The following is a 111,213-nucleotide window of genomic DNA, read 5'->3' as shown; positions in this document are numbered from 1 at the left end:
GGAAGAAGCGGGGGCGGACGCCGAAGCGGGCGCGGAGCTTCTCCTGCTGGCCGCAGATCTCGGCGCGCTGGCCGGCGTACGGCAGGCCGCGCAGGGCGGCGTGGTCGAGGGTGTGGTTCTGCAGGCTCGCGCCGACGGCGCGCAGGCGGGCGAAGTGCCCGTAGCCGGGGCCCACCACGCTGTCCGTGAGGAACATGGAGACCGGGAGGCGCAGGTCGCGGACCATGTCGACGAAGCGGGGGTCGCGTTCGGCGCCGTCGTCGTAGGTCAGGAAGACGACCCTGTCGCGGGTGGGGACGTGGTCGACGACCGGCGGGAGGGCCGAACCGCCGGGGCTGCCGGACCGGGGGCCCAGGGGGCGGGACGGGCGGGCGGGCGCGGGGGCCAGGGGGGCCGTCAGGCCCCAGCGGCGGTGGGGCGGCCCGGCGTCCGGGCCGTGCGGGCGGACCCGCTCCGCCGCCTTCTTGCCCAGCCGTTCGATCGGGTCGACGGACTGGGCGCAGCCGGTCAGGGTCGCCAGGATCAGCAGTACGGCCAGCGGCCCCCGCGTTCTCACAGGTAGTCCTCCAGGCGTGCCACCGCGTATCCCTTCTCCGTGACCTTGTTCAGGAACCGGCGGATCATGTCGGGCATGGTGCCCTTCCAGTCGTCCGGGCCGCGGAAGTGGCTCAGGACGATGTCGCCGGGGTGGAGGTCGCGGTCCCACTCGCGGTACTCCCAGCGGTCGACGAAGACCTCCTCGCTCCAGAGTGGTACGTACCGCACGCCGCAGGTCTTCGCGGCACGCAGGGTGGCCCGGTTGTAGTTCCCGAACGGCGGCCGGAAGAGGGCGGGGCGCTCGCCGTAGCGCTCCTCGATCACGTCCTGCATGCCGCAGATCTCCTGCTTCTGGCGCTTGTACGACAGGCTCGGCAGGTAGGGGTGGTGGAGGGTGTGGTTGTTCAGGCCGACCCCCGCGGCCTTCATCCTTTCGAAGTAGCCGTAGTCCTCCTTGACCAGGTAGTCGCTGAGGAAGGCGGTGTACGGGATCCTGAGCTCGGCCATCATGCGCAGGAACGCCGGGTCCTTCTCGGCGCCGTCGTCGAGGGTGAGGAAGACGACCTTGTCCTTGGTGGGGACGCGGGTGAAGACCGGCGGCAGCCCGAGGTCCTCGTGGTCGTCGACCTCGAAGCCGTCGCGGGTGGTGATGTGCGGCTTCCGGGCGGGGGGCGCGGGCGCGGCCAGGGGGACCTCGCGCAGGCCCCAGCGCTCCGCCGCGGCGGCCCGGGCCGCGTGGTCGGCGCGCAGCTGGTCGGCGTACGAGCGCAGGGCGCGCTCCGACGGCGCCTGTCCGGCCTCCTGGCCGGGGGCGGGACGGCTTCCGGCGGTGCCCGAGCCGCCCTGTGCGCAGCCCGAGGCGATGGCGGTCAGGGCGAGGACGGCGATGCCGCCCCGGATCCTCATGCGCCGCACCGCCTTTTTATCGTTTTGTACGACTGATCCCATGGCGCCGGATCCTCGCAGTCCCGCCCCGCGAACCCCGCCCGACACCCCGCCCGGCACCGCGGGCGGACGCGCACCGTCCACCGACTGGCCCACAATGAGCCGGTGAACGACCTCGCCCCCCTCCTCACCCCCGAGGGCCGCGCCCTCCTCGACGCCGTACGCGACACCGCCCCCGCGGACGAACTCGCCGTCGCCACCCGGCTGCGCCGCGACCACCCCGCCGAGCTCGTCTCGGCCGCCCTCGGGCAGGCGCGGCTGCGGCAGCGGGCGGTGGCGAAGTTCGGGGCGCGGGACGCGGAGCGGATGTTCTTCACGCCCCACGGGGTCGAGCAGTCCACGCGCGCCACGGTCGCCGCCCACCGCGCGGGGCGCATGCGGGCACTGGGCGTCACCTCCATCGCCGACCTGTGCTGCGGGATCGGCGGCGACGCCGTCGCGCTCGCCCGCGCCGGGATCCGGGTCCTCGCCGTGGACCGCGACCCGCTGACCGCGGCGGTCGCCCGGGAGAACGCCGCGGCCCTGGGGCTGAGCGAGCTGATCGAGGTGCGGGAGGCCGACGTCACGGACGTCGACACGGCCGGGTACGACGCCGTGTTCGTGGACCCGGCGCGGCGCGGAGGGCGCGGGCGCGTCTTCGACCCCGAGGCCTACTCGCCACCCCTGTCCTGGGCGGTCTCGGCCGCTCTGCGGGCTCCGCACGCCGCGCTGAAGGTCGCCCCCGGCATCCCGCACGAGGCGGTGCCCGCCGAGGCGGAGGCCGAGTGGATCTCGGACGGCGGGGACGTGAAGGAGGCGGTGCTGTGGTTCGGGACCACGCCGGGCGCCGTCCGCGCCACCCTGCTGCCCGGCCCGCGCACGCTCCTCGGCTCCGGGCTGCCCGACCCCGACGTCCGCCCCGTCGGCCGCTTCCTCTACGAGCCCGACGGCGCCGTCATCCGGGCGCACCTGGTGGCCGAGGTGGCCCGGGAGGTGGACGGCGGCCTGATCGACGAGACCATCGCCTACGTCACCGCCGACGACGCGCGTCCCACGCCGTACGCCACCGCCTACGAGATCACCGACCGGCTGCCCTTCAACGTCAAGAAGCTGAAGGCGCTGTTGCGGGAGCGGGGGGTGGGGATCCTGACGGTGAAGAAGCGCGGGTCGGCGGTGGAGCCGGAGGAACTGCGCAAGAAGGTGAAGCCGCAGGGGCCGAACGCGGCGACGGTGTTCCTGACGCGGGTCGCGGGGGCACCGACGATGCTGATCGGGCGGCCGGTGCGGGGTGGCTCCGCCGGGTGAACGGTGGGGGTGGCTCTGCCGGGTGATCGGTGGGGGTGCCGTGGGGATCGGGCGGTTCCGGGGTGGGGGTGCTGTGCGCTGCCGGCCGCGGCAGGTGGGGGGCTGGTCGCGCAGTTCCCCGCGCCCCTTCACGCCGGTCACCTGACCGGCAGGCCAGTGGCACCCCCTGGCTGCGGGTGGGGATTCCGTACGCTGCCGGCCGCGGCAGGTGGGGGGCTGGTCGCGCAGTTCCCCGCGCCCCTCGGGGGCGGTCGCCGGACCGCCCGCCGCACGTCACCCTTGTACGAGCGACTCCCACAGGTCGGTCGCCGCCGGTTCCTGTGGCACCACCCGGTTGGGGTCCGTCGGCGCGGTCACCACGGGCAGGGTGACGGTCGTGACGTGCGCCGACGACAGGCCCTTCAGGCTCTGGGCGAGTTCCGTCAGCTCGGCGAGGGAGTCCAGGCCGGTGTCGGTGGTGAGGCCGGCGGTGGCCGCGTCGGCCACGGAGTAGAGCCGGGTGGGGCTGGTGAGCAGGTCGGTGGCGGAGATCTGTTCCAGCAGGGCCTTCACCAGGGTCTGCTGGAGGCCTATGCGGCCGAGGTCGCTGCCGTCGCCGACGCCGTGCCGGGTGCGGGCCAGGGCGAGCGCCTGGGTGCCGTCGAGACGGTGGGTCCCGGCCGTGAGCTGCAGGTGGCTGTCCTCGTCGTCGATGTCCTCCTCGGTGGTGACGGTCACGCCGCCGAGCGCGTCCACGAGCTTCGCGAACCCCGAGAAGTCGACCTCGACGAAGTGGTCCATGCGGACGTTCGTCATCGACTCCACGGTCTTGACCGCGCAGACCGGGCCGCCCACCGCGTAGGCGGTGTTGAACATCACGCCGTACGCCTCCGCCGTCGAACCGCCGGACGGCAGCGGGCAGGACGGGCGGGTGACGAGGGTGTCGCGCGGGATGCTGACGACGGTGGCGCCGGTGCGGCCGGCGTCGAGGTGGACGACCATCGCGGTGTCGGAGCGCGCGCCCGCGCTGTCGCCGCCGCCGAGCTCCTGGTTCTCCGCTCCGCTGCGCGAGTCCGAGCCGAGGACCAGGATGTTGAGGGCCCCGGTGGGCAGCGGGGCGGCCGAGGCCGTGCCGGACGGGGACGGGGTGGTCACCGCGCGCGCCGGACGGTCGTCGCCGAGCGCGCTGTCGAGGTCGACGCCCGTGATGTTGTCGTTGAGGTGCCAGTACACCCAGCCCGCCGCGGCGGCGCCCAGGACGAGGGTGGCCGCGAGGGTGAGGCCGACGGCCCTGAGCACTCCGGACCGCCGGCCCCGCTGTCCGTGCACGTGTGCGTTCGCGTCATGTCCCGTCACGGGAGGAACATAAGTTTGGATTATGAGCGGACTGTGAGGGATTGCTTCGGAGACTCTCAGACTTCCCGGAGCGCCCTCGGTGCCCTCACCCCAGCGTCACCGTCGGCACCGGATTGCTCCCGCTCCACGACGCGTTGAAGCCGAAGGTCACCGAACCGCCGTCGGGAACCGTCGCGTTGTACGAGGCGTTGGAACAGGTGACCGCCGCCCCCGACTGGGTGCAGCTCGCGTTCCAGGCCTGCGTGATCTGCTGCCCCGCTCCGTACGTCCAGTTCACCTTCCACGACGACAGCGCCGCCCCCGAGCAGGCGATCCGCACCTGCCCGGTGAAGCCGGTGTTCCACTGGCTGGTCACGCCGTACACCGCCGTGCACGCGCCCGTCGGCGGCGTCGTGGTGCCCCCGAGCGCCTCGACGATCGCGTAGTACGCCGGTTTCGGCGCGAAGTTCTCGTCGTACGGCGTCGCCGCGCCCTGCCCCGGGAAGGTGCTCGGGATCCAGGAGTCGGAGTCGGTGAAGCCCCACACCGTGACGCCGGTGCACCGGGTCACCGCCAGGCAGGCGTTCATGACCGCCTTGTAGTCGGCGGCCTGCTGGGTGAGCTTGGCGCTGTCGGAGGGCAGTTGCATCCGGATGTCCAGCTCGGTGATCGCCACGTCGACACCGAGGTCGGCGAAGCGCTGGATGTTCTGCTGGAGGGTGGTCGGCACCTGGCCGAGGATCAGATGGGCCTGGAGGCCGACGCCGTCGATCGGGACGCCCCGCTCCTTCAGCGACTTGACCAGGTCGTACAGGGCGGTGGACTTCGCGTTGACGCCCTCGACGTTGTAGTCGTTGATGTAGAGCTTCGCGGCCGGGTCGGCGGCCCGCGCCCAGGTCAGGGCGTCGGCGATGTAGTCGGCGCCGAGGCCCTGGTACCAGAGGGTGGAGCGGTAGGTGCCGTCCTCGTTGAAGGGCTCGTTGACGACGTCCCAGGCGGCGACGCGGCCCTCGTAGCGGTCGACCTCGGTGGTGATGTGGTCCTGGAGCAGGGTGGCGAGCTGGGCGGACGTCCAGCTGCCGTTGGTCAGCCAGCTCGGGTTCTGGCTGTGCCAGACGAGGGTGTGGCCGCGCACCTCCTGGTCGTGGGCCTCGGCGAAGTCCACGATCTGGTCGGCCTCGGCCCAGTTGAAGGTCCCCTGGGTCGGCTCGACCGAGCCCCACTTCATGGCGTTGCCGGGGGTGAGCCAGTTGAACTGCCCTCCCGCGATGTCCCCGTAGGTGCCGGTGAGCTTGGAGCCGGTGACGGCCGTGCCCATGACCTTGCCCTGGGCGGCGGCGAGGTCGCGCAGCGGTTCGTCGGCCGCGTGGGCGGTCGTGGAACCGGCGGTGAGCAGGGCGCCGACGGCCGCGGCGCCGGCGCACAGGGCCGCCAGACGGCGGCGGAAGGATGGTGCGGAGGATCTCATGACAGGCCTCCGAAAGTTTCGGTCGTGTAACCGATTGACTTCGGAGGAGTGTGGAGGCGTCCTCCCCACCCGTCAATACGTCACCTTCAGGCCACCGGCGGCGCCGCCGTGCTCGTCCGCACCACCAGACTGGTCGCCAGCTCCACCCGGGTCGCCGCCGGTGCCTCCTCCGACCGCCCCAGCTCCAGCACCAGCCGGGCGGCCGCCTCGGCCATCTCGGTCAGCGGCTGCCGCACGGTCGTCAGGGGCGGGCCCACCCAGCGGGCCACCGGCAGGTCGTCGAAGCCGACCACGCTGACGTCCTCGGGGATGCGCAGGCCCAGCTCGCGGGCGGCCTCGTAGCAGCCGAGGGCCTGGAGGTCGTTGCCGGCGAAGACGGCGGTGGGCCGGTCGGGGCGGGCGAACAGCTCGCGCCCGAGCCGGTAGCCGGTCTCGTGGTGGAAGTCACCGGTCATGATCAGTCCCGGGTCGACCGGCAGACCGGCCGTCTCCAGGGCCGCGCGGTAGCCGTCGACCCGGGCCCGGCTGCACATCATCTGCGCGGGTCCGCTGATCGCCCCGATCCGCCGGTGCCCCAGCTCGACCAGGTGCCGGGTGGCGGCGAGCCCGCCCTGCCAGTTGGTGGCGCCGATCGAGGGCACGTCCGCCCCCGGGTCGCCCGCCGGGTCCATCACCACGAACGGGATGGACCGGCTGGTCAGCAGCGCGCGCTGGGACTCGTCGAGCCCGGACAGCACGAGCACCACGCCGTGCGGGCGACGGGCGGCGACCTGGTCGGCCCAGGTCCGCCCCGGCGTGAGCCGCCCCGCGCTCTCGCTCAGCACGACGCTCAGCCCGGCGTCCCGCGCGACGTTCTCGACGCCCCGGATGACCTCCATGGCCCAGGCGCTCTCCAGCTCGTGGAAGACCAGGTCGATCAACGGCGAGCGGGTCGCCTCGGCGCGCCGGCGCCGGTAGCCGTGGGCGCGCAGCAGCTCCTCGACGCGGGCGCGGGTCCCGGGCGCGACATCGGCACGGCCGTTGAGGACCTTCGAAACAGTCGGTGCCGAGACGCCGGCCTCGCGGGCGATCTCCGCGAGGGTCGCGGTCTGCCCCGCCGCACGCCGTGTCAGCCGGTCTTCCGTCCGCGTCCGCGCGGGCTCCGAGGGTGTCATGGCGGCGATCGTATCCCCGCACGGCCTCTTGACGAACCCTTCTCCGGGCCTTAGGTTCCCGGAACATTCGACATGTATATCGAAACATTCGCACGATCGGTCCCCGACCGGTGGCTCACCGACCTCTGACAGGAGTTTCATGACCACCGCCCCCTGGCGCGACCCCGCCCTGCCCGCCGCCGCCCGTGTCGACGACCTCCTCTCCCGGATGACCCTCGAGGAGAAGACCGCCCAGCTGTACGGCGTGTGGGTCGGCGCCGCGACGGACGGCGACGGAGTCGCCCCGCACCAGCACGACATGACCGCCGACTACGACTGGGCCGAACTGATCACCCGCGGGCTCGGCCAGCTCACCCGCTCCTTCGGCACGGCCCCCGTGGACCCGGCGGTCGGTGCCCGCGCCCTGGCCCTGGCCCAGCGCAGGATCACCGAGGCGGGCCGCTTCGGCATCCCCGCCGTCGCGCACGAGGAGTGCCTGGCCGGCTTCACCGCCTGGCGGGCCACCGCCTACCCGGTCCCGCTCGCCTGGGGCGCCGCCTTCGACCCGCCGCTGGTGGAGGAGATGGCCCGGCAGATCGGCCGCGACCTGCGCGCCGTCGGCGTCCACCAGGGCCTCGCGCCCGTCCTGGACGTCGTACGGGATCCGCGCTGGGGGCGGGTGGAGGAGACGATCGGCGAGGACCCGTACCTGGTGGGCACGGTCGGCGCGGCCTATGTGCGCGGCCTGGAGTCGGCCGGGGTCGTCGCCACGCTCAAGCACTTCGCCGGGTACGCCTCCTCAGCCGGCGCCCGCAACCTGGCGCCCGTCCGGGCGGGCACCCGCGAGTTCGCGGACGTGACGCTGCCGCCGTTCGAGATGGCGCTGCGCGAGGGCGGGGCCCGCTCGGTGATGGCCGCCTACACGGAACGCGACGGCGTCCCGGCCTCCGCCGACCCGGAGCTGCTGACCGCTCTCCTGCGCGAGGAGTGGGGGTTCACCGGCACGGTGGTCGCCGACTACTTCGGCATCGGCTTCCTCCAGACCCTGCACCGCGTTGCGGGCACCCCGGCGGAGGCGGCCCGGCTGGCCCTGGAGGCCGGCATCGACGTGGAGCTGCCGACGGTGAAGTACTACGGCGAGGCCCTCGTGGCGGCCGTACGGGACGGGCTGCTCCCGCAGGACCTGGTCGACCGGGCCGCCCGCCGCGTCCTGCTCCAGAAGTGCGAACTGGGCCTGCTCGACCCGGACTGGCGGCCGGAGCCGGCCCAGCCGGTGCCGGCCCACCCCGACTCGGCGGCCAACCGGGCCGTGGCCCGCCGTCTGGCGGAGGAGTCGGTGGTGCTGCTGGACAACCCGGACGGCCTGCTGCCGCTGCCCCCGGACAGCCGTGTCGCCGTCGTGGGCCCCCGGGCGGCGGACGCGCTCGCGATGCTCGGCTGCTACTCCTTCCCCTCCCATGTCCTCACCCACCACCCCGAGGTGGACCTGGGCATCGACATCCCCACGCTGCTGGGGTCCCTGCGGGCCGAGCTGCCCGACGCCAAGGTGACGTTCGCGGAGGGCTGCCCGGTCTCCGACCCGGACCGGTCGGGCTTCGAGGAGGCGGTGGCGAGGGCCTCCGAGGCGGACGTGTGCGTGGCCGTCCTGGGCGACCGGGCGGGCCTGTTCGGCCGGGGCACCTCGGGCGAGGGCTGCGACGTGGCCGACCTGCGCCTGCCGGGCGTCCAGGGCGAGCTGCTGGACGCCCTCGTGGCGACGGGCGTCCCGGTGGTCCTGGTCCTGCTGACCGGCCGCCCCTACGCCCTCGGCCGCTGGCACGGCCGGCTGGGCGCCGTCGTCCAGGCCTTCTTCCCCGGCGAGGAGGGGGGCCCGGCGGTCGCGGGGGTGCTGTCGGGCCGCGTCAACCCCTCGGGCCGGCTGCCCGTGAGCGTGCCCCGCGTGGTGGGCGGCCAGCCGTGGACGTACCTCCAGCCGCCCCTGGGCCTGGCCGACGAGGTCAGCAGCCTGGACCCGACGCCGCTGTACCCGTTCGGGTACGGGAGGTCGTACACGACGTTCGCGTGGGAGGACGCCGAGGTCCCGGACGCGGAGATCGGCACCGACGGCTCGTACGACCTGTCCCTGACCGTCCGCAACACCGGCGGCCGGCCGGGCGCCGAGGTCGTCCAGCTCTATCTGCACGACCCGGTGGCGAGCGTGACCCGGCCCGACGTACGGCTCGTCGGCTACCAGCGGGTCGCGCTGGAACCCGGCGGGTCGGCCCGCGTGACCTTCCGCTTCCACACCGACCTGTCGGCGTTCACCGACCGTGCGGGCCGGCGGGTGGTGGAACCCGGGGCGCTGGAACTGCGGCTGGGGGCGTCCAGCGCGGACGTGCGCCACACGGCCCGCCTGACCCTGACCGGGCCGGTGCGGGAGGCCGGAGCGGGGCGGAGGCTGCGGTGCGAGGTGAGGGTGGAGACGGAGGCGGAGGTGTAGGTGGAGGCGGGAACGGAGGCGGAGGTGGAGGTGGAGGCGGGAACGGGGGCGGAGGCGGAGGTGGAGGCGGGAACGGGGGCGGAGGCGGAGCGCGCCTGAGGCGCGCGGGGGGCACACCGCACGCCGCGGGCGCGCTGCGGGCGCGCCGGGGGCGTGCCGGGGGCGATCCGGGGGCACGCCGAGGGGCGATTTGGGCCGAAGGCCCTACCCCTCTACCCCTCCACCGCCTCGAACCGCCAGCGGTGCACCGTCCGGCTCACCAGATCCCCGTCCGGCTCGGGCAGTTCGGGCACGTCGGCGTCGTACTCCGCGTCCCACCACGTGATGACCAGCACCCGGTCCTGCGGGGCGCGGAGCACCTCGCGGCGCAGGGGTGCGGGCGAGAGCCGCTGCCCGCGCACCCACGCCAGCAGCTCCGCCCCGCGGCCCTCCGCGGCCCGGGCCTCCCACATCAACGCGACCGTCATGACGTGATCCTCACGGGTAGAGGTTGGTCTCGCCGACCTCGTGGACGTGGTCGTGGCCGGCGCCGTGGCCGTGGTCCCGGCCGGGCACGTGCGGGTCGGTCACCGGGAGGGACGAGTCCGCCGACAGGTCCCAGTCGGACGCGGCCCGGCCGCGGGCGACCATCTCCGCACCGAGGGCGGCGACCATCGCGCCGTTGTCCGTGCACAGTTTGGGGCGGGGGACGCGCAGACGGATGCCGGCCGCCTCGCAGCGCTCCTGGGCGAGGGCGCGCAGCCGGGAGTTGGCGGCCACCCCGCCGCCGATCATCAGGTGGTCGACGCCCTCGTCGCGGCAGGCCCGGACGGCCTTGCGGGTCAGGACGTCCACGACCGCCTCCTGGAAGGAGGCCGCCACGTCACGCACCGGGACCTCCTCCCCCGCCGCCCGCCGGGCCTCGATCCAGCGGGCGACCGCCGTCTTCAGGCCGGAGAAGGAGAAGTCGTACACCGGGTCGCGCGGGCCGGTCAGGCCGCGCGGGAACGCGATCGCCGCCGGGTCGCCCTCGCGGGCGTACCGGTCGATGACCGGGCCGCCGGGGAAGCCGAGGTTCAGCACGCGGGCGATCTTGTCGAAGGCCTCGCCCGCCGCGTCGTCGATGGTCGCGCCCATCGGGCGGACGTCGGAGGTGATGTCCGAGGAGAGCAGCAAGGAGGAGTGGCCGCCGGAGACCAGCAGCGCCATCGTCGGCTCCGGCAGCGGGCCGTGCTCCAGCTGGTCCACGCAGATGTGGGAGGCGAGGTGGTTGACGCCGTAGAGCGGCTTGCCGAGCGCGTAGGCGTACGCCTTCGCCGCCGACACGCCGACCAGCAGCGCGCCCGCCAGCCCGGGACCCGCCGTCACCGCGATGCCGTCCAGGTCCCTCGCCGAGACGCCCGCCTCCTTCAGCGCCCGGTCGATGGTCGGGACCATCGCCTCCAGGTGGGCCCTGCTGGCCACCTCCGGCACGACCCCGCCGAAGCGGGCGTGCTCGTCGACGCTGGAGGCGATGGCGTCCGCCAGCAGGGTGGTGCCGCGGACGACGCCGACGCCGGTCTCGTCGCAGGACGTCTCGATGCCGAGGACGAGGGGTTCGTCAGCCATTGATCTCGGTTCCTTGTACTGATGTCGGTTCGTCGGCCGAGCCGCTGTCGGATGCTGTGACCAGGCGCATGACCAGGGCGTCCACGTTCCCCGGCTGGTAGTAGCCGCGCCGGAAACCGATGGGTTCGAATCCGAAGCGCTCGTAGAGCCGCTGGGCGCGGACGTTGTCGACCCTGCACTCCAGCAGGACCTCGGCGACCTCGAAGGCGGTCGCGGCGCGCAGCAGTTCGGTGAGGAGCCGGGCACCGAGGCCGGTGCCCTGGCGGTCGCGGGCGACGGCGATCGTCTGCACGTCGGCGCCCGCGCCGGAGCCGCCGTCCTCACCGCCGGCGCCGCCGCCGTCGGAACCGCCGTCGGAGGCGGCGCCGGAGCAGGCCAGGCCCGCGTAGCCGACGATCCGGCCGTCGGCCTCGGCCACGACGTAGCGGCGGGTCGCCTCGGGGCCTCGGGAGTGCGCCAGCTCGGACCAGAACATGCCGCGCGACCAGGCGTCCTCGGGGAAGAGGTCCTTCTCCAGTTCCAGCACGGCGTCGATGTCCCACCAGCGCATCTCGCGGAGGGCGGGGGCGCCGGGCTGGGGGGTGCTGGACTGGGGGGCGCCGGCTTTCCCGGCCGGGCCGGACCGGGGAGCGCCGGGCTCCGGCACGCCGGGCTCGGGAACGTCGGACTCGGTCACTTGGGCGTGACCACCTTGTAGTTCTTGGGAACCTGGGCGTCCGGGCGGCGCAGGTACAGCGGGCGCGGCGCCGGGAGTTCCTCGCCGCCGGCGAGCCGCTCGGCGGCCAGCGCGGCGAGGGCCGCGGCGGAGACGTGCTCCGGCTCGTGCGCCCGGGGGAAGGTGTCGGGGTAGAGCAGCGCGCCCGCGCCGACGGCGGGCAGCCCGGCCACCCGGTCGGCGATGTCGGCCGGACGGTCGACGGCCGGCTCCGTGACCCGGGTGCGGGAGTCGGCGTAGCGCGCCCAGTAGACCTCCTTGCGGCGGGCGTCGGTGGCCACGACGAAGGGGCCGTCCAGGTCGGCGGCGTAGGCGAGGCCGTCGAGGGTGCACAGACCGTGCACGGGGACGCCGAGCGCGAGGCCGAAGGTGTCGGCGGTCATCAGACCGACGCGCAGCCCGGTGTACGGGCCGGGGCCGATGCCGACGACGATGCCGGTGACGGCGTCGAGTGCGCGTCCCGCGTCGGCGAGCAGACGGTCGACGGCCGGCAGCAGCAGCTCGCCGTGCCGGCGCGCGTCCACCTGGCTCGACGAGGCGATGACGGCCGTGCCGTCGTGCAGGGCGACGGTCACGGCGGGGGTGGCGGTATCCAGAGCGAGCAAGAGCACGCAAACAGCCTACGGCTCCTCGGGCCCGTGTCGGACGTCCAGTCGCCCCGGTGCGGGACGTCCCGGCTGCTAACGTCGCCGCGAGGTACGAAGTACGACAAAAGAGGTGATCGCCGGTGGCAGGCAGCAGCGCGACGTTCGTGGCCGGGCTCACCGCGGCGGCCGTCTGCACGGTCGGGTTCCTCACCCTCCAGGCGTCGGCGAACGTGCCCGACACCCTCGGCAGAGCCTCTTCGGACGCGGCCGCCAGGGCGCCGAAGGCACCCCGGGACAAGAACAACCCCACCGCGCTCCCCTCCGGCTCCGGTGCGGGTGAGCGGGTCGTGTACTCGGTGGACGACGACCGGGTGTGGCTGGTCGGGCAGGACGGCACGGTCCAGCGGACGTTCCCGGTCACCCCCGGCACGGTGGACCCGCTCCCGGGGACCTACGCGGTCACCTCCCGCTCGAACGGCATCACCGGCACCGACGGCACACCCGTCGAGCACGTGGTGCGCTTCACCACCGTGGACGGGGTGGTCATCGGCTTCAGCGCGGCCGTGGACGGCTCGACGCGGGCGCCCGACCCGGCGGTGCGCACGGGCGGGATCCGCGAGGCACGCGCGGACGGCGAGGCGATGTGGGCGTTCGCGACGATCGGGGAGCAGGTCGTCGTGATCCGGTGACCTGGGGTGGCGGGAGCCTGCCGCCCCCGCCGGCGGAGGGCGAGGGCCCCGGCCCGGTGGGCGAGGACCCGGACCGGTGGGCGAGGACCCGGCCCGGTGGGCGAGGACCCGGCCCGGTGGGCGAGGACCCGGCCCGGTGGGCCGGGTGGCGCGTTACGCCGCTTCCCGGTGGTGCCGCACCCGCGCCTCGGCGACGGCCGACCGCACGGGCCCGGACCCGGGCTCCGGCTCGGGCGCGCGCGGCGGGCGGGACACCGCCTCGGCGGCCGCGCAGGACGCCAGCAGATCCCGCATGGAGAACCCGGCGAGGGCGGAGGGCCGCGACGGGACGTCGGACCTCTGGGGCTCGATGGCCGGCATGGACGCCTCCTGGGGGCCGGGGCGGGCCTGGTTAGGTACACCTAACTAGGGACTGGATACCATGTGACCACGGGCGGGACGCCGGACGCAACATCATGCCGACGTCTTGTCGGAATCTTCATACGAACGCGGCCGCCCGGAAGGACGGTCCTGCGCCGCGCGGTCGGGCCGCCCGGAACGACCGTCCTGCGCAGGCACGGTCAGGCCGCCCGGAACGACCGTCCGGGGGGCGGGCGCGCTGAGGTCCGTCAGCCCGGCGCGCGCTCAGGCCGCCCGGAACGACCGTCCGGGGGGCGGGCGCGCTGAGGTCCGTCGGCCCGGTGCGCGCTCAGGCCGCCAGCACGCTCAGGTCCGCCGAGCCCCACCGCTCACCCAGCCCGGTGACCGTCACGTGCCGCACCTCGTCGGTCGTGTCGCCGACGGCCCGGTGGATCCGCACCTGGAGCCTCTCGTCGGTCAGTTCCTCGACCTTGCCCTCGCCCCACTCCACGACCACCACCGACTCGGGCAGCGACACGTCGAGGTCGAGGTCCTCCATCTCGTCGAGCCCGCCGCCCAGGCGGTACGCGTCGACGTGGACGAGCGGCGGCCCGTCCCCGAGGGCCGGGTGGACGCGGGCGATCACGAACGTCGGGGAGGTGACCGCCCCGCGCACGCCGAGCCCCTCGCCGAGGCCGCGCGTCAGGGTCGTCTTGCCCGCGCCGAGCTCCCCGCTCAGCATCACGAGGTCGCCGGCGCGCAGCAGCTTGGCCAGGCGGCGGCCCAACTCGCGCATCTGGTCGGGAGAGTGGACGATCAGCTCGGTCTCAGCCGGGTTGTGCGGTGCTGCTGGTGCTTCCATAGCCACCCACGGTAGCCCCTGCGGGCACGGCGCCCGCGCGGGTGAGCAGGTCGGCGAGGCGGTCGGTGACCGCTTCCGGGTGTTCCAGCATCACCAGGTGCCCGGCGTCCGGGACGAGCACCAGCTCGGCGTCCGGCAGCAGGTCGGCGATGGCCTCGCTGTGCTCGCTGGGCGTGACGAGGTCGCCGATGCCGGCCAGCACCAGCACCGGCATGTCCTGGAAGCAGGCGAGCGCCTCGGCCTTGTCGTGGTCGGTGAAGGCCGGGTAGAACTCGGCGACCACGTCGATCGGCGTGCCCTCGATCATCCGCTCGGCGAACCGGGCGACGGCCGGGTCGACGTCCCGGGACGCGAACGAGTACCGCTTGATGACCCCGGCGAACAGGTCGGCGGTGGCCCGCCGCCCCTTCTCCACCAGCTCGGCCCGCTGCCCCAGCAGCTTCAGCACACCGGGCAGGACCCGCCGTACGGCGTTGACCCCCGCGACCGGCAGTCCGAAGTTGACCTCGCCGAGCCGGCCGGAGGACGTACCGACGAAGGCGGTGGCGACGACCCGTTCACGGATCAGCTCGGGGTACTGCGCGGCCAGCGCCATCACCGTCATGCCGCCCATGGAGTGCCCGACGAGCACGATCGGCCCCTCGGGCGCGGCCGCGTCGACGACGGCCTTCAGATCGCGTCCCAGCTGGTCGATGCTGACCGGCACCCCGTCGTGGAGCTGGGCCGCCCCGCGCGCGGAGCGCCCGTGGCTGCGCTGGTCCCAGTGCACGGTCCGCACGACGCCCCGCAGGGCGGCGCGCTGGAAGTGCCAGGAGTCCTGGGTGAGGCAGTAGCCGTGGCTGAAGACGACGGTGACGGGGAGGGGGGCCTTGCGGCCGAAGAGCCGGCGCCGCCGGTTCGCCGGTCCGCCCTGCGGCTCTACGTCGTCGACCTCGTAGTACAGCTCGGTGCCGTCGTCGGCGACGGCCTTGCCGGGGGTGCCGCGCAGGGCGCCGTACGGTCCCGCCGCGTCGAGGGCGAGCCGTGCCTTCGCGCGCATGCCCCGGCCCACGGTCATCCGCTCCAGCGCGACGCCTGCCGCGGCGCCCGCGGCGATCACGCCTATCGCGGCGCCGGCGACGCCGGTCGCCCGGCGCCAGTTCCCGGCCGCCCCCGGGGCGGAGGCGGCGACGGCCGCCGAGGCGGCGCTCGCCACCGCCTCCGCACTGCTCTCGCTCACGTACCGCTCCTCCTCGGCCGACGCCAGGTGCTACTGCTGTTGCCCACGATGCGCACAGGGCATGAGTGAACCAGCTGCGGGCGTCGCTCCCGACGGTCCCCCCGCTGGGGGGACTACCCGTCCTGTTCCCCGTTCACGTAGACGCGGGGAACCCTCGTTCCGATGCGCGTGACGATCTCGTACCCGATGGTCCCGGCGGCCTGCGCCCAGTCCTCCGCGGTGGGCTCGCCGCGGTCACCGGGCCCGAACAGCACCGCCTCGGCCCCCGGCCCGGGGTCGTCGCCGCCGAGGTCGACGACGAACTGGTCCATCGCGATCCGTCCCGCGGCCGTACGCCACTTGCCGCCGACGAGCACCGGGCCGGTGCCGGACGCGTGCCGGGGGACGCCGTCGGCGTAGCCGAGGGGGACCAGACCGAGGGTGGTCTCGCCCGGGGTCGTGTAGTGGTGGCCGTAGCTGACGCCGTGCCCGCCGGGGACGTGCTTGACCAGGGCCAGGGAGGCCGCGAGGGTCATCACCGGCCGCAGGCCGAGGTCGGCGGCGGAACCGATCTCGGGGCTGGGCGACAGACCGTACATGGCGACGCCCGGGCGGACGAGGTCGAAGTGGGCCGCGGGGAGGGTGAGCGTGGCCGGGGAGTTGGCGATGTGCCGCACCTCGGGCCGTACGCCCCGCTCCTCGGCGTACGCCACCATCTCCCGGAAGCGGGAGAGCTGGGCCGCGTTGGACGGGTGGCCGGGCTCGTCGGCGCAGGCAAAGTGGGACCACAGACCGGTGACCCGGACGAGTCCGTCGCCCTCCGCGCGCCGCGCCTCGGCGACCAGGTCGGGCCAGTCGGCGGGCTGGCAGCCGTTGCGCCCCAGCCCGGTGTCGGCCTTGAGCTGCACCCGGGCGGTCCGCCCGGCGAGCCGGGCCGCCTCGACGGCCTCGCGCAGCGCCCACAGGCCGCTCACGGACACGTCGAGGCCGGCCTCGATCGCCTCCCGCCAGGGCCCGCCCGGCGTCCACAGCCAGCACATGATCCGCACGTCGGCCGGCAGCCCGGCCCCCGCGCTCAGCGCGAGCGCCTCCTCCGGCGTGGCGGTGCCGATCCAGGTGGCCCCCGCCTGCACGGCGGCCCGGGCACACTGAAACGCTCCGTGGCCGTACCCGTCACCCTTCACCACGGCCATGAACGCCGCGCCCGGCGCCTTGGCGCGCAGGGTCCGCACGTTGGCGCGCAGCGCGGCCAGGTCGATCTCGGCGCGGGCGCGCGGCGGGGCGGGGGTCGGCTGTGCAGTCTCACTCATCGCGCCCAGTGTCTCAGAAGGCCCGGGAACCCCCTGAGAGCCGGGCCCGCCCACGGCCCCCACGCACGCACCCTCCGCCCCGGCCCCCCACACCCCGACCCCGCACCCCGTCACCCACGCCCTCCACCCCGACCCCTCACCCCCGCGCCACATCCCTCCAGGCCCGCGCCACGGCCTCGGCAACGTCGTGTGCGCCCACCGGCGCCCCCCGGGCCGCGAACCGCCCCGCCAGGCCGTGCAGATACGCGCCCGCGCTCCCCGCGTCCGACGCCGACAGCCCCGCCGCCAGCAGCGATCCCGCCAGCCCCGACAGCACGTCGCCGCTGCCGGCCGTGGCCAGCCACGACGTCCCGGTCGGGTTCACCCGTACGGGTCCTCGCCCCGGGTCCGCGACCAGCGTCGTCGACCCCTTCAGCAGCACCGTCGCCCGGTACCGCCCCGCCAGTTCGCGCACGGCGGCCAGCCGCCCCGCCTCGACGTCCTCCCGCGCCACCCCGAGCAGCGCGGCCGCCTCCCCCGCGTGCGGGGTCATCAGCGTCGGCGCCGTACGCCCCCGGACCGCCCCGGGCTCCGCCAGGCGCAGCGCGTCCGCGTCGATCAGCACCGGCACGTCGGCGGCCAGCACCTGGGCCACCGTCTCGGCGTCGTCGCCGACGCCCGGCCCGACGACCCACGCCTGCACCCGCCCGGCGTGCGCGGGCCCCTGGTCGGAGACGAGCGTCTCCGGGAAGCGGGCGATGACGGCCTCCGCGGCCGGCCCGACGTACCGCACGGCCCCCGCCCCGCCGCGCAGCGCGCCGGCCACGGCCAGCACGGCGGCCCCCGGATAGCGGGCCGACCCGGCGGCGACACCGACCACACCCCGCCGGTACTTGTCGCTCTCGGCACCCGGCACCGGCAGCAGCGCCGCCACGTCCGCGTGCTGCAACGCCTCCAGCTCGGCCTCGGCGGGCAGCTCCAGCCCGATGTCGACGAGCCGCACCGACCCGGCGTACTCCCGCGCCGGATCGATCAGCAGCCCCGGCTTGTGCGTGCCGAAGGTGACGGTGAGGTCGGCCCGGACGGCGGCGCCCCGCACCTCCCCGGTGTCCGCCTCCACCCCGCTCGGCAGGTCGACGGCGACGACGGCGGCCCCCGACCCGGCGGCCAGCGCCGCGAGCGCGGCCGCGTCCTCCCGCAGGCCGCCCCGCCCGCCGATCCCGACGATCCCGTCGACCACCAGGTCGGCACGGCGCAGCAGGCCGGGAGCGGCGCTCGCCGGGACCGTCCGCCCGCCCGCCCGCAGCAGGGCCGCCAGCCCCCCGGGGTGGGTCCGCTCCGGCGCCAGCAGCACGGCGCTCACCCCGGCGCCGCGCCGGGCCAGCCGGGCACCCGCGTACAGGGCGTCGCCGCCGTTGTCCCCGCTGCCGACGAGCAGCACGACCCGGCTGCCGTACACCCGCCCCAGCAACTCCGCACAGGCGGCGGCGAGTCCGGCGGCGGCGCGCTGCATCAGCGCGCCCTCCGGAAGACGGGCCATCAGCTCCCGTTCGGCGGTCCTGACCGTGTCCACGCAGTAGGCAGTACGCATGGCCCTACCTCTACCGCCTCACCGCCTGCCGCACACCTACCCCTCCGCCACCACCACCGCCGAGGCGATCCCCGCGTCATGACTGAGCGACACGTGCCAGGACCGCACGCCCAGTTCCGCGGCGCGCGCCGCGACGCTCCCCCGCACCCGCAGCCGCGGCTGCCCGCTGTCCTCCACGTACACCTCCGCGTCGGTCCACAGCAGCCCCGCCGGTGCCCCCAGCGCCTTGGCCACCGCCTCCTTCGCCGCGAACCGCGCCGCCAGCGAGGCGACCCCCCTGCGCTCCCCGCTCGGCAGCAGCAACTCACTGTCGAGGAAAAGTCGGCTCGCCAGTGCGGGCGTCCGCTCCAGGGACACCGCGAACCGATCGATCTCCGCCACGTCGATGCCGACCCCGATGATGCTCATGCCGAGCACCCTACGGCCGGGCTCCCCGCGAGATGACCGACCGGCGCCGCCCCGGGACCGCCGCAGGCGATCAGGGGCGCGGGGAACCGCGCGACCGGCCACGACGCACCCGCACCCACCGCACCACCCCCGGCACCACCCCCGGCCCCGGCACCGGCACCAGCGCCAGCGCCAGCACCAGCACCAGCACCAGCACCAGCACCAGCACCAGCACCAGCACCAGCACCAGCACCAGCACCCGACGACGGCTCCCGGCCCTCGGTCCCCCCACCCCCCGAAGCGCCCCTACTCCACGGTGACCGACTTCGCCAGGTTCCGCGGCTGGTCCACCTCGTTCCCCCGGGCCGTCGCCAGCTCGCACGCGAACACCTGCAACGGCACCGTCGCCACCAGCGGTTGCAGCAGCGTCGGCGTCACCGGGACGCGTACGAGGTGGTCGGCGTAGGGGACGACCGCCTCGTCCCCCTCCTCCGCGATCACGATCGTGCGCGCGCCCCGGGCCCGGATCTCCTGGATGTTGGACACGATCTTGTCGTGCAGCACGGACCGCCCCCGCGGCGACGGCACGACCACGACGACCGGCAGGTCCTCCTCGATCAGCGCGATCGGCCCGTGCTTCAGCTCGCCCGCCGCGAAGCCCTCGGCGTGCATGTACGCCAGCTCCTTCAGCTTGAGCGCGCCCTCCAGCGCCACCGGATACCCCACGTGCCGCCCGAGGAAGAGCACGGTGTTCTTCGCGGCGAGCGACCGCGCCAGCTCCCGCACCGGCTCCATGGTCTCCAGCACCCGCTCGACGTCACCGGGGATCCGCGCGAGGTCGCGGACGACGTCCCGGATCTCGTCCGCCCATTTGGTGCCCCGCACCTGCCCCAGGTACAGCGCCACGAGGTAGCAGGCCACCAGTTGGGTCAGGAAGGCCTTCGTGGAGGCGACCGCCACCTCCGGCCCGGCGTGCGTGTACAGCACCGCGTCCGACTCGCGCGGGATGGTCGACCCGTTGGTGTTGCAGATCGCCAGCACCTTGGAGCCCTGCTCGCGGGCGTGCCGCAGTGCCATCAGCGTGTCCATGGTCTCGCCGGACTGCGAGATGGCGATGACCAGCGACCGGGGGCCCAGGATGGGATCCCGGTAGCGGAACTCGCTGGCCAGCTCCACCTCGCACGGGATCCGCGTCCAGTGCTCGATGGCGTACTTGGCGATCATCCCGGCGTGGAAGGCCGTACCGCACGCGACGATGACGACCTTGTCCGCCTGGCGCAGCTCGGCCGCGGAGATGCGCAGCTCGTCGAGGGTCAGCGCGCCGGAGGCGTCGACGCGCCCCAGCAGCGTGTCGGCGACCGCCTTGGGCTGCTCGGCGATCTCCTTGAGCATGAAGTAGTCGTAGCCCCCCTTCTCCGCGGCCGACGCGTCCCAGTCGATGTGGTATGAGCGCACGTCGGCCGGGCGGCCGTCGAAGCCGGTCACCGTGACCCCGTCCCGGCGCAGCTCCACCACCTGGTCCTGGCCCAGCTCGATCGCCGACCGCGTGTGGTCGATGAACGCGGCGACGTCCGAGGCGAGGAAGGCCTCGCCCTCGCCGACGCCCACCACGAGCGGCGAGTTCCGCCGCGCCCCCACGACCACGTCCGGCTCGTCGGCGTGCACCGCGACCAGCGTGAACGCCCCGTCGAGCCGCCGGCACACCAGCCGCATGGCCTCCGCGAGGTCGGCCGTGACGGAGAACTCCTCGGCGAGCAGATGGGCCACCACCTCGGTGTCGGTCTCGGAGACCAGCTCGTGCCCGCGCTCGGCCAGTTCGGCCCGCAGCGCCGCGAAGTTCTCGATGATCCCGTTGTGCACGACGGCGACGCGCCCGGCGTTGTCGAGATGGGGATGGGCGTTGGCGTCGGTCGGCGCGCCGTGCGTGGCCCACCGGGTGTGCCCGATCCCCGTCGACCCGGCCGGCAGCGGCCGCTCCTTGAGCTCCTTCTCCAGGTTGACGAGCTTGCCCGCCCGCTTGGCGGCGGCGAGCCCCCCGTCGGCCGGCACGGCGACCCCCGCCGAGTCGTACCCCCGGTACTCCAGCCGTTTCAGTCCGGCGGTCACGACATCGAGCGCCGACTGCGACCCCACGTATCCCACGATTCCGCACATGCGCGGCAGCCTACGGCCGAATCCCGCCCGGAAAAGCCCTTCGCGTGCCCGATTCCGGAAATTCCCGCGCCCGTACGACACCCCGAACCGCCGCGATCGGCCCTGAGCGTCCCCTGGCCGACCGGCGGCGTGACGGACCCCACCCGCCATCCCGTTCAGACTCCGTTAACAATGGACTGTGATCTCTCCGGTCTCCCCGATGCCCCGGAGCGCCCACCGGCACAGGCCGGAGGCGACTCCCTACCTCGACCTCACCCGCTGCGAGTGGAGCGCGCTGCGCGACAAGACGCCGCTGCCGCTGAGCGCCGACGAGGTCGAGCGACTGCGCGGTCTCGGCGACGTCATCGACCTGGAGGAGGTACGGGACATCTACCTCCCCCTGTCCCGTCTCCTCAACCTCTACGTCGGCGCCACCGACGGTCTGCGCGGCGCCCTCAACACCTTCCTGGGGGAACAGGGCTCCCAGGCGGGCACGCCGTTCGTCATAGGGGTCGCCGGCTCGGTCGCGGTGGGCAAGTCGACGGTCGCCCGCCTCCTCCAGGCCCTGCTCTCCCGCTGGCCGGAGCACCCCCGCGTGGAACTGGTCACCACCGACGGCTTCCTGCTGCCCACCAAGGAGCTGGAGGCCCGCGGCCTGATGTCGAGGAAAGGTTTCCCCGAGTCCTACGACCGCCGCGCCCTGACCCGCTTCGTGGCCGACATCAAGGCCGGCAAGGACGAGGTCACGGCCCCCGTCTACTCCCACCTGATCTACGACATCGTCCCGGACGAGAAGCTCACCGTCCGCCGCCCGGACATCCTGATCGTGGAGGGCCTGAACGTCCTCCAGCCCGCCCTCCCCGGCCAGGACGGCCGCACCCGCGTCGGCCTCGCCGACTACTTCGACTTCAGCGTGTACGTCGACGCCCGCGCCGAGGACATCGAGCGCTGGTACCTCAGCCGCTTCCGCAAGCTGCGCGAGACGGCCTTCCAGAACCCGTCCTCCTACTTCCGCAAGTACACCCAGGTCTCCGAGGAGGAGGCCCTCGACTACGCCCGCACGATGTGGCGCACCATCAACAAGCCCAACCTGGTGGAGAACATCGCCCCCACCCGCGGCCGCGCCACCCTGGTCGTCCGCAAGGGCCCGGACCACAAGGTGCAGCGGCTCGGCCTCCGCAAGCTGTAGGGACAGGTGGCTGTGGGATAAAGGGCGGCATGCTGCATCTGCGCCTGATCACGCCGGCCGAGCGGACCGAGGACGTGGTCCGCCTGATCGAGAGCACGGTGGGCACCACCCATCTGGTGGTGCTGCCCGGCGCCGCCCGCACCCCGCCGGGCGATGTCGTCCTGTGCGACGTGGCGCGCGAGGCGGGCGACGAACTCCTCACGGGCCTCCAGGGGTTCGGCCTCGGGGAGAGCGGCTCGATCGCCGTGGAGAACATCGACCTGTCACTGTCCCGGCGGGCCGACGAGGCCGAGGAGGAGGCCCCGGGCGAGGGCGCGGACGCGGTCCTGTGGGAGCACCTGAGCGACGCGACCCACGAGGAGTCGACGCTCTCCGTCACCTACCTCGCCTTCATCACGCTCGCCACGATGATCGCGGCCTGCGGTGTGGTGCTCGACAACGCGGTCCTGATCGTGGGCGCGATGGCGGTGGGACCGGAGTTCGGCCCGCTGGCCGGCGTCTGCACCGCGGCGGTGCAGCGTGCCCCGCGCCTGGCGCTGCGCTCACTGACCGCCCTGCTGGTGGGCTTCGCGGTGGCGATGGCGGTGACGGCGGGCTTCAGCCTCTTCATGGACGCCGTGGGCCTGTTCACCAAGGACCAGCTGGAGGCCGACCGTCCGAACACGGGCTTCATCTACGCCCCGGACTGGTTCTCCTTCGTCGTGGCGGTGCTGGCCGGCGCCGCCGGCACGCTCTCGCTCACCTCCGCGAAGTCCGGCGCCCTGGTGGGTGTCGCCATCTCGGTGACCACGGTCCCGGCCGCCGCGAACGCGGCCGTTGCCCTGGTCTACGGCGACACCGTCCAGACCCTGCGCTCCTCGGAGCAGCTCCTGCTGAATCTCCTGGGCATCATCCTGGCCGGCATCCTGACCCTGCTGGCCCAGAAGTGGCTCTGGTCCCGGCAACGTGGACGTGCCAGGGCCTACTAGGGCCGGCCCAGCCAGCTCGCCCAGGGGCGCGGGGCTGTGCCGAGGTACGGCTGCGCCGCGCGGGCGCGAGGAATCACGACGATCCCGGGGCCCGCGTCGCGCGGGCCCCCGCCCCTACCCGGAACCGGGGAACTACCCCAGCGCCGACTTCACCGCGTCGGCCAGCCGCCCGGCCACGGACCGCGCCTGGTCGATGTCGGCCGCCTCGACCATCACCCGCACCAGCGGCTCGGTCCCGGACGGCCGCAGCAGCACCCGCCCGGTGGATCCCAGCTCCTGCTCGGCCTCCCCGACGGCGGTGGCGAGCTCGGCGGAGGAGGACACCCGGGTCCGGTCCACGTCGGGCACGTTGATCAGCACCTGCGGCAGCCGCTCCATCACGGACGCCAGGTCCCGCAGCGTCCTGCCGCTCTCGGCGACCCGCGCCGCGAGCATGAGCCCGGTCAGCGTGCCGTCGCCGGTCGTCGCGTGGTCGAGGATGATCACGTGCCCGGACTGCTCGCCGCCGAGCGCGTACCCGTGCTGCTTCATCTCCTCCAGCACGTACCGGTCGCCGACGGCGGCCTGGACGAGCCGGATGCCCTCGCGCTCCATGGCCAGCTTGAAGCCGAGGTTGGACATCACGGTCGCGACGACGGTGTCCTCGCGCAGCGCCCCGTGCTCCCGCATGGCGAGCGCGAGCACGGACAGGATCTGGTCCCCGTCCACCTCGTCGCCGGTGTGGTCCACGGCGAGGCACCGGTCGGCGTCCCCGTCGTGCGCGATGCCGAGGTGGGCCCCGTGTTCGACGACGGCGGCCTTGAGCTTGTCCAGGTACGTGGAGCCGCACCCGTCGTTGATGTTGAGCCCGTCCGGCGACGCGCCGATCGTGACGATCTCCGCCCCGGCCCGGGTGAACGCCTCGGGCGAGACCCGGGCGGCGGCGCCGTGCGCCTCGTCGAGGACGATCTTCAGCCCGTCGAGCCGGTTCGGCAGGACGGCGATGAGGTGGGCGACGTAGCGGTCGAACCCTTCGTCGTAGTCCCGCACCCGTCCGACACCCGAACCCGTCGGCCGCTCCCACGGCTCACCGCGCCGGTGCTCCTCGTAGACGGACTCGATCCGGCCCTCGAGTTCGTCGGCGAGTTTGTGGCCACCGCGGGCGAAGAACTTGATGCCGTTGTCGGGCATGGCGTTGTGGCTCGCCGAGAGCATCACGCCGAGGTCGGCGCCGAGCACGCCCGTCAGGTACGCGACGGCCGGGGTGGGCAGCACTCCGACCCGCAGCACGTCCACGCCGGCACTGGCCAGGCCGGCCACCACGGCCGCCTCCAGGAACTCCCCGGACGCACGCGGGTCCCGTCCGACCACCGCTACCGGGCGGTGGTCCTCGAAGGTGCCCGCCTCGGCCAGCACATGCGCCGCCGCGACGGACAGGCCGAGCGCCATCTCGGCCGTGAGATCCGCGTTGGCCACACCGCGCACGCCGTCCGTGCCGAAGAGTCGTCCCACTTGTCCTCCTGAGGAAGCGTCAGTTTCGGTAGCCGTGCGGGTGTCCGGCTGATCGGCGCGGCCCCCGCACCCAGGCATTGCATGCCCTGAACATCCGATCACACAAGCCTTTGAGCACCTTGTGCCGTTATACGCCCACAGCTGCGAGAAAACGAACGCCCCGACGGCACTGTGGCGTGCCGCCGGGGCGTTCGGAGTACGTAGGAGCGAGCCGGAACCGGCCCGTACGTACGAGCAGGCAGCGAAGCTTAACGCTTGCTGTACTGCGGAGCCTTGCGGGCCTTCTTGAGACCGGCCTTCTTGCGCTCGACCGCACGGTCGTCGCGCTTGAGGAAGCCGGCCTTCTTCAGCGGGCCGCGGTTGTTGTCGACGTCCGCCTCGTTCAGCGCGCGGGCGACACCGAGACGGAGCGCACCGGCCTGACCGGAGACACCGCCGCCGGAGATGCGGGCGACGACGTCGTAACGGCCCTCGAGCTCCAGGACCTTGAACGGCTCGTTGACTTCCTGCTGGTGCACCTTGTTCGGGAAGTAGTCCTCGAGGGTGCGACCGTTGATCTTCCACTTGCCGGTGCCCGGGACGATCCGGACGCGGGCGATGGCGTTCTTGCGGCGGCCCAGGCCGGCGGCCGGCTGCGGCTCGCCGAAGCGGGAGGCCAGGGACTCCGAGGTGTACTCGCCCTCGACGGGGACCTCGGACTCGGTGGTGTAGCTGTCGATGTCAAGCTCTTCGAGCGGCTGCTCGGCAGTGGTCTCAGCCACGGTGATACCTCAGATTCTCTTCAGCTTGGGGTGGTGTGGCCGGACTTACTGCGCGACCTGGGTGATCTCGAACGGCTGCGGCTGCTGCGCGCCGTGCGGGTGCTGGTCACCCTTGTAGACCTTCAGCTTCGAGAGCATCTGACGGCCCAGCGAGTTCTTGGGGAGCATGCCCTTGACGGCCTTCTCGATGGCCTTCTCCGGGTTCTTGTCCAGGAGCTCGTCGTAGCGGACGGAGCGCAGACCACCCGGGTAGCCGGAGTGGCGGTACGCCATCTTCTGGGTCCGCTTGTTGCCGGACAGGTGCACCTTGTCGGCGTTGATGATGATGACGAAGTCACCAGCGTCGACGTGCGGCGCGTAGATCGGCTTGTGCTTGCCGCGCAGCAGGGTGGCGGCGGTGGTGGCGAGACGACCCAGGACAACGTCCTGAGCGTCGATGACGTGCCACTGGCGCGTCACATCGCCGGGCTTGGGGCTGTACGTACGCACGGTTCGTAGCCTTCGCTTCGAGTGAGTGGTCCTGACAAGGTCACCGAAGCGATCACGACAGCCCTGACCGCACTGCGGTGACGCATACCGCGTGCGGGTCGCTGGTCATCGGCCCGGTGGACCGGTGTAAGGGCCCGTCCCGTGAGAATGAGCAAGCCAATACACAACGAAGATGCAGGATACCTGCGGCGCGGTGGCCGGGTCAAAACGAGCTCGCCCGTCGCCGAGGTCCGCTGCCCTTCTCACCCAGTGTAGGTGTGACCGCCGCCGGGGGCCGCCGCCCCCAGGCCCCCGCTTCGGCCCTGGACGGGCCTCGCCCTCGAACGCCGGACGGGCCGACGGCTCACGGCGAACACCAGCGCGCACAACGTCACCGCGTCCTTGAACGCCCGCCGCCGCACCGGCTCCAGATACGGCCAGGTCAGACCCGGGATCTGCGGGACCAGGGCCAGCCAGAACCACGGGCCCCGGGCTACCGACCCCGGGTGGGGCAGCCCGGCCAGCAGCAGCGGCACCACCACCAGCAGGTAGTGGTCGTACGACGGCCGGGAGACCAGGAACGCCGAGAGCATCAGCCCGGCGGCCGTCTCGGCGAGCCGCAGCGGGCCGGGGTCCGCGCGGCACCAGCGCCGCCAGGCGCAGGCCACCCCGGCGGCACAGGCCGCCAGCGCCAGCGTCCGGGCCACGGACGGCGGCACCCCCAGCCGGGGCAGCACCGCGGCCGGGGATGCCTCGTAGAGCCGTACGAAGGCGTCCTGGCCGCGCAGCAGGAAGGGCAGGGTGCGGGTGAGGAAGCCCGCCGGGTCGGGCAGGAGCAGGGCGGACGCGGCGGACGCCAGCGCCGGCACCCCGGCCAGCAGGGCCAGGGCGCGCCAGCGGCGGGCGAAGACGAACAGCAGCGCCAGCGGGGCCAGCAGCGGCTTCAGCGCCAGGGCCGCGCCGAGCACCGCGCCCGCCGCCGTCCACCTCCCCCGGCTCACCAGCAGCAACGCCACCGGCAGCGCCAGGACCGCCGTCACCGTCCAGTTGCCCAGCCGGACCAGGTGCCCGAACGGCGCGAACCCGGCCGCCAGCCCGGTCAGGCCGAGGACCGCCAGCCGGCTGTCCCACGGCACCCGGTGCAGCCGCAGCGCGCACGCCCAGCCGGCCGTCAGACAGACGGCCACCGCCAGCGGCACCAGCACCCGCAGCACGGCCTGCGGCAGCAGCGCCTGCGGGACGGCGGCGAGCACCGCGCCCGGCAGATAGAGGAAGTGCGGGTCGTCGTACGGGGACCCGCCCGCCAGCCAGGCCCGTGCCGCCCGGACGACGATCGCGTTGTCCATGCCGCCGGACGGGGTGGTCCGCGCCACATGCGCCACCGTCGCGCCCAGGACCGCCGCGAGCCCGCACCACAGCGGCCAGGGAGAACGCCGTACCAACCACCCGGAGATGTCGCATTTGCCCGTACTCATTCCCGGAACGCTAGGCGCTCCGGCGTCCGTTGAGGCGGAACAGCACCCCTCCGGCCGCGTCTAAGATGCGGCGCATGAGCTATGGGCAGGGGGGACCTCAGTCCCAGTGGGATCCGTGGAAACCGAACTCCCAGCAGCCGTGGAGCGACGCCGCCGACGCGAGCCCTGACTGGGCCGCGCTCGCCGAGGCGTCCGAGTCCCGCAACAAGCGCCGCCGGCTGCTGTTCATAGGCGGGGGCGCGCTCGCGACGCTGGCGATCGGCACCGCCGTGGCCATGGCCGTGGTGTCGGCGAACGGGGAGGACGAGGCGAACCGGCCCACCTCCTCCCTGCCCGCGACCGCCGACCTGCCGAGCGCGTCCGCCACCGTGTCCTTCGCCCCGACCAGCGCGCCCCCGCCGCTGGACCCGAAGGACTTCATCTCCAGCAAGGCCAAGGACACCGCACCCCTCGGCCCCGACCTGCTCTTCCCGGGCAGGCAGCTGACGACGGACTCGAACGTCTACCAGAAGGCGGCCAAGGCGGACAGCACCGACTGCACCACCGGTGTCCAGGGCACCCTGCCCAAGGTGCTGACCGCCAACGACTGCACCCGCCTGCTGCGCGTCACCTACGTCAAGGACGGCATCGCGGTGACGGTCGGCGTGGCCGTCTTCGACACCGAGGCCCAGGCCCTCAAGGCCAAGGAGCAGGCCGACAACAAGAGCTTCGTCAAGGCCCTCACCGGCGGCGACGTGAAGTCCTTCTGCAACGGCGCCGTCTGCCGCTCGACGACCAACTCCTACGGCCGCTACGCCTACTTCACCATCACCGGCTTCACCGACGGCAAGGACGTGACGACGAAGGACACGCAGGTCTTCACCACCGGTGACGACCTCGCCGAGTTCACGTTCGAGCAGATCCACCGCCGCGGCGAGACCCAGGCGACGGCCGCGGCGAACGAGTGACCCCCGGGCCTCCGGCGTCAGCAGCAGCCGGCGGCCGGACCGGGCAGCGTCCGCCTGTTGCGCGCCTCCTTGGTGCGGGCGGCGAGCAGCTCGTCGGCCGGGTAGCCGACCTCCTCCAGCGTCAGCCCGTGCGGCCGTACGACGTGCACGGCGGAGTCGCGCACGCCGGCGGCGAGGACCTTGCCCGGCCACTCCGGTCCGCGGTGCCCGTCCCCCACGAACAGCAGCGCCCCGATGAGCGAGCGCACCATGTTGTGGCAGAAGGCGTCGGCCCGGACGGTGGCCGTGATGATCCCGTCGGCCCCCTTCTCCAGGCTCAGCTCCTGGAGGGTGCGGATCGTGGTCGCCCCCTCCCGCTTCTTGCAGTAGGCGGCGAAGTCGTGCTCGCCGAGCAGCCGCCGAGCGGCCTCGTTCATGGCGTCGACGTCCAGCGGCCAGTCGTGCCACAGGACGTGGTTGCGCAGCAGCGGGTCCACGCCCCCGGGATTGTCGGTGACCCGGTACGCGTACCGCCGCCACACCGCCGAGAACCGGGCGTTGAAGCCGCTCGGCGCCTCGCGCAGCGCCCACACCCGCACGTCCTTCGGCAGCCGCCCGGCGAGCCGCTTCAGCAGCTTCTCGTGGTGCTCCACCCACACCTCGCGGGGCAGATCCACATGGGCGACCTGCCCGCGGGCGTGCACCCCGGCGTCGGTACGCCCGGCCACGGTCAGCTCGTACGTCTCCCGGGACCGGGTGACGGTCCGCAGGGCGTCCTCGATCTCCCCCTGCACGGTCCGCCGTCCCCCGGCCTGCTTGGCCCACCCGGAGAACTCGGTGCCGTCGTAGGAAAGGTCCAGCCGCACCCGTACGCACCCGGGCTGTACTTCGTCACTCACCCCTAGATCCTCTCAGCAACGCGAGAGCGGGCCCGCTCCCCCGGAAGGGAGCGGACCCGCTCGGACGCCGGGCGCGGAGCCTCAGGCGTCCTTCGACTCCTCGGCGGGAGCCTCGGCGGCCTCGGCCGGGGTCTCCTCGGCCTTGGTCTCCTCGGCGGCCTTGGCCTCGTCGGACTCCTTGACCGCACGCTTGGTGGCGGCCTCGGCCTCACCGGTCGCCTGCTGCGCCACCGTCAGCGCCTCGACCAGCTCGATGACAGCCATGGGCGCGTTGTCGCCACGGCGGTTACCGATCTTGGTGATGCGGGTGTAGCCACCCGGACGGTTCTCGTAGCGCGGGCCGATCTCGGTGAAGAGCGTGTGCACGATGCTCTTGTCCGTGATGACCTGGAGCACCTGACGGCGGTTGTGAAGGTCGCCCTTCTTCGCCTTGGTGACCAGACGCTCGGCGTAGGGGCGCAGCTTGCGCGCCTTCGCCTCGGTGGTGGTGATGCGGCCGTGCTCGAACAGCGACTTCGCGAGGTTCGCGAGGAGCAGCTTCTCGTGCGCGGCGCTGCCGCCCAGACGGGCACCCTTGGTGGGCTTCGGCATGGTTCTTCTCCTGTGTGTCTGCCCCGGCCGTATCAGGTACCGGGGTCAGTATCCGAGCAGGCGGTCGCCTGTCGGAGATCCGGGAGCAGCCCCGCGGGGGCGCTCCCGGAAGGGGCGCGGGGAACTGCGCGGTCAAGCGCAGCGCACCCGCACCCGAGTACGGACCGCGAAGGCCCGTGCTCCTAGTACTGCTCGGTCTCGACGAAGCCCGCGTCCGCGTCGTCGTCCGCGCCGAAGGCGTCGGCCGCGGCGGTCGGGTCGAATCCGGGCGGGCTGTCCTTGAGGGCCAGGCCCATGCCGGCCAGCTTCGCCTTGACCTCGTCGATCGACTTCGCACCGAAGTTGCGGATGTCGAGCAGGTCGGCCTCGGAACGGGCCACGAGCTCACCCACGGAGTGGATGCCCTCGCGCTTGAGGCAGTTGTACGACCGAACGGTGAGCTCCAGCTCCTCGATCGGCAGCGCCAGGTCGGCGGCGAGCGCGGCGTCCGTCGGGGACGGGCCCATGTCGATGCCCTCGGCGTCGATGTTCAGCTCGCGGGCGAGACCGAACAGCTCGACCAGGGTCTTGCCGGCGGAGGCCATGGCGTCACGCGGACGCATCGCCTGCTTGGTCTCGACGTCGACGATCAGCTTGTCGAAGTCGGTGCGCTGCTCGACACGGGTGGCCTCGACCTTGTACGTGACCTTGAGCACCGGCGAGTAGATCGAGTCGACCGGGATGCGCCCGATCTCCTGACCGACCTGCTTGTTCTGCACGGCGGAGACGTAGCCGCGACCGCGCTCGACGGTCAGCTCCATCTCCAGCTTGCCCTTGCCGTTGAGCGTGGCGAGGACGAGGTCGGGGTTGTGCACCTCGACACCGGCCGGGGGCGCGATGTCGGCGGCGGTGACCAGACCCGGGCCCTGCTTGCGCAGGTACATCACGACCGGCTCGTCGTGCTCCGAGGAGACGACCAGCTGCTTGATGTTGAGGATCAGGTCGGTGACGTCCTCCTTGACGCCCGGCACGGTGGTGAACTCGTGCAGCACGCCGTCGATGCGGATGGACGTGACCGCCGCACCCGGGATCGAGGAGAGGAGGGTCCGGCGCAGGGAGTTGCCGAGGGTGTAGCCGAAGCCCGGCTCCAGCGGCTCGATCACGAACCGGGAGCGGAACTCGTCGACGACCTCTTCGGTCAACGAGGGACGCTGAGCGATCAGCATGTGTGGTCAGATCCTTCATTCGTGGACGCCCGCTATTTGACGTCCGACGGAGACCGCACCCTGTGGGGTGCGGGTACTGCAAGGGTACGGGCGGCACGGCCCGTTCAGGGTGCCGTACCGCCCGGATCCTCGAAGCGGGGGTGCCTCAGACGCGGCGGCGCTTCGGCGGACGGCAGCCGTACTGCGACATGTGGGGGGCGACCCCCACACCCCCAGCCGGACGCCGAACCGCCGTGAGCCCGTGCCTCAGACGCGGCGGCGCTTCGGCGGACGGCAGCCGTACTGCGACATGCGGGGGACGACCCCCACACCCCCAGCCGGACACCGAACCGCCGTGAGCCCGTGCCTCAGACGCGGCGGCGCTTCGGCGGACGGCAGCCGTTGTGCGGGGTCGGGGTGACGTCCTGGATGGAGCCGACCTCGAGGCCCGTGGCCTGGAGCGAACGGATGGCGGTCTCACGACCGGCGCCCGGGCCCTTGACGAACACGTCGACCTTGCGCATGCCGTGCTCCTGGGCGCGGCGGGCAGCCGACTCGGCGGCCATCTGCGCGGCGAACGGCGTGGACTTGCGGGAGCCCTTGAAGCCGACGTGGCCGGCGGAGGCCCAGCTGATCACGTTGCCGGCCGGGTCCGTGATGGACACGATCGTGTTGTTGAACGTGCTCTTGATGTGCGCCTGGCCGTGCGCGACGTTCTTCTTTTCCTTGCGGCGCACCTTCTTGGCAGCGCCCTGACGACCCTTGGGGGGCATCTATTACTCCTACGGGAGGTGGTCGGTCCTACAGCGAAGACCGCTGGACGGCGAGTCCGCTGCGGACTACTTCTTGCCCGGCTTCTTCTTGCCGGCGATGGCGCGACGCGGGCCCTTGCGGGTGCGGGCGTTGGTGCTGGTGCGCTGACCGCGGACGGGCAGACCGCGACGGTGACGCAGACCCTGGTAGCAGCCGATCTCGACCTTGCGGCGGATGTCGGCCTGGATCTCGCGACGGAGGTCACCCTCGGTCCGGATGTTGGCGTCCACGTACTCGCGGATCGCGACGAGCTGCTCCTCGGAGAGGTCGCGAACTCGGGTGTTCGGGTCGACGCCGGTCGCAGCCAGCGTCTCCTGCGAGAGGGTCCGGCCGATGCCGAACACGTAGGTGAGGGCGACCTCCACGCGCTTGTCGCGCGGGATGTCAACACCGGAAACGCGTGCCATTCAATGGCTCCTGGTGATTGTCGGAGGTCTTCCGCAGAACCGGCTCCCAGCCGCCGTACGAGGTACGAACTGGGTCCCCGGCCTCCGAGCCGGGGGTGTCAGGCGATCGCTCGCGAGGTTCGCCTGGGCCCTGCGTATGAACATATTCAGCTCGCGTCGCGCGAAGATTCTGCGTGATGCAGAGGGGTGAGATCGGTTGCGATCAGCCCTGGCGCTGCTTGTGGCGCGGGTTCTCGCAAATGATCATGACCCGACCGTGACGGCGGATCACCCTGCACTTGTCGCAGATCTTCTTGACGCTCGGCTTGACCTTCATGGGATGTGAGGTTCTCCGGGTCAGTTGCCGGCCACCCCGCGCTCACGCACGGGGCATGGGCAAGATCTACTTGTACCGGTAGACGATCCGGCCACGGGTCAGGTCGTACGGAGACAGCTCCACCACGACCCGGTCGTCAGGGAGGATGCGGATGTAGTGCATACGCATCTTGCCGCTGATGTGTGCCAGGACCTGGTGGCCGTTCTGGAGCTCGACCCTGAACATGGCGTTCGGCAGAGACTCGACGACAGTGCCCTCGATCTCGATGGCACCTTGCTTCTTGGCCACGCTTCGCCCTTCGAATCGACTACCTTGATCGACTCCCGCGCTTTCCCTTACGGGCGCATGCAGACATGCGGGTGCACCAGAGCCGACGAGTCAGTCTACGTCAGCGCACCCGGAAAGACGAATCGGGAAAGCCTGCCCCATGCGGGAGATCCTTATGCGGCGAATTCGGGGCGGCGAAAACAGCCCGTCCGGGGGTCCCCCCTCCGGGGGAGTTCGAGGACGAGGCCCGTCCAGGGCCGAAACGGGGATCCGGGAGCGGAGCCGCCGGCGACGGGAAGGCGGGAAGGGAAGGGGCGGCGGGGGCGACACCGACCGGGGCCGGCCCCCCGCGCCGGGGGAACGTCACGCCAACGGATCCGGCGCGGCCTCGACCCCGTGCTCCGCGAGCTTCGCCCGGCCCCCGTCGGGAGCCGTCAGCACCAGCGGACCCTGCTCGGTCAGGGCGACGGAGTGCTCCCAGTGCGACGACCAGGTGCCGTCCGTGCTGACGACCGTCCAGTCGTCGGAGAGCACCCGGGTCTTCGGGGTGCCGAGCGACACCATCGGCTCGATCGCGAGGCAGAACCCGGGAACGAGCTTCGGCCCCTTGCCCCGGCGGCGGTCGACGTAGTTCAGCAGATGCGGGTCCATGTGCATCTCGGTCCCGATGCCGTGGCCGCCGTAGTCCTCGACGATGCCGTAGCGGCCGCCGCCGGGCTTCGGCTGGCGGCGGATGTACGTCTCGATGGCCCGGGAGACGTCGACGAGCCGGTTGCCCTGCTTCATCGCCGCGATGCCCGCCCACATGGACTCCTCGGTGACCCGGGAGAGCTCGATCAGCTCCGGGGAGTGACCGGAGCCCACGAAGGCCGTGTACGCCGCGTCGCCGTGCCAGCCGTCGACGATCGCGCCGCAGTCGATGGAGATGATGTCCCCGTCCTCGAGGACGACCTCGTCCGAGGGGATGCCGTGGACGACGACCTCGTTCACGGAGGTGCAGATCGTCGCGGGGAAACCGCCGTAGCCGAGGAAGTTCGACTTCGCCCCGTGCTCGGCGAGCACCTTGCGGGCAACCTCGTCCAGGTCCTTCGTCGTCGCCCCCGGCACGGCCGCCTCCCGCGTCGCGGCGTGAATGGCGGCGACGACCAGCCCCGCCGCACGCATCTTGGCGATCTGCTCGGGGCTCTTGATCTGCACCATGGGGACTACGGCCTTTCTTGGACCGGCGACACGACGGAAAGGAACGCTTCAACGATACGGGGGAACGCACCACCCCCACACAGCAGCCGCGGCCCCCCGAAGGGAACCGCGGCTGCGCGCACGTGCACGACTACTGGTCGTCGCCCTCGCGCTTCAGCGCCGCCAGGGCGCGCTGCGTGACCTTGTCCACCGGGCCCATGGCCTCGATGGTGACCACCAGGCCCTGGGCCTTGTAGTAGTCGATGATCGGCTCGGTCTGCGTGTGGTAGACCTCCAGCCGGGTGCGGACCGTGTCCTCGGAGTCGTCGTCCCGCTGGTACAGCTCACCGCCGCAGACGTCGCAGACGCCCTCCTTGGCGGCCGGCTTGTACGTCACGTGGAAGACGTGCGCGGAGTCGTTGCGGCAGATGCGCCGGCCGGCGATCCGCTTGACGACCTCCTCCTCGGGGGCCTCCAGGTCCAGTACCGCGTCCAGCTTGATGCCCTCGCCCTGGAGGAGCTCGTCCAGCGCCTCGGCCTGCGAGACGTTGCGGGGGAAGCCGTCCAGCAGGAAGCCGTTCACGGCGTCCTCCTGGTGCATGCGGTCCTTGGCCATGGCGATGGTGACCTCGTCAGGTACCAGTTCGCCCTTGTCCATGTAGGACTTCGCGAGTTTCCCGAGCTCCGTCTGCTGGCTGATGTTGGCGCGGAACAGGTCACCCGTGGAGATGTGCGGGACACGCAGCTTCTCGGCCAGGCGAGTGGCCTGCGTTCCCTTTCCGGCGCCCGGCGGCCCGACGAGGACGATTCGCATCAGCGGAGGAACCCTTCGTAATTGCGCTGCTGGAGCTGGCTCTCGATCTGCTTCACCGTCTCGAGGCCCACACCCACGATGATCAGGATGCTGGTGCCACCGAACGGGAAGTTCTGGCTTGCCCCGAAGCCAACCAACGCCATCGTCGGTACGAGAGCGATCAGACCCAGATACAGCGAACCCGGCCAGGTGATCCGGTTGAGCACGTAGGACAGGTACTCAGCGGTCGGTCGGCCAGCCCGGATGCCCGGGATGAAGCCACCATACTTCTTCATGTTGTCGGCGACTTCCTCGGGGTTGAAGGAGATCGCCACGTAGAAGAACGCGAAGAAAACGATGAGCAGGAAGTACAGGCTGATGTAGATCGGGTGGTCGCCCCTGACCAGGTGCGCCTCGATCCAGGTCTTCCACCCGGAGTCCCCGCTGGAGAACTGGGCGATCAGCGCCGGGATGTAGAGCAGCGACGAGGCGAAGATGACCGGGATCACACCGGCCTGGTTCACCTTGAGAGGGATGTACGTCGAGGTGCCGCCGTAGGACCGGCGACCGATCATGCGCTTGGCGTACTGCACCGGGATGCGGCGCTGGGCCTGCTCGACGAAGACGACCAGGGCGACCATGACCAGGCCGACCAGGATGACCGTGCCGAACTCGATCCAGCCGTCCGCCAGGGTGCCCTGCTTCTTGATGGCCCACAGCGCGGAGGGGAAGGTGGCGGCGATCGAGATGAACATCAGGATCGACATGCCGTTGCCGATGCCGCGGTCGGTGATGAGCTCGCCGAGCCACATCACGACGGCCGTACCGGCGGTCATGCAGATGACCATGGTGATGGTCGTGAAGATCGCACGGTCCGGGACGATGCTCGACGCGACGGTGCAGCCGGAGAAGAGCGCGCCGCTGCGGGCGGTGGCCACCAGACCGGTGCCCTGGAGGATGGCGAGCGCCACCGTCAGGTATCGGGTGTACTGCGTGATCTTCGCCGTGCCGGCCTGGCCCTCCTTCTTCAGGGCCTCGAGGCGCGGGATGACCACGGTCAGCAGCTGAAGGATGATGCTCGCCGTGATGTACGGCATGATGCCCAGCGCGAAGATTGTGATCTGCAGCAGCGCGCCGCCACTGAACATGTTGACCAGACCGAAGAGGCCTTGGTTGCCGGAGGCCTCGTCCACACAGGTCTGGACACTCTTGTAGTCGACACCCGGGATCGGGATGTGGGTGCCGACCCGGTAGACCACGATGATGCCGAGCGTGAAGAGCAGCTTCTTGCGCAGGTCGGGCGTCCTGAACGCCCGGGCGAACGCGGTGAGCACGGTGCCTCCTGCGACCCCCGCGCGTCTGCGTCAAGGGTGACGGTCTTGAGGGATAAGAACAACGACATGTGTAACGGTCCACTGCCGCTCAAGGTGCCCCATGGGAAGCATCTTGTGAAAGTGGGCAGTGCAGGTCACCTTACCGGCGACACGGCCACCCTAGGAACGACCAACCGGGGATACCCCATTTGTGGGGTATCCCCGGTCGGGATCGCTCAAGTCATCGAGACGCCTGATGGACTCAGACGAGCTCGGTGACGGTACCGCCGGCGGCGGTGATCTTCTCCTTGGCGGAGCCGGAGACGGCGTCGACCGTCACCTGCAGCGCCACGGAGATCTCGCCCTGGCCGAGGACCTTGACGAGGCTGTTCTTGCGAACGGCACCCTTGGCGACGAGACCCTCGACGGTGACCTCGCCACCCTCCGGGTACAGCGCCGCCAGCTTGTCGAGGTTCACGACCTGGAACTCGGTCTTGAACGGGTTCTTGAAGCCCTTCAGCTTCGGAAGCCGCATGTGGAGGGGCATCTGCCCACCCTCGAAGCGCTCCGGAACCTGGTAGCGGGCCTTCGTGCCCTTGGTACCACGACCGGCCGTCTTACCCTTCGACGCCTCACCACGACCGACACGGGTCTTGGCGGTCTTGGCGCCCGGGGCGGGACGGAGGTTGTGGATCTTGAGCGGGTTGTTCTCCGCCATGATCAGTCGACCTCCTCGACCGTCACGAGGTGGCGGACGGTGTGCACCATGCCGCGGAACTCGGGGCGGTCCTCCTTGACGACCACGTCACCCAGGCGCTTGAGGCCCAGGGAACGCAGGGTGTCGCGGTGGTTCTGCTTGCTGCCGATGTAGGACTTCTTCTGCGTGATCTTGAGCTGAGCCATGATTACGCACCCACCCCGGCACGCGCACGCAGCAGAGCCGCGGGGGCGACGTCCTCGAGCGGCAGACCGCGGCGGGCCGCGATCTCCTCGGGACGCTGCAGACCCTTCAAGGCCTCCACGGTCGCGTGCACGATGTTGATCGCGTTGTCGGAGCCGAGCGACTTCGACAGCACGTCGTGGATACCGGCGCACTCGAGCACGGCGCGCACCGGGCCACCGGCGATGACGCCGGTACCGGGGGACGCGGGCTTGAGCAGCACGACGCCGGCAGCCTTCTCACCCTGGATCGGGTGCGGGATGGTGCCCTGGATACGGGGGACCTTGAAGAAGTGCTTCTTGGCCTCCTCAACGCCCTTGGCGATGGCGGCCGGCACCTCCTTGGCCTTGCCGTAACCGACACCCACGGTGCCGTCACCGTCGCCCACCACGACCAGCGCGGTGAAGCTGAAGCGACGACCACCCTTCACAACCTTGGCGACGCGGTTGATCGCGACGACGCGCTCAACGTACGCGGTCTTCTCGGCGGCAGCTGCGCCGCCGTCACGGCCCTTCCGGTCCCGCCGCTCGCCGCCACCGGCACCGCCACCGCGGCGCTGGGGTCCAGCCATTGGAATTACCTCTCTCTGTCTCCGCTAGCTACGGAACCAGGACTCAGAACTTGAGTCCGGCCTCGCGGGCGGCGTCCGCCAGGGCGGCGATGCGCCCGGCGTACTGGTTACCACCACGGTCGAACACGACGGCCTCGACACCGGCGGCCTTGGCACGCTCGGCGACCAGGGCGCCGACCTGCTTGGCCTGCGCCGACTTGTCGCCCTCGCCACCGCGGATCGAGGTGTCCAGGGTGGACGCCGACGCAAGGGTGTGGCCCTTGAGGTCGTCGATCACCTGGGCCACGATGTGGCGGTTGGAGCGGGTCACGACCAGACGGGGACGCTCCGCCGTACCGTTGATCCGCTTGCGGATCCGGATGTGACGGCGCTTGATCGCGGCGCGCTTGTAGGCGTCGCCCTTCAGGATCTTCTGCCCGTATGCCATGGCTTACTTACCCGCCTTTCCGACCTTGCGGCGGATGACTTCGCCCTCGTACTTGACGCCCTTGGCCTTGTACGGGTCGGGCTTGCGCAGCTTGCGGATGTTGGCCGCAACCTCGCCGACCTTCTGCTTGTCGATGCCCTCGACCTGGAAACGGGTCGGGGTCTCCACCTTGAAGGTGATCCCCTCGGGCGCCTCGACGGTGATCGGGTGGCTGTAACCGAGAGCGAACTCCAGGTTCGAACCCTTGGCCGTCACGCGGTAACCGACACCGCTGATCTCGAGCTTCTTCACGTAACCCTGGGTCACGCCGGTGATCATGTTCGCCACCAGCGTGCGGGACAGGCCGTGCAGGGCCTTGCTCTGACGCTCGTCGTTGGGGCGGGTGACGTTCAGCACGCCGTCCTCACCCTTGGCGATCTCGATCGGCGCCACGACGGTGTGGGTCAGCGAGCCCTTGGGGCCCTTGACCGAGACCGTCTGGCCGTCGATGGTGACGTCCACGCCGGCGGGAACCGTGATGGGGAGCTTGCCAATGCGCGACATAGCTGTTTCCTCCGTTCCCTTCCGCTACCAGACGTAGGCGAGGACTTCCCCACCCACGCCCTTCTTGCCGGCCTGCTTGTCGGTGAGGAGCCCGTGCGACGTGGAGATGATCGCCACGCCCAGGCCGCCGAGCACCTTCGGCAGGTTGGTGGACTTCGCGTACACCCGGAGACCGGGCTTCGAAATCCGCTTGATGCCCGCGATGGAGCGCTCACGGTTCGGGCCGAACTTCAGCTCGAGGACGAGGTTCTTGCCGACCTCGGCGTCCTCGACCTTCCAGCCCGTGATGAAGCCCTCCTGCTGGAGGATCTCCGCGATGTGAGACTTGATCTTCGACGCCGGCATCGTCACGGAGTCGTGGTACGCCGAGTTCGCGTTCCGCAGACGCGTAAGCATGTCTGCGATCGGATCAGTCATGGTCATGAATTGGCCTGTGGCCTCTCTCGCCGGGGTTTCCTGGTGCGCCATCCCTCTCCCCGATCCGAGACGGGACGGGTGCGGCGCGGTGGACCTACGGCGTAGTAAGTCGTACGGGCGGCAGACGCCCAACCCCACAAGCCTAAGGCATGCGGAGGTGGGCCCCTGCCGACCCAGATGCTTACCGAGAGCCTGACGAATCCCTAAAAGGGGGATTACCAGGAGCTCTTGGTCACGCCCGGCAGCTCGCCACGGTGAGCCATCTCACGAAGGCACACGCGGCAGAGGCCGAACTTGCGGTACACGGAGTGGGGACGGCCGCAGCGCTGGCAGCGCGTGTAGCCACGCACGCCGAACTTGGGCTTGCGAGCAGCCTTCGCGATCAGAGCCTTCTTCGCCATCTCGCTCACGCCTCCTTGAAGGGGAAGCCGAGGTGACGAAGGAGCGCGCGGCCCTCAGCGTCGTTGGTCGCCGTGGTGACCACGGTGATGTCCATACCCCGGACGCGGTCGATCTTGTCCTGGTCGATCTCGTGGAACATAACCTGCTCCGTGAGACCGAAGGTGTAGTTGCCACGGCCGTCGAACTGCTTGGGGGACAGGCCGCGGAAGTCGCGGATGCGCGGCAGCGCGAGCGACAGGGTGCGGTCCAGGAACTCCCACATGCGGTCGCCACGGAGCGTGACGTGGGCACCGATCGGCTGGCCCTCGCGCAGCTTGAACTGCGCGATGGACTTGCGGGCCTTGGTGACGGCCGGCTTCTGCCCGGTGATCGTGGTGAGGTCGCGGATGGCGCCCTCGATCAGCTTGGAGTCGCGGGCGGCGTCGCCCACACCCATGTTGACCACGATCTTGACGAGGCCGGGGATCTGCATGACGTTCTCGTACTTGAACTCGTCACGCAGCTTGCCCGCGATCTCCTCGCGGTACTTCTGCTTCAGACGCGGGGTCGTGGTGGTAGCCATCAGATGTCCTCACCCGTCCGCTTGGCAACGCGGATCTTGTTGCCTTCGTCGTCGAAGCGGTAACCGACACGAGTGACGACCTTCTTGCCGTCCTTCTCCACGACGAGCTGAACGTTGCTCACGTGGATGGGGGCCTCGGTCGTCACGATGCCACCGGCCTGGGAACCCTTGGCGGTGGGGCCGGCCTTCGTGTGCTTCTTGACCCGGTTGACACCCTCGACCAGGACGCGGTCCTCGCGGGGGAAGGCCGCGATGACCTTGCCCTGCTTGCCCTTGTCCTTACCGGTGATGACCTGGACCAGGTCGCCCTTCTTGATCTTCATGCTTACAGCACCTCCGGCGCGAGCGAGATGATCTTCATGAACTTCTTCTCGCGCAGCTCACGGCCGACCGGGCCGAAGATGCGGGTGCCGCGAGGGTCGCCGTCGTTCTTCAGAATGACGGCGGCGTTCTCGTCGAAGCGGATGTACGAGCCGTCCGGACGGCGGCGCTCCTTGACGGTGCGAACGATGACCGCCTTGACGACGTCACCCTTCTTCACGTTGCCACCGGGGATCGCGTCCTTGACGGTGGCGACGATGACGTCACCGATGCCCGCGTAGCGGCGACCGGAGCCACCGAGCACACGGATGCAAAGGATTTCCTTCGCACCAGTGTTGTCGGCGACACGCAGTCGCGACTCCTGCTGGATCACGTCTATCTCCTGTTTGTCTGCCGGTTCCCCGGGAGCCGCTCAGCGAAGCGGCTCCCGGAGCCTGGCGGAACTGTCCTGCGAGGGATGCCCCGCAGGAACGTACTGTTTGGAATTCCCTTGCGGGAATTACCTACTTGGCCTTCTCGAGGATCTCGACGACGCGCCAGCGCTTCGTCGCGGACAGCGGCCGGGTCTCCGCGAGGAGGACACGGTCGCCGACACCCGCGGCGTTCTGCTCGTCGTGCGCCTTGAGCTTGTTCGTACGGCGGATGACCTTGCCGTACAGCGCGTGCTTGACGCGGTCCTCGACGGCGACGACGACGGTCTTGTCCATCTTGTCGCTGACGACGAGACCCTCGCGGGTCTTGCGGAAGCCGCGGGCCTCTGCAGTCTGCTCAGTCACGTTGCTCTCACTCATCAGGCGCTCTCCACCGTCTCGATGCCCAGCTCGCGCTCACGCATCAGGGTGTAGATCCGCGCGATGTCCTTACGGACGGCCTTCAGCCGACCGTGGTTCTCGAGCTGACCCGTCGCCGCCTGGAAGCGGAGGTTGAACAGCTCTTCCTTGGCTTCGCGGAGCTTCGCCAGAAGCTCCTCGTCACCCAGTTCGCGCAGCTCGGACGCCTTGGTACCGGCCGACATCACGCTTCACCTGCCTCGCGCTTGACGATCCGGCACTTCATCGGCAGCTTGTGGGCGGCGCGAGTCAGGGCCTCACGGGCGATCTTCTCGTTGGGGTAGGACAGCTCGAACATGACCCGGCCCGGGTGCACGTTCGCGATCCACCACTCCGGAGAACCCTTACCGGAACCCATGCGGGTCTCGGCAGGCTTCTTCGTCAGCGGGCGGTCCGGGTAGATGTTGATCCAGACCTTGCCACCACGCTTGATGTGGCGGGTCATCGCGATACGGGCCGCCTCGATCTGGCGGTTGGTCACGTACGCCGGCGTGAGGGCCTGAATGCCGTACTCGCCGAACGCGACCGTCGTACCGCCCTTGGCCTGACCACGGCGCTTCGGGTGGTGCTGCTTGCGGTGCTTGACCCTACGGGGGATCAGCATGTCGGTCAGGCCTCCGTTCCGGTGCTCTCAGCCGGAGCGGCGGCGGCAGCCTCGGCCTGGGGGGCCTCGGCGGCGGGAGCCTGCTGCTGCGGCTTACGACCGCGCCGCTCGCCACCACGGCCACCACGGGCCGGGCGGTCGGCGCCACCGCGGGCCGGGCGGTTACCCGCACGGGCGGCAGCGTTCTCGGCGCGGACCTCGGCGATGTTCTTGACATCGCCCTTGTAGATCCAGACCTTCACACCGATGCGGCCGAAGGTCGTCTTGGCCTCGAAGAAGCCGTAGTCCACGTTCGCGCGGAGCGTGTGCAGGGGCACGCGGCCCTCGCGGTAGAACTCCGAGCGGGACATCTCGGCGCCGCCGAGGCGGCCACCGCACTGGATCTTGATGCCCTTGGCGCCGGCCTTCATCGCCGACTGCATGCTCTTACGCATGGCGCGGCGGAAGGAGACGCGGGAGGAGAGCTGCTCGGCAACGGCCTGGGCCACCAGCTGAGCGTCGACCTCGGGGTTCTTGACCTCGAGGATGTTCAGCTGGACCTGCTTGCCCGTCAGCTTCTCGAGGTCGCCGCGGATGCGGTCGGCCTCGGCGCCGCGGCGGCCGATGACGATGCCCGGACGAGCGGTGTGGATGTCCACCCGCACGCGGTCACGGGTGCGCTCGATCTCCACCTTCGAGATGCCGGCGCGCTCCATGCCGGACGTCATCATCCGACGGATGGCGACGTCTTCCTTGACGTAGTCCTTGTACAGCTTGTCGGCGTACCAGCGGGACTTGAAGTCCGTGGTGATGCCGAGCCGGAACCCATGCGGGTTAACCTTCTGGCCCATTACCGGGTTCCTTCCTTGCTGCTGACGACCACGGTGATGTGGCTGGTCCGCTTGCGGATCCGGTAGGCACGGCCCTGGGCGCGCGGACGGAACCGCTTCAGGGTCGGGCCCTCGTCGACGTACGCCTCGGAGATGTAGAGGCTGTCGGCGTCAGTGTGGTCGTAGTTGTGCGCGGCGTTGGCGATGGCGCTGTCCAGCACCTTGCCGACCGGCACGCTCGCGGCCTGCGGGGCGAAACGCAGGACCGCCTGAGCCTCCGTGGCGTCCATGCCACGGATAAGGTCCACCACGCGGCGGGCCTTCATGGGCGTGACGCGGATGTACCGCGCCTGGGCCCTGGCTTCCATGGTTGTCCTTCCAGTGTCTGTCATGGTCATTCCACCCCGCTGTTAGCGGCGCTTCGACTTCCGGTCGTCCTTGACGTGACCCCGGAAGGTGCGCGTCGGCGAGAACTCGCCGAGCTTGTGGCCGACCATCGACTCGGTGACAAACACCGGAATGTGGGTCTTGCCGTTGTGCACCGCGATCGTGTGACCCAGCATGGCCGGGATGATCATCGAGCGACGGGACCAGGTCTTGATGACGTTCTTGGAACCGGCTTCGTTCTGTGCGTCCACCTTCTTGATCAGGTGGTCGTCGACGAAGGGCCCCTTCTTGAGACTGCGCGGCATCTAAACCCGCTCCTAGCGCTTCTTGTTCGTCTTGCGGCGGCGGACGATGTACTTGTTCGAAGCCTTCTTCGGCGAACGAGTACGACCCTCCTTCTGACCCCAGGGGCTGACCGGGTGGCGACCACCGGAGGTCTTGCCCTCACCACCACCGTGCGGGTGGTCAACCGGGTTCATCGCCACACCGCGAACGGTCGGGCGGACGCCCAGCCAGCGCTTGCGGCCGGCCTTGCCCCAGTTGATGTTGCTCTGCTCGGCGTTGCCGACCTCGCCGACCGTGGCGCGGCAGCGCTGGTCGACCAGGCGGATCTCACCGGACGGCATGCGGAGGTGGGCCATCGAGCCCTCCTTCGCGAGCAGCTGCACGGAGGCGCCGGCGGAACGGGCGAACTTGGCACCGCCACCGGGACGGAGCTCGATCGCGTGGATCGTGGTACCGACCGGGATGTTGCGGAGCGCCAGGTTGTTGCCCGGCTTGATGTCGGCCCCGGGACCGTTCTCGACGCGGTCACCCTGCTGCAGGTTGCGCGGGGCGAGGATGTAGCGCTTCTCGCCGTCGGCGTAGTGCAGCAGCGCGATGCGCGCGGTGCGGTTGGGGTCGTACTCGATGTGCGCGACCTTCGCCGGCACGCCGTCCTTGTCGTGACGACGGAAGTCGATCACGCGGTAGGCGCGCTTGTGTCCGCCACCCTGGTGGCGAACGGTCACACGACCGGAATTGTTACGGCCGCCCTTGCTGTGCAGGGGGCGGACCAGCGACTTCTCCGGCGTGGACCGCGTGACCTCGACGAAGTCGGCGACGCTGGAGCCACGGCGGCCCGGCGTAGTCGGCTTGTACTTGCGGATTCCCATTTCTCAGTCCTCGTCCGATATCGGACGATCCGGACCGCCGTCAGGCGGTCGGACCGCCGAAGATGTCGATACGGTCGCCCTCGGCAAGGGTCACGATCGCGCGCTTGGTGGCGGCACGCTGACCGAAACCGGTCTTGGTGCGCTTGCGCTTGCCCTGGCGGTTGATCGTGTTGACGCCGGTGACCTTGACCGAGAAGACCGCCTGGACGGCCTGCTTGATCTGGGTCTTGTTGGCGTTCGGGTCGACGATGAACGTGTACTTGTTCTCGTCGAGGAGCGCGTAGCTCTTCTCCGACACGACCGGCTTCAGCAGCACGTCACGGGGGTCCGTGTACGCCTTGCTGGGCGCGGTGACGACGGTGTTCTTGCCCTCGGCCTCGTGACGGCGCGCCTTGGCGACGCGCGCGGCCTTGGCGGCCTTGGCGGCCTTGGAGGCGATGCTCGGGTGACGCGTAGCCATCAGGCGTCACTCCCTTCGGTGTCGTTGGCCTTGTTCGGGCCGGACACGAAGGACTCAAGAGCGGCCTGGGTGAAGACCACGTCGTCCGAGACGATCACGTCGTACGTGTTCAGCTGGCCCGGCTCCAGGATGTGAACCTGGGGCAGGTTGCGGGCGGACAGCCACGCGGCCTCGTCGGCGCGGTCGACGACCAGGAGCAGGTTCTTGCGCTCCGAGATCTTGCCGAACAGCGTGCGAGCGGCCTTCGTGGAGGGGGTCTCGCCCTCGATCACGCCGGTGACGACGTGGATGCGGTTGTGGCGGGCCCGGTCGGTGAGGGCGTGACGCAGGGCGGCAGCCTTCATCTTCTTCGGGGTCCGCTGCGAGTAGTCGCGCGGCACGGGACCGTGCACGACGCCACCACCGGCGAACTGCGGCGCGCGGGTCGAGCCCTGACGGGCGCGGCCGGTGCCCTTCTGGCGGTACGGCTTCTTGCCGCCACCACGGACTTCACCGCGGGTCTTGGTCTTGTGCGTGCCCTGGCGGGCAGCCGCGTTCTGCGCGACGACGACCTGGTGGATCAGCGGGATGCTGACCTTCTCCACGCCGAAGATCTCCGCGGGGAGCTCGACGCTACCGGTCTTCTCGCCGGCAGGCGAAAGGATGTCAACAGTGCTCATCGGTTACCTCAGGCCCCCTTGGCCGCGGTGCGGACCAGGACGAGGCCGCCGTTCGGACCAGGAACCGCGCCCTTGATGAGCAGCAGACCCTTCTCCGCGTCAACGGCGTGGACGGTCAGGTTCTGGGTGGTGACCCGCTCGTTGCCCATGCGACCCGCCATGCGGAGGCCCTTGAACACGCGGCCCGGGGTGGCGCAGCCACCGATGGAACCGGGCGAGCGGTGCTTGCGCTGGGTGCCGTGACCGGCGCCGAGGCCCTTGAAGTTGTGACGCTTCATGACACCGGCGAAGCCCTTGCCCTTGCTCTTGCCGGTCACGTCGACCTTCACGCCGGCCTCGAACACCTCAGCGGTGATCTCCTGGCCCAGCGTGTACTCGGAGGCGTCCGCGGTGCGGATCTCGACGAGGTGGCGACGGGGGGTGACGTCGGCCTTGGCGAAGTGGCCCTTGAGGGGCTTGTTCACCTTGCGCGGGTCGATCTCGCCGAAGGCGATCTGGACCGACTCGTAGCCGTCACTGTCGTTCGTACGGACCTGGGTCACGACGTTCGGGCCGGCCTTGACGACGGTGACCGGAACAACACGGTTGTTCTCGTCCCACACCTGCGTCATGCCGAGCTTCTCGCCCAGGATGCCCTTGATCTGCTTTGCCATCTCTCAGATCACCGGCCTCAGAGCTTGATCTCGATGTCGACACCGGCCGGGAGGTCGAGTCGCATCAGAGAGTCAACGGTCTTGGGGGTCGGGTCGAGGATGTCGATCAGGCGCTTGTGCGTGCGCATCTCGAAGTGCTCGCGCGAGTCCTTGTACTTGTGCGGCGACTTGATGACGCAGTACACGTTCTTCTCAGTGGGCAGCGGCACCGGGCCCGCGACCGACGCACCAGTGCGGGTCACCGTCTCGACGATCTTCTTCGCCGAGGAGTCGATGACCTCGTGGTCGTAGGCCTTGAGCCGGATGCGGATCTTCTGTCCCGCCATGGCTACTCAGTAGTCCTGTCTCTTCTAACGCTCTGGAACCTGGTGTTCCCTGAACCCGATCCTCCGACCCACGCGGTCGGGCGTGTCGCGCTCCCGCTGACACGGATGTCCCATGCTCGAACATCCCTGCGGGGAATGCACACGGCCCTACCGGAACCGCAGACCGGGGGCGGAAGGCCCACCGGGTGCCTGGCCGGTGCCGCACTCACACTTCCCGGAAGATTCCCGTACGTCCGCCCCAGCGCTGCCGTGTGGCAGTTAGGACGACGAGTACTGTGGGACTCGCTTCCGGTCCTCCCGGCGGGAGGCGCGCAGCATCAACACTCGACCGAGCAACTCGGACAGTCTGCCATATGGGGCAGGTGCTCCGCCAATCGAGCCGGAGAGAATACCCCGAACGTGATGCAGGTCAAACAAGAGCCCGCTCGGCGACGCCCGGGGCGGTCCGCCCGGTAATCCGTTCGCCCGCCGCCACCCCCCACTCCTACGCTGACCAGGTACGTCGGCCGGCACGGGGAGCGTTCACCATGCGTACGCACTATCCGCGGACCCGGCATCTGCCCTGGTCGCCCGGCGCCACCGCCGACGACCTGCGGATCACCGGCCTGTCGGGCCTGCGCGGCCGCGAGGTCGTCGTGACCGAGAAGCTCGACGGCGAGAACACCACCCTGTACGCCGACGGCCTGCACGCCCGCTCCCTCGACTCGGCCCACCACCCCTCGCGCACCTGGGTCAAGGCGCTCCAGGCCCGCGTCGGCCCCGCCGTCCCGGAGGGCTGGCGGGTGTGCGGCGAGAACCTGTACGCCCGCCACTCGATCGCGTACGACGCCCTGGACGGCTACTTCTACGGCTTCTCGGTGTGGGACGACCGCGGCCGCTGCCTGGACTGGGACCGGACGGTGGACTTCCTGGGCCGGCTCGGGGTGCCCGTGCCGCGGGTGCTGTGGCGGGGCGTGTTCGACGAGCGGGCCCTGCGCGCCCTGCGGCTGGACCCGGAACGGCAGGAGGGGTACGTCGTCCGGGTCGCGGACGGGTTCGACGCGCGGGAGTTCGGGGCGCGGGTGGCCAAGTGGGTGCGGGCCGGGCACGTGCGGACGGACACCCACTGGATGCACACGGCCGTCGTCGCCAACGGGCTCGGCCCGAGGTCCGCGCTGTGGGCCGTACGCTCGGGCGCGACCGTCGAACCGGCGGCGCTGGCGGAGGCCGTCGGGCTGCCCGGGGAGGGGGATCCGGACGCCGTCGCCCGCTTCGATCCGGCACAGCGGTCGGGCGACGACCGGCTCGCCGGCGTTCTGGCCGCCCTGCTGCACGGGGGCCGGCGGGCGCGGATCGCGGCCCGGCTCGCCGGGGTGGTGGGTATGCCGCTCGCGCGCCGGGTCGCCGACCTCGTGGGGCTGCACCCGGCGCTGCACCGGCCGTATCCGGACGAGGACCGGCGGTCCGGTCTCGTACGGCTGTCGTACGCCGCCGACCTCGGGCTGCTGCACGCGGTCGCCCGGGCCACCGCGGACACGGAGGAGGCGCGCGAGCAGACGGAGTGGTCGGCGCTGCACGCCGAGGACGTCGTCGCCCTGGACGAGACCGCGCTGCGGGAGGCGTTCGAGGGGCTGCCCGCCGACGTCGCCGTCCGGTGCCGGGCCGAGGCCCGGGAGGCGTACGCCGACGGGCGGATCGGCGGTCCCGCCGAGGCCGTCGCCGCGACCTGGCGCCTGCGGTCCGGCGCCTTCCCGAGGCTGGTCCACCTGGCCGGCCCGGCCGGCAGCGGCAAGAGCACCTTCGCCCGCCGGCTGCCGGGCGTGGACGCGTACGTCTGCCTGGACGACCTGCGCGAGGCGCGCGGGGCGCGCGCCGACCAGCGGGCCAACGCGGACGTGCTGCGCGAGGGGCTCGACCGGCTGGACGGGTCGCTGGCCGCCGGCGGGACCGTGGTGTGGGACGCCACCTCCCTGAACAGGCAGCAGCGCTCGCTCGTGCACGCGGTCGCCCGCCGCCGCGACGCCCTGATCACCCACGCCGTGGTCTTGGTCGACGAGGACGAGCTGGTTCGGCGCAACGCCCGCCGCGCGCACCCGGTGCCGTCGGACGTGCTCGCCGCCCAGCTGCGCCGCTTCGGCCCGCCGTATCCCGGAGACGCGCACCGCACCTGGTACATCGGGGCGAGCGGGTCCGTGGAGGAAGACATCTGAGAAAGACGTCTCAGGCAGAGGCTTGAGGCAGAGGCAGCAGGGGAGAGGTCTGAGGAGCGGTGCGGACGAGCGAGGAGATCTACCACCGGGTGCGCTGGGACGCGCGTTTCGACCCGGCCCGCTTCGTGCTGGGCGTACTCCAGCGCGGAGCCGCCCCCGAGCGCGTGCCGCTGCCCGCGTTCGTCCCGGGCGGCGAGATCCCGTGGCACCGGGTGCTGTTCTTCGAGGCGGACGGCGAGCTGGTGTGGGACCGGGCCACGGGGGTGGACCGGATCGACGCGACCGAGGCCGGCCGGGTGCGCGAGGCCCGGCTGCTGCGGGCGCCGTTCTTCACGGCCCGTTCGCCCCACGCGTGGGACGGCGAGGACTGGACGCCGACGCCCGTGGCGCGCCCGCGCGGGACCGCCGCGCCCGGCTCCGGCGGTGTGCGGGTGCTGACCTGGAACACCCTGTGGGACCGGTACGACGCCGAGCACATCGACAGCGCCCGGCGCAGGCCGCTGCTGCTGCGGGCGCTGCGCGACGCCGACGTGGACGTGATCGCGTTGCAGGAGGTCGAGGCGGAGCTCCTCGCCCCGCTGCTGCGCGAGCCGTGGGTGCGGGCGGAATGGACGCTGGGGACGGACCCGCGGGGGCGGGACGTGGACGCGTACGGCCTGCTGCTGCTGAGCCGGCTGCCCGTCCGCGAGGCCGCGTTCCACGCGCTGGGCCCGCACAAGGCGGTGACGGCCCTGGTCGTGGAGGCGGGCCCGCGTCCCCTCGTCGTCGCGGCGACGCATCTGAGCAGCGACCACTCCGAGAACGGCGCCGGCCGGCGCACCGCCGAACTGACCGCCCTCGCCGAGGGACTGGCCGCTGCGGACGCCGATCTGCTCCTGCTGGGCGACTTCAACGACGGCGGTCACACACCGCAGCTGACGCTGGGCATGCGGGACGCGTGGAGCGAGGCGCACGGCGCCGACGACGCCACCCCGACCTTCGACCCGGGCGCCAACCCGCTGGCCGCGGTCTCGTCCCTGACCGGCCGGGCGTCACGGCTGGACCGGGTGCTGCTGCGGGGCGAGGGCCTGCGGGTGCGGCGGGCGGAGCTGTGCGGGGACGCGCCGACGGCGGAGGGGCTGTACCTCTCGGACCACTACGGGGTGCGGGCCGAGGTGACGACGGGGGCACCGGAGGCCCCGGAGGCCGAGGCCCTCGGCCGTCTCGACGCCCGGCCGACGCCCCGTACGGCGCTGGCGTGGATCCCGCCCGAGGAACTGTGGCCGCCGCTCCAGGAGATCCGCCGGGACCACGACCCGCAGATCCGCCGCTGGCCCCCGCATGTGAACCTGCTCTTCGGCTTCGTCCCGGAGCACGCCTTCGAGCAGGCGGCCTCCGTGCTCGCGACGGCCGCCACGGCACCCTTCGACGCCCGGCTGGAGGGCGTGCACTGGTTCGGCCACCGGGACGACGCCACGGTCTGGCTCGACCCGGCGGCCGCCGGCGAGGAGCCGTGGGCGGAACTCCACCGCACCCTCCGGCACCACTTCCCCCACTGCCGTGGCCGCCACGCGGGCTTCACCCCCCACCTGAGCCTGGGCCGCACCACCGACCCGAACACCCTGGCCGCCGCCTGCGCGGCCCGGCTCACCCCGATGCCGGTCAGGGTCGGAGAGCTGGCGCTGCTGTCCCGGCGCGGGGACGAGCCGATGCGGGTGCGGGCGACGGTGGGGCTGGGGACGGGGGACGTGAGCTGGAGGGAGGAGGCGGCCGCGGAGTACGGGTCGGGAGCCGCCGACACCTTTGCGGCCGACCGCATCGCCGACCGATTCACCGACCGGATGGCCGACCGGATCGCGGGCCGGATCGCGGGCCGGATCGCGGAGGCGCTCCCCGACGGCGTCGTCCACGTCGTCGGCTCCCGGCGCATGGGCTGCGCGCTGCCCGGTGCGGACCTGGACCTGGTGGCGGCACTGCCCGGGGTCGTCGAACTCGCCTCCGTACAGGCGCGGTTGACGAAGGCGCTCCCTGACGTGAGCGACGTGCGGGAGGTGGTCGGGGCCCGTGTCCCCGGCCTGCGGCTGCGGCTCGACGGGCCGGACGGGCCGGACGTGGACCTGGTCGTCGTCGCCACCGGCCCGATGGACCCCGCCGAGGCGGTGGACCGCCGGGCCGAGCTCGGCGAGTCGGCGGCGGTCGCGCTCAGCGCGGTGAGCGACGCCGACGCGGTGCTCGCCTCGGCGGGCGCCCACGGCCCGGCCTTCGCCCGGCTGGCCAGGCAGGTCAAGGCGTGGGCGAAGGCGCGAGGCCTGGACTCGGCCCCGTTCGGGGGCGTGCCGGGCCTGGCCTGGTCGGTGCTGGCGGCCCGCACGGCGAGCGAGTCCGGCGACCTGCCACCGGACGATCTGCTGCGGCACTTCTTCGCGACGTGGGCGGCCTGGGACTGGCACACCCCGGTGGGCGGCACGGCCCGGACGGCGCTCCCCGTCACCATCACGACACCGTCCGCGCCGGTGCGCCCCTGCACGGACCAGGTCACGCCGGGCATGCGGGACCTCGTCACCGAGGAGCTGTTCCGCGCCTGGGAGGTGCTGGACAGGTCAGCGGATCCGTCCGCGTCTCCCTGGCCCGAGCTGCTCGCCCCTCCCCCGCTGCACCGGCGTCACGCGGCCTGGGCGGTCCTGACGGCGGGACCGGACGCCGACGAGGGCCGACTCCGGGGCAGGATGCGGGCCCTGGTCGCCGACCTCGCGGAGGCGGCCCCCACCTGCCACGCCTGGCCCCGCCCCTTCACCACGACCCCGACCCGCTACGCCATCGGCCTGGGCCCCACCCCGCCACCCGCCGACCACCTCGCGGCCATCGCCGAACGCCGCCTGCGCGGCCTGACCGGGGTGACGCTCAGGAGGGCCGAGGGAGGCGACGTCCCGACGCTGCGCTGACCCCCGCGCCGGATCAGCCCTGCGAGGCGTACGCCACGAAGTCCGCCCACGCGGCCGAGGTGAGGGCGAGGTGCGGACCGCCCGCGCTCTTCGAGTCACGGACGTGGACCGCGCCGGGAGCGTGGGCTATCTCGACGCATGAGTCGCCCTCGTTGCCGTCGCTGTAACTGCTCTTGAACCACGCCAGTCCGGCAGCGTCTCCGGCGGTGGTCTCGCGGATCATGTCTCTCCCAGCAGTTTCTCGATGAAGACCAGCGACTCCCGCGGCGGGAGGGCCTGCGCCCGGATGGTGCTGTACCGCAGTTCCAGGATGCGGAGCTGCTTCGGATCGGATGTCGGCCGGCCGTTGAACGCACCGTCGGAGCGCCCGACCGCCGTACCGTCGTCGAACTTCAGCACCTCGATCCTGCCGTCCAGACCGGGGTGGACCTCGCAGTGCGTCGGCATCACCTGAAGTGTGACATTGCGCAGCCGACCCACTTCCAACAGACGTTCGAGCTGCCGCCGCCACACCATTGTGCCCCCGAGCGGCCGTCGCAGGGGCCCCTCTTCCAGCACGAAACCGAGCGCAGGTGCGGGTTCCCTGTGGAAGACCGACTGCCGGGCCATCCGGGCAGCAACCATCCGCTCCACCTCGTCCTCCGAGTACGGAGGCTGCCGCGACTCGAACGCGGCCCTCGCATGTTCTGAGGTCTGGAGCAGCCCGCTGATGCTGTGGCACACGTACACCCCGATCTCGACCGCCTTGGCCTCCATCTGCGCCAGGTCCCGCACCTTCTTCGGGTACCGGACCTTCTCCACGTCCTCCTTCATCGCCGAGAGCAGCCCGCCCGCCCCCAACAGTTCGTCGGCCTTGTCCAGATACTCGGGCCTGGGAATCCGTTTCCCGCCCTCGATCTTGTAGACCAGGTCCTCGCCGTAACCGAGGGACTTCCCGAAGTCGCCGGCCCTCATCCCCACGGCCTCGCGCCGCAGCTTCAACTGGCGCCCGACGGTGGCGACGACGGCAAGGCCCCACGCGTCGTCCGGGTCCACCTCCCACCCCGGCTCATCCGCCTCGTCCCTGAGCCTCTCCACGCTCCCGCCGACCGTCATCCGCACGCCCTTCACCTCGAACCATCACCGCCCGTATCGGCGTCGTCACTTCTCACGGTAGGCATGCGCCACCGGGCCGAGTGGGGTGATTCGAGAATTCATCGAGGGCTCCGGATCGCGACCCGCCCCACCCCGCCTCCCTCCCCGACGCGCCTCGCCACCCGGAAGAGTGGTGATCCCGAACTGGGGTGGCTTTTCGCCCGGTTGACCGTCATATGCTCGCCGCGACCACCACCGCAGACATGCGACGGCCCCCGGCCGGGACTGGCATCCCGATCGAGGGCCTGACCACTGAGGAAGTAGGCGCTTCCCTGATGGATACCCGAAACCCTAGCGCGCCCGCATGCGCTCAGCCGCCGAATCCACGCGGCGTCACCCACATCGGCGACCGCCACGCCAACCGCTTCACGGTCGTCGCCGTCGGCTGGGCCGAACCCGCGCCCGACACCGCCCCGCGCCCTCCCCCAAGCCGCACTGCGCCACGTCCTGACCGCTCGGCAGAGCCCGGTGCCCGCTGCCGCGACTGCCGAGCAGAACCCTCGTCTCCTGCACCGACAAGGAAAACCCATGGTCAGCTCGTCCCACGAGGCGATGCACCACATCTTCCGGCACGACCCCGGACTCTTCAGCCGGGTCTCGCGCGTCCTGGGGTTCCCCGTCCCCACCCCCCTCAAGGTGACGGTCATGCCCACCGATCTCACCGAGACCAGCCCCGTCGAACGACGCGTGGACACACTGCTGCGGCTGGAGTCCGCGGAGCGGGACGCCTTCCTCCTCGCCATCGAGGCCCAGGGCAAGAAGGATCCCGTCAAGCCCGCGAGCTGGGCTTATTACACCTCCTACCTCTGGACCAAGTACCGGCTGCCCACCGCCCTCATGGTCGTGTGCCAGGACCACGCAACAGCGCTCTGGGCCGAGCAGCCGTTCAGCAGCGGCCCAGCCCAGTTGCCCACCCTCACACTGCGCCCCGTGGTCGCCGGTCCCCACAACATGCCGGTGATCACCGACCCGGACGAGGCCCGTGCCGACCTCGCCCTCGCCACTCTCTCGGCCATCACACACGCCGGTGATCCGGACATCGGTGCCATACTGAAAGCCCTGTCCACAGCGCTGAGGGACATGCCCGAAGACATCGCGGACCCCATCGTCGAACTCACCGCACAGGGGCTGGGCAACCGCCCGGCCAAGCACCTCTGGAGGAATCTGGTGGCCGTGGACCTCTCCTTCTACAAGTCCTACCTCTCCGAAGAAATCCGAGACGAAGGCCGGGCGGAGGGCCGGGCGGACGCCCTCCTGCTCATCCTCGAACAGCGCGGCCTCGACATCCCCGACGACGCCCGCCGACGGATCACCGAGTGCCACGACACGGACACCCTCCGCACGTGGCTGTCCCGGGCCATCACCGCCCCGGCCATCGACGACGTCTTCAGCGACGAGTAGGCCCATCACCGCTTCGGCCCGCCCGCAGGCCACCGGCCGCCCGGCCCCGTCGTCGGTTCACCGCCCATGAGCCGGGCAACCGCCCGGCCAAGCACCTCTGGAGGAATCCGGTGGCCGTGGACCTCTCCTTCTACAAGTCCTACCTCTCCGAAGAAATCCGAGACGAAGGCCGGGCAGACGCCCTCCTGCTCATCCTCGAACAGCGCGGCCTCGACATCCCCGACGACGCCCGCCGACGGATCACCGAGTGCCACGACACGGACACCCTCCACACGTGGCTGTCCCGGGCCATCACCGCCCCGGCCATCGACGACGTCTTCAGCGACGAGTAGGCGATCGCACGATCGCGCCGAGCGCCGCGGACACCGGGCGCGCCGGTTGCTCCTCCGGGACCGCGGAGGGCCGTCCGGGCACGGCCTCGCTCACGTGGCGGCCGGGGTCGACGCCATCGGCCGTCATGGCCGTCACCGGCCGCCGGCCGACGCCGACCCGCTTGGATGACAGCGTGGACAACCATTCGAGCTCGTTCCTGATCTCCGTGAACAACCCCGTTCCGGTGTCCGATCCGCTGTCGGTGCCTCTGCCTCCTGACGCCGAGATGCGCTCGACGATCCGACCGGCGAGCGCTCGCCGCCCGGGAGACGCCCCGGCGGCTCGGGTCTTCGCGCCACGATCCGCGCAAGGGGGTCACCGCACGGCACCGTCACCCTTGGGCGTCAGCGAGGGCTACCGCTTCGATCCACGACACCTGGACGCCCGGGTCGCCCATGCCCTGGCGGTCCTCCGGACCGGGGAAGGCGCAGGCTGACCGGCCTCGCACGGTCACGCACCCGCCCGGTCACCACTTGACCAGCACCCCCCGCCAGGTCCCTCCCGCGCCGAGCACCGCCCCCAGCAAGGGCTGCTTCATGTCCCGCGAGTCGAAGCGGAACGTCTCGACCCTGCGGCGGCGGTGCCTACCCGGCGCCCCGCACCCGCGTGAACGACCTCTCCAGCCCCCGCTTCACCACCCGCGCCAGCGGGCGCTCCACCCACCGGTGCACCAGCCAGCTCAGCAGCAGGAAGCCGGCCAGCACCGCCGCCACCAGCAGCCGTGCGTCCAGTTCGCCCCGCAGGCGGCTGATCACCGTCGTACCGGCCGCGTAGTGCGTCAGGTACAGCGGATACGTCAGGCTGCCCGCCGTCACCAGCCACCGCCCGCGGATCCGGTCCGTCCAGCCGAGGGCGATCGCGACCATGACCCCCAGGAACACGGTGTAGATCAGCACCGCGCCCCGCCACCCGGACACCCGCTCGACCTCGTCGATCCGCAGGCCCAGTTCCCGCTGGGCCATCAGCCACGACATGCCGAGGATGCCCCACAGCAGCAGGTCCTGGCCGAAGCGGTGCATCAGGTACAGGGCCAGGCCGGCGATGAAGTACCAGGCGCCGTCGGGGTTCGCGGCCAGTTCCAGCAGTGGCAGGTGCGCCACCGGCGCGAGCATCGCCGCCGCGCCCCACACGCAGCAGAACAGCACGACCTTGCGGTACGTCAGCCCGGTGGCGACCACCGCCAGGAAGAGCAGGTAGAAGCGGAGCTCGGACCAGAGGGTCCAGTACACGCCGTCCACGTTCGCCACGCCCGAGCCCGACTGGAGCATCGTCAGGTTGAGCAGGACGTCACGCCAGCGCAGGCGCTCCCACACGCCCGGCCACGCCGCCAGCACGCCCGTCGTGAACAGCACCGCGAACCAGTAGGCGGGGTAGAGGCGGATCACGCGGGAGACGAAGAACTGCCTCGGTGTGCGGCCCCAGCAGGACATGCAGATGACGAAGCCGCTGACGACGAAGAAGACCTCCACGCCGATCCAGCCGTAGGAGGCGACGTGGAACACCGTCGGCATGATCTCGGAGACCGGGCGGCCCCAGATCAGGTTGCCCGGCCGGTCGGCGCGCCAGGTGCCGGCGTAGTGGTGGAGCGCGACCATCAGCGCGGCGAGCAGGCGTATGCCGTCGAGGGCGTGGAGGCGGGACGCCCGCTCCCGGCGCCGGGCGGGGCGGTGCTCCGGCCGTACGGCGAGAGGGGGGAGGGTCAGGCCAGTCATCTCCGGGAGACTACGACCGCCACAACCACCTCACAGGGAACGCCAAGGGACATTCCTCGCGGGCACCCGGCGAAGTTGCCGCAACGCTCGCCGGAGCGTCCAAGTCCGTTTCGCGGGGCTTCACTTGACGGCGGCGCGGGCCGATGATCGTGCCCATGTACAAGCGAAGACGCCTCCTCGGCACCTTCCTCGGCGTGGGCGTCGCCACCGCCGCCCTCCCCGGTCTCACGCCCGTCCTCGACGACCTTCCCTGGGAACTGCTCCTGCCCGGCGCCGTGTTCCTCATCGTGAACCAGCTGATCTACAGCTACCCCAGCGCCGTCAGGGGCCCCTGCGCCTCCCTCGCGTCGGTGGCGGTCCTCGCCGTGATCGGCGTCCTCCAGGACACGCTGGTCTGGCTGCTCGCCTCCTGGATCGGCTCCCGGCTCGGCAGCGGTGTCCAGGTCGACGGCTTCCTCACCGCCCTGCTCGGAGGCCTCGTCCTGCGCGCCGTGGTCCTCGTGTGCATGGCGATCGGCCCCCAGCCGGCGCCGGCCGGACCGGAAGAGTAGGAAGGCGCACGTGGAAACCGCTGCGGGCGTGCTGGTGTCCGTGCTCCTCATGGCCTTCGGCCTGGCCCTCCTCGTCGAGGTCCACGGGATCCACCGGCTCAGGAGGCACGGCGTCACGACGACAGCCCAGGTCGTGGGCCACCGGCGGCTGACGGACAAGGGCGGCGAGCCGAGGTACCACATCGAGGTGGTCCTCACCCTGCCCGACGGCACGGAGATCCGCGCCGGGTCGGCAGGCTCCCTCCCGGGCGAGCCCCCATTGCTCCGGCCGGACACCACCGGCGTCGTCCACGACCCCCGTCGGCCGACCCGGGTCTCGGTGTCCGGGGCGGACGAGGGCCACCACCGGTTCGGCGACGCGCTGGCGTACCTCGTCACCGCGGGCGCTGATCCCGGCCGGTGTCCACATCCTGGCGACCGACGCCTTCGCCCGCTGAGCGCCGGCCGCCCGGGGTTGCGCGCGGCACACGTATGAGCACCGGCCGGCACGGGCACGCGAAAAGGGCCCGTACGACCGGAGTCGTACGGGCCCTCTCAGGAGCTCGCTGCTGGAGCTACCAGGTCAGATCGACAGACTTACTTGGTGATCTTGGTGACCTGGCCGGCGCCCACGGTGCGACCACCCTCGCGGATGGCGAACTTCAGGCCCTCTTCCATGGCGATGGGCTGGATGAGCTCCACCTTCATCTCGGTGTTGTCACCCGGCATGACCATCTCGGTGCCCTCGGGGAGGGTCACGACGCCGGTCACGTCCGTCGTACGGAAGTAGAACTGCGGGCGGTAGTTGTTGAAGAACGGCGTGTGGCGGCCACCCTCGTCCTTGGACAGGATGTAGGCCTGCGCCTCGAACTCGGTGTGCGGGGTGACCGAGCCCGGCTTGATGATGACCTGGCCGCGCTCGACGTCCTCGCGCTTGATGCCGCGGAGCAGCAGACCGACGTTCTCACCGGCCTGGCCCTCGTCGAGCAGCTTGCGGAACATCTCGATACCGGTGACCGTGGTGGTGGTCTTCTCGGTCTTGATGCCGATGATGTCGACGGTCTCGTTGACCTTCAGGACACCACGCTCGATACGGCCGGTGACGACCGTACCGCGACCGGTGATCGTGAAGACGTCCTCGATCGGCATGAGGAACGGCTTGTCGACGTCGCGCTCCGGCTCCGGGATGGCGGAGTCGACGGCGTCCATCAGGTCCAGGACGGACTTGCCCCACTCGGCGTCGCCCTCGAGCGCCTTGAGCGCCGAGACCTTGACGACCGGGACGTCGTCGCCCGGGAACTCGTACTCGGAGAGGAGCTCACGGACCTCGAGCTCGACGAGCTCCAGGATCTCCTCGTCGTCCACCATGTCGGCCTTGTTCAGGGCGACGACGATGTACGGAACGCCGACCTGGCGGGCCAGGAGCACGTGCTCCTTGGTCTGCGGCATCGGGCCGTCGGTGGCGGCGACCACGAGGATCGCGCCGTCCATCTGCGCGGCACCGGTGATCATGTTCTTGATGTAGTCCGCGTGACCCGGGCAGTCGACGTGGGCGTAGTGACGCGCCTCCGTCTGGTACTCGACGTGCGCGATGGAGATGGTGATACCGCGCTGACGCTCCTCAGGAGCCTTGTCGATCTGGTCGAAGGCCGAGGCCTCGTTCAGGTCCGGGTACTTGTCGTGCAGCACCTTGGTAATGGCGGCCGTGAGGGTCGTCTTACCGTGGTCGATGTGACCGATGGTGCCGATGTTGACGTGCGGCTTAGTCCGCTCGAACTTCGCCTTCGCCACTGGGGTCCTCCTGTGGAGTGGTTCTGTACGCCTTACTTCATCGGCGCCAGGTGATCTTTGCTGTTGGGTCCCGGGCCGCGGGCCATCCCGCCACGAATGCGGAGGAATGGCCCGGGAGGCTCCGGTGTCAAGCCTACGGCGTGCGAACGGAGTGCGTTACTCGCCCTTGGCCTTCGCGATGATCTCCTCGGCGACGTTCCGCGGAACCTCGGCGTAGGAGTCGAACTGCATCGAGTAGCTTGCGCGACCCGAGGTCTTGCTACGGAGGTCGCCGACGTAGCCGAACATCTCCGACAGGGGCACGAGGCCCTTCACGACGCGAGCACCCGCCCGCTCCTCCATGGCCTGGATCTGGCCACGGCGGGAGTTGATGTCGCCGATGACCTCGCCCATGTAGTCCTCGGGCGTGGTGACCTCGACGGCCATCATCGGCTCGAGCAGCACGGGGCTGGCCTTGCGCGCGGCCTCCTTGAAGGCCTGCGAACCGGCGATCTTGAACGCGAGCTCGGAGGAGTCGACCTCGTGGTAGGCGCCGTCGAGCAGCGTGACGCGCACGCCGGTCATCTCGTAACCGGCGAGGATGCCGAACTGCATGGCCTCCTGCGCACCGGCGTCCACCGAAGGGATGTACTCCTTCGGGATGCGGCCACCGGTCACCTTGTTCACGAACTCGTACGAGGCGTCGCCGCCCTCGATCGGCTCGATCGCGATCTGCACCTTGGCGAACTGGCCGGTACCACCAGTCTGCTTCTTGTGCGTGTAGTCGACCCGGTCGACCGCCTTGCGGATGGTCTCACGGTAGGCGACCTGCGGCTTGCCGACGTTGGCCTCGACCTTGAACTCACGGCGCATACGGTCGACCAGCACCTCGAGGTGCAGCTCGCCCATGCCACCGATGATGGTCTGGCCGGTCTCCTCGTCCGAGTGGACCTGGAAGGACGGGTCCTCCTCGGCCAGGCGCTGGATCGCGATGCCCAGCTTCTCCTGGTCGCCCTTGGACTTCGGCTCGATGGCGACCTGGATGACCGGCGCCGGGAAGTCCATGGACTCCAGGATCACCGGCTGCTTGTCGTCGCACAGCGTCTCACCGGTCGTGGTCTGCTTCAGACCCATGACGGCGACGATGTCGCCGGCGCCGACCGCGTCGATCTCCTCACGCTTGTTGGCGTGCATGCGGTAGATCTTGCCGATGCGCTCCTTCTTGCCCTTGACGGAGTTCAGCACGGCGGTGCCGGACTCCAGGCGGCCGGAGTACACGCGGACGAAGGTGAGCTTGCCGAGGTGCGGGTCGCTCATGATCTTGAACGCCAGCGCGGACAGCGGCTCGTCGTCGGACGGCTTGCGCTTGACGACCGTCTCCGGGTCCTTGACGTCGTGGCCCTCGATGGCCTCGACGTCGAGCGGGGAGGGGAGGTAGCGCACGACCGCGTCGAGCAGGGGCTGGACGCCCTTGTTCTTGAACGCGGTGCCGCAGAACACCGGGGTGACCGTGGTGTCCGTGGACTTGCCGGAGGCGATGGTGATACGACGGATCGCGGCGTACAGCTGCTCCACGGAGGGCTCCTCGCCCTCCAGGTACAGCTCCATGATCTCTTCGTCGTTCTCGGCCACGGCCTCGATCAGCTTGCCGCGGTACTCCTCGGCAGCCTCGGTGTGGGTGTCCGGGATGTCGACGATGTCGTACATCTCACCCTTGGTGGCCTCGGCGGACCAGACGAACGCCTTCATGGTGACGAGGTCGACGACGCCCTTGAAGTCGGCCTCGGCACCGATCGGCAGCTGCATGACGAGCGGCTGCGCGCCCAGGCGGTCGCTGATCATGTCGACGCAGCGGTGGAACTCGGCGCCGGTGCGGTCGAGCTTGTTCACGAAGCAGATACGCGGAACGCCGTAGCGGTCCGCCTGACGCCACACCGTCTCGGACTGGGGCTCGACGCCGGCCACGCCGTCGAACACCGTCACGGCACCGTCGAGCACACGCAGGGAACGCTCCACCTCGACGGTGAAGTCGACGTGACCCGGGGTGTCGATGATGTTGATGGTGTGATCGACGTCGGCAAGCGGCCAGTGACAGGTGGTGGCAGCAGAGGTGATCGTGATGCCACGCTCCTGCTCCTGCTCCATCCAGTCCATGGTGGCAGCGCCGTCGTGGACCTCACCGATCTTGTACGACACACCGGTGTAGAACAGGATCCGCTCGGTGGTGGTCGTCTTGCCCGCGTCGATGTGGGCCATGATCCCGATGTTGCGGACCTTGGCCAGGTCAAGTGAAGTGGTAGCCATAAGGCTTCAGTCTTCTCTCGGTCTCGATGTGGGTAGCGACTACCAGCGGTAGTGCGCGAAGGCCTTGTTGGACTCGGCCATCTTGTGCGTGTCCTCGCGCTTCTTCACAGCGGCGCCAAGGCCGTTGGACGCGTCGAGAAGCTCGTTGAGCAGGCGCTCGGTCATGGTCTTCTCGCGACGGGCGCGGGAGTAGCCGACGAGCCAGCGCAGCGCCAGGGTGCTCGCGCGGCCGGGCTTGACCTCGACCGGGACCTGGTAGGTCGCGCCACCGACACGGCGGGACTTGACCTCGATGGTCGGCTTGATGTTCTCGAGAGCGCGCTTCAGCGTGATGACCGGGTCGTTGCCGGTCTTCTCGCGCAGGCCCTCCATGGCGCCGTAGACGATGCGCTCGGCGGTGGAGCGCTTGCCGTTCAGCAGCACCTTGTTGATGAGCGACGTGACAAGAGGAGAACCGTAGACCGGGTCGATGATGACCGGGCGCTTCGGGGCGGGGCCCTTACGAGGCATTTCTTACTTCTCCTTCTTGGCGCCGTAGCGGCTGCGGGCCTGCTTGCGGTTCTTCACACCCTGGGTGTCAAGCGAACCGCGGATGATCTTGTAGCGAACACCCGGCAGGTCCTTCACACGGCCACCACGCACGAGCACGATGGAGTGCTCCTGCAGGTTGTGTCCCTCACCCGGAATGTAAGCGGTGACCTCGATCCCGCTGGTCAGACGCACACGCGCGACCTTACGCAGGGCCGAGTTCGGCTTCTTCGGGGTGGTCGTGAACACACGCGTGCAGACGCCGCGGCGCTGAGGGGAACCCTCGAGTGCGGGCGTCTTGTTCTTCTCGACCTTGTCCTGCCGGCCCTTGCGGACCAGCTGCTGGATCGTAGGCACTACTTCTCCGGTTTCTGTGTGCCGATGTGTACAGCTAACCTGGAACTTCGCCGACCCACGCGGTCGGGTGTGTCGTATCCCGCGGACTTCCGCCGCGAGGCAGAAAGAGGCGCAGATCACGGTGGCCGTTCTCAGCCCCGGTGCGGTCGAAGGCACGCACGAGGGCCAGGGCACACCCCAGGCACAAGGTCTGAGCGTACCCAGCGCAATCACTCCGGTCAAAACAAAAGCGACGTCCCCGGCGGACCCCGACCGGCGGGCGGCGTGAGCTGCGGCTTCGCGGAGGTGCCGGTGACCGCCCCCGCGCCCGGCGGACCGGCCTACGGAAGGGCCGCCGCCCTGCCGCCGCCCTGCCGCCGCCCGGCGGCCGCCCGGCGGAGCGCCGTTCTCCCCGCTTTATCCGTTTCCCGTTTTCTCCGGCTCCCCGTTTCCTACGGTTCGGACGCGTGTCGGGAGGGACATCAGCCGCCGAGCGTGCTTTCATGCGCCGCCGATGGTGCCCGTGCCGCGGACGGCGGCGGCATCGTGTGCGTCGTGGACGGCGGTGGCATCGGCTGCGTCGTGGACGGCGGCGGCATCTCCGTGGCGGAGGGCATCGCGGTGTCGTGGCCCACGAAGTACGTCGGGCGGTTCTGTACGGCGGTGTAGATGCGGCCGACGTACTCGCCGAGCAGGCCCACGCAGATCAGCTGGACGGCGCCGATGAACAGGACCCCGGTGAAGAGGGAGGTCCAGCCGGGGACGGTGTGGTCGAAGGCGTGGGCGCAGAGGGTGTAGACCATCAGGCCCAGACAGACCAGGAAGGCGATGCCGCCCAGCCAGGTGGCGATGCGCAGGGGGGCCGCCGAGAAGCCGGTGACGCTGTCGACCGCGAGCCGGATCATCCGGCCCAGGGGGTACTTGCTGCGGCCCGCCGGGCGCGGGGCGCGTTCGTAGGTGACGCGGCCGCTGGGGAAGCCGAGCCACGGCACCAGCAGACGGTAGACGCGCTGCTGGTCCGGCAGGGACTTCAGGGCGTCGACGGCGGCCCGGCTGAGCAGCCGGAAGTCGCCGGCCTGGGCGGGGACCGAGGGCCCGGCGAGACGGCGGACGAGGCGGTAGTACAGGCCGGCCGTCCACCGCTTGAACCCGGTGTCGCTGGTGCGGTCGGTCCGGATGCCGTAGACGATGTCGAGGCCCTCGCCGCGGGCCAGAGCGAGCATGTCGGGAATCTTCTCGGGCGGGTCCTGGAGGTCGGCGTCGAGGCTGACCACGTACGCGCCGAGCGCGCGGTCCAGGCCGGCGGTGAGGGCCGCCTGGTGCCCGGAGTTGCGGCGCAGGCCGATCACGCGCAGCTGCGGCCAGCCGAGCCGGAAGGCCGCGAGCAGTTCGGCGGTGCGGTCGGTGCTGCCGTCGTCGACGGCGACCACCTCGTAGTCGGCACCGAGGTCCGCGAGGACCGGGCGCAGTCGGCTGACCAGCGCGGGAAGGACCTCTTCCTCGTTGTACACGGGTATGACGACCGACAAGACGGTCGGCCCGGCCGTCCCGTCCAGGGAATCCACTGCTTCGGCCACCGCCCCTCCCCCAACCTGTGGCGCACATGTGCGACTCTGTTGCGATCTTATGACTGACACTTCGCGATCATCCGGACAACGCCCCTCCCCGGGGGTCCGGTGATCGGGGCCGAGGGGGGTCCACACTCATGAGCACGGCTTCCAGCGGCGCGGCGGCGGATCCCGCCGTGCCCGACGAGCGGGAGACGCGGCCCCGGAGCGTGCGCCGCCCCACCCTGCCGGCCGGTGTACGACCGTACCTCGCCCCGCTGATCCTTTACGGCGTCACCAAGCTCGTCGGGCTGACCGTCTTCGCGGTCCTGCTGGAGGCCGCCGGGGACTACCGGAAGAAGGAACCGCGGTTCGGCGGCGGCGCCCACTGGTGGGACGTCCTCTCCACCTGGGACGGCTGGTGGTATCTCCAGGTCGCCGAGAAGGGCTACGACCCGCGCCCGCTGGAGCCGCTCGCTTCCGGCGGCCTGTTCACCGTCAAGCAGAACTCCGTCGCGTTCTTCCCGCTCTACCCGGGCCTGATCCGGGGGGTGTCGGAGATGACGGGGCTCGGCCTGTTCGGCTCCGGGATCCTGGTCTCCGTCCTCGCCTCCTTCGTCGCGGCCGCCGGGATCTACGCCGTCGTCTCGCTCCTCGCGGGCGCCCGCGCCGGGACGATCGCCGCCGGGCTGTGGGCCGTGGCGCCCGGCGCGGGCGTCGAGTGGGCGGTGTACTCGGAGTCCCTGTTCGTGGCGATAGCGGCCTGGTGCTGCTACTGCGTGATGCGGCACCGCTGGGAGACGGCCGGTCTGCTCGCCTTGGTCGCCGGCCTGAACCGGCCCACCTCCGCCGCGCTCATCGGCGCGGTCGGGCTCGCCGCGCTGGTAACGCTGGCCCGGCGGGAGAGCAGACGCGAGCACGGGGTGGTGGGGCCGGTGTACGCCATGGTCGTCGCGCCGCTCGGCCTGCTCACCTACGTCGCCTGGGTCGGCCTGAGCATGGGCGACCTGACCGCCTACTTCACGCTCCAGCGCGAGGGGTGGGCGCACTACTTCGACTTCGGCGCCTACACCCTCGACGTCCTCGGCAACACGGCCGTCGGCCGGCGCGACTACCTGTTCGCCTTCTCCGTCCCCGACCTCATCGCCGTACAACTGGTGCTGGCGGTGCCCTTCCTCGTCGCGCTGATGCTGCGCAGGAAGCCGCCGCTGGTGCTGGTCGCGTACACGCTGGCGAGCATCGTCACCGTGCTGGGCACCCAGCAGATGTTCGGCAACACCCCGCGCTACCTGCTGCCCTGCTTCCCGCTGCTGCTGGCCCCGGCGGCGGCGATGGGCCGGCTGAAGTGGCCGAGCCTGGCGGTGTTCTTCTCGACGGCGGCGGTGGCGTCGGGGTGGTACGCGCACTATGTGATGTTCGAGTTGGGGATTCCGTAGGGCGGGCGGGGGTCGGGGGGCGTGGGGTGTGTGCGGGGGTCAGGGGGAGGTGACCGCCGCCAGGAACAGGATCACCAGGAACACCGCCCAGCTCGCCACCGACAGCCAGCCCAGGACGAGGCCGGCCAGGGCGAAGCCCTCACCACCCTCGCCGGTCCGGCGGATCTCGGCGCGGGCCGAGTGCCCGAGGATCACCGCGGGGATGCCGGTGACGCCCATCGTCATCGTGGTGAGGACACCGCAGACCATGGCGCCGACCGCCTTGCCGTTGGTGGGCGGGGGCGGTGCGGGCAGGAAGGTGCGCGGCACCGCGGGGTACGCGTGGTACGCCTGGACCGGCGGGGCGGCGGGCTGTATCACCATGGGGCCCTGCGGAAGGTCGGCTACCAGCAGGGACAGCTCGCCGACCGTGCGCGCCTCGTACGCCCGCGCCACCCGCCGGTCGAACTCGGCCTGCTGGAGGCGCCCCTCGGCGAACCCCGCTCTGAGCACGTCGACGGCGCGCTCGCGATCCGCGTGGGACGCGAGCATGACCGGACTGCTCTGCGCCTGCTGCCACGGCTGCCATGGCGACGGGTACGACACGGGCACCTCCCCCGGACGGCTTGAATGCCTCCATCATTCCCCTACGCTCCGGGCCTCGCGATGGTTCCCCCGCGCGAACCACCGATCCCGCCCCGGCGAGCGGCCCGGGGTACGGCGAGCAGGCAATCGGGCGTTCTCAGCGCACGCGTTTCACCGCACGCGTCTCGCCGCGCCCCGGGCCGCGCGTTCGGCGGCGAAGACGTCCTCCAGCCGGAAGAGCTGCGCCCGGCCCGCCTTGCCGGCCGCCCTCAGGTGGCCCAGCTGCACCCACTTGCGGATGGTGGCGGAGGCGACGCCGACCTCCTGGGCGGCGAGGGGGCCGGGGATCAGGGTGGGCCGATCGAACCGTTCGGTCCGTTCGGTCCGTTCGGTCCGTTCGGACTTTTCTGACTGTTCGGACCGTTCGGACCGTTCGGACCGTTCAGGGCTGTTGTTCCGCGCACCGCTCACCGGGCCGCCGCCTCCCACTCGTTCTCGTCCCAGGTGTGCCGGTAGGCGGGATCGTCGTGACAGCCGCAGTCCGGCTCCGGGCAGCGGCAGGCCGGGTTGATGCACAGGACGGCGCCGCGGTCGGGGAAGGCCCGCAGCGACACCGAGTCGCACCAGGGGCACCGCCCGGACACCCGGACGACGGTCTCGGTGTCCCCCAACGCGCGGGCGCAGCGGCGCGCCATCCGCCGGGTCTCGTCCCGCACGTGCGCGGCCAGGACGGGGTCGGCGCCGATGTCGTCGAGGAGGGCGGCGATCCGTCGCAGCCGCTCCGGCACGGGTGCGCGGCGCGCGCGGGGCAGGCCGAGGCGGTCCCGTACGGCTTCCTCCAGCTCCACCACGCCGTCGGAGATGTCGCGGAGGGCGTCCGAGATGTGCAGCCGGAGGGGTGCCGCGCTGTGGCCGGGGGCGACGAGTCCGTGCTGCTGCTGGAGGAGCAGCGCCTCCTCGCGCTCCGCGCGGAGACGGGCGGCGAGGTCGGCGGAGGGTGGCGCCGGGCGGTGGGCGGGGGCGGAGGCGGGGGCGGTACGGCCGGGGACGAGCTCGGCGGCGAGTTCGGGGAGTTGCTGGAGGAGCTGGGTGATCCAGAGGGCGGTCTGGGTGGTGGTGGCGGGGTGGGGCTCGGCGGGGCGCGGATGGGTGCCGCGGGCGTCGGCGGGGCGGGGACGGGTACCGCCGGCGTCGGCGGGACGCGGGTCCGGGCGGAGGCGGGCGTCGGCGGGACGCGGGTCCGGGCGGAGGCGGGCGTCGGCCGGGTGCTGTCCTGGGCCGCGGGGACGGGAGTCCGCATGGCCGGAACCGGAGTCCGCGAGGGTGGAACGGAAGTTCGCGAGACCGGAACCGGGGTCCGCGAGGCCGGAACCGGAGTCCGCGAGGCGCGGATCGCGCGGGTGGTCCTTGGCGCGGTCGGCGTCGGCAGGGTGCCTCGGGGGCGTTCCACCGGCGGCCGGGTGGTTGTCAGCCAAGGAGGCCTCCCCTGTGTGCGGGCACCGGGCGGCCCGAGCGCCACAGGCGGCCTCCGCAGACGCCGTCGAACCAGTTCTCCGCCGGTGCCACCGCCTCCTCGCAGGCGCGGCGCACCGTGCAGCCGGCGCAGGCGCGCAGCGCGGGGGCGGCCTCCTTGGCCTTCTTGGAAAAGATCACCCGCGGGGGCAGCCCGGCGCAGGCGGCCGCGGACTGCCAGGCCACGGTGTCGGAGACGCGCGTTTCCGGCGTACGGGGCCGGGACGGACGTGGGCGAGCCGGTGGACACGAGTCGGGAACGGACATGGAGCCTCCCTGACGGGGTCGGAGATCGAGCCGTGCTGCGGACAACGCCCCCCAGAGTACAGATTGCGTGCGCGCTCGCAATAACTTTCGGATCGCTCACCGCGCCGGAACCGCTCCCCTCCGCGCCGGCCGCGTGCTCGCCCCACCAGACCTCCCTAAACCGCACAAATTTTCCTGAGTGCTTGCACGAGAGCACGTAATTCCGCGCGCGCAAGCAAGCTAAACTTTGTCGCCTCCGAAGGAAGCGAGCACACAGATGACCAGCCAGGATCTGGACGCGTTCGCGGCTTGGGTCGAAGACCTGATGCGCGACCGCGGCTACGACATCGACAGTCCACGCGGCGGCGGGAAGTCCCGGATCGCGGACGAGGCGGGCGTCCACCGTGCCGCCGTCACCCGCCTGCTGCAGCGCCAGAGCATGCCGGACCTCGAGACCACCCGCCGGCTCGCCCGCGTGCTGGGCGTGCCGGTCCGCGACATGCTCATCCGTTCCGGCCGGCTGACCGCCGAGGAACTGGCCGATCCCCACGAGTTCTTGGCGTCTCCCACCCCGAGCGCCGAGTTCGGCCGGCGGCCGACCCTGGAGGAGGTCGCCGACCTGCTGGGCGTCCCCGCCGACCGGCGGGAGATGTTCGTCAGAGTCGTGGAGCAGTTCCTCCCGAACGAGGCGGAGGCGGAGGCGGAGGCAGCGACCGAAGCCGCGACTGCGGCCGCGGTCGGCGCGCGTGACGGGCGGGTGCTGATGGAAGCGGCGGCGACGGGCACATCCCCCGCCACCGACTGATCCGACCCCGACCGCGCCCCGGCGAATGGTCCGATCGACGAGCACCCGTGGGCCGACGGGGGCCCGTTCGACGGCCACGACGGAGGAGCGGCAGCCGGAACGGCGGCACCAAGCCCGACGCCGGCACTACGACAGCACAGCAACACAGCACACAGCCGCGAGGCACCACGGCACCGCAGCACAGCAGCACGGGCGTGACCTCCCCCAGCTCTCCGACACACGCCCCACCTCCCCACGCTTCACCCCCGCACGTCCCACCGCCCCATCCGCCACTTCCCCACTCCCCACCCGCCACTCCCCACCTGCCTCACCTCCCCCACCTGCACTTCCGCCCCTCCGGCACCTCCCCTCGCAACTGCCACGCCGATTTAGTTGCGTGCGCGCACGCTCGTCTGTCACAGTTGGTGCAGCGGCGGAGCTGTGCCCGCGACGCGGGTCGCACTCGTCGCCGTACGCCGGGCCGAGGCGCCGCGTCCTCCCCCGCCCCTCTCGCGGCGCCCGCCCGGCGGCCTTCCCCTTCTTCCCGGCGAGGTGACCCGGCACATGACCACACCCACCCCACCGAGCGCCTTCCCGGACGTCGAGGCCCTGGTCGTCGACATCCTGGAGGCCGACTCGGCCCTGTCCACGGCGCTCGTCGCCGTGGAGCCGCCCGAGAGTTTCGACGGCACGACCTCGGCCGTGCTCGTCAACCGGCGCGGCGGCGCCTGGGTCGGCGAACTCCACGTCGACCAGCCGCTGATCGAGATGGAGGTGTACGGCCCGACCAAGCAGGCCGCGCACGTCCTGGCCAACGCGGCCCGCCGCGCGCTGCTGGCCGCCGCCGGCAACCGGTACGGCACCAACCTCATCACCGAGGTGACCGAGGAGGACGGCCCGCGCTGGCTGCCCGACTACCTCTACACCGCGGCCAACCGCTACGTGAGCGTGCACAAGGTGTACCTGGACGTCTACTGACGCGTCCGGGCACGGCTCGCCCGAGCGGACCCGCCCCACAGACCGAAGGCCCTGCCGTCCCGGCGGGGCCTTCGCCGTACCCGCACACGGTCGGGTACGGCACCACCCCACCCCCGTAACAAGGAGATCCCACCATGGCAGGCACCAACTCCTCCGAGATCCGCATCGCCGGAGTCGGCCGGCTCTACGTCGCCGACCCCGACACCGCCGTGCCGACGACCTTCTCCACCGACCCGTCCACCGACTGGGCGACCGGCTGGAAGGACCTCGGCTTCACCTCCGGCGAGGGCGTCACCTTCAGCAAGAAGGACAAGCTGGAGCCGGTCGACGTGTGGCAGGCCGTCAGCCCGGTGCACTTCGTGTACTCGGACCGCGACCTGACCCTGAAGTTCTCGCTGCTGCAGTTCAACGAGGACACGCTGCCGTTCTTCATGGGCGGCAGCGCCGTCGAGCCCGTCACCGGCTCCACGGGCGTCTACAAGTACGACATCGCCGACCGCCCGTACGCCGACGTGCGCGCCCTCGGCCTGGAGTTCACGGACGTCCGGGCCGGCGACAACGCGGGTGTGACCTACCGCTTCGGCATCCCGCGCGGCCAGGTCACGGCGGCGGACGACATCAAGCTGGCCCGCAAGTCGCCGGCCCAGCTCGGCATCACCTTCACGGCGATGGCGGGCACCGACGGCTCGTCGCTCGCCAGCTTCGTGATGAAGGACGCCTCGTACGCCGGGTCCTGACCCACCGGGGCGGGGCGGGGCCCACCCCGGCCCCGCCCCACCCCGGGCCCCATCGCTCTTCCTCTCTCTTCCCAGCCGGCTTCCCGGACTCCAAGGAGCACGCATCACCATGGCCCGTTTCGACGTCAACGCCGCCCGCGCCCAGCGCCTCGAAGCCCTCGGCCGCACCTGGTCGTTCGAGCTCGACGGCGACACCTTCACGCTGCCCACCGAGCTGACCCGCGCCACCGCCCGCGCCCTGCGCGAGCTCGACGACAACGACGTCGACGGACTGCTCGGCCTGCTGATGGGCGAGGAGCAGTTCGCCCGCTTCGCCCAGCACGAGATCACCATGCAGGACATCGCCGCGATACTCGAGGCCTACGGCAAGGAGACCGGGCTCGGCCTGGGGGAAGGCTGAGCCTCGTCGGGTTCGTCGACGAACACGCCGAGGCCCTCGAAGCCGACCTGCTCCGCTACTACGGCATCGACCTGCTCGACTGGCACCGCGACCGCCTCTCCGCGCGGCGGCTCGCGGTGCTCATCAAGCACCTTCCGCGCGACAGCGCCCTCAACCGGGACCTGCACGGTGAGGCCGCCGAGTGGTCGGTGACGGACCACCTGCTGGCCGCAGCCGTGGACCATCTGGCGGCGGCCAACTGGATGTTCGCCTGCGTCAACACCGCCGAGGACGGGGATCAGCCGGAGCCTCCGGTGCCGGTGCCGCGGCCGGGCGACGGGAGGGACGACGGGGACGCGGACGTGTCCGCCGGTACGCCGTCCGACCCGAACGCCCCGCAGGGAGACCCGGCCCCCGACGGCGGCGACGGCCGGGGCGAGGCGCCGTCCGCCGCCCAACTGGCGCGGTTCTTCGGCTGACCCGCTACGGCCGGGTCGCGCATCGGCTCACCCCACCCCGGTGGTTCAGCGCGAACCCGGCGCCCCCGGCTGCTCGTCCCGCCGCCGTCCGCCCGCCCGGCCCTCCAGGTCGTCGGCGAGGGCGCGGGCCCGGTCCGACAGCCGACGCCGTTCGTCGCCCCCGTCGCCCGTGGGATCAGCGGGCTCCGCCGGGGACCGGTCGCCGGGTTCCGTCCGCCGTCCCCTGTCCCGCCCGTTCCCCGGCCCGTTCTCGGCGGGCCGGTCCAGCGGGGGCACGCTGGGGCGGCCGTTGCGGCGCACCACCGGACGGCGCTCCGAGGGAGTCGGCCGCTTCTCGCGCACCTCGCGTGCGGAGAGGAGGAAGTCACCCGACGCGCCACCGCTCCGGTCGGCCGGGGCGTCCTCCTCCGGAACCCCCGGCGGGGACGGGGAAGGCGGGGGCACCGGTGTCCCGTCCGCCACCGACCGCTCCCGCTCGCCGCGTTCCTCTACTCGCGTCACCTCGGATGGGGGCCGCAGCAGCTGGACGTAGGGCAGCGGGATGACCTCGCCGCCCGGTGCGCCCTCGGGCCGGCGGGCCCGGCGCGGCCGCCGGCCGGTGCGGGCGTCCTCCTGCCCCTGGAGGTAGGCGGCGGTGATCCGCTCCTCGTACGCGCGCCGGATCGCGGGGAGCTGCTCGGCGACCACGTCGGCCCAGCCCGCGCTGTAGGCGGCCATCTCACGCCGGTCGAGTTCGACGCGGGGCAGGACGACGAGGTCGCTCGGGTCATGGCCGAGGCGGAGCACGATCTCGGACACGCGGGCGATGAGGTGCGGCAGGTCCGAGGCCTGTTCGAGCCAATCGATCACATGATCATGTCGCGCGTTGCTCGCGTCGCCGTCCACCCCGTGATGCCCTGCTCTCGTCCTAGCCCCATCGCGCCCCCCAGCGCGAGGACGACTCCCCGTCGCCGTCCACCGTCGTCCGACGGACCCTCAGATCGCCTGTCGAGCCCGCTCGTTCACTCCATATTCATCGACGTGAGAACCGGGCGGATCCTACTCCACCTACCTGACACGACCTCCACCGCACCCCGTATCGCCGCAGGTCCGGCCCGCGATGCGACGGAGAGTCCTCGACAAACACGGAACGGCACCACAGGATTACTCGTACACTAGTTCGAACACACGTTTCGAACGCCCCAGAGGCGCCACCAGTACCACAGCCCAGCGGACAGACCGGAAAGCAGGCCGACATGGCGACTGGCACGAGCAACTCCCCGAAGCAGCCGATCGACACCTACACCCGCCTCGCCCACCTCCTGCACACCACGGCCCCCGACCGCGAGGCCCTGCTCGACCGGGTGTACGAGGAACTGCTCGCCCGGGAGTCCCGCGCCTACGCCGCCGGCTGGTCGGACGCACTGACGGAGGCGCGGCGGGCCCGGCGCCCCCACCCAGGCCAGTTCTGAGGAGCGCGGGAGCGGTCACGACCCCAGCGAGTACGGTCCCGGCATGACGATCGAGCGGCTGGGTGGCGGCTTCGCCGCCGCCATCACCGGCATCCTCTGCATAGTTTTCGCTGTCCAGCTTCTCAGCCGGTGCCGGCTGCGGTGGCGCGGCGTCAGGACGACGGCCGAGCTGGTCCGCTTCCGCACGGCGACCGAGGAAGACGGCCACGAGCTGTATTACGCCGTTGTGACCTTCATCCTGCCCGACGGCACCGAGGTGACAGCCGAGACGAGCGAAAGTGTCCGCCATCGTCCGCACGGTGTGCAGGAGGGCGACCGTACCGAAGTTCTGTACGACCCGGCCGCACCGACCGTCTTCACCCTTCCATCCGTCCTGCCGGGGCAGCTCAGAACGACCGAGATCCTCTCGCTGTGCGCCGGCTGCCTGGCCCTGGCCGCCCTCACCTGGCTGATCCTCGCGGATACGTTCTGAGACCACGGTTCACACCCGTCACACCCGAAGAGGGCCCGGCTCCCACAGCCGGGCCCTTCCTGCTGTTCAGGGAGAACACATGGGACGAGACCCCGCACAACTCGACACGGACCTGACCACCGCCGAGGACGACATCAGGGCCATCAAAAAAGAGTTGGGGAGCATCCCCTCCGGTAACCGCAAGACCGTCCTTGATCGCCTTACCGAACTGGAGAAGCTGACGCCAGTCGTCACACAGCTCGGGGCGGATGTGAAAACCCACGGAGCCGACATCACCACTCTGAAGGAGAAGATGAAGACGTATCGGTGGATGCTACTCGGCGCCGTCGCCGGCCTGCAGTTCTTCAAGCTGGACATCCAGGGTTTCAAGATGGACATCACCCTTTTCAAAGAGTGGAAGAAGAAAGACGTCGCCGAGGGATTCAAGAACGCAGCGAAGCACACCAAGGCACTGTTCAGTGCACAGGCCAGGGCCACACTTGCCGGAGAGAAGCAGCGGAAGGCGGACGAAAAGCGACTCAAGGACGATTTCGAAGCAGCCCTCAAGGGGATTCCCCAGCGGGTCGATACGCTGGAAGAAGCAGTCACACCGAGCGCCCTGCGCAAGAAACTGGATCCCTTCTATTACCAGAAGTCCCACGCCGAAGACCTGCGCAAGGGAATCAGTCGCGCCCAGGACACAGCGGACAAGGCAAATCGCGACATCGACTCCCTCCGTACCAAACTGCGTCAGAGTGGCAGCGCGGGTGCTCCCAAGCCCCCGCAGATGAAGAGCAGCGCCAGGCAGGAAGTCACCAGACTCAGGGCCTCCGTCACCGCTTTGAGTCAGGCCTTGGCAAGCATCTGAGCGCGACGGGCCGGGCCGGTTCAGCCGCGGCCCAACACTGCGAAAGGACCGAGTAACGGATGTCTCTCGTTCGAGCACTCGACAGATCGGCCTCCGGGCTCAAGAATATTCAGACCCAGGCGAGCTCAGCCGGCGCCGCTGTGAAGAGCGTCGGCGACAGGGCGAAGGCCGGAGAAGGTCAGCTCAAGCAGTTCAAGAGCGCCACCCAGGGCGCCGAAAAGGAACTCAAGGACCTCAAGACCGCCTCCGACCAGGCCGAGAAGTCCATTTCCAAGGCGGGCAAGACCGGCTCCACCGCGGGCAAGAACCTCGGCAAGTACGAGTCCGGGGCGAGCAAGGCGGCCAAGGGCCAGGACAAGATGAACAAGTCGATGAAGGGCAACTTCTTCGGCATGCTCATGGACCTGCTCATGCCGCTGATCCAGAAGGTCGTCGAGATGGCGACCAGGTCGAAGACCATGCAGAAGGTCCTGCAGACCGCCTTCGGCGTCATCAAGTCCGTGATCAGCACCGTCATGAAGGCCATCGGGCCGATCATGAAGAACGCCGCCAAGCTGATCAAGTCGGTCTGGAACGGCATCAAGACGGCGATCTCGGCGGTCGTCAAGGCCGTCGCCACCGTCATCAAGACCTACGTCGCCATCTGGAAGAAGGTCATCACCACCGCGCTGAACGCGATCAAGACGGTCGTCTCCAGCGTCTGGAAAGGCATCAAGGCCGTCATCTCACCCGTCGTCAACTGGGTCAAGTCCGCCATCCCGAACGCCTTCCGGGCCGTCAAGGACAAGCTCTCCAGCATCTGGGGCGGCCTGAAGGGCATCGCGGGCCGGGCCTTCGACGGCATCAAGAGCGCGGTGAAGGGCCCGATCAACGGCGTCATCGGCATCATCAACCGCGCGATCGGCGCCCTCAACGGCATCAAGGTGTCGATCCCCGGCTGGGTCCCCGGCGTCGGCGGCAAGACCTTCGGCGTCAGCCTGCCGAGGATCCCCATGCTGGCCACCGGCGGTGTCGTCCTGCCCCGCTCCGGCGGTGTCCCGGCGATCCTCGCCGAGGCCGGTGAGGCGGAGGCCGTCCTGCCGCTGAGCAAGCTCGACCGGCTGCTGAAGCGGGCCGCCGCCCAGGGCCCGGCCTTCGCCGGAGCCGGCGGGTCGAGCGGCGGCGCGCTGACCATCGAGCACTACTACGCGGCCGAGGACACCAGCCCCCAGCGAACTGCCGACGCCCTGATGTTCCTGGCGAAGGCGCGCGGATGAGTGCCGCAGCGACAGCGGCAGGCGGCCTGCCGTACGACCCTCTGGCCGGCGCGGCGCCCTTCTTCGAGACGTTCCGGGCCAGGCTGCAGCTCGGCAACCAGGCCGTCCGGTCCCTCACCGGAAAGATCAGGAACGCCGCCACCGCCACCGACCGCGTCCGCACCGCGACCGACCAGGCCGCAACCGCCGTCCAGCTGACCAAGACGACCGCCGAGGCAGCCACCCGCTCCCTCACCAAGGCGGGGCAGAGCGCCGGCACCGCCGCGACCGGGGTGAGATCCTTCGGCTCCCGGGCCAAGAGCTCCCGCCGCAACCTCACCGACCTCGCCTCCGCCGCCGCCGGCATCCTCTCCCTGGCCGCCGGCCTCATCGACATCGCCGGCCTCGTCGGCGACCTCATGAGCGCCTTCGGCACCGCCATGACCATAGGCGCCGGCGTCATGCTGATCATCAACGCCCTCACCCGCGCCAACCCCATCGGCTTCGTCACGGGCCTGCTCCTCCCGGTCGCCGGATGGCTGATCGACCTGGCGCTGAACTCGGAGACCGGGCAGCGGCTGATGGAGCAGCTCGCCACGCTCGTGCTCAAGTACGTCGAGGGCTACCTGACCGCCATGACCCCGCTGCTCAAGGCCATCGCGAGCGCGGTGAACACGTACGTCACCGCCTACCTGGGCGTGATCACCACCGCGCTCACCGTCATCGGCGCCCTGGTCGGCACCGGGTTCGCCGTGCTGAAGGCGCTGACCACCGGGGACACCCGGGCGCTCAGCGGCAAGGTGTCGTCGATCTGGCGGGGGTTCAAGGACCGGATCAAGCCGGCCCTGACGTGGATCACCCAGGACGTCCCCCGGATGTTCACCCGGGTCAAGGAGGCGACCTCCCGCACGCTGAACGCGCTGGGGCAGTTCGTCACCACCGGCGCCCAGACGTTCGCCGGTGTGGTCAAGGGGCCGATCCAGGGGCTGATCGCGTTCGCCAACTGGGTCATCGACAAGCTCAACGGCCTCAGCTTCAGCCTGCTCGGCAAGAAGTTCGGCGTCGACATCGACAAGATCCCGATGCTCGCCGAGGGCGGCGTCGCCGTCCCGGGCGCCTCCGCGCGGGCGGGCCGGGTGCTGCCGCTGACCGACCTGGAACGCCGGCGCGCGCTCGCGCGCGGCCGGCGGACGGCCACGGCCCAGGCCCCCCACCGCGTCAAGGAGTTCCACGAGAGCCGGGGCGCCGGCGCCCGCTCCACCGCCGAAGACCTGCTCTTCCTCGCATCCGCCCACGCCTGCCCATGACTGTGAGGTGACGGCCCGATGGCCGAGACGACCACAACCGCATACACCGAAGACGTGGCCCCCGGCTCACTCATCACCCGCGACGGGCAGATGCAGTGGGCCGGACTGCTGCTGGGGCCCGGCACGCCGTACGAGATCGACCGCGGCGGCCTGACCGGCTGGGAGGACCTGCCCGAGTACGACTCCTCGGACGCCGACCACCCGACCGCGCACGGCGCCTGGCCGGGCGCCCGCTACGCCAAGCCCCGCAAGGTCGGTGCCACGGTGTGGACCGTGCCGGCGAGCAGCGGCACCGAGTCCTCGCTCACCGCCACCCGCGCCCTGCGCCAGGCCCTCCTGCTGGGCGACTCCGAGCGCTGGCTGGCCGTGCGGCTGCACGGCGAGACCCTGGCCGTGCGGGCCCGGGTCAGCCAGCGGGTGCTGGCCGCCGACCGGACGTACACCACGCAGGGCGTCTCCCGGGCGTCGGTGCAGTGGTACGCCACCGACCCGCGCCGCTACTCGGTCACCGAGCAGACCGCCGTCACCGGCGCCCCGCAGCCGGAGAGCGGTCTGACCTGGCCGCTGACCTGGCCGCTGTACTGGGGCCAGACGGCCTCCACCGGTGACGTCAACGCCGAGAACTCCGGTTCCGCCCCCACCCACCCGGTGATCACCTTCACCGGGCCGTGCGGCAATCCGACCGTGACGGACCGCTCCTCGTCCCGCCGCCTGCGCTACCAGATCGCGCTCGCCGCCGGCGACGAGCTCACCGTCGACACCGCGGCCGGGACGGTCACCCTCAACGGCACCGCCTCCCGCCGCAACACCGCCGCCGCCGACAGCAGCCCCGAGGAGCTGTTCGCCTTCGAGCCGGGCCGCGCCCAGCTGGCGTTCCGCCCCGACACCTACGACACCGGCGCCCGGATGACCGTCCGCTGGCGCGCGGCGGAGTGGTGATCGCATGACCGTGCGGAGCGCCTGGCTCACCGAGACCGGCCAGACCCGGGAGGACACCCGGGTCACGCTGTCCGGTCTGCTCACCCCGAACGCCCTGGTGGCGGAGAACGTCCCGCTCAAGGCGCGGGGAGGCATCGTCCCCGGCGGTTTCACCCTCACCGGCGCCACCGGGGGCATGTCCTTCACCATCGGCGCCGGCCGCGCCTTCGTACAGGGCGGCCGGACCGGCCAGGGCACCTACCCGGTGGCCGTGACCGAGCCGGAGACCCTGACGGTGACCGACGGCGACGCCCAGTACGACCGTGTCGACCTCGTCGAACTGGTCGTCCGGGACGACGTCCACGACGGCAGCGGCGCCACGGAGGCCGTCGTCCGCCTGGTCACGGGCACCCCCTCGGCCACCCCGGTGGCGCCGAACAGCCCCGACGGCAGCGCCCTGCCGCTCTACCTGATCAAGGTGCCCGTCGGGGCGTCGGCCGGTGCCGGCGGCGTGAACTGGACCGGCGCGGTCACCAACCTGCGCTACCCGACGGTGGCCCTCGGCGGGATCGTCCCGGCGAGCGGCTTCAACGGCGCGTACGCCGGCCAGTACCGGGACAACTCGGGCGTCCTGGAGCGCTGGAACGGCACCGCCTGGGTCGCCTACCCCAGGGCCGTCGGCGGCATCGCACCGTCCGGCGCGCTCACCACCGGCACCTATGTCGGCCAGTACCGCGAGGACGCCACCGGCCTGCTCCAGCGCTGGAACGGCTCGGCCTGGCAGTACGCCGAGGGCCGCACGACCGTGCTGCTCAGCGTCTCGCAGACCACGGCGCAGTCCGTGCCCACCGGCGTGTGGACGCAGATCAGCATGCAGAGCACCGACGTGGACGACGCCGTCGGCTGGTCGGGCTCCAACACCTACACCGTGCCCAGGGCCGGCTGGTGGCGGGTGTCGGCCAACATCACCTGGTTCACGGAGGCCACCACCGGCAACCGCGGCGCGCGCGTCTACGTCAACGGCACCGGTGTCCCGCGCGCCACCTGGCTGATCGGCGCGGGTCCGGGCGCGACCAGCGTCGGCGGCAGCGGCCTGCTCAAGCTGGCGGCCGGCGACAAGCTCGCCCTCTACGGGATGCAGCAGTCGGGCTCCACCATCACCACCCTCGGCGGCTCGGGCTACGCCACCAACCTCGCGGCCGAATGGCTCAGGTCCTGACGGGCCCCTCACCTTCCCCATCGCTTCCGGAGATCACAGGAGACCAGCAGATGAACCTGCGCAGCTCATGGGTGGCCGAGACCGGCCAGACCCGCGAGGACACCCGCCTGACCCAGATCGGCGCGACCACCCCGGCCAACCCGCTGGAGGTCCGCTCCGGCATCCTGCCCGGCTCCTACGACGGCCTCTACCGCCTCGCGGGCTTCTGGCTGGAGGGCAGCGCGGGCACCATGAACGCGACCGTCCACGAGGGCCGGGCCGTCATCCAGGCCGACGGCAACCAGGGCGCCTACCCGGTCACCCTCGCCGAGCCGATCGCCCTCACCTTCGCCGACGGCCAGGCCCAGGACCGCTACGACATGGTCGTCCTGCGGATCTACGACGACCTGTACGACGACCTCGGCGAGACCAAGGCCGCCGTCGAGGTCATCCAGGGTGCCCCGGCCTCCGACCCGGTGGTGCCCGCGCTGCCGGACATCGTGCTGCCGATCTACCAGGTCCGGGTCCGGGCCGGGATCAGCGCCGGCGCCGGCGGCATCAACTGGAACAACGACGCCGTGGACCTGCGCACGCCCACCGTCGCGATCGGCGGCATCCTGCCGGCCGTCGGCGACACCGGCAACGGCGCCTACCCGGGCCAGTACCGGGACTCCGGCGGCGCGCTCCAGCGCTGGGACGGCTCCGCCTGGGTGTCGTACCCGAGCGCGCTGGGCGGGATCGCCCCGGCCGGCACGGTCACCGCGGCCAGCTACACCGGCCAGTACCGCGACAGCTCCGGCGGACAGCTCCAGCGGTGGAACGGCTCGACGTGGGTGTCGTACCAGCCGGTGCCGGCCTGGACCGACTACACGCCCAAGTGGAGCGCCGAGACCGGCACCGCGCCCGCCATCGGCAACGGCACCCTGGCCGGCTCGTACCTGAAGACGGGCACGGCCGTGCACGTCCGGATCTACCTCAAGATCGGTTCGACGACCAACCTGTCGGCCCAGGCCGCCAACGGCAACTGGAACTTCTCGCTGCCGGTCCCGCCGGTCTCCACGGCCTGGAAGCTGGACACCCGGGGGATGCACCTGGTCGGGTACGACACCTCCGCGACCCTGTCGTACTCGGGCAACGGCTCGCTCGGGATCCTGAGCGGCGTCGGCGTCGTCCGCTATCTCCGCGACAACCGGTCGACGTCCGTCGCCCTGTGGGACAAGGGCTTCCCCTTCACCTGGGCGACCGGCGACGTGCTGTCGATCTACGGCACCTACGAATCCGCCTCCTGACCCGGCCGTACGCGAAGGGATCGACATGAACGCACGTTCCGCCTGGCTGTCCCCCGACGGCCAGACCCGGGGGGACACACGGGTCACCCAGGTCGGCGCCGTCACCCCGGTCACCGACGCCAAGGGACGCTCCGGCGTGCTGCCCGGCTCCGAGGGCGGCCAGTACCGGCTCACCGGCCTGTGGCTGACCGGTACGGCGGGCACCATGTCCGCCACGGTGGGCGTGGGCCGGGCGGTGATCCAGTCGACGATCGCCCGCGGCGCCTACCCGGTCACCGTCACTGAACCGGTCCCCCTCACCTTCTCCGACGGCAACCCGCAGTACGGCCGGATCGACCTGGTCGTCCTGCGCGTCTACGACCACGACCACGACGGCTCGGGCCGCTACGAGGCCGCCGTGGAGATCGTCGAGGGCGAGGCGAAGGCCCTGCCCGTGGCGCCCGGCGCCCCGGACGCCTCGCTGCCGCTGTTCACCGTGGCCGTCGCGGCAGGCCTGAGCGCCGGCACCGGGGGCATCGCCTGGGACACCGCCCGCGTCGATCTGCGCCCCACCACCGTCGCCGTCGGCGGCATCCTGCCGACCCGCTCCGACGACACGGCACCCGGCGGCTACCCCGGCGCCTACCGGGAGGTCGGCGACACCCTCCAGCGCTGGAACGGGTCCGCCTGGGTGCCGTACCCGAAGGCCGTCGGCGGCATCGCGCCGGCCGGCGCGGTCACCGCCGGCGGCTACACCGGCCAGTACCGGGAGTCGTCCACCGGCGTCCTCCAGCGGTGGAACGGCTCGGCGTGGGTGTCGGCCGTGACGCCGCCCCTGTACGTGGGATCCCTGGACGCCGGGTCCACCGCGTCCACGACCTACACGGCGGCCTTGGCCGGGACGACGGTCACCGCGCTGACCCTGAACTTCTACGGTCCGAGCACCGGCGCGGCACTGCTGCACTTCGGCGCCCGCATGACGACGACGGGCAGCAGCACCGCCAGCGCGTACATGGCCCCGCAGATCAGCCAGAACGGCACGGTGACCTTCGCGCCGAACGACGAGTACGCGGCCGCCTACGGCGGCACGGTCGCCGCCTCGGTCGGGACCATGTGGCGGCTGTACAGCCTCACGCCCGGCCTGCTGTACACGATGACCGCCATGCACCGCTCCAGTGACGCCGCGGTCACCTGCTGGTTCGACAACATCTTCATGCGCGTCGAAGCGATCAACTGACCTCACGCCTCCCCGAAAGGAGTCGACATGCCCGTACGCTCCGGATGGCTGTCCCCCGACGGCCAGTCCCGCGAGGACACCCGGCTCGTCTCGCTCGGCGCCCTCACCCCCGCCTCTCCCGTCGCCACCCGCTCCGGCATCCTGCCGGGCTCCTCCGACGGCCAGTACCGCATCTCCGGCTTCACGCTGACCGGCACCACCGGCACCATGAGCGCGACGGTCAGCCCCGGCCGGGCCGTCGTGCAGAGCACCGACGCCCGGGGCGCCTACCCGGTCGCGCTGACCGAGTACCTGACGCTCGCCTTCAGCGACGGCAACGCCCAGTACGACCGCATCGACCTGGTCGTCCTGCGCGTCTACGACCACGACCACGACGGCGAAGGCCGCTACGAGGCCGCCGTCGAGATCGTCGAGGGCACGGCCGCCGCCCTGCCGACGGTCCCCACCGCGCCCGGCCTGTCCCTCCCGCTGTACGAGGTGCGGGTCCCCGCGGGTGCGAGCACGGGCACCGGCGGCGTCCCCTGGACCACGGCCCTCACCGGACGCCGCACGGCCACGGTCTCGGCCGGCGGCATCCTGCCCGTCACCACCGACACCAGCAACGGCGCCTACCCCGGCCAGTACCGGGACCTCAACGGCCAGCTCCAGCGCTGGAACGGCACCGCCTGGGCCGACTACCCGGTCCTGCCGACCTGGCAGAGCTGGACGCCGACGTGGACGACCAGCAGCGGCCTCGCGGCGCCGGCCTACGGCAACGCCACGGTGAGCTGCCGGTACCTGAAGTCCGGTACAACCGTGCACCTCAACTTCCTGATCTCCTTCGGCAGCACCACCAACTTCGGCACGAGCCCCGCCACGTCCGACAACTGGCGGTTCTCTCTGCCGGTGCCGGCCGCGAGAACCCAGCCGGTCGTCGGTTTCGCCGAGCTCGCCCTGGAGAACGCCAGCCGGATCATCTCCCGCGTGACCATCTCCACCACGACAACGTTCGAACTGGTGATCTCATCGGGGCGGCCCAACGCCACCGCGCTCACCAACACCGGTGTCGTGGACTCCCTGTCGCCGTGGACCTGGACGAGCGGCAGCGGCTTCATCGGCACCGCCACCTACGAGGCGGCCTCATGAGCACCACCACCCCCTACCGCGCGATCTTCTGCGACCTCCTCACCGACCGCACCATCGACATCCTGCCGCTGCGCGACGTCACCGTCGACGACTACATCGGCAAGGCCGGCTCCCTGTCGGGCACCATCCCCGTGCCCGACGCGGAGATGGCCGCCCGGGTCCGCCGCATCGAGGAGGGCCGCACCTCGGTGTACCTCCAGCGCGGCGACGACCTGTGGTGGGGCGGCATCATCTGGACGTCCACCCTGCAGAGCGACGACCGGGGCGTCCTCACCCTCGGCATCCAGGCGGCCACCTTCGAGTCGTACGCGGGCCGCCGCCGCATCCGGGCCACCACCGACGCCTACGACGCCGCGTACGAGCTGAAGTTCGCCAACCGGTACCAGTTCGACATCGTCCGCGGTCTGTGGACCGACCTCCAGACCGCGCTGCCCGGCGGCGGCATCGGCATCACGTACGGGACCGAGTACTCCGGGGTGAAGCGGACGGTCACCTACCGGGACGGCGACGAGACCGTCTACCTGGAGGCGATCGACGCGCTCGCCGCGCTGGAGAACGGCTTCGAGCACCACATCGCCGTCTACCGCGACCCGGCCACCGGGGCGCGCGTGCGCCGGCTGCGCCTGGGCAGCCCCAGGATCGAGATCGGCAGCAGCGACCTGGTGATGGACCGGCCGGGCACGATCCTGTCGTACTCCTTCCCGCGCGACGCCACCCGCGGCGGCACCACGGCCCGCGCCCGCGGCGCCTCCGTCAACACCAACCAGGCCGAGGAGTCCCGGCCGCTGACCTCGAAGGCCGCGGTCGCGACGGACCTGATCGAGAAGGCCGGCTACCCGCGCATCGACCTGTCCTCCGACCACAACGACATCACCGACCCCGACACCCTGAACGCCCTGGCCGGCGCCGAACTGGACGCGGGCACCGGCGCGGTGGTGATCCCCGAGATCACCGTCCGCCTCGACGACCTGGTGCCGCCGGCGCTGCTCGGCCGCACGGTCCGGATCCGGATCACCGACGAGTGGTGGACCGAGGGCCTCGACGCCCGCTACCGGATCATCGGCGTCAAGGTCAGCCCGGCCCAGCGGGGCCGCCCCGACACCGCCGAGCTCTATCTGGAGGAGGCCGCCTGATGCCCCAGCTCCCCGAAGACATCATCGACCGGCTGACCCAGATGGAACGCCGGATCCAGCAGCTGTCGACGGCCGTCAACAACCGGCCGGCGCTCAACAAGATCGCCGGTGGCGGGGTGGAGATCACCGACGGCGGCTACCTGTACGTACGGCCGCCGGACGGCGGTCCGGCCGTGTTCGCGGTCGGAGCCTGGAGCGGCGACGAGTACGGCATGGCGATGCGCCGCCAGACCGGCTCCCTCGCGATGAGCCTGCACAACGGCGACGGCTCCAGCACCTCGCTCCAGCCCCTGCGGATCTTCGACAACGGCGGCCGGGAGGTCTTCTCGGACGACGTCAACAACGGCGGCCTCGCCCGGCCCTGGCTGACCATGCTGCCCCCGCAGGACAGCACGGTCACCCGCTGGCCGCAGACCGCGGCGACCACCTGGACGACCGTCGCGATGTCGTACAACGTCGTCTGGCAGCCGAAGATGCGGCTCCTCATCAGCACCCGGGTCAGCTCCGGCGGCGCCGGCTCCGTCCAGGTCCTCGTCAACGGCGCCGAGTGGGGCACGGCCGTCACCGCCGGCTCCGACTTCGACCAGATGGGCCTGATCAGCAGCGACTTCGCCTCGATCTACGGCACGGCGGTCAAGTTCGAGATCCAGGCCAAGGCCACGACCGGCACCGTCTACGCCAATCCCATACTCATGCACGGCCGCCAGAGCTGACACCCGAGGAAGGCATCGCATCCATGGACATCGACACCAGCCAGCCCTGGGGCCTCGCGATCGACTACGCCGGCCGCGCCACGATCACCGAGGCGGGCCACACGATCAACGTCAACCTCTTCGACACCAGCTACAGCAGCGTCATCGCGCCCGACTCGATCACGGGGACCTACCTTCCGGTCTACGTCACGGCCCAGTTCAGCGAGACCGGTGAGAACAACACCCTCCTGCGCGGTTACGGCCGCGTCACCGTCCAGCCCGTCGGCACGGACCCCGTCGTCCCCGACCAGACGGCCGTCCAGCGGGCGGTCGCCGCGGCGCTGGCGGACTTCCAGGCCAACACGGCGGCGTATGCGGCGCTGTGCGCGGCGTGGACGACGGGCGACGGCGACGGCACCGGCGACGGAGACGGTGACGGCACGGGCGACGGAGACGGCACCGGAACCGGCGAAGGCGACGATGTGATCGTCGGCGACGAGCCCGACTCGGGGACGGGAACGGACACCGGCGAAGACACCGGCACCACCGACACCACCACCGACACAGGCACCACCGGCACCACCCCGGACCCCAGCACCGACCTCACCGTCTGACCCACACCCCGCTTCCCCCACCGCCCGCCCCGCGCCGCCCCACCGGCCGGGGCTTTCTCCTGTCCCGAGCGCCTCCAGGGAGGCACCGCCCATGGCCAACCCCCTCTCCGCCACCGCCCTCGTGTCCGCGCTGCGGGCCGAGGGCGTCACCGTCGTCGAACACGACGGCTGGCGCACCAACAACCGCAACCACAAGGGCAGCTGGGGCCCGGTCAACGGTGTGGTCGTCCACCACACCGTCACCACCGGCACCAGCTCCACCGTGAGCCTCTGCTTCAACGGCCACGCCGACCTGCCCGGCCCGCTCTGCCACGGCGTGATCGCCAAGGACGGCACCGTCCACCTCGTCGGCAACGGCCGCGCCAACCACGCCGGCGCCGGCGACCCCGACGTCCTCGCCGCGGTCGCCGCGGAGAAGGCGACGCTGCCCGCCCCGAACCAGCGGACCACCGACGGCAACACCCACTTCTACGGCTTCGAGTGCGTCAACCTCGGCGACAGCAAGGACCCGTGGCCGGAGGCGCAGCTGGAGGCGATCGTGCGGGCCTCGGCCGCCCTGTGCCGGGCGCACGGGTGGAGCGCCCGCTCGGTCATCGGCCACAAGGAGTGGACCAGCGCCAAGATCGACCCGCGTGGCTTCGCCATGTCCGACCTGCGCTCCCGCATCGCGGCCCGCCTGACCAAGGCCACGACCACCCCCGCCACCGGCTCGACCTCCGGCTCCGGCTCCGCCAAGCCCACGTACCAGCCCTTCCCGGGCGCCGACTGGTTCAAGAAGAAGCCGAAGTCGGCGATCGTCACCGCGATGGGCAAGCGCCTGGTCGCCGTCGGCTGCTCGGCGTACGCCGAAGGCCCCGGACCCCAGTGGACCGAGGCCGACCGCGCGTCCTACGCCAAGTGGCAGCGCAAGCTCGGCTACAGCGGCACCGACGCCGACGGCTGGCCCGGCGCGACCTCCTGGGCCGCGCTGAAGGTCCCGTACAGCTCCTGATCACCGCACCAGAGCGAGGTACCCCCCATGTCAGTGGCCACGAAGCGGGCCCTGCGCACCGTCCTGCAGACCGCCGTCGGCCTGTGTGTCCTGCTGCCGACGGTCGTCGACACCGTGGGCGTCCCCGAGACCCTGCCCTGGGTCGCCGGAGCCCTTGCCGTGGCCGGTGCCGTGACCCGCGTCATGGCCCTGCCGGCCGTACAGGCCCTGCTGCCGTCGTGGCTGCGCACGGAGACCCCGCACAGCGAAAAGAGCGACGTGTGAACGAACCCTTCTCCGATCCGGCCGCGGTCGCCGTGGAGCTGGAGCGGCTGCGCGGCACCGTGGAGGCCGGCTTCGCCCGCGCCGACGGCCAGCTCGCGCTGCTGGTCCAGCGCAGCGACCAGACCGACAAGCAGCTGGCCGACCACGAGCAGCGCCTCGACGCCCTGGAACGCTCCCGCTGGCCGGTCGCCAGCATCGGCGCCCTGGCCGCCATGGCGACGGCGGCCGTCGCCGCCTGGGAGCTCACCGGCCGCTAGCAGTACCTACCCGCACGCCGAAGGGCGGTCCCCCCGTACATGACGTACGGGGGGACCGCCCTTCGACTCATTCCCGCTTACTGGTTGTACGGACCGTAGTCGTAGTCCTCCAGCGGAACGGCCTGGCCGGAGCCCGTGCCGAACGGCGAGTAGTCGATGTCGTCGTAGCCGACGGCCGAGTACATCGCGGCCTTCGCCTCCTCGGTCGGCTCGACCCGGATGTTGCGGTAGCGGGACAGACCCGTACCGGCCGGGATGAGCTTACCGATGATGACGTTCTCCTTGAGGCCGATCAGGGAGTCGGACTTGGCGTTGATCGCCGCGTCCGTGAGGACCCTGGTCGTCTCCTGGAAGGACGCCGCCGACAGCCAGGACTCCGTGGCCAGCGAGGCCTTGGTGATACCCATGAGCTGCGGACGACCGGAGGCCGGGTGACCGCCCTCCTGCACCACACGACGGTTCTCGGTCTCGAACTTCGAGCGCTCGACCAGCTCGCCGGGCAGCAGCTCGGCGTCGCCGGACTCGATGATCGTCACACGGCGCAGCATCTGCCGGATGATGATCTCGATGTGCTTGTCGTGGATCGACACACCCTGCGAGTTGTACACCCGCTGGACCTCGCCGACCAGGTGGACCTGGACGGCACGCTGGCCCAGGATGCGCAGCACGTCGTGCGGGTTCTGGGTACCCACGGTGAGCTGCTGGCCCACCTCGACGTGCTCGCCCTCCTCGACCTTCAGACGGGCGCGCTTCGAGATCGGGTACGCCGTCTCGTCGCTGCCGTCGTCCGGCGTGATGACGATCTTCTTGGTCTTCTCGGTCTCCTCGATCCGCACGCGGCCGGAGGCCTCGGAGATCGGGGCGACACCCTTCGGGGTACGGGCCTCGAAGAGCTCGACGACACGCGGCAGACCCTGGGTGATGTCGTCACCGGCCACACCACCGGTGTGGAAGGTACGCATCGTCAGCTGGGTACCGGGCTCACCGATGGACTGGGCGGCGATGATGCCGACCGCCTCACCGATGTCGACCAGCTTGCCGGTGGCCAGCGAGCGGCCGTAGCACATGGCGCAGGTGCCGACGGCGGACTCGCAGGTCAGGACCGAGCGGGTCTTGACCGTCTCCACGCCGTGCTTGACCAGCTCGTCGATGAGCACGTCGCCGAGGTCGGTTCCGGCCGGGGCCAGCACCTTGCCGTCGACCACGATGTCCTCGGCGAGGCAGCGCGCGTACACGGACGTCTCGACGTTGCCCGTCTTGCGCAGCACACCGTCGTCGCCGCGCTCGGCGATCGCCAGCTTGAGGCCGCGCTCGGTGCCGCAGTCCTCCTCGCGGATGATGACGTCCTGGGAGACGTCGACCAGACGACGGGTGAGGTAACCGGAGTCGGCGGTCCGCAGCGCGGTGTCCGCCAGACCCTTACGGGCACCGTGCGTGGAGATGAAGTACTCCAGCACGGACAGACCCTCACGGAACGACGCCTTGATCGGACGCGGGATCGTCTCGTTCTTCGCGTTCGACACCAGACCACGCATACCGGCGATCTGACGCATCTGCATCATGTTGCCTCGTGCGCCCGAGTTCACCATCATGAAGATCGGGTTGGTCTTCGGGAAGTTGTCGTTCATCGCCTCGGCGACCTCGTTGGTCGCCTTGGTCCAGATCGCGATGAGCTCCTGCGTGCGCTCGTCCTTGGTGATCAGACCGCGCTCGTACTGCTTCTGGACCTTCTCGTCCTGCGCCTCGTAGCCGCGGACGATCTCCTTCTTCGCCTCGGGGACGACGACGTCGGAGATGGCGACGGTCACGCCGGAACGGGTGGCCCAGAAGAAGCCGGACGCCTTCAGGTTGTCGAGCGTCGCCGCCACGATGACCTTCGGGTAGCGCTCGGCGAGGTCGTTGACGATCTCGGAGAGCTGCTTCTTGCCGACCTCGTAGTCGACGAACGGGTAGTCCTCGGGAAGCAGCTCGTTGAAGAGCGCACGGCCCAGCGTGGTCTTCAGCCGGAAGCTGTCACCCTGCTGCCACTCGGCCTCGCCGACCTGCTCGTCGCCTTCCTCCGGCGCCGGCGGGGTCCAGCCGCGCGGCGGGATGGTGCCGACCGGGAAACGGATATCGATCTTCGACTGGAGCGAGAGCTCGCCCGCGTCGAAGGCCATGATCGCCTCGGCGACGGAGGAGAAGGAGCGGTCCTCGCCCTTGACGTCCCGCATCTCGCCGTCGGTGGTGAGGAAGAACAGACCGAGGACCATGTCCTGGGTCGGCATCGTCACCGGCCGGCCGTCGGCGGGCTTGAGGATGTTGTTCGAGGACAGCATCAGGATGCGGGCCTCGGCCTGCGCCTCCGCGGACAGCGGCAGGTGCACGGCCATCTGGTCACCGTCGAAGTCCGCGTTGAACGCGGTGCAGACGAGCGGGTGGATCTGGATGGCCTTGCCCTCGACCAGCTGCGGCTCGAAGGCCTGGATGCCGAGGCGGTGCAGGGTGGGAGCGCGGTTCAGCAGAACCGGGTGCTCCGCGATGACCTCTTCCAGCACGTCGTACACGACCGTGCGGCCGCGCTCGACCATGCGCTTGGCGCTCTTGATGTTCTGCGCGTGGTTCAGGTCGACCAGGCGCTTCATCACGAACGGCTTGAAGAGCTCCAGCGCCATCGCCTTGGGCAGACCGCACTGGTGCAGCTTCAGCTGCGGGCCGACGACGATCACGGAACGCGCCGAGTAGTCGACTCGCTTGCCGAGCAGGTTCTGACGGAAACGACCCTGCTTGCCCTTCAGCATGTCGCTGAGGGACTTCAGCGGGCGGTTGCCGGGGCCGGTGACCGGACGGCCGCGACGGCCGTTGTCGAACAGCGCGTCGACGGCCTCCTGGAGCATGCGCTTCTCGTTGTTCACGATGATCTCGGGCGCGCCGAGGTCGAGAAGCCGCTTCAGGCGGTTGTTCCGGTTGATGACACGGCGGTACAGGTCGTTCAGGTCGGAGGTCGCGAAGCGGCCACCGTCCAGCTGCACCATCGGACGCAGGTCCGGCGGGATGACCGGCACGCAGTCCAGCACCATGCCCTTGGGGCTGTTGCTGGTCTGGAGGAACGCGGAGACGACCTTGAGGCGCTTGAGCGCACGGGTCTTCTTCTGGCCCTTGCCGGTGCGGATGATCTCGCGGAGGCGCTCGGCCTCCTCGTCGAGGTCGAAGGACTCCAGGCGCTTCTGCAGCGCCGCGGCACCCATCGAGCCGTCGAAGTACGTGCCGAAGCGGTCGCGCAGCTCGCGGTAGAGCAGCTCGTCGCCCTCCAGGTCCTGGACCTTGAGGTTCTTGAAGCGGGTCCACACCTCGTCGAGACGGTCGATCTCGCGCTGGGCGCGGTCGCGCAGCTGCTTCATCTCGCGCTCGGCGCCTTCGCGCACCTTGCGGCGCACGTCGGCCTTGGCGCCCTCGGCCTCCAGCTCGGCCAGGTCGGTCTCGAGCTTCTTGGCGCGGGCCTCCAGGTCGGCGTCCCGGCGGTTCTCGATCTGCTGCCGCTCGACGGAGACGTGCGCCTCCAGGGAGGGCAGGTCACGCGTACGGCGCTCCTCGTCGACGTACGTGATCATGTACGCCGCGAAGTAGATGACCTTCTCCAGGTCCTTCGGGGCGAGGTCGAGCAGGTAGCCCAGCCGCGACGGAACGCCCTTGAAGTACCAGATGTGCGTGACGGGAGCGGCCAGCTCGATGTGGCCCATCCGCTCACGGCGCACCTTGGCGCGGGTCACCTCGACGCCGCAGCGCTCACAGATGATGCCCTTGAAGCGGACGCGCTTGTACTTGCCGCAGTAGCACTCCCAGTCCCGGGTCGGACCGAAGATCTTCTCGCAGAAGAGTCCGTCCTTTTCCGGCTTGAGGGTGCGGTAGTTGATGGTCTCGGGCTTCTTGACCTCACCGTGGCTCCACTGACGGATGTCGTCAGCGGTGGCCAGGCCGATCCGGAGCTCGTCGAAGAAGTTGACGTCGAGCACTATGCGTCAATCCCTCTCAGGGTTGTAAGTCTGTGGTCTGAAACGGGGGTCGCGGGATCGGTGGGGCCTCCGCGGAGGCCCCACCGAACTCCCGTCAGACCTCTTCGACGCTGCTCGGCTCGCGCCGGGACAGGTCGATGCCGAGCTCCTCCGCAGCGCGGAAGACGTCCTCGTCGGTGTCACGCATCTCGATGGACATACCGTCGCTGGACAGCACCTCCACGTTCAGGCAAAGGGACTGCATCTCCTTGATGAGCACCTTGAAGGACTCGGGGATGCCGGGCTCGGGGATGTTCTCGCCCTTGACGATGGCCTCGTAGACCTTCACGCGGCCGGTGACGTCGTCGGACTTGATGGTCAGCAGCTCCTGGAGGGCGTACGCGGCGCCGTAGGCCTCGAGGGCCCACACCTCCATCTCGCCGAAGCGCTGGCCACCGAACTGAGCCTTACCACCCAGCGGCTGCTGGGTGATCATCGAGTACGGGCCGGTCGAGCGGGCGTGCAGCTTGTCGTCGACCAGGTGGTGGAGCTTGAGGATGTACATGTACCCGATGGAGATCGGGTCCGGGAACGGCTCGCCGGAGCGGCCGTCGAACAGCCTCGCCTTACCGGTCGGCTGCACCATGCGCTCGCCGTCGCGGTTCGGGATGGTGTGCTGGAGCAGACCCGCGAGCTCGTCCTCACGGGCGCCGTCGAACACCGGGGTGGCGACGTTGGTGCCCGGGGCGACCTGGTCGGCGCCGATGACCTGGAGGCGCTGCGCCCAGTCGTCGGCGAGACCGGAGACGTCCCAGCCGCGGCTGGCGAGCCAGCCGAGGTGGATCTCCAGGACCTGTCCCGGGTTCATTCGGGACGGGACGCCGAGCGGGTTGAGGATGATGTCGACCGGGGTCCCGTCCTCGAGGAACGGCATGTCCTCGATGGGCAGGATCTTGGAGATGACACCCTTGTTGCCGTGACGGCCGGCGAGCTTGTCACCGTCGGTGATCTTGCGCTTCTGCGCGACGTAGACGCGGACCAGCTGGTTCACGCCCGGCGGCAGCTCGTCGCCCTCTTCGCGGTCGAAGACGCGGACGCCGATGACCTTGCCGATCTCGCCGTGCGGCACCTTCAGCGAGGTGTCACGGACCTCACGGGCCTTCTCACCGAAGATCGCGCGCAGCAGGCGCTCCTCCGGGGTCAGCTCGGTCTCGCCCTTGGGCGTGACCTTGCCGACCAGGATGTCACCGGCGACGACCTCGGCACCGATGCGGATGATGCCGCGCTCGTCGAGGTCGGCGAGGACCTCCTCGGAGACGTTCGGGATGTCCCGGGTGATCTCCTCGGGGCCGAGCTTGGTGTCACGGGCGTCGACCTCGTGCTCCTCGATGTGGATCGAGGAGAGGACGTCGTCCTGCACGAGGCGCTGCGACAGGATGATCGCGTCCTCGTAGTTGTGACCCTCCCACGGCATGAACGCCACGAGCAGGTTCTTGCCCAGCGCCATCTCGCCGTTCTCGGTGGCCGGACCGTCGGCCAGGACCTGGCCCTCGATGATCCGGTCGCCCTCGTTGACGATGACCTTCTGGTTGACCGAGGTGCCCTGGTTGGAACGGGCGAACTTGGCCAGGCGGTACGTGATGTACGTGCCGTCGTCGTTGGCGGTGGTGATGTAGTCCGCGGAGACCTCCTGGACCACACCCGCCTTCTCGGCCTTGACCACGTCGCCGGCGTCGACGGCGGAGCGGTACTCCATGCCGGTGCCGACGAGCGGCGACTCGCTCTTGATGAGCGGGACGGCCTGACGCATCATGTTCGCGCCCATGAGGGCACGGTTGGCGTCGTCGTGCTCGAGGAACGGGATCATGGCGGTCGCGACCGACACCATCTGGCGCGGCGAGACGTCCATGTAGTCCACGTCGTCACCGGCGACGTAGTCGACCTCGCCGCCACGGCGGCGGACCAGGACGCGGTTCTCGGCGAACCGCATGTCCTCGTTCAGGCCGGCGTTGGCCTGCGCGATGACGAAGCGGTCCTCCTCGTCGGCGGTCAGGTAGTCCACCTCGTCGGTGACCTGGCCTTCGACGACCTTGCGGTACGGGGTCTCGACGAAACCGAACGCGTTGACCCGGCCGTAGGAGGCGAGCGAGCCGATCAGGCCGATGTTCGGGCCTTCGGGCGTCTCGATCGGACACATACGGCCGTAGTGCGACGGGTGCACGTCGCGGACCTCGAAGCCGGCCCGCTCACGGGAGAGACCACCCGGGCCAAGGGCCGACAGGCGGCGCTTGTGGGTGAGACCCGACAGCGGGTTGTTCTGGTCCATGAACTGCGACAGCTGGCTGGTGCCGAAGAACTCCTTGATGGAGGCGACGACCGGCCGGATGTTGATCAGCGTCTGCGGCGTGATCGCCTCGACGTCCTGGGTCGTCATGCGCTCACGCACGACGCGCTCCATCCGCGCCAGACCCGTACGGACCTGGTTCTGGATGAGCTCGCCGACGCTGCGCAGACGACGGTTGCCGAAGTGGTCGATGTCGTCGGTCTCGACGACGATCGCGTCGCCGCTGTCGCCGACCGTCTCGGTCTCCCCGGCGTGCAGCTTCACCAGGTACTTGATCGTCGAGATGATGTCCTCGACGGTCAGGATGCCCGCGTCGAGCGGGGCGTCCGCACCCAGCTTCTTGTTGACCTTGTAGCGGCCGACCTTGGCCAGGTCGTAGCGCTTGGGGTTGAAGTAGAGGTTCTCGAGCAGCGTCTGCGCGGCCTCACGCGTGGGGGGCTCGCCCGGACGCAGCTTGCGGTAGATGTCGAGCAGCGCGTCGTCCTGGCCCTGGGTGTGGTCCTTCTCCAGGGTGGCGCGCATGGACTCGTACTCGCCGAACTCCTCGAGGATCTGCTCGGTGGTCCAGCCGAGCGCCTTGAGCAGGACGGTCACCGACTGCTTGCGCTTGCGGTCGATACGGACGCCGACCATGTCACGCTTGTCGATCTCCATCTCCAGCCAGGCACCCCGGGACGGGATGATCTTGGCGGAGAAGATGTCCTTGTCGGACGTCTTGTCGATGGAGGAGTCGAAGTAGACACCCGGCGAACGAACCAGCTGCGACACGACGACACGCTCGGTGCCGTTGATGACGAAGGTGCCCTTGTTGGTCATGAGCGGGAAGTCGCCCATGAAGACCGTCTGGGACTTGATCTCGCCGGTCTCGTTGTTGGTGAACTCGGCCGTCACGAAGAGCGGGGCCGCGTACGTGAAGTCGCGGTCCTTGCACTCGTCGATGCTGTTCTTCGGCGGCTCGAAACGGTGGTCGCGGAAGGTCAGCGACATCGACCCGGAGAAGTCCTCGATCGGGGAGATCTCCTCGAAGATCTCCTCGAGGCCGGACTTGGTGGGGACGTCCTGACCGTTCTCCAGAGCCTCCTCGACGCGAGCCTGCCACGCGGTGTTGCCGAGCAGCCAGTCGAAGCTCTCGGTTTGCAGCGCGAGGAGGTTCGGAACCTCGAGGGGCTCCTTGATCTTTGCAAAGGAGATGCGCAGCGGGGCGGTGCTGGCAGCGTTGTTCGTATTCGCGGTCGAGGCGTTGCGCGAGGCGGCCAAGAGGGGGTCCTTCCGAGGGCTCGGACTCACTACGCGCGTACCGGCCCCTCTCCCTCCCAAGGAGACAGAGATCCCAGGTCAGGGATGTTCCATCATCGATGCTGGGGTGAGGGCATGCCCCTGGTGACGGGCAGGGGACAGCTAACAGGCAGCGCAAAGGGTCAGTGTAGCCACTTGGCACACTGATGTCCAGTGCGGGTTTCGCAAGACCCTCGTTGTTCTCAACGCCCTCGGTCCGGTTGCCCTCAACGCACGTTGATACTGCCCTCTTCGTCGTCGATCCATGCCTCGGATACGGATCCTTGTGACGACGCGTCCTGAGAATTGCGCGCTGCGTGCGGTTCGTCAAGGCCCCCTTGCCCGAACGGGGGTTCCCGGAGACACGACGAAGATCACCATACCCCCCGTGCAGGCGGGTGCAAGGCAACCGTGGCCGCGCCTGGCGGGAACGCCGAAGAGCGACCACCCGGATGGATGATCGCTCTTCGGTGCGTGGGCGTTACAGCCCCTCGGGGGCCGTTCCCGCCGTCGCTGCGGCCGTCGCCGGCCGCGGGGTGTTACTTGACCTCGACGGAGGCGCCGGCGCCCTTGAGGGACTCGGCGGCCTTCTCGGCGGCGTCCTTGGCGACCTTCTCGAGGACGGGCTTCGGGGCGCCGTCCACGAGGTCCTTGGCCTCCTTCAGGCCCAGGGAGGTCAGCTCACGCACGACCTTGATGACCTGGATCTTCTTGTCGCCGGCACCGGTGAGGATGACGTCGAACTCGTCCTTCTCCTCCTCGGCCTCGGCGGCCGGGGCACCCGGGACGCCGGCGGCCACGGCCACCGGGGCGGCGGCGGTGACGTCGAACTTCTCCTCGAACGCCTTCACGAACTCGGCGAGCTCGATGAGGGTGAGGTTCTCGAACTGCTCGAGCAGCTCTTCCTGGGACAGCTTCGTCGCCATGGGGGCGATCCTTCCACTAAGCCGGCTGGTGCCGTGATGTACATGTGCGGCGGGCGTACGTTGGCCCGCGTCGACCACTGCCGGTGCGCGAGACGGGCTGCCTCACGCGGCGGCGGTCATTGTGCGAGCCGAATTACTCGGCACCGCCCTGCTCGTCCTGCTTGGCGCGAAGCGCTTCCACGGTGCGGACCAGCTTCGAGGGCAGGGCCTGGAAGAGCGCGGCAGTCTGGGACTGCTTGCCCTTCAGGGCACCCGCCAGCTTGGCGAGCAGAACCTCGCGGGACTCGAGGTCCGCAAGCTTCTTGATCTCGTCGGCGGACAGCGCCTTGCCGTCAAGGACACCGCCCTTGATGACGAGGTTCGGGTTGTCCTTGGCGAAGTCACGAAGACCCTTCGCCGACTCCACCGGGTCACCGGTGACGAAGGCGACCGCCGTCGGACCGTTGAACAGGTCGTCGAGCGTCGAGATCCCGGCCTCGTTGGCCGCAATCTTGGTCAGCGTGTTCTTCACCACGGCGTACTGGGCGTTCTCACCGAGCGAACGGCGCAGCGTCTTGAGCTGCGCCACGGTGAGACCCCGGTACTCGGTCAGCACGGCGGCGTTCGAGCTGCGGAACTGCTCCGCGAGCTCGGCTACCGCGGCAGCCTTGTCGGGCCTTGCCATGAGCGTCGGCCTCCTTCCGGGTGATGACGACCGCTCGGAAGGGGCTGGGACAGACGAAACGCCCCGGCGCAGGCGCACGGGGCGTAGCTCGACCAAACGAATTCCGTGGCGCGGAGTCCGTCCGGGAGCACTTCCACTGACACCTGCGCGGGTCGCCCGCATTACAGCGGATCCTTCGGCCACCGCACCCTCTCCCGAGCGCACGGCAACGACCAGCGGTCTTTGGCTTCGACAGGAGCGTACGCGAACGGGTCGCTGTCAAGCAAATCCGCCCGTACGGGGCTCCCGTGCGGGACACCCTAGGAGGTGGACCCGCCGCCCCGCTCCTTCAGGAGCACGGAGAAGTCGGCGGTGTCGGCCGCCGGAGGGGGTTCGACGGCGACCTCGGTGCCGTAGGCGCTGTAGTGCGCGGTCTGGCGGTACTCGCCGGCCGCCGTACGGCCCTTCTCGACCTTCTTGACCAGCAGGTCCCGGTCGTCGACCCAGATGTCGACGGTCTCGCCGGTGACGCCGGCCTGCTCCAGTTGCCGCCGGAGGCCGGTGTCGGACACGTCGGCGATCTCGACGGTGCCCGAGTAGTGGGTGGCGGGCCGCCCGTCGACGGTCTCCTCACCGACCGTGTGCGCGTCGTCGGAGTCCAGCAGCAGCCGCACCGACCGGTCCGGGGTGATGTTGCGCATCTGGTCGGCGAAGTCGGCGCCGGCGCCCAGTCCCTGGAGGTCGGCGTAGGCGTACCGGATCCAGTGCTTGCCGCCGGCCTGGGCGGCGAAGGCCTCGCCGGTCCGCGCGTAGTAGGCGTCGGAGAGGTAGCGGGCCTCCATGGTGGTGATGCCGAGGCCGCGCATCGTCTCGGCCGTCGTGCCGCCCGTGTACGTGATGGTGAGGGTGCCGGTGAGCCCGTCGCCCCAGCCGAGGGCGCCGGTGGCCTCGAGGGAGAGCGTGCCGCCCATGACGGTCGAGGAGCGCACCCCGGCCGACCCGGCCCGTTCGGTGGCCCGCTCGGCGGCGAGCAGGGCCGCGCGGGAGGCGGGTGCCGTCGGCCGGTCCGCGTCCTCCCGCGGCTGCCGGGAGGACGTGCAGGCGGTCACGGCGGCCAGTGCGGCCACCACCGTCAGTAAGAGCCCCCCGCGGCCCGCCGTCCACTTCATCGGTACCCCCTGTGCGTCCGCCGTGTCCGCACGCTAACCCAGGGCGCGGCGCCCCGGGACGGGAACGGGCCCCGCACCTGGAAAGGTGCGGGGCCCGTGACCGACTTCGGTGAGCGTTCAGGCTCAGACCGCGGCCGGGTCCTCCTCGGTGAGGAGGTTGCGGGTGCGGTTCGGGTCGACCGGAATGCCGGGGCCCATCGTGGTGGTGATGGCGGCCTTCTTGATGTAGCGACCCTTGGCGGCGGACGGCTTCAGACGGAGGATCTCCTCCAGGGCCGCCGCGTAGTTCTCCACCAGCTTGGTGTCGTCGAAGGACGACTTGCCGATGATGAAGTGCAGGTTCGAGTGCTTGTCGACGCGGAACTCGATCTTGCCACCCTTGATCTCGGTCACGGCCTTGGCGGTGTCCGGGGTCACGGTGCCGGTCTTCGGGTTCGGCATCAGACCACGCGGACCGAGCACGCGGCCGAGGCGGCCGACCTTGCCCATGAGGTCCGGGGTGGCGACGACGGCGTCGAAGTCGAGGCGGCCCTTGGCGACCTCGTCGATCAGTTCGTCGGAGCCGACGATGTCGGCGCCCGCGGCCTCCGCGGCCGCAGCACGGTCACCGGTCGCGAAGACCAGGACCCGGGCGGTCTTGCCGGTGCCGTGCGGCAGGTTCACGGTGCCACGGACCATCTGGTCGGCCTTGCGCGGGTCGACACCCAGGCGGAAGGCGACCTCGACGGTGCCGTCGAACTTGGTCGTGGAGGTCTCCTTGGCGAGACGGACGGCCTCGAGCGGGGCGTAGAGCTTCTCCCGGTCGATCTTGGCGTCCGCAGCGCGGAGAGACTTGCTGCGCTTGCTCACTACTGCTCCTGTGTGCTGAAGAGGAGTCGTGGTCCGGGCCGAGCAGGCCCTTCCACGTGCGGCCGGAGCCGCGTTTCTACGAAGGTGCTACGGGGCTGGGGGTCAGCCCTCGACCGTGACGCCCATGGAACGCGCGGTACCGGCGATGATCTTCGCGGCGGCGTCCAGGTCGTTGGCGTTGAGGTCGGGCAGCTTGGTCTGGGCGATCTCGCGGACCTGCGCCTCGGTGATCTTGGCGACCTTGGTCTTGTGCGGCTCGCCGGAGCCCTTCTCGATGCCCGCGGCCTTGAGGATCATCTTGGCGGCCGGCGGCGTCTTGGTGATGAAGGTGAAGGAGCGGTCCTCGTAGACCGTGATCTCCACCGGGATCACCCAGCCACGCTGCGACTCGGTCGCGGCGTTGTAGGCCTTGCAGAACTCCATGATGTTGACGCCGTGCTGACCCAGCGCCGGGCCGACCGGCGGAGCCGGGTTGGCGGCACCGGCCTGGATCTGGAGCTTGATGAGCCCCGTGACCTTCTTCTTCTTGGGAGGCATAGCTCTCCGGGTCCTTTCGGTTCGGGTCCTGCCCGCGCTCGGGGACACCCCGGACGCAGGCATACCGCACAACGATAACGGGTATGGATGCGCGGCTGAAAACCGAGCAGGTCAGACCGGCTTCAGTAGCCCGTCTGACCTGTTCGGAGGCATGTGTTCCAGAACGAACTAGTTCTTCTGGATCTGGTCGAAGCTCAGCTCGACCGGGGTCTCGCGGCCGAAGATCTCCACCAGGCCCTTGACCTTCTTGGAGTCGGCGTTGATCTCGTTGATGGTGGCCTGGAGCGTGGCGAACGGGCCGTCGGTGACGGTGACCGAGTCGCCGACCTCGAAGTCCAGGACCTGGACCTCGACCTTGCGCTGCGGAGCCGGCTTGCCCTCGGCCTCGGCGGCCTCACGGGCGGCCTTCTCCTCGGCCTCCGGGGCGAGCATCTTGACGATCTCGTCCAGGGTCAGCGGGTACGGGTCGTAGGCGTTGCCCACGAAGCCGGTGACGCCGGGGGTGTTGCGGACGACGCCCCAGGACTCGTTCGTCAGGTCCATGCGGACGAGGACGTAACCCGGGAGCTTGTTCTGCTTGATCGTCTTGCGGTCGCCGTTCTTGATCTGGACGACCTCCTCCTGCGGCACCTCGGCCTGGAAGATGTAGTCCTCGACGTTCAGCGAGACGGCGCGCTGCTCCAGGTTGGTCTTCACGCGGTTCTCGTAGCCGGCGTAGGTGTGGATCACATACCACTCGCCGGGCAGGGTGCGCAGCTCCTCGCGCAGGGCGGCGACGGGGTCGACGGGCTCGGCGGGTTCGGCCGGCTCTTCCTCGGTCTCGTCCTCGGCGGCGGCCTCGTCGGCCTCCTCCTCGTCCTCGTCCTCTTCCTCGACGTGGAGCGCGGCTTCCTCGGCGGGCTCGCCCGCCTCGGCGTCGGCAGCCTCGAACTCGTCCAGGTCCTCGTCCGCGCCCTCGACGATGTCGAGCTCGTCGTCGACCTCGTCGGGCTCGATGGCGTCGTTCAGGTTCTGGTCAGACACGGTGGCTGCTTCTTCCTGGATACATAGGGGTGGAACACGCGAAAGGGGCGCCGATCACCCGGCGCCCTTCGCTCTCGGCTCAGCCGAAGACGTACTTGGCGGCGTGGCTGAGTCCATAGTCAATCACGGTCACCAGGCCGATCATGATGACCACGAAGACGATCACCACGGTCGTGTACGTCGTCAGCTGGCTCCGCGAGGGCCAGACCACCTTGCGGAGTTCCGCGACGATCTGGCGGTAGAAGAGGGCGAGCCGCTTCAGCGGGCCCTTCTTGGCGCGCTTGCCGCCCTTGCGGGTCTTCTTCTGGGCCTCAGGCACCTCGTCCTGGGCATCAGGCGTATCGATGGAGCCCACGGCATCCGCCATTCGTCCTCACCTGATTCCGGGTCGTGGCCGTGCCGCGCCCGGTTTGAGCCGCACGGCGGTGCATTGCTGTACGTACATGCGCACACATCCCTGGCGAAGGTGTGTGTAGCAGGGCCGGAGGGACTTGAACCCCCAACCGCTGGTTTTGGAGACCAGTGCTCTACCAATTGAGCTACGACCCTTTGTGGTGTCCCCCAACGTACCGCATCCGCCCGGGTGCTCGGTGTGCACCGGTCGTGGCACGGCTGTAGAGGGCCAACGACGTAGGAGTGTACGTGGTCCTGAGCGCCTCGTCGAACGGAAAGTGCCCTGTGGGGCGCCCCGGGCGGAAGATCGTCGGGAATTCGCCGGAAGATCACGCAGGCCACCGCCCGGACGCCGCCCGGATCCGCACGGGTGTTCAGCGGTCTGCCCGCGGATGTTCAGTCCGTGAAACCCGTGTGCCGGGCCGGTTTCCTGTCTGAAAACATGGGGTCCATGAGCGCTGCAACCCCTCCCACCGAGCGCCGGGTCTCCGCCCGAGTCGGCGCGATCTCCGAGTCCGCCACCCTCGCCGTGGACGCCAAGGCCAAGGCCCTGAAGGCCGCCGGGCGTCCGGTGATCGGCTTCGGCGCCGGTGAGCCCGACTTCCCGACCCCGGACTACATCGTCGAGGCCGCGATCGAGGCCTGCAAGAACCCGAAGTACCACCGCTACACGCCGGCCGGCGGCCTGCCCGAGCTGAAGGCCGCGATCGCCGCGAAGACGCTGCGCGACTCGGGCTACGAGGTCGACCCGTCGCAGATCCTCGTCACCAACGGCGGCAAGCAGGCCATCTACGAGGCCTTCGCCGCGATCCTCGACCCGGGCGACGAGGTCATCGTGCCCGCCCCCTACTGGACGACGTACCCCGAGTCGATCCGCCTCGCGGGCGGCGTGCCGGTCGAGGTGGTGGCCGACGAGACGACCGGTTACCGGGTCTCCGTGGAGCAGCTGGAGGCGGCGCGCACCGAGAAGACGAAGGTCGTGCTCTTCGTCTCCCCCTCCAACCCGACCGGCGCGGTCTACGGCGCCGAGGAGGCCGCCGCGATCGGCCGCTGGGCCGTGGAGCACGGCCTGTGGGTGCTGACCGACGAGATCTACGAGCACCTCGTCTACGGTGACGCCGAGTTCACCTCGCTCCCGGCGCTCCTGCCCGAGCTGCGCGACAAGTGCATCGTGGTCAACGGCGTGGCGAAGACGTACGCGATGACGGGCTGGCGGGTCGGCTGGATCATCGGCCCGAAGGACGTCGTGAAGGCGGCGACGAACCTCCAGTCGCACGCCACGTCGAACGTGTCCAACGTCGCGCAGGTGGCCGCCCTCGCGGCCGTCTCCGGCGGTCTGGAGGCGGTCGCGCGGATGCGTGAGGCCTTCGACCGGCGCCGCAGGACGATCGTGCGGATGCTCAACGAGATCGACGGCGTCCTGTGCCCCGAGCCCGAGGGCGCTTTCTACGCGTACCCGTCGGTGAAGGGCCTGCTCGGCAAGGAGATCCGCGGCAAGCGCCCGCAGGACACCGTCGAGCTGGCGGCGCTGATCCTGGAGGAGGCCGAGGTCGCGGTCGTCCCGGGCGAGGCCTTCGGCACGCCGGGCTACCTGCGCCTGTCGTACGCGCTGGGCGACGAGGACCTCGTCGAGGGCGTGAGCCGGATCCAGAAGCTGCTGGCCGAGGCCAGGGACTGACGTCCCCCGCGCGGATACGGGCCGTCTCCTTCGGGAGGCGGCCCGATTTTTCGTGCGGGCAAGCCCCCGTAGGGGGAATCGGCTTCCGGGACACGGGGGCCGTACGGCAGGATTCCGGGATGGAGCGTGTACGTGATGTCTCTGAGCTGCCGAAGGCCCATCTGCACCTGCACTTCACCGGATCGATGCGGCCCGCCACCCTGCTGGAACTGGCCGACAAGTACGGGGTGCGCCTGCCCGAGGCGCTGACCGACGCGCTGCACGGCGGGGAGCCGCCGAGACTGCGGGCGACCGACGAGCGGGGCTGGTTCCGCTTCCAGCGCCTGTACGACGCGGCCCGCTCGTGCCTGCGGCAGCCCGAGGACATACAGCGCCTGGTGCGGGAGGCCGCCGAGGAGGACGTGCGGGACGGCTCGGGCTGGCTGGAGATCCAGGTCGACCCCACCTCGTACGCCCCTCGGCTGGGCGGTCTGATCGCGGCGATGGAGGTCATCCTGGACGCGGTGGACGCGGCGTCGCGGGAGACCGGGCTGGGCATGCGGGTGCTGGTCGCCGCCAACCGGATGAAGCACCCCCTGGACGCGCGGACGCTGGCCCGCCTGGCGGTCCGGTACGCGGACCGGGGCGTGGTCGGCTTCGGGCTCTCCAACGACGAACGCCGGGGCATGGCACGCGACTTCGACCGGGCCTTCGCCATCGCCCGCGACGGCGGCCTGCTGTCCGCCCCGCACGGGGGCGAGCTCACCGGTCCGGCCTCGGTGCGCGACTGCCTGGACGATCTGCACGCCTCGCGCATCGGGCACGGGGTGCGCGCGGCGGAGGACCCGCGGCTGCTGAAGCGCCTGGCCGACCGGGGCGTGACCTGCGAGGTGTGCCCCGCCTCGAACGTCGCCCTGGGCGTCTACGACAAACCCGAGGACGTACCGCTGCGCACGCTGTTCGAGGCGGGCGTCCCGATGGCCCTGGGCGCCGACGACCCGCTCCTGTTCGGCTCCCGACTGGCGGCCCAGTACGAACTGGCCCGTCGGCACCACGCCTTCACGGACGCGGAGCTGGCGGAGCTGGCCCGCCAGTCGGTGCGGGCTTCGGCGGCGCCGGAGGAGGTCCGGCGCAAGCTCCTGGAGGGAGTGGACGCCTGGCTGGCCTCCTGAGGCCCCGGACCCGGCCGGCTTCCGTCAGCGCGTGGTCGGGACGGGCGGCTCCGGCAGCAGCGGGTACCGCGAGGACAGCCGCATGGCTCCCTCCGTGACCGCCGGATCGTGCGAGGCCGCCTGGACGCCGTCCAGGTAGGCGTGGGCGGCCGCCTCGAAGACGGCGTCCACCGCCGTCAGTTCGGCGGCCAGCGCCTCGGCGCGCGCGTGGCGCCGCTCCTGCGCGGTGTCCTTGTCCCGCTGGGCGCCGGCGGCCGCGGCCTCCGCCTCGGCCAGCCTGGTCCCGGCCTTCCGCAGCCGCTTGAGGTGGTGCCGGTAGGCGGCGACGAACGGGTGCTCCTCGGAGAGTGCCAGCAGGAAGGCGATCCCGCCGGAGAGCAGCAGCAGCGCGATGAACATCACGCTGACGGTGTGCTCGTCGAGGCTGAGCTGCTCCAGCAGCGTCGGCGGCGCGGGCGGCCGCTCCTCGACGCCCAGCGACCGCGCCAGGGCGTCCAGGGCGGCGGACGAGGAGGTGTCCTCCCGGAACACGATCCGGGCCCGCAGGTCGCCCAGGTACCAGGCGGCCACGCCCCACAGCGCGGCGAGCGCGGCCGCGACCGGCAGCACCACCCGCAGCGAGGCGGTGGCGCCCCGTCGCCGCCACTGGCGTCCGGCCTGGAACGGCCCGGCCGTCATGACGACGCCGACGGCCGCCGACAGCAGGTAGGCGCTGATCCGGCCCTCCGCCGTCCCGTCGTGGATCGCCAGGAACAGGGTGATGTAGACGGGGAGTTCGACGAGTATCAGCAGTCCGGCGAGGATCAGCCGGGGCCAGCGGGCCAGGGCCGAGCTCTCCGTGAGGCCCTCCCAGGCGATGCCGCCCGCGGGCACGGGAGCGGGGTCGGCGTAGGTCTCGGAGTCGTCGTCCAGGTCGGGGTCGTACGGCTGCCCGGCGGGGTCGGACCGCCCACCGGCCCCGGTGTCCCATCCCGCCGCACCGGCACCGGCGCCGGCGCCGTCGCCGTCGCCGTCGTCCGGGCCGGTGCCCCGGCCCGTGCCGATACGGCCGACCAGCCAGGGCACCATCCGGTCCCGGCGGTCCTCCCGGGCCGCCATCCGGTTCGCCACCCGGTCCAGTCCCGCGGCGGCGGCCCGGTGGCGGCGTGTCTCCTCCCGCTGCGCGTCCCGGGCCTGGCGGGCCTCCTGCTCCCGGGCCGCGGTCTGGGCGTACAGCCGCGCCGAGGCCCGCAGTTCCCGCTCCTCCCGCTCGTGGTGCCCGGCCACGACCCGGTCCCGGGCGTGGCCGCGCAGGCCGGTCAGCCGGCCCAGGTAGGGCAGGCGGTGGACGGAGGCGAGGACGTAGGGGTTGAGGGTGCCCTCGGCGACGGCGCGGCGGCCGGCCGACTCCGCCCGCGCGAGCAGGCGTCTGGCCTCCTTGGTCTCGGTCGGCGGGACGTGCCCGCGCGGCGGGGTGCCGCCGGTGCCGCCGAGGCCGGGGGCGCGGCCCTCGCCACGGCGGAGCCCGAGCCGTTCCCGGAGCCGGCGGGGCTCCTCAGGCCCCGTATCCGTCGTCGACATCGACCTTCACCTCCTTCTCCAGGACCTGCTGCCAGAACTGGCCCATCTGATCGACGCGTTCGGGGGTGGTCTTGCCGCCGCGCATGCCGAAGCCGACGCGGTAGACGGTGGTGTCCGGCAGCTTCGGCAGCCCGCGCCCGGTCACCAGCGCGTCGACGGCCTCGTCCCGCTGCGCCTGCGTGGCCAGCTCGTACCGGCCCAGCTTGAAGTCGGCGTCGGCCTGTTCGAAGTCGCTGACCACCAGCACGTGGAAGGTGCCACCGCCGTCGCGGGGCACGTTGGCCGCGCGGTCGAGGCCGCCGAGGACGTCCGAGCCCGGCTGGCGCTTGCGGGCGCAGTCGAGCATCTTCTCGGCGGCCGCCTCGGCCAGGAAGCGGGTCTCGCTCCACAGCCCCTCCCGCTCGGAGCGGGTGTCGGAGTCCGGGTCGATGTCGATCCGCGGCACCTGGCAGGAGGAGGCGACGGAGGCCGAGGTGATGGGCGCGTAGGACACGTACTTGCACTTCTTGTCGGCGAGGAAGCGGGGCAGGGTCGCCTTGAGCTTCTCCTTGGCGCGGAAGCCGTCGTCGCTGTCCTGGCCCGAGCCGGAGCCGTCGACGACGACCGCGCAGTCGGCGGAGAGGCGCTCGGAGCCGCCCGGCGGTTCGCACGCCGTCAGCGCCAGGGCGGCCGTGACGCCCAGGGCGACCGCCAGTGGTCCGGCACACGCTCTGCGCGTGCCGCGCGTGCTGCGCTCCCGGTGCTGTTCCCGGCATTCCTCGTGTGCCCTGTGTCCTTCATGCACCTTGTGTCCTTCATGCACCTTGCGTCCTTCGTGCGCCTTGTGTCCTTCGTCGGCCTTGTGTCCTTCGTGTGTCCTGTATTCCTCGTGTGCCTTGTGTGGCCTGTGTTTCCGTCGGGTTGTGTGTGTCATCGGGTCCCCCGTCCTCCCCGGCCGGCGGCGGCCGCCGCCGGTCCGATCCTCTGCTCCAGAATCAGCAGCGCCCGCCGCACCAGGGCGTCGTCGAGCATCCAGTCCGGTGCTCCGGTCCACGTCTCGTCCAGCGCGGCGGCCGCCGCGTCCCCCGCCGGAGGCGGCGCGTCGGCCGGTCGGCCTGCGCGTCGGCCGGCGCGCGCGTAGGCGGCCTCGTAGTGGGTGAGTTCCTGGTCGGCGCAGGCGGCGAGGGCCAGGCCGCGCTGCTGGCAGGCCGTCACCTCGGTGCGCCACGCGGAGACCCAGCCGCCGAAGCGGGCGAGCGCCGCGGGCACGTCCTCGCGCCGCTGGTCGTACTCCGTCACGATCCGCGCGGACTCCGCGTGGATGCGGTCGATGAGCTCCGCGTGCTCCGTGACGAAACGGGACCGCAGGCCCTCCAGGGTCATCCGCAGCCCGCGTTCGAGCCCGCGGATGTAGTGCTCGGTGCCGATGCCGGCCCTGCCGTCGCGCCGGCCGTGGCGGGTGGCCCGCCAGCGGGTGCGCGCGGTGAGGCGACTGCGGCCGTAGTCCGTCGGGACGGACTTCACGTCGCTCATTCCATCCCCCTCGTCGAATCCCCCGTTCGCCCTCCCCCGGTCCTCTCGCGGTCACGGCGAGGGCATCCTCGCGGAGCGGACGGCTCCGCCGGTCATACGGGATTGGCGCGCAGCCTAGGCGAAAAACGAACGCCGGAGGGAGGGATTTCCGACACCCGATTTCGGGCCGTCCGGAAAACAGCCGGAGATCGACCGGGGCCCGACCGAAGCCGAGGGCGCCCTGCTGGAAAACTTCCGAAAAACCCGGTGAGACGGGTGGGGCTCGGAATACTCTTCACCTTCCACCGCGGCCGGAGTATGCCCGCCGACAGTGAAATGATCTTTCTTTGGAATCGATCTTCGAATGGGGGCACGGGCGCGAGGGGGCGCACGGCCGGGGGACCGCGAGGGGGGCGCATGGCCGGAAACACCGTGGACGACAGCATCGTGGACGAGACCGTGGACGACACTGTTGACCACAGCATGGATCACGGCGTGGACCACACCGTGGACCACAGCGGGGACCACAGCGGGGACCACAGCGGGGACGGCACCGTCGGCGGGGACCCGGGGGGCGACCGGCCGGTCCGGATGGCCGACGGCTACTTCCCCGTCGAGACGCTCGGGCCCGGCCGGCGGCTGGCGCTGTGGTTCCAGGGCTGTGCGCTGGCCTGCCCCGGCTGCATGTCCCGGCACACGTGGGACCCGGCCGGCGGCCGGCCGGCCACGGTGGGCGAGCTGCTGCGGCTGTGGGACGCGGCACTGGCCCGTGGCGCCGAGGGCCTGACGGTCAGCGGCGGGGAGCCGTTGGCCCAGCCCGCCGCGCTGGCCGCGCTGCTGCGCGGCGCCGACCGGGTGCGCCGCCGCCACGGCCGGCCCGCCGACCTGCTCGTCTACACCGGCCACGAGCCGCACGAGGTGCCGGCGGACGTGTGGTCGGCGCTGGCGGGCGCGGACGCGGTGGTCACCGGCCGATTCCGGGTGGCGGAGCCGACGGACCTGGTCTGGCGCGGTTCGGCCAACCAGCGGCTGGTCCCGCGCACCGCGCTGGGCGCCCACCGCTACGGGCCCCACCTGTCCCGCACGTATCCGCCGGGACCGCGCGTGAGCCTGCGGGTGGAGGCGGCGGGGGCGGGGGCCGGGAGCCGGGCGGGGGCGGGGGCGGGGGCGGGATCCGCGTCGGCGGTCGGGGCCGGGGCTGGGACCGAGGCCGGGGCCTGGGTGTACGGCGTGCCGGCCCGCGGCGAGCTGCGGCTGCTGGAACTCGGCCTGGCGGCGGACGGCATCCGGCTGAGGGGGCCGAGTTGGCGGGCGTGAGCGGGCGGACGGGCGGGAGCGCCCTACGACTCCGGCACCTCCGCCTCGAACACCCGCGCCGCCTCCGGATAGCGGGTCACGACGTGGACCGTCCAGTCGGGGTCGGCGGTGAGGGCGTCCTCGATGGACCAGCGCAGCCACTCGGCGCTGGTACGGCGGTCCAGACCGCCCCGGCCGGCGCCGAGCAGGGGGAAGCAGAGGGAACGCAGGGCGGGCAGGCCGTCGTCGCGGTCCTGCCGGGCGCGGGCGAAGCAGGCGGCGACGGCGGTGGCGATGCTCTGGGGGTCGACGCGGTAGCCGTAGCCGTCCGGAACGGCGAGGGCCGCGTGGTAGACGCGGCGCACCCCCCGGTCGGCGAGGGCGCCCGGACCGGTGGGCACGACCGTGCCCGGCGGCAGGGGCAGGATGCCGGGCCGGGCCCGTACCCAGGCGGCGAGTTCCTCCGCGAGGACGTCGATGACCGGGCCCTCCGGGGCGCTGCCCACGACGGCCGAGCGGCGCAGCGCGCCGGAGACGGTGGGCCGGAACGACTTGGACATCTCCAGGTGGACGTTCTCGGGGGAGACGAGGATGTCGATGTCCCGCAGCAGTTCGATGGGGGACAGATGGACGGTCACCGGCCGGGTTCCGGCCCGGCCGGGCAGCCCGGTCCGCGGGACCCGGACGGGCGGCTCGGCCGGCGCCCGCGGGGGTCCGGGCGGGCGGAGCGCCGCCCCGGACGGGCCAGCCGCCCCGGCCGCCCCCGCACGGCGAGGCCGTGCGCCCGGCTCGCGGGCCTCGGCCAGCAGGGCTCCCGCCAACTGCTCGACCACCTGTTTCTCCTGGCTGTGCCGGAACCGCTCGTCGCTCACCCCGTACACCAGTGCGGCCGCCCGGCGCCGGTCCGCCGGCGGGTCACCCCGGTGGCCGGGCAGCAGGCCGAAGGTGTGCTGGGCGGCGCGGCCTATGAGGTCGTCGGTGCCGAGGCGTTCGGCGGCGGCGCGTATCAGCCGTTCCGCACCGTCGGCCAGGTCGCCCTCGCCCTGGGCGTACCCGGCGTGCAGGGTCACCGCGCGCAGCCCCGGGGGCACCAGCGACTGCAGTGCGGGCAGGCCCCCGCGGCGCAGGTTCCGCAGTTCCCGGACGAGGTCGGCACGGGCCGGCAGACCATCAGGGTTCATGCCGGTCAACCTATCGGCGCGGGTGCGGTGACCGCCGGGCGTTCGGGAAGCGAGGCCGGGATCGGGAGGAACGGGCGCCCGTTTTCCCGGTTTCCGGGCCGTGTCGGGGCGCTGCCGTTCCCCCGCCGTATGCGTCGTGCGCGTTGTGTGCGCGGTGCGCGTCATGCACCTCGGGGAATTCCGGTCCACGGACGCGGCGACGGAAATCGCATACGCATCCGAATTCCCTTTCGGTGCGCTCTCCTTCCCCTCCCGGGCCCATTCTCTTCTGCGCCCCCCTTTCGCGCCCCTTTCGCGCCCCCTTCCTCCACCGGCGGTCCGGCTGCTCTACCCCGTCCGGCGCGTCTCCCCCGGTCCGCTTCCCTCCCCCGGTCCGTTTCTCTCCCCCGGTCCGTTTCTCTCCCCCGGCCCGCTTCTCTCCCCGGTCCGTTTCTCTCCCCCGGTCCGTTTCTCTCCCGTACGTCCGCTCCGACCGCACGGTCCTTTCCGCCCGCAGGTGAATGCCATGACGTTTCCCGCCGGTCCCGACGAGCCCTGTGGTCCCGACGCGGACGACGAGGCCCTGGTCCCGCCCACCCTGTTCGAGCCGGAGCCCGCCGCCGACGGCAGGCCCGCGCCCGATCCGCGGGGTGACCCGAGCAGCTTGCCGCCCTCCCTCGCCGGGCGCTTCCTGGCGCGCGAGCGGCTGCCGCGGCGCGGTGAGCAGACCGTGCACCGGGCCCGGGAGGAGGGGCGGTCCGCGGAGCTGCGGGCGGCCGTGTTCCGGGTGATCGACCAGGAGGCCGCCGGCCCGGACACCGAGCGGGTCGTGAAGTGGTTCCACCCCGACGCCGCTCCGGACGACGAGGTGACCGGGCTGCTGCTGTCCGGGCCGCTGCACGAGGGGCTGTCGTACGTGCTGGAGCGGGGGACGGCCCGCGGGGCGCCGTTCCACGTCCTGCCCTCGCACGGAAGCACGGATCTCGCGACCTATCTGCGGGACCGGGGCGGGCGGCTGCCGGCCGGGGAGATCGAGGCGCTGGTGCGCCGGCTGCACGGTGCCCTGACCGCTCTGCACGCCGCGGGGGTGGTGCACCGGGACGTCAAGCCGTCCAACCTCGTCCTCGGCGACCTCGCCCGGCCCGCCGAGGGCCTGGTACTGATCGACTACGGCATCTCGCTCGTCGCCCGGACCCCCCGCGAGGCACCCCGCCACTGGGCCGCCACCCCGCGCTACGCGTCACCGCAGGCGCTGCTGCGTCAGCAGATCGTGCGGGCGGCGGACGACTGGTGGTCGCTGGGCATCCTGGTCGCCGAGGCCGCACGCGGCCGGCACCCGGTCGAGAGGCACCACGCCCTGGCGTCGGTCAGCGAGGCGGTCCAGGCGGGTGCCCTCGAACTCGACGGGATCGACGACGCGCGCGTCCTGCTGCTGTGCCGCGGGCTGCTGGCGAACGATCCGGAGGAACGCTGGGGATCGCGGCAGGTCGAGGAGTGGCTGCACCGGCGCACCCCCCGGGTCGCGGCGCACCTGGGACCCCCGCGCACGGGGACCGGCCCCGGCCCCGGCCCCGCCGCGGACCCCGGCCGGCCGCCGGGTCCCGGCGCCGGCGCGCCCCGGTTCGAGCACGTGGGCCGGAGCTTCACCGATCCGGCGCTCCTGGGCGAGGAGTTCGACGCGGACTGGCAGGCCATGACCCGGCGGCTGGCCCGGGCCAGGGAACGGGAGCGGCTGGCCCGCTGGCTCGCCGGGTTCCGCCCGGAGCACGACCCCGCCCGGGCGGAGGCGCTCGACCGGCTGCTGGAGGCGCTGCGGCGGCGCAGGGCACCGGGTCCGGGCACCCTGGTCGACCTGATCGGCTGGATGGCCCCGCACCAGGAACCCGGCTACCGCGGCATCCCGCTCGGCATGCGCGACCTGCCGGGCTTCGCCGCGCGCGCGGCCGACGGCGACGGGCTGTGCGTCGACGTCATGGCCGAGGTGCACCGGCACGGCCTGCTCGGGCGGCTGGCCGAGCGGCGCGGCGGCGAGGAGCTGGAGCACGTCGAGCGCCGCTGGCGCCACCACCAGGAGCAGTGGGAGGCCGCCACCGCCCGCCTGACCGGGATACCCGAGCTGGCCGCCGACCGGGACGGTCTGCGCGCCGCGACCGCGACCGGCCCCGCCCTCACCGCCGATCTGCTGCATCTGGCGGCCACCCCCGCACAGGCCACCCGCGCGCTCCGCGCCGAACTGGAGGAGGCCGTGCGCGCCCTGCCCGCCCGGGTTCCCTGGTTCACCCGCCTGGCCGAGGACGCCGACGAGCCGGTACGGCTGCTGCTCGCGCTGCGGCTGCACCCGCTGGCGCTGGAGCGGGCCCGGGAGATCCGGCGGGCCCGGGAGCGGGACCGGGAGCTCGCCGCCGACGACGCGCGGTCGCGCCGGTTCCGGCTGGTGCAGCGCCGGATGGAGCTGCCGGCGGTGCTGGGCCGGGCCGCCGGCGGCGCGCTGCTGCTGTTCTTCCCGCACGCCTTCCTGGTAGGCCTGGCCGACGTCGCGGGGTTCGCGCCGCAGACCACCGTGCTCATCGCCTGGCTGCTGAGCGTGCCCTCGCTGGCGGCCCTGCTCGCCATCGAGTGCTGGACCGGCTGGTACATCGGCCCGCGCTACCACCCCGAGTACTCGGTGATGGGCCGGATGACCCGCCGGGCGCTGCCGTGGACGCGGCGGATGACCCGGCCCGGATGGCGGCGCCGGCTGTGGGCCGCGCTCGCCCTGGCGGTCTTCGTGGGGACCGTGGTGGGCAGCTTCCTGCTCGCGGTGTGGATCTGGCCGGCGGCCACCGTGCTGGCGCTGCTGGTCTCGTCGGTGCTGCGGGTACGGGCCTGGCACCGCCATGTCGCCGAGACCCGCACCGGCACCCGCCCGCTCAGCACCGCGGCGGGCCGGGCCCGCCGCGGGGGCGCCGGAGGTGGCGGTGGTCCCGCCGGGCCCACCGGGCCCACCGGGCCCACCGGGCCCACCGGGCCCACCGGGCCCACCGGCCCCGCGGGTCCTGCCGACCCCGGACGCCCCGGACGCCCTGGTGGCGCGGGCGGCGACGGGGCCGGGCCGAGGGGTGGGGTGCCGGGGCCTCGCGGCGTTCCGCTGCCCGACGCGCCCACCGGTCCCCGTCCTGGCACCCGCCGCCCGTCCCGCAACGGATCTCGCACTGGAGGAATGACGTGAGCAGCGCGTACGCCGGCACCGATCTGACGGCCGTGATGCCGGACGTGTCCGCCTACGGTTACCCGCCCGACGCCGGACTGACCCTGCCGGACACCGGCAGCGTCCCGGACCTGGCGGACACGGCCGCCGGGGACATGACCGACGCCGTGGCCGGACAGGCGACGGACGCGGTCGACCAGCTCGGCGGCGTCGTGGGCGACGCGGTGGACGCCGTCACGGACCAGCTCCGGGACATGATCGTACCCGCGCTCATCGGGCTGGCCGACCTCAGCGGGGCGCTGCTCGTCACCCGGCTCGCGCTGCGCGGCACGGAGGCGCTCGCGGCGTTCAACAACCGGGTCGCCGCCGAACAGGAGGCCATGGCCCGGCGGCAGATGTCGCTGGAGATGGGCAGCGAGTGCTGGCGGCGCGCGGCGGAGACCGCGGCCGGCCTGAACGCCCGCATCACCGTCCTCGGCCTGGAGCCCCGCGGGCCGGGCGAACCGCCGCTGCCCGCCCCGGTGCAGCCGGTCGGCGTGCCCCTCGACGTGCTGTGGAAGCGGCTCGCCGCGACCGAGCGGGTGGTGCGCCGGGTGGAGACCCAGCGCGCGTCCCGGGCCACCGCGCGCCTCCCCTTCCGGCACACCGAGGACCCGGCCCACGCCGAGTGGTACGACCGGCTGCGCGAACGGCGCCGGCAGGCCCTGCTCAGGTACGCCGAGGGCGGGTCGGAGCCCGTGGAGGCGGCCGCGACGCGCAGGGGGGCCGCCGTCCCGGACACGGCAGCGGCGACGACGGCGGCGGCGACGACCGGGACGACGGCACCGGGGACGCCGGCGACCGGGACGACGGCACCGGGAACGGCGGCGCCGGGGACGACGGGCGGGCTCACCGAGGAGGACGTCCTGCGTGAGGGCGCCGACCTGCTGGCCGGGCTGCCGTTGGCGTTCACCTCCGAGAGCCGCGAGCTGATCGACGACTGCCTGCTGGAGGCCCGGCGGGCGGTGCCGCGGCGGCCCTCCTCCGTACGGCGCTACCTCGACGAGGCCGCGCTCATCGCCCGCAAGGAATCCGAGCGGGCGCGCCGGACCGAGACGGTCCGCCGGGACGCGGCCCTGCGGCTGGGGGTGCTCCAGGCCCCGCCGCCCGAGGGGATCGACCCGCTGCCGGACGCGTCCCCCGCCGTCGACGTCCTGCGCCGCGTCCTGCGGGACGGCGTCCCGCCCTCGGCGGCGGACGAACGGACCGTACGGCAGGCCCTCGTCACCCGCTCGGCCGCGTTGCAGCGGGCGTACGTGGTGGCCGCGCTGCGCCGGGCGACCGAGCGGTGGGGGGAGGGCTCGGTGCACGCCCGCGCCGACGCCGAGCACTGGGACTTCGCCCCGGCTGCCTGGGGCGGCCGGTACTGGCTTCGGGTGCGCCTCACCGCGGGCGGCCAGGCCAAGGTCTTCACCATGCGCCGGCCTCTCAGCCAGGAGGAGGCCGCCGACCCCGCCACCGTGGCGCGCTGGGAGGCGCTGGACGAGGAGCGGTGCGCCGAGAGCGCCGGCTACGTGGACCAGTTGGGCGCGCTGACCGAGGCGGAAGGCGTCCGGGCGGAGTTCACCTGGTCGCGCGGCCAGGTCCTGCCGGGCGAACCGGCCCCCGGCCTCACGGAGTCCGCCCCGACCGCCACCACCGGCCGGGACGCGCCCGCCGGCCACCTCGACCACCGCCGCCGGACACCGCCCGCGCGCCGCCCGCGCCCGGCCCAGCCCCGCCACCGCCGTCAGGGCCCCGACGGCCGCTGACCACCCGCCCACCGCCCGGCCCCACCGGCCAAACCCACCGGGCCGCCCCACCGGCCCACCGACCAAACCGACCGAACGCACCGAACCCACCGGCCCGCTCACCAGCCCACCCACCGAACCCACCGGACTGGCCCACCGGCCCACCGACCGAACTCGCCGAACCCGCCGGGCCACCCCACCGGCCCGGCCCGCCGCCCGGCCCATCCGGCCCATCCGGGCGGGCCGGGCGGGCCGGGCGGGCCGGGCGGGCCGGGCGGGCG

At 71.3% G+C, this 111,213-nt stretch carries 116 protein-coding genes and 1 tRNA gene (1 of these 117 only partly in view); 38 read left to right on the top strand and 79 right to left on the bottom strand.

All coding sequences use genetic code 11. The features are described 5' to 3' along the window. Positions 1-556, bottom strand: partial view of a polysaccharide deacetylase family protein gene (locus tag ACFV9M_RS27170; RefSeq protein WP_385066784.1) — the 5' portion only. It extends 263 nt beyond the left edge of the window; 556 of the gene's 819 nt are visible here — the first part of the coding sequence; the start codon lies at positions 554-556; its stop codon lies beyond the left edge, outside the window. After that, on the bottom strand, positions 553-1,485 hold the full coding sequence (locus ACFV9M_RS27165) for a polysaccharide deacetylase family protein (protein WP_385066782.1): 933 nt from the start codon (positions 1,483-1,485) through the stop codon (positions 553-555). Before ACFV9M_RS27165 ends, ACFV9M_RS27170 begins: the two co-directional genes overlap by 4 nt. A 102-nt stretch (positions 1,486-1,587) precedes the next feature. Between ACFV9M_RS27165 and ACFV9M_RS27160 the strand changes: the two genes are divergently transcribed. Continuing rightward, positions 1,588-2,766 (top strand): methyltransferase domain-containing protein, encoded by a 1,179-nt coding sequence (locus tag ACFV9M_RS27160; RefSeq protein WP_385066781.1) that lies wholly within the window; start codon positions 1,588-1,590, stop codon positions 2,764-2,766. 273 nt (positions 2,767-3,039) lie between these two features. Here the strand turns inward: ACFV9M_RS27160 and ACFV9M_RS27155 are convergent, their stop codons facing one another. The 3 genes from ACFV9M_RS27155 to ACFV9M_RS27145 all read right to left on the bottom strand — a co-directional run bounded on the left by ACFV9M_RS27155 (position 3,040) and on the right by ACFV9M_RS27145 (position 6,702). Next, positions 3,040-4,101, bottom strand: a complete 1,062-nt coding sequence (locus ACFV9M_RS27155) for an LCP family protein (RefSeq protein WP_385066778.1) — start codon at positions 4,099-4,101, stop codon at positions 3,040-3,042. Between the two features lie 85 nt (positions 4,102-4,186). Next, entirely contained in the window at positions 4,187-5,548 is a 1,362-nt protein-coding gene (locus ACFV9M_RS27150; RefSeq protein ID WP_385066775.1) for an endo-1,4-beta-xylanase, read from the bottom strand. 86 nt (positions 5,549-5,634) lie between these two features. After that, positions 5,635-6,702: a LacI family DNA-binding transcriptional regulator gene (locus ACFV9M_RS27145; protein ID WP_385066773.1), complete on the bottom strand. Its 1,068-nt coding sequence runs from the start codon at positions 6,700-6,702 to the stop codon at positions 5,635-5,637. A gap of 139 nt (positions 6,703-6,841) precedes the next feature. On the opposite strand from ACFV9M_RS27145, the gene ACFV9M_RS27140 reads away from it, so the two are divergent. Next, positions 6,842-9,160 (top strand): glycoside hydrolase family 3 N-terminal domain-containing protein, encoded by a 2,319-nt coding sequence (locus ACFV9M_RS27140; RefSeq protein ID WP_385066770.1) that lies wholly within the window; start codon positions 6,842-6,844, stop codon positions 9,158-9,160. Between the two features lie 212 nt (positions 9,161-9,372). On the opposite strand, the gene ACFV9M_RS27135 is transcribed toward ACFV9M_RS27140, so the two are convergent. From ACFV9M_RS27135 to tsaB, 4 genes are all read right to left on the bottom strand, one after another. Beyond that, the gene (locus ACFV9M_RS27135; protein WP_385066768.1) at positions 9,373-9,627 is read right to left on the bottom strand and encodes a hypothetical protein; all 255 of its coding nucleotides are present in this window, start codon (positions 9,625-9,627) and stop codon (positions 9,373-9,375) included. Between the two features lie 10 nt (positions 9,628-9,637). Beyond that, complete coding sequence (tsaD, locus tag ACFV9M_RS27130) at positions 9,638-10,747, bottom strand: tRNA (adenosine(37)-N6)-threonylcarbamoyltransferase complex transferase subunit TsaD (RefSeq protein ID WP_385066766.1); 1,110 nt, start codon at positions 10,745-10,747, stop codon at positions 9,638-9,640. Beyond that, positions 10,740-11,297 carry a GNAT family N-acetyltransferase gene (locus tag ACFV9M_RS27125; RefSeq protein WP_385066802.1) on the bottom strand — a complete coding sequence of 186 codons (558 nt, stop codon included), beginning with the start codon at positions 11,295-11,297 and terminating at the stop codon, positions 10,740-10,742. Before ACFV9M_RS27125 ends, tsaD begins: the two co-directional genes overlap by 8 nt. Positions 11,298-11,419: 122 nt before the next feature. After that, positions 11,420-12,073, bottom strand: coding sequence for a tRNA (adenosine(37)-N6)-threonylcarbamoyltransferase complex dimerization subunit type 1 TsaB (gene tsaB, locus ACFV9M_RS27120; RefSeq protein WP_385066763.1), 654 nt, complete (start codon positions 12,071-12,073; stop codon positions 11,420-11,422). A 116-nt stretch (positions 12,074-12,189) separates the two neighbouring features. Between tsaB and ACFV9M_RS27115 the strand changes: the two genes are divergently transcribed. Continuing rightward, on the top strand, positions 12,190-12,738 hold the full coding sequence (locus tag ACFV9M_RS27115; RefSeq protein WP_385066761.1) for a hypothetical protein: 549 nt from the start codon (positions 12,190-12,192) through the stop codon (positions 12,736-12,738). Between the two features lie 153 nt (positions 12,739-12,891). Here ACFV9M_RS27115 and ACFV9M_RS27110 read toward each other — a convergent pair whose 3' ends face one another. The 8 genes from ACFV9M_RS27110 to glmS form a co-directional block, all read right to left on the bottom strand. Beyond that, complete coding sequence (locus tag ACFV9M_RS27110) at positions 12,892-13,098, bottom strand: hypothetical protein (protein ID WP_385066758.1); 207 nt, start codon at positions 13,096-13,098, stop codon at positions 12,892-12,894. A 328-nt stretch (positions 13,099-13,426) separates the two neighbouring features. Then, positions 13,427-13,939 carry a tRNA (adenosine(37)-N6)-threonylcarbamoyltransferase complex ATPase subunit type 1 TsaE gene (gene tsaE, locus ACFV9M_RS27105; protein ID WP_385066755.1) on the bottom strand — a complete coding sequence of 171 codons (513 nt, stop codon included), beginning with the start codon at positions 13,937-13,939 and terminating at the stop codon, positions 13,427-13,429. After that, on the bottom strand, positions 13,905-15,158 hold the full coding sequence (locus ACFV9M_RS27100) for an alpha/beta fold hydrolase (RefSeq protein WP_385066753.1): 1,254 nt from the start codon (positions 15,156-15,158) through the stop codon (positions 13,905-13,907). Before ACFV9M_RS27100 ends, tsaE begins: the two co-directional genes overlap by 35 nt. Positions 15,159-15,271: 113 nt before the next feature. Continuing rightward, positions 15,272-16,447: an alanine racemase gene (gene alr, locus ACFV9M_RS27095; RefSeq protein ID WP_385066751.1), complete on the bottom strand. Its 1,176-nt coding sequence runs from the start codon at positions 16,445-16,447 to the stop codon at positions 15,272-15,274. 136 nt (positions 16,448-16,583) lie between these two features. Next, positions 16,584-18,017, bottom strand: a complete 1,434-nt coding sequence (locus ACFV9M_RS27090; RefSeq protein ID WP_385066749.1) for an NAD(P)H-hydrate dehydratase — start codon at positions 18,015-18,017, stop codon at positions 16,584-16,586. 36 nt (positions 18,018-18,053) lie between these two features. After that, a complete protein-coding gene (locus ACFV9M_RS27085) occupies positions 18,054-18,425 on the bottom strand; it encodes a holo-ACP synthase (protein WP_385066746.1) in 372 nt (123 codons plus the stop codon). Positions 18,426-18,495: 70 nt separating this feature from the next. After that, positions 18,496-18,696, bottom strand: a complete 201-nt coding sequence (locus ACFV9M_RS27080; protein WP_385066744.1) for a hypothetical protein — start codon at positions 18,694-18,696, stop codon at positions 18,496-18,498. A gap of 14 nt (positions 18,697-18,710) precedes the next feature. Then, the gene (glmS, locus tag ACFV9M_RS27075; RefSeq protein WP_385066741.1) at positions 18,711-20,558 is read right to left on the bottom strand and encodes a glutamine--fructose-6-phosphate transaminase (isomerizing); all 1,848 of its coding nucleotides are present in this window, start codon (positions 20,556-20,558) and stop codon (positions 18,711-18,713) included. Positions 20,559-20,757: 199 nt separating this feature from the next. Here glmS and coaA point away from each other — a divergent pair, with 199 nt between their 5' ends. Then, positions 20,758-21,726 (top strand): type I pantothenate kinase, encoded by a 969-nt coding sequence (coaA, locus tag ACFV9M_RS27070; protein ID WP_385066738.1) that lies wholly within the window; start codon positions 20,758-20,760, stop codon positions 21,724-21,726. 29 nt (positions 21,727-21,755) lie between these two features. Continuing rightward, positions 21,756-22,694: a DUF389 domain-containing protein gene (locus tag ACFV9M_RS27065; RefSeq protein WP_385066736.1), complete on the top strand. Its 939-nt coding sequence runs from the start codon at positions 21,756-21,758 to the stop codon at positions 22,692-22,694. A gap of 132 nt (positions 22,695-22,826) precedes the next feature. Here the strand turns inward: ACFV9M_RS27065 and glmM are convergent, their stop codons facing one another. From glmM to ACFV9M_RS27045, 4 genes are all read right to left on the bottom strand, one after another. Continuing rightward, positions 22,827-24,185: a phosphoglucosamine mutase gene (gene glmM, locus ACFV9M_RS27060; protein WP_385066733.1), complete on the bottom strand. Its 1,359-nt coding sequence runs from the start codon at positions 24,183-24,185 to the stop codon at positions 22,827-22,829. Between the two features lie 248 nt (positions 24,186-24,433). Beyond that, the gene (gene rpsI, locus ACFV9M_RS27055) at positions 24,434-24,946 is read right to left on the bottom strand and encodes a 30S ribosomal protein S9 (protein WP_062664011.1); all 513 of its coding nucleotides are present in this window, start codon (positions 24,944-24,946) and stop codon (positions 24,434-24,436) included. Positions 24,947-24,991: 45 nt separating this feature from the next. Beyond that, on the bottom strand, positions 24,992-25,435 hold the full coding sequence (gene rplM / locus ACFV9M_RS27050; protein WP_019329618.1) for a 50S ribosomal protein L13: 444 nt from the start codon (positions 25,433-25,435) through the stop codon (positions 24,992-24,994). A gap of 242 nt (positions 25,436-25,677) precedes the next feature. Continuing rightward, positions 25,678-26,889, bottom strand: coding sequence for a glycosyltransferase 87 family protein (locus ACFV9M_RS27045; protein WP_385066729.1), 1,212 nt, complete (start codon positions 26,887-26,889; stop codon positions 25,678-25,680). 74 nt (positions 26,890-26,963) lie between these two features. Between ACFV9M_RS27045 and ACFV9M_RS27040 the strand changes: the two genes are divergently transcribed. After that, entirely contained in the window at positions 26,964-27,836 is an 873-nt protein-coding gene (locus ACFV9M_RS27040; protein WP_385066726.1) for a hypothetical protein, read from the top strand. Positions 27,837-27,853: 17 nt separating this feature from the next. Here the strand turns inward: ACFV9M_RS27040 and truA are convergent, their stop codons facing one another. The 31 genes from truA to rpsJ all read right to left on the bottom strand — a co-directional run bounded on the left by truA (position 27,854) and on the right by rpsJ (position 45,642). Further along, positions 27,854-28,714, bottom strand: a complete 861-nt coding sequence (gene truA / locus ACFV9M_RS27035) for a tRNA pseudouridine(38-40) synthase TruA (protein WP_385066724.1) — start codon at positions 28,712-28,714, stop codon at positions 27,854-27,856. A gap of 81 nt (positions 28,715-28,795) precedes the next feature. Next, positions 28,796-29,305: a 50S ribosomal protein L17 gene (rplQ, locus tag ACFV9M_RS27030; protein WP_385066721.1), complete on the bottom strand. Its 510-nt coding sequence runs from the start codon at positions 29,303-29,305 to the stop codon at positions 28,796-28,798. Positions 29,306-29,487: 182 nt separating this feature from the next. Further along, positions 29,488-30,510 (bottom strand): DNA-directed RNA polymerase subunit alpha, encoded by a 1,023-nt coding sequence (locus ACFV9M_RS27025; RefSeq protein WP_003966937.1) that lies wholly within the window; start codon positions 30,508-30,510, stop codon positions 29,488-29,490. A gap of 347 nt (positions 30,511-30,857) precedes the next feature. Then, the gene (gene rpsK / locus ACFV9M_RS27020) at positions 30,858-31,262 is read right to left on the bottom strand and encodes a 30S ribosomal protein S11 (RefSeq protein WP_010354218.1); all 405 of its coding nucleotides are present in this window, start codon (positions 31,260-31,262) and stop codon (positions 30,858-30,860) included. A gap of 66 nt (positions 31,263-31,328) precedes the next feature. Continuing rightward, positions 31,329-31,709: a 30S ribosomal protein S13 gene (gene rpsM, locus ACFV9M_RS27015; RefSeq protein ID WP_385066718.1), complete on the bottom strand. Its 381-nt coding sequence runs from the start codon at positions 31,707-31,709 to the stop codon at positions 31,329-31,331. A 202-nt stretch (positions 31,710-31,911) separates the two neighbouring features. Then, positions 31,912-32,025, bottom strand: a complete 114-nt coding sequence (gene rpmJ, locus ACFV9M_RS27010) for a 50S ribosomal protein L36 (RefSeq protein WP_004984509.1) — start codon at positions 32,023-32,025, stop codon at positions 31,912-31,914. 66 nt (positions 32,026-32,091) lie between these two features. Then, the gene (gene infA / locus ACFV9M_RS27005) at positions 32,092-32,313 is read right to left on the bottom strand and encodes a translation initiation factor IF-1 (RefSeq protein WP_004927214.1); all 222 of its coding nucleotides are present in this window, start codon (positions 32,311-32,313) and stop codon (positions 32,092-32,094) included. A gap of 342 nt (positions 32,314-32,655) precedes the next feature. Beyond that, a complete protein-coding gene (gene map, locus ACFV9M_RS27000) occupies positions 32,656-33,492 on the bottom strand; it encodes a type I methionyl aminopeptidase (RefSeq protein WP_385066715.1) in 837 nt (278 codons plus the stop codon). Positions 33,493-33,622: 130 nt separating this feature from the next. Next, positions 33,623-34,285 (bottom strand): adenylate kinase, encoded by a 663-nt coding sequence (locus tag ACFV9M_RS26995; protein WP_385066712.1) that lies wholly within the window; start codon positions 34,283-34,285, stop codon positions 33,623-33,625. Beyond that, positions 34,285-35,598 (bottom strand): preprotein translocase subunit SecY, encoded by a 1,314-nt coding sequence (secY, locus tag ACFV9M_RS26990; protein WP_385066709.1) that lies wholly within the window; start codon positions 35,596-35,598, stop codon positions 34,285-34,287. The genes ACFV9M_RS26995 and secY overlap by 1 nt, the downstream gene beginning before the upstream one ends. Before the next feature lie 241 nt (positions 35,599-35,839). Next, on the bottom strand, positions 35,840-36,295 hold the full coding sequence (gene rplO / locus ACFV9M_RS26985; protein ID WP_003974249.1) for a 50S ribosomal protein L15: 456 nt from the start codon (positions 36,293-36,295) through the stop codon (positions 35,840-35,842). A gap of 2 nt (positions 36,296-36,297) precedes the next feature. Beyond that, a complete protein-coding gene (gene rpmD / locus ACFV9M_RS26980; protein ID WP_361381371.1) occupies positions 36,298-36,480 on the bottom strand; it encodes a 50S ribosomal protein L30 in 183 nt (60 codons plus the stop codon). 2 nt (positions 36,481-36,482) lie between these two features. Further along, entirely contained in the window at positions 36,483-37,088 is a 606-nt protein-coding gene (gene rpsE / locus ACFV9M_RS26975; RefSeq protein WP_003998815.1) for a 30S ribosomal protein S5, read from the bottom strand. Positions 37,089-37,131: 43 nt separating this feature from the next. Continuing rightward, the gene (rplR, locus tag ACFV9M_RS26970) at positions 37,132-37,515 is read right to left on the bottom strand and encodes a 50S ribosomal protein L18 (RefSeq protein WP_071364959.1); all 384 of its coding nucleotides are present in this window, start codon (positions 37,513-37,515) and stop codon (positions 37,132-37,134) included. Between the two features lie 3 nt (positions 37,516-37,518). After that, positions 37,519-38,058: a 50S ribosomal protein L6 gene (gene rplF, locus ACFV9M_RS26965; RefSeq protein WP_099969705.1), complete on the bottom strand. Its 540-nt coding sequence runs from the start codon at positions 38,056-38,058 to the stop codon at positions 37,519-37,521. Between the two features lie 24 nt (positions 38,059-38,082). Beyond that, the gene (rpsH, locus tag ACFV9M_RS26960; RefSeq protein ID WP_007384075.1) at positions 38,083-38,481 is read right to left on the bottom strand and encodes a 30S ribosomal protein S8; all 399 of its coding nucleotides are present in this window, start codon (positions 38,479-38,481) and stop codon (positions 38,083-38,085) included. A gap of 209 nt (positions 38,482-38,690) precedes the next feature. Then, positions 38,691-38,876, bottom strand: a complete 186-nt coding sequence (locus tag ACFV9M_RS26955; protein ID WP_003948630.1) for a type Z 30S ribosomal protein S14 — start codon at positions 38,874-38,876, stop codon at positions 38,691-38,693. Positions 38,877-38,881: 5 nt separating this feature from the next. Further along, positions 38,882-39,439: a 50S ribosomal protein L5 gene (gene rplE / locus ACFV9M_RS26950; protein ID WP_016434630.1), complete on the bottom strand. Its 558-nt coding sequence runs from the start codon at positions 39,437-39,439 to the stop codon at positions 38,882-38,884. Continuing rightward, positions 39,439-39,762, bottom strand: coding sequence for a 50S ribosomal protein L24 (rplX, locus tag ACFV9M_RS26945; protein WP_055517275.1), 324 nt, complete (start codon positions 39,760-39,762; stop codon positions 39,439-39,441). Before rplX ends, rplE begins: the two co-directional genes overlap by 1 nt. A gap of 2 nt (positions 39,763-39,764) precedes the next feature. Further along, on the bottom strand, positions 39,765-40,133 hold the full coding sequence (gene rplN / locus ACFV9M_RS26940) for a 50S ribosomal protein L14 (protein ID WP_003998823.1): 369 nt from the start codon (positions 40,131-40,133) through the stop codon (positions 39,765-39,767). Between the two features lie 130 nt (positions 40,134-40,263). Next, entirely contained in the window at positions 40,264-40,551 is a 288-nt protein-coding gene (rpsQ, locus tag ACFV9M_RS26935) for a 30S ribosomal protein S17 (protein ID WP_007384073.1), read from the bottom strand. Beyond that, complete coding sequence (gene rpmC, locus ACFV9M_RS26930; RefSeq protein ID WP_003998824.1) at positions 40,551-40,775, bottom strand: 50S ribosomal protein L29; 225 nt, start codon at positions 40,773-40,775, stop codon at positions 40,551-40,553. The genes rpsQ and rpmC overlap by 1 nt, the downstream gene beginning before the upstream one ends. After that, the gene (gene rplP, locus ACFV9M_RS26925) at positions 40,775-41,194 is read right to left on the bottom strand and encodes a 50S ribosomal protein L16 (RefSeq protein ID WP_004927269.1); all 420 of its coding nucleotides are present in this window, start codon (positions 41,192-41,194) and stop codon (positions 40,775-40,777) included. Before rplP ends, rpmC begins: the two co-directional genes overlap by 1 nt. 5 nt (positions 41,195-41,199) lie before the next feature. Further along, the gene (rpsC, locus tag ACFV9M_RS26920; protein WP_385066702.1) at positions 41,200-42,024 is read right to left on the bottom strand and encodes a 30S ribosomal protein S3; all 825 of its coding nucleotides are present in this window, start codon (positions 42,022-42,024) and stop codon (positions 41,200-41,202) included. Next, on the bottom strand, positions 42,024-42,371 hold the full coding sequence (gene rplV / locus ACFV9M_RS26915; RefSeq protein WP_019329637.1) for a 50S ribosomal protein L22: 348 nt from the start codon (positions 42,369-42,371) through the stop codon (positions 42,024-42,026). Before rplV ends, rpsC begins: the two co-directional genes overlap by 1 nt. 42 nt (positions 42,372-42,413) lie before the next feature. Then, on the bottom strand, positions 42,414-42,695 hold the full coding sequence (gene rpsS / locus ACFV9M_RS26910; RefSeq protein WP_010986346.1) for a 30S ribosomal protein S19: 282 nt from the start codon (positions 42,693-42,695) through the stop codon (positions 42,414-42,416). Positions 42,696-42,707: 12 nt separating this feature from the next. Continuing rightward, on the bottom strand, positions 42,708-43,544 hold the full coding sequence (rplB, locus tag ACFV9M_RS26905; protein ID WP_030788280.1) for a 50S ribosomal protein L2: 837 nt from the start codon (positions 43,542-43,544) through the stop codon (positions 42,708-42,710). Positions 43,545-43,584: 40 nt separating this feature from the next. Further along, complete coding sequence (gene rplW, locus ACFV9M_RS26900; RefSeq protein ID WP_385066698.1) at positions 43,585-44,004, bottom strand: 50S ribosomal protein L23; 420 nt, start codon at positions 44,002-44,004, stop codon at positions 43,585-43,587. After that, positions 44,004-44,663, bottom strand: a complete 660-nt coding sequence (gene rplD / locus ACFV9M_RS26895; RefSeq protein ID WP_385066695.1) for a 50S ribosomal protein L4 — start codon at positions 44,661-44,663, stop codon at positions 44,004-44,006. Before rplD ends, rplW begins: the two co-directional genes overlap by 1 nt. 8 nt (positions 44,664-44,671) lie before the next feature. After that, a complete protein-coding gene (gene rplC / locus ACFV9M_RS26890; RefSeq protein ID WP_356249902.1) occupies positions 44,672-45,316 on the bottom strand; it encodes a 50S ribosomal protein L3 in 645 nt (214 codons plus the stop codon). Between the two features lie 17 nt (positions 45,317-45,333). Then, positions 45,334-45,642, bottom strand: a complete 309-nt coding sequence (gene rpsJ, locus ACFV9M_RS26885) for a 30S ribosomal protein S10 (protein WP_003948644.1) — start codon at positions 45,640-45,642, stop codon at positions 45,334-45,336. 527 nt (positions 45,643-46,169) lie between these two features. Here rpsJ and ACFV9M_RS26880 point away from each other — a divergent pair. Both ACFV9M_RS26880 and ACFV9M_RS26875 read left to right on the top strand, forming a co-directional pair. Next, positions 46,170-47,831: an RNA ligase family protein gene (locus ACFV9M_RS26880; RefSeq protein WP_385066692.1), complete on the top strand. Its 1,662-nt coding sequence runs from the start codon at positions 46,170-46,172 to the stop codon at positions 47,829-47,831. A gap of 59 nt (positions 47,832-47,890) precedes the next feature. Then, complete coding sequence (locus ACFV9M_RS26875) at positions 47,891-50,752, top strand: poly(A) polymerase (protein WP_385066690.1); 2,862 nt, start codon at positions 47,891-47,893, stop codon at positions 50,750-50,752. A gap of 13 nt (positions 50,753-50,765) precedes the next feature. Here the strand turns inward: ACFV9M_RS26875 and ACFV9M_RS26870 are convergent, their stop codons facing one another. Then, positions 50,766-50,975: a DUF397 domain-containing protein gene (locus ACFV9M_RS26870; RefSeq protein ID WP_385066687.1), complete on the bottom strand. Its 210-nt coding sequence runs from the start codon at positions 50,973-50,975 to the stop codon at positions 50,766-50,768. Beyond that, on the bottom strand, positions 50,972-51,847 hold the full coding sequence (locus ACFV9M_RS26865; protein ID WP_385066799.1) for a helix-turn-helix domain-containing protein: 876 nt from the start codon (positions 51,845-51,847) through the stop codon (positions 50,972-50,974). Before ACFV9M_RS26865 ends, ACFV9M_RS26870 begins: the two co-directional genes overlap by 4 nt. 567 nt (positions 51,848-52,414) lie before the next feature. On the opposite strand from ACFV9M_RS26865, the gene ACFV9M_RS26860 reads away from it, so the two are divergent. Together ACFV9M_RS26860 and ACFV9M_RS26855 are read left to right on the top strand one after the other, a co-directional pair. Beyond that, entirely contained in the window at positions 52,415-53,287 is an 873-nt protein-coding gene (locus ACFV9M_RS26860; RefSeq protein WP_385066686.1) for a hypothetical protein, read from the top strand. Positions 53,288-53,397: 110 nt separating this feature from the next. Beyond that, positions 53,398-53,619 (top strand): hypothetical protein, encoded by a 222-nt coding sequence (locus tag ACFV9M_RS26855; protein WP_385066683.1) that lies wholly within the window; start codon positions 53,398-53,400, stop codon positions 53,617-53,619. Positions 53,620-54,243: 624 nt separating this feature from the next. On the opposite strand, the gene ACFV9M_RS26850 is transcribed toward ACFV9M_RS26855, so the two are convergent. Then, positions 54,244-55,371 carry an acyltransferase family protein gene (locus ACFV9M_RS26850; RefSeq protein ID WP_385066681.1) on the bottom strand — a complete coding sequence of 376 codons (1,128 nt, stop codon included), beginning with the start codon at positions 55,369-55,371 and terminating at the stop codon, positions 54,244-54,246. Between the two features lie 155 nt (positions 55,372-55,526). Here ACFV9M_RS26850 and ACFV9M_RS26845 point away from each other — a divergent pair, with 155 nt between their 5' ends. Together ACFV9M_RS26845 and ACFV9M_RS26840 are read left to right on the top strand one after the other, a co-directional pair. Then, positions 55,527-55,922: a hypothetical protein gene (locus tag ACFV9M_RS26845; RefSeq protein ID WP_385066678.1), complete on the top strand. Its 396-nt coding sequence runs from the start codon at positions 55,527-55,529 to the stop codon at positions 55,920-55,922. Positions 55,923-55,932: 10 nt separating this feature from the next. Further along, positions 55,933-56,397: a DUF3592 domain-containing protein gene (locus tag ACFV9M_RS26840; RefSeq protein ID WP_385066676.1), complete on the top strand. Its 465-nt coding sequence runs from the start codon at positions 55,933-55,935 to the stop codon at positions 56,395-56,397. Between the two features lie 101 nt (positions 56,398-56,498). Here the strand turns inward: ACFV9M_RS26840 and tuf are convergent, their stop codons facing one another. The 5 genes from tuf to ACFV9M_RS26815 all read right to left on the bottom strand — a co-directional run bounded on the left by tuf (position 56,499) and on the right by ACFV9M_RS26815 (position 62,416). Further along, a complete protein-coding gene (gene tuf / locus ACFV9M_RS26835) occupies positions 56,499-57,692 on the bottom strand; it encodes an elongation factor Tu (RefSeq protein ID WP_385066674.1) in 1,194 nt (397 codons plus the stop codon). A 156-nt stretch (positions 57,693-57,848) separates the two neighbouring features. Then, positions 57,849-59,975, bottom strand: a complete 2,127-nt coding sequence (gene fusA, locus ACFV9M_RS26830; RefSeq protein WP_385066672.1) for an elongation factor G — start codon at positions 59,973-59,975, stop codon at positions 57,849-57,851. A gap of 39 nt (positions 59,976-60,014) precedes the next feature. Then, positions 60,015-60,485 carry a 30S ribosomal protein S7 gene (rpsG, locus tag ACFV9M_RS26825; protein ID WP_030788318.1) on the bottom strand — a complete coding sequence of 157 codons (471 nt, stop codon included), beginning with the start codon at positions 60,483-60,485 and terminating at the stop codon, positions 60,015-60,017. Between the two features lie 3 nt (positions 60,486-60,488). After that, positions 60,489-60,860 (bottom strand): 30S ribosomal protein S12, encoded by a 372-nt coding sequence (rpsL, locus tag ACFV9M_RS26820; protein ID WP_003948652.1) that lies wholly within the window; start codon positions 60,858-60,860, stop codon positions 60,489-60,491. A 461-nt stretch (positions 60,861-61,321) separates the two neighbouring features. Then, positions 61,322-62,416 (bottom strand): glycosyltransferase family 2 protein, encoded by a 1,095-nt coding sequence (locus ACFV9M_RS26815; protein WP_385066669.1) that lies wholly within the window; start codon positions 62,414-62,416, stop codon positions 61,322-61,324. Positions 62,417-62,544: 128 nt separating this feature from the next. Between ACFV9M_RS26815 and ACFV9M_RS26810 the strand changes: the two genes are divergently transcribed. Continuing rightward, the gene (locus ACFV9M_RS26810; protein ID WP_385066666.1) at positions 62,545-63,822 is read left to right on the top strand and encodes a hypothetical protein; all 1,278 of its coding nucleotides are present in this window, start codon (positions 62,545-62,547) and stop codon (positions 63,820-63,822) included. Between the two features lie 39 nt (positions 63,823-63,861). Here ACFV9M_RS26810 and ACFV9M_RS26805 read toward each other — a convergent pair whose 3' ends face one another. From ACFV9M_RS26805 to ACFV9M_RS26790, 4 genes are all read right to left on the bottom strand, one after another. Next, the gene (locus ACFV9M_RS26805; RefSeq protein ID WP_385066796.1) at positions 63,862-64,353 is read right to left on the bottom strand and encodes a DUF1707 and DUF4190 domain-containing protein; all 492 of its coding nucleotides are present in this window, start codon (positions 64,351-64,353) and stop codon (positions 63,862-63,864) included. A gap of 204 nt (positions 64,354-64,557) precedes the next feature. Beyond that, positions 64,558-64,737, bottom strand: coding sequence for a hypothetical protein (locus ACFV9M_RS26800; protein WP_385066794.1), 180 nt, complete (start codon positions 64,735-64,737; stop codon positions 64,558-64,560). A gap of 116 nt (positions 64,738-64,853) precedes the next feature. Beyond that, positions 64,854-65,861, bottom strand: a complete 1,008-nt coding sequence (locus tag ACFV9M_RS26795; protein ID WP_385066663.1) for a hypothetical protein — start codon at positions 65,859-65,861, stop codon at positions 64,854-64,856. Continuing rightward, positions 65,854-66,165, bottom strand: a complete 312-nt coding sequence (locus tag ACFV9M_RS26790) for a WhiB family transcriptional regulator (RefSeq protein ID WP_385066660.1) — start codon at positions 66,163-66,165, stop codon at positions 65,854-65,856. Before ACFV9M_RS26790 ends, ACFV9M_RS26795 begins: the two co-directional genes overlap by 8 nt. A 256-nt stretch (positions 66,166-66,421) precedes the next feature. Between ACFV9M_RS26790 and ACFV9M_RS26785 the strand changes: the two genes are divergently transcribed. From ACFV9M_RS26785 to ACFV9M_RS26765, 5 genes are all read left to right on the top strand, one after another. Further along, a complete protein-coding gene (locus ACFV9M_RS26785; protein WP_385066657.1) occupies positions 66,422-66,949 on the top strand; it encodes a helix-turn-helix domain-containing protein in 528 nt (175 codons plus the stop codon). A 543-nt stretch (positions 66,950-67,492) separates the two neighbouring features. Then, a complete protein-coding gene (locus tag ACFV9M_RS26780; RefSeq protein WP_385066655.1) occupies positions 67,493-67,906 on the top strand; it encodes a hypothetical protein in 414 nt (137 codons plus the stop codon). A gap of 134 nt (positions 67,907-68,040) precedes the next feature. Beyond that, positions 68,041-68,643, top strand: a complete 603-nt coding sequence (locus tag ACFV9M_RS26775) for a phage tail protein (RefSeq protein WP_385066652.1) — start codon at positions 68,041-68,043, stop codon at positions 68,641-68,643. 109 nt (positions 68,644-68,752) lie between these two features. Beyond that, positions 68,753-69,043, top strand: a complete 291-nt coding sequence (locus ACFV9M_RS26770; RefSeq protein ID WP_385066649.1) for a hypothetical protein — start codon at positions 68,753-68,755, stop codon at positions 69,041-69,043. Positions 69,044-69,108: 65 nt separating this feature from the next. Then, entirely contained in the window at positions 69,109-69,501 is a 393-nt protein-coding gene (locus ACFV9M_RS26765) for a hypothetical protein (protein ID WP_385066791.1), read from the top strand. A 45-nt stretch (positions 69,502-69,546) separates the two neighbouring features. Here ACFV9M_RS26765 and ACFV9M_RS26760 read toward each other — a convergent pair whose 3' ends face one another. Further along, complete coding sequence (locus ACFV9M_RS26760) at positions 69,547-70,350, bottom strand: hypothetical protein (RefSeq protein ID WP_385066647.1); 804 nt, start codon at positions 70,348-70,350, stop codon at positions 69,547-69,549. 386 nt (positions 70,351-70,736) lie between these two features. Here ACFV9M_RS26760 and ACFV9M_RS26755 point away from each other — a divergent pair, with 386 nt between their 5' ends. From ACFV9M_RS26755 to ACFV9M_RS26685, 15 genes are all read left to right on the top strand, one after another. Further along, complete coding sequence (locus ACFV9M_RS26755; protein ID WP_385066645.1) at positions 70,737-70,952, top strand: hypothetical protein; 216 nt, start codon at positions 70,737-70,739, stop codon at positions 70,950-70,952. A 43-nt stretch (positions 70,953-70,995) separates the two neighbouring features. Next, positions 70,996-71,424, top strand: a complete 429-nt coding sequence (locus ACFV9M_RS26750; protein ID WP_385066643.1) for a DUF3592 domain-containing protein — start codon at positions 70,996-70,998, stop codon at positions 71,422-71,424. A 79-nt stretch (positions 71,425-71,503) separates the two neighbouring features. After that, positions 71,504-72,271, top strand: a complete 768-nt coding sequence (locus ACFV9M_RS26745; RefSeq protein WP_385066641.1) for a hypothetical protein — start codon at positions 71,504-71,506, stop codon at positions 72,269-72,271. 59 nt (positions 72,272-72,330) lie between these two features. Next, positions 72,331-73,527 carry a phage tail protein gene (locus ACFV9M_RS26740; protein WP_385066638.1) on the top strand — a complete coding sequence of 399 codons (1,197 nt, stop codon included), beginning with the start codon at positions 72,331-72,333 and terminating at the stop codon, positions 73,525-73,527. Positions 73,528-74,831: 1,304 nt separating this feature from the next. Next, entirely contained in the window at positions 74,832-75,752 is a 921-nt protein-coding gene (locus ACFV9M_RS26735; RefSeq protein WP_385066636.1) for a phage distal tail protein, read from the top strand. Positions 75,753-75,756: 4 nt separating this feature from the next. After that, positions 75,757-76,950 (top strand): hypothetical protein, encoded by a 1,194-nt coding sequence (locus ACFV9M_RS26730; protein ID WP_385066634.1) that lies wholly within the window; start codon positions 75,757-75,759, stop codon positions 76,948-76,950. A gap of 50 nt (positions 76,951-77,000) precedes the next feature. Then, positions 77,001-78,218 carry a hypothetical protein gene (locus tag ACFV9M_RS26725; protein ID WP_385066631.1) on the top strand — a complete coding sequence of 406 codons (1,218 nt, stop codon included), beginning with the start codon at positions 77,001-77,003 and terminating at the stop codon, positions 78,216-78,218. A 25-nt stretch (positions 78,219-78,243) separates the two neighbouring features. Beyond that, a complete protein-coding gene (locus ACFV9M_RS26720; RefSeq protein WP_385066628.1) occupies positions 78,244-79,434 on the top strand; it encodes a hypothetical protein in 1,191 nt (396 codons plus the stop codon). 27 nt (positions 79,435-79,461) lie between these two features. Continuing rightward, positions 79,462-80,559 carry a hypothetical protein gene (locus ACFV9M_RS26715; RefSeq protein ID WP_385066626.1) on the top strand — a complete coding sequence of 366 codons (1,098 nt, stop codon included), beginning with the start codon at positions 79,462-79,464 and terminating at the stop codon, positions 80,557-80,559. After that, positions 80,556-81,692, top strand: a complete 1,137-nt coding sequence (locus ACFV9M_RS26710; protein WP_385066623.1) for a hypothetical protein — start codon at positions 80,556-80,558, stop codon at positions 81,690-81,692. Before ACFV9M_RS26715 ends, ACFV9M_RS26710 begins: the two co-directional genes overlap by 4 nt. Then, complete coding sequence (locus ACFV9M_RS26705) at positions 81,692-82,405, top strand: hypothetical protein (protein WP_385066621.1); 714 nt, start codon at positions 81,692-81,694, stop codon at positions 82,403-82,405. The genes ACFV9M_RS26710 and ACFV9M_RS26705 overlap by 1 nt, the downstream gene beginning before the upstream one ends. Positions 82,406-82,428: 23 nt before the next feature. Then, positions 82,429-82,998 (top strand): hypothetical protein, encoded by a 570-nt coding sequence (locus tag ACFV9M_RS26700; protein ID WP_385066619.1) that lies wholly within the window; start codon positions 82,429-82,431, stop codon positions 82,996-82,998. Between the two features lie 91 nt (positions 82,999-83,089). After that, entirely contained in the window at positions 83,090-83,989 is a 900-nt protein-coding gene (locus ACFV9M_RS26695) for a peptidoglycan-binding protein (RefSeq protein ID WP_385066616.1), read from the top strand. Positions 83,990-84,016: 27 nt separating this feature from the next. After that, complete coding sequence (locus ACFV9M_RS26690) at positions 84,017-84,253, top strand: hypothetical protein (RefSeq protein WP_385066614.1); 237 nt, start codon at positions 84,017-84,019, stop codon at positions 84,251-84,253. Further along, on the top strand, positions 84,250-84,510 hold the full coding sequence (locus ACFV9M_RS26685; RefSeq protein ID WP_385066611.1) for a hypothetical protein: 261 nt from the start codon (positions 84,250-84,252) through the stop codon (positions 84,508-84,510). The genes ACFV9M_RS26690 and ACFV9M_RS26685 overlap by 4 nt, the downstream gene beginning before the upstream one ends. 77 nt (positions 84,511-84,587) lie before the next feature. On the opposite strand, the gene ACFV9M_RS26680 is transcribed toward ACFV9M_RS26685, so the two are convergent. The 10 genes from ACFV9M_RS26680 to ACFV9M_RS26635 form a co-directional block, all read right to left on the bottom strand. Further along, complete coding sequence (locus ACFV9M_RS26680; protein ID WP_385066609.1) at positions 84,588-88,502, bottom strand: DNA-directed RNA polymerase subunit beta'; 3,915 nt, start codon at positions 88,500-88,502, stop codon at positions 84,588-84,590. Positions 88,503-88,596: 94 nt separating this feature from the next. After that, positions 88,597-92,082: a DNA-directed RNA polymerase subunit beta gene (gene rpoB, locus ACFV9M_RS26675; protein ID WP_385066606.1), complete on the bottom strand. Its 3,486-nt coding sequence runs from the start codon at positions 92,080-92,082 to the stop codon at positions 88,597-88,599. A gap of 557 nt (positions 92,083-92,639) precedes the next feature. After that, positions 92,640-93,026, bottom strand: a complete 387-nt coding sequence (rplL, locus tag ACFV9M_RS26670; RefSeq protein ID WP_385066603.1) for a 50S ribosomal protein L7/L12 — start codon at positions 93,024-93,026, stop codon at positions 92,640-92,642. Between the two features lie 133 nt (positions 93,027-93,159). Beyond that, positions 93,160-93,690 (bottom strand): 50S ribosomal protein L10, encoded by a 531-nt coding sequence (rplJ, locus tag ACFV9M_RS26665; protein WP_385066601.1) that lies wholly within the window; start codon positions 93,688-93,690, stop codon positions 93,160-93,162. Between the two features lie 299 nt (positions 93,691-93,989). Then, the gene (locus ACFV9M_RS26660) at positions 93,990-94,838 is read right to left on the bottom strand and encodes a hypothetical protein (RefSeq protein ID WP_385066598.1); all 849 of its coding nucleotides are present in this window, start codon (positions 94,836-94,838) and stop codon (positions 93,990-93,992) included. 123 nt (positions 94,839-94,961) lie between these two features. Then, complete coding sequence (rplA, locus tag ACFV9M_RS26655) at positions 94,962-95,687, bottom strand: 50S ribosomal protein L1 (RefSeq protein ID WP_385066595.1); 726 nt, start codon at positions 95,685-95,687, stop codon at positions 94,962-94,964. A 102-nt stretch (positions 95,688-95,789) separates the two neighbouring features. Next, on the bottom strand, positions 95,790-96,224 hold the full coding sequence (gene rplK / locus ACFV9M_RS26650) for a 50S ribosomal protein L11 (protein ID WP_003998857.1): 435 nt from the start codon (positions 96,222-96,224) through the stop codon (positions 95,790-95,792). 168 nt (positions 96,225-96,392) lie between these two features. After that, complete coding sequence (nusG, locus tag ACFV9M_RS26645; RefSeq protein WP_385066592.1) at positions 96,393-97,247, bottom strand: transcription termination/antitermination protein NusG; 855 nt, start codon at positions 97,245-97,247, stop codon at positions 96,393-96,395. Positions 97,248-97,326: 79 nt separating this feature from the next. Next, positions 97,327-97,614 carry a preprotein translocase subunit SecE gene (gene secE, locus ACFV9M_RS26640; RefSeq protein WP_385066590.1) on the bottom strand — a complete coding sequence of 96 codons (288 nt, stop codon included), beginning with the start codon at positions 97,612-97,614 and terminating at the stop codon, positions 97,327-97,329. Positions 97,615-97,723: 109 nt separating this feature from the next. Next, a tRNA-Trp gene (locus ACFV9M_RS26635) sits at positions 97,724-97,796 on the bottom strand. Between the two features lie 295 nt (positions 97,797-98,091). On the opposite strand from ACFV9M_RS26635, the gene ACFV9M_RS26630 reads away from it, so the two are divergent. Together ACFV9M_RS26630 and ACFV9M_RS26625 are read left to right on the top strand one after the other, a co-directional pair. Continuing rightward, positions 98,092-99,318, top strand: a complete 1,227-nt coding sequence (locus ACFV9M_RS26630; RefSeq protein WP_385066587.1) for a pyridoxal phosphate-dependent aminotransferase — start codon at positions 98,092-98,094, stop codon at positions 99,316-99,318. Between the two features lie 119 nt (positions 99,319-99,437). Further along, entirely contained in the window at positions 99,438-100,469 is a 1,032-nt protein-coding gene (locus ACFV9M_RS26625) for an adenosine deaminase (protein WP_385066585.1), read from the top strand. Positions 100,470-100,493: 24 nt separating this feature from the next. On the opposite strand, the gene ACFV9M_RS26620 is transcribed toward ACFV9M_RS26625, so the two are convergent. The 3 genes from ACFV9M_RS26620 to ACFV9M_RS26610 all read right to left on the bottom strand — a co-directional run bounded on the left by ACFV9M_RS26620 (position 100,494) and on the right by ACFV9M_RS26610 (position 103,541). Continuing rightward, entirely contained in the window at positions 100,494-102,029 is a 1,536-nt protein-coding gene (locus ACFV9M_RS26620; protein ID WP_385066582.1) for a hypothetical protein, read from the bottom strand. Next, entirely contained in the window at positions 102,004-102,813 is an 810-nt protein-coding gene (locus ACFV9M_RS26615; protein WP_385066579.1) for a hypothetical protein, read from the bottom strand. Before ACFV9M_RS26615 ends, ACFV9M_RS26620 begins: the two co-directional genes overlap by 26 nt. Positions 102,814-102,938: 125 nt before the next feature. Then, complete coding sequence (locus ACFV9M_RS26610; protein ID WP_385066577.1) at positions 102,939-103,541, bottom strand: hypothetical protein; 603 nt, start codon at positions 103,539-103,541, stop codon at positions 102,939-102,941. Positions 103,542-103,937: 396 nt separating this feature from the next. Here ACFV9M_RS26610 and ACFV9M_RS26605 point away from each other — a divergent pair, with 396 nt between their 5' ends. After that, on the top strand, positions 103,938-104,837 hold the full coding sequence (locus ACFV9M_RS26605; protein ID WP_385066575.1) for a 4Fe-4S single cluster domain-containing protein: 900 nt from the start codon (positions 103,938-103,940) through the stop codon (positions 104,835-104,837). Positions 104,838-104,860: 23 nt separating this feature from the next. Here the strand turns inward: ACFV9M_RS26605 and ACFV9M_RS26600 are convergent, their stop codons facing one another. Further along, entirely contained in the window at positions 104,861-105,997 is a 1,137-nt protein-coding gene (locus ACFV9M_RS26600) for a macro domain-containing protein (protein WP_385066572.1), read from the bottom strand. Positions 105,998-106,502: 505 nt separating this feature from the next. Here ACFV9M_RS26600 and ACFV9M_RS26595 point away from each other — a divergent pair. Next, a complete protein-coding gene (locus ACFV9M_RS26595) occupies positions 106,503-109,184 on the top strand; it encodes a protein kinase (RefSeq protein WP_385066569.1) in 2,682 nt (893 codons plus the stop codon). Continuing rightward, entirely contained in the window at positions 109,181-110,953 is a 1,773-nt protein-coding gene (locus ACFV9M_RS26590) for a hypothetical protein (protein WP_385066566.1), read from the top strand. Before ACFV9M_RS26595 ends, ACFV9M_RS26590 begins: the two co-directional genes overlap by 4 nt. Positions 110,954-111,213 lie beyond the last annotated feature (260 nt).

Origin of the sequence: Streptomyces sp. NPDC059895 (genome assembly GCF_042731035.1) — a bacterium.
In the GTDB taxonomy this organism is placed as follows: Bacteria; Actinomycetota; Actinomycetes; order Streptomycetales; family Streptomycetaceae; genus Streptomyces.
Note: the sequence above shows the minus strand (reverse complement) of the source record. Positions and strands in the feature narration are given on the sequence as shown.

Excerpts from the sequence above, each read along its gene's own strand:
- ACFV9M_RS27165 (WP_385066782.1), bottom strand. The coding sequence starts at position 1,485 with ATGGGATCAGTCGTACAAAACGATAAAAAGGCGGTGCGGCGCATGAGG.
- ACFV9M_RS27150 (WP_385066775.1), bottom strand. The coding sequence starts at position 5,548 with ATGAGATCCTCCGCACCATCCTTCCGCCGCCGTCTGGCGGCCCTGTGC.
- ACFV9M_RS27145 (WP_385066773.1), bottom strand. The coding sequence starts at position 6,702 with ATGACACCCTCGGAGCCCGCGCGGACGCGGACGGAAGACCGGCTGACA.
- ACFV9M_RS27140 (WP_385066770.1), top strand. The coding sequence starts at position 6,842 with ATGACCACCGCCCCCTGGCGCGACCCCGCCCTGCCCGCCGCCGCCCGT.
- ACFV9M_RS27135 (WP_385066768.1), bottom strand. The coding sequence starts at position 9,627 with ATGACGGTCGCGTTGATGTGGGAGGCCCGGGCCGCGGAGGGCCGCGGG.
- tsaD (WP_385066766.1), bottom strand. The coding sequence starts at position 10,747 with ATGGCTGACGAACCCCTCGTCCTCGGCATCGAGACGTCCTGCGACGAG.
- ACFV9M_RS27125 (WP_385066802.1), bottom strand. The coding sequence starts at position 11,297 with ATGCGCTGGTGGGACATCGACGCCGTGCTGGAACTGGAGAAGGACCTC.
- ACFV9M_RS27110 (WP_385066758.1), bottom strand. The coding sequence starts at position 13,098 with ATGCCGGCCATCGAGCCCCAGAGGTCCGACGTCCCGTCGCGGCCCTCC.
- tsaE (WP_385066755.1), bottom strand. The coding sequence starts at position 13,939 with ATGGAAGCACCAGCAGCACCGCACAACCCGGCTGAGACCGAGCTGATC.
- alr (WP_385066751.1), bottom strand. The coding sequence starts at position 16,447 with ATGAGTGAGACTGCACAGCCGACCCCCGCCCCGCCGCGCGCCCGCGCC.
- ACFV9M_RS27090 (WP_385066749.1), bottom strand. The coding sequence starts at position 18,017 with ATGCGTACTGCCTACTGCGTGGACACGGTCAGGACCGCCGAACGGGAG.
- ACFV9M_RS27085 (WP_385066746.1), bottom strand. The coding sequence starts at position 18,425 with ATGAGCATCATCGGGGTCGGCATCGACGTGGCGGAGATCGATCGGTTC.
- glmS (WP_385066741.1), bottom strand. The coding sequence starts at position 20,558 with ATGTGCGGAATCGTGGGATACGTGGGGTCGCAGTCGGCGCTCGATGTC.
- coaA (WP_385066738.1), top strand. The coding sequence starts at position 20,758 with ATGCCCCGGAGCGCCCACCGGCACAGGCCGGAGGCGACTCCCTACCTC.
- ACFV9M_RS27065 (WP_385066736.1), top strand. The coding sequence starts at position 21,756 with ATGCTGCATCTGCGCCTGATCACGCCGGCCGAGCGGACCGAGGACGTG.
- ACFV9M_RS27045 (WP_385066729.1), bottom strand. The coding sequence starts at position 26,889 with ATGAGTACGGGCAAATGCGACATCTCCGGGTGGTTGGTACGGCGTTCT.
- ACFV9M_RS27040 (WP_385066726.1), top strand. The coding sequence starts at position 26,964 with ATGAGCTATGGGCAGGGGGGACCTCAGTCCCAGTGGGATCCGTGGAAA.
- rplQ (WP_385066721.1), bottom strand. The coding sequence starts at position 29,305 with ATGCCGAAGCCCACCAAGGGTGCCCGTCTGGGCGGCAGCGCCGCGCAC.
- ACFV9M_RS27025 (WP_003966937.1), bottom strand. The coding sequence starts at position 30,510 with ATGCTGATCGCTCAGCGTCCCTCGTTGACCGAAGAGGTCGTCGACGAG.
- rpsK (WP_010354218.1), bottom strand. The coding sequence starts at position 31,262 with ATGCCCCCCAAGGGTCGTCAGGGCGCTGCCAAGAAGGTGCGCCGCAAG.
- rpsM (WP_385066718.1), bottom strand. The coding sequence starts at position 31,709 with ATGGCACGCGTTTCCGGTGTTGACATCCCGCGCGACAAGCGCGTGGAG.
- rpmJ (WP_004984509.1), bottom strand. The coding sequence starts at position 32,025 with ATGAAGGTCAAGCCGAGCGTCAAGAAGATCTGCGACAAGTGCAGGGTG.
- map (WP_385066715.1), bottom strand. The coding sequence starts at position 33,492 with ATGGTGCAGATCAAGAGCCCCGAGCAGATCGCCAAGATGCGTGCGGCG.
- ACFV9M_RS26995 (WP_385066712.1), bottom strand. The coding sequence starts at position 34,285 with ATGCGAATCGTCCTCGTCGGGCCGCCGGGCGCCGGAAAGGGAACGCAG.
- rplO (WP_003974249.1), bottom strand. The coding sequence starts at position 36,295 with ATGGCGGAGAACAACCCGCTCAAGATCCACAACCTCCGTCCCGCCCCG.
- rpmD (WP_361381371.1), bottom strand. The coding sequence starts at position 36,480 with ATGGCTCAGCTCAAGATCACGCAGAAGAAGTCCTACATCGGCAGCAAG.
- rpsE (WP_003998815.1), bottom strand. The coding sequence starts at position 37,088 with ATGGCTGGACCCCAGCGCCGCGGTGGCGGTGCCGGTGGCGGCGAGCGG.
- rplR (WP_071364959.1), bottom strand. The coding sequence starts at position 37,515 with ATGGCATACGGGCAGAAGATCCTGAAGGGCGACGCCTACAAGCGCGCC.
- rplF (WP_099969705.1), bottom strand. The coding sequence starts at position 38,058 with ATGTCGCGCATTGGCAAGCTCCCCATCACGGTTCCCGCCGGCGTGGAC.
- rpsH (WP_007384075.1), bottom strand. The coding sequence starts at position 38,481 with ATGACCATGACTGATCCGATCGCAGACATGCTTACGCGTCTGCGGAAC.
- ACFV9M_RS26955 (WP_003948630.1), bottom strand. The coding sequence starts at position 38,876 with ATGGCGAAGAAGGCTCTGATCGCGAAGGCTGCTCGCAAGCCCAAGTTC.
- rplE (WP_016434630.1), bottom strand. The coding sequence starts at position 39,439 with ATGGCTACCACCACGACCCCGCGTCTGAAGCAGAAGTACCGCGAGGAG.
- rplX (WP_055517275.1), bottom strand. The coding sequence starts at position 39,762 with ATGAAGATCAAGAAGGGCGACCTGGTCCAGGTCATCACCGGTAAGGAC.
- rpsQ (WP_007384073.1), bottom strand. The coding sequence starts at position 40,551 with ATGAGTGAGAGCAACGTGACTGAGCAGACTGCAGAGGCCCGCGGCTTC.
- rpmC (WP_003998824.1), bottom strand. The coding sequence starts at position 40,775 with ATGTCGGCCGGTACCAAGGCGTCCGAGCTGCGCGAACTGGGTGACGAG.
- rplP (WP_004927269.1), bottom strand. The coding sequence starts at position 41,194 with ATGCTGATCCCCCGTAGGGTCAAGCACCGCAAGCAGCACCACCCGAAG.
- rpsC (WP_385066702.1), bottom strand. The coding sequence starts at position 42,024 with ATGGGCCAGAAGGTTAACCCGCATGGGTTCCGGCTCGGCATCACCACG.
- rplV (WP_019329637.1), bottom strand. The coding sequence starts at position 42,371 with ATGGAAGCCAGGGCCCAGGCGCGGTACATCCGCGTCACGCCCATGAAG.
- rpsS (WP_010986346.1), bottom strand. The coding sequence starts at position 42,695 with ATGCCGCGCAGTCTCAAGAAGGGGCCCTTCGTCGACGACCACCTGATC.
- rplB (WP_030788280.1), bottom strand. The coding sequence starts at position 43,544 with ATGGGAATCCGCAAGTACAAGCCGACTACGCCGGGCCGCCGTGGCTCC.
- rplW (WP_385066698.1), bottom strand. The coding sequence starts at position 44,004 with ATGGCTACGCGTCACCCGAGCATCGCCTCCAAGGCCGCCAAGGCCGCC.
- rplD (WP_385066695.1), bottom strand. The coding sequence starts at position 44,663 with ATGAGCACTGTTGACATCCTTTCGCCTGCCGGCGAGAAGACCGGTAGC.
- rplC (WP_356249902.1), bottom strand. The coding sequence starts at position 45,316 with ATGGCAAAGCAGATCAAGGGCATCCTGGGCGAGAAGCTCGGCATGACG.
- rpsJ (WP_003948644.1), bottom strand. The coding sequence starts at position 45,642 with ATGGCGGGACAGAAGATCCGCATCCGGCTCAAGGCCTACGACCACGAG.
- ACFV9M_RS26880 (WP_385066692.1), top strand. The coding sequence starts at position 46,170 with ATGCGTACGCACTATCCGCGGACCCGGCATCTGCCCTGGTCGCCCGGC.
- ACFV9M_RS26870 (WP_385066687.1), bottom strand. The coding sequence starts at position 50,975 with ATGATCCGCGAGACCACCGCCGGAGACGCTGCCGGACTGGCGTGGTTC.
- ACFV9M_RS26865 (WP_385066799.1), bottom strand. The coding sequence starts at position 51,847 with ATGACGGTCGGCGGGAGCGTGGAGAGGCTCAGGGACGAGGCGGATGAG.
- ACFV9M_RS26860 (WP_385066686.1), top strand. The coding sequence starts at position 52,415 with ATGGTCAGCTCGTCCCACGAGGCGATGCACCACATCTTCCGGCACGAC.
- ACFV9M_RS26850 (WP_385066681.1), bottom strand. The coding sequence starts at position 55,371 with ATGACTGGCCTGACCCTCCCCCCTCTCGCCGTACGGCCGGAGCACCGC.
- ACFV9M_RS26845 (WP_385066678.1), top strand. The coding sequence starts at position 55,527 with ATGTACAAGCGAAGACGCCTCCTCGGCACCTTCCTCGGCGTGGGCGTC.
- fusA (WP_385066672.1), bottom strand. The coding sequence starts at position 59,975 with ATGGCTACCACTTCACTTGACCTGGCCAAGGTCCGCAACATCGGGATC.
- rpsG (WP_030788318.1), bottom strand. The coding sequence starts at position 60,485 with ATGCCTCGTAAGGGCCCCGCCCCGAAGCGCCCGGTCATCATCGACCCG.
- ACFV9M_RS26810 (WP_385066666.1), top strand. The coding sequence starts at position 62,545 with ATGAGCACGGCTTCCAGCGGCGCGGCGGCGGATCCCGCCGTGCCCGAC.
- ACFV9M_RS26805 (WP_385066796.1), bottom strand. The coding sequence starts at position 64,353 with ATGCTCGCGTCCCACGCGGATCGCGAGCGCGCCGTCGACGTGCTCAGA.
- ACFV9M_RS26790 (WP_385066660.1), bottom strand. The coding sequence starts at position 66,165 with ATGTCCGTTCCCGACTCGTGTCCACCGGCTCGCCCACGTCCGTCCCGG.
- ACFV9M_RS26785 (WP_385066657.1), top strand. The coding sequence starts at position 66,422 with ATGACCAGCCAGGATCTGGACGCGTTCGCGGCTTGGGTCGAAGACCTG.
- ACFV9M_RS26780 (WP_385066655.1), top strand. The coding sequence starts at position 67,493 with ATGACCACACCCACCCCACCGAGCGCCTTCCCGGACGTCGAGGCCCTG.
- ACFV9M_RS26775 (WP_385066652.1), top strand. The coding sequence starts at position 68,041 with ATGGCAGGCACCAACTCCTCCGAGATCCGCATCGCCGGAGTCGGCCGG.
- ACFV9M_RS26770 (WP_385066649.1), top strand. The coding sequence starts at position 68,753 with ATGGCCCGTTTCGACGTCAACGCCGCCCGCGCCCAGCGCCTCGAAGCC.
- ACFV9M_RS26755 (WP_385066645.1), top strand. The coding sequence starts at position 70,737 with ATGGCGACTGGCACGAGCAACTCCCCGAAGCAGCCGATCGACACCTAC.
- ACFV9M_RS26750 (WP_385066643.1), top strand. The coding sequence starts at position 70,996 with ATGACGATCGAGCGGCTGGGTGGCGGCTTCGCCGCCGCCATCACCGGC.
- ACFV9M_RS26745 (WP_385066641.1), top strand. The coding sequence starts at position 71,504 with ATGGGACGAGACCCCGCACAACTCGACACGGACCTGACCACCGCCGAG.
- ACFV9M_RS26740 (WP_385066638.1), top strand. The coding sequence starts at position 72,331 with ATGTCTCTCGTTCGAGCACTCGACAGATCGGCCTCCGGGCTCAAGAAT.
- ACFV9M_RS26735 (WP_385066636.1), top strand. The coding sequence starts at position 74,832 with ATGGCCGAGACGACCACAACCGCATACACCGAAGACGTGGCCCCCGGC.
- ACFV9M_RS26730 (WP_385066634.1), top strand. The coding sequence starts at position 75,757 with ATGACCGTGCGGAGCGCCTGGCTCACCGAGACCGGCCAGACCCGGGAG.
- ACFV9M_RS26725 (WP_385066631.1), top strand. The coding sequence starts at position 77,001 with ATGAACCTGCGCAGCTCATGGGTGGCCGAGACCGGCCAGACCCGCGAG.
- ACFV9M_RS26720 (WP_385066628.1), top strand. The coding sequence starts at position 78,244 with ATGAACGCACGTTCCGCCTGGCTGTCCCCCGACGGCCAGACCCGGGGG.
- ACFV9M_RS26715 (WP_385066626.1), top strand. The coding sequence starts at position 79,462 with ATGCCCGTACGCTCCGGATGGCTGTCCCCCGACGGCCAGTCCCGCGAG.
- ACFV9M_RS26710 (WP_385066623.1), top strand. The coding sequence starts at position 80,556 with ATGAGCACCACCACCCCCTACCGCGCGATCTTCTGCGACCTCCTCACC.
- ACFV9M_RS26705 (WP_385066621.1), top strand. The coding sequence starts at position 81,692 with ATGCCCCAGCTCCCCGAAGACATCATCGACCGGCTGACCCAGATGGAA.
- ACFV9M_RS26700 (WP_385066619.1), top strand. The coding sequence starts at position 82,429 with ATGGACATCGACACCAGCCAGCCCTGGGGCCTCGCGATCGACTACGCC.
- ACFV9M_RS26695 (WP_385066616.1), top strand. The coding sequence starts at position 83,090 with ATGGCCAACCCCCTCTCCGCCACCGCCCTCGTGTCCGCGCTGCGGGCC.
- ACFV9M_RS26690 (WP_385066614.1), top strand. The coding sequence starts at position 84,017 with ATGTCAGTGGCCACGAAGCGGGCCCTGCGCACCGTCCTGCAGACCGCC.
- rplL (WP_385066603.1), bottom strand. The coding sequence starts at position 93,026 with ATGGCGACGAAGCTGTCCCAGGAAGAGCTGCTCGAGCAGTTCGAGAAC.
- rplJ (WP_385066601.1), bottom strand. The coding sequence starts at position 93,690 with ATGGCAAGGCCCGACAAGGCTGCCGCGGTAGCCGAGCTCGCGGAGCAG.
- ACFV9M_RS26660 (WP_385066598.1), bottom strand. The coding sequence starts at position 94,838 with ATGAAGTGGACGGCGGGCCGCGGGGGGCTCTTACTGACGGTGGTGGCC.
- rplK (WP_003998857.1), bottom strand. The coding sequence starts at position 96,224 with ATGCCTCCCAAGAAGAAGAAGGTCACGGGGCTCATCAAGCTCCAGATC.
- secE (WP_385066590.1), bottom strand. The coding sequence starts at position 97,614 with ATGGCGGATGCCGTGGGCTCCATCGATACGCCTGATGCCCAGGACGAG.
- ACFV9M_RS26630 (WP_385066587.1), top strand. The coding sequence starts at position 98,092 with ATGAGCGCTGCAACCCCTCCCACCGAGCGCCGGGTCTCCGCCCGAGTC.
- ACFV9M_RS26625 (WP_385066585.1), top strand. The coding sequence starts at position 99,438 with ATGGAGCGTGTACGTGATGTCTCTGAGCTGCCGAAGGCCCATCTGCAC.
- ACFV9M_RS26620 (WP_385066582.1), bottom strand. The coding sequence starts at position 102,029 with ATGTCGACGACGGATACGGGGCCTGAGGAGCCCCGCCGGCTCCGGGAA.
- ACFV9M_RS26610 (WP_385066577.1), bottom strand. The coding sequence starts at position 103,541 with ATGAGCGACGTGAAGTCCGTCCCGACGGACTACGGCCGCAGTCGCCTC.
- ACFV9M_RS26605 (WP_385066575.1), top strand. The coding sequence starts at position 103,938 with ATGGCCGGAAACACCGTGGACGACAGCATCGTGGACGAGACCGTGGAC.
- ACFV9M_RS26600 (WP_385066572.1), bottom strand. The coding sequence starts at position 105,997 with ATGAACCCTGATGGTCTGCCGGCCCGTGCCGACCTCGTCCGGGAACTG.
- ACFV9M_RS26595 (WP_385066569.1), top strand. The coding sequence starts at position 106,503 with ATGACGTTTCCCGCCGGTCCCGACGAGCCCTGTGGTCCCGACGCGGAC.